This window comes from Cereibacter changlensis JA139, from assembly GCF_003034985.1.
In the GTDB taxonomy this organism is placed as follows: Bacteria; Pseudomonadota; Alphaproteobacteria; order Rhodobacterales; family Rhodobacteraceae; genus Cereibacter; species Cereibacter changlensis.
In genome coordinates, this window is record NZ_PZKG01000001.1 from 54,941 (window position 1) to 153,506 (window position 98,566).

At 68.0% G+C, this 98,566-nt stretch carries 93 protein-coding genes and 1 pseudogene (1 of these 94 only partly in view); 34 read left to right on the plus strand and 60 right to left on the minus strand.

Going from position 1 to position 98,566, the window contains the following annotated elements:
• From C5F48_RS00290 to cysQ, 5 genes are all read right to left on the minus strand, one after another.
• Positions 1–405, minus strand: the start of a protein-coding gene (locus C5F48_RS00290; protein ID WP_107661910.1) for a glycosyltransferase. 807 nt of this gene lie to the left of the window's left edge; the window shows 405 of its 1,212 coding nt (coding positions 1–405); the start codon lies at positions 403–405; its stop codon lies beyond the left edge, outside the window.
• Complete coding sequence (locus C5F48_RS00295; protein ID WP_107661911.1) at positions 406–1,299, minus strand: UTP--glucose-1-phosphate uridylyltransferase; 894 nt, start codon at positions 1,297–1,299, stop codon at positions 406–408.
• 136 nt (positions 1,300–1,435) lie between these two features.
• Positions 1,436–2,647, minus strand: a complete 1,212-nt coding sequence (locus C5F48_RS00300) for a glycosyltransferase family 2 protein (protein ID WP_107661912.1) — start codon at positions 2,645–2,647, stop codon at positions 1,436–1,438.
• Entirely contained in the window at positions 2,644–3,441 is a 798-nt protein-coding gene (locus C5F48_RS00305; RefSeq protein ID WP_107661913.1) for a 3-deoxy-manno-octulosonate cytidylyltransferase, read from the minus strand. The genes C5F48_RS00300 and C5F48_RS00305 overlap by 4 nt, the downstream gene beginning before the upstream one ends.
• Positions 3,441–4,235 carry a 3'(2'),5'-bisphosphate nucleotidase CysQ gene (gene cysQ / locus C5F48_RS00310; protein ID WP_107661914.1) on the minus strand — a complete coding sequence of 265 codons (795 nt, stop codon included), beginning with the start codon at positions 4,233–4,235 and terminating at the stop codon, positions 3,441–3,443. The genes C5F48_RS00305 and cysQ overlap by 1 nt, the downstream gene beginning before the upstream one ends.
• Positions 4,236–4,365: 130 nt before the next feature.
• Here cysQ and C5F48_RS00315 point away from each other — a divergent pair, with 130 nt between their 5' ends.
• The 5 genes from C5F48_RS00315 to infB all read left to right on the plus strand — a co-directional run bounded on the left by C5F48_RS00315 (position 4,366) and on the right by infB (position 10,783).
• Positions 4,366–5,181, plus strand: coding sequence for an ABC transporter permease (locus C5F48_RS00315; protein ID WP_107661915.1), 816 nt, complete (start codon positions 4,366–4,368; stop codon positions 5,179–5,181).
• 154 nt (positions 5,182–5,335) lie between these two features.
• On the plus strand, positions 5,336–5,950 hold the full coding sequence (gene rimP, locus C5F48_RS00320) for a ribosome maturation factor RimP (RefSeq protein WP_107661916.1): 615 nt from the start codon (positions 5,336–5,338) through the stop codon (positions 5,948–5,950).
• A gap of 21 nt (positions 5,951–5,971) precedes the next feature.
• On the plus strand, positions 5,972–7,576 hold the full coding sequence (gene nusA / locus C5F48_RS00325; RefSeq protein ID WP_107661917.1) for a transcription termination factor NusA: 1,605 nt from the start codon (positions 5,972–5,974) through the stop codon (positions 7,574–7,576).
• 19 nt (positions 7,577–7,595) lie between these two features.
• Positions 7,596–8,258: an RNA-binding protein gene (locus C5F48_RS00330; protein WP_107661918.1), complete on the plus strand. Its 663-nt coding sequence runs from the start codon at positions 7,596–7,598 to the stop codon at positions 8,256–8,258.
• Positions 8,255–10,783, plus strand: coding sequence for a translation initiation factor IF-2 (infB, locus tag C5F48_RS00335; protein ID WP_107661919.1), 2,529 nt, complete (start codon positions 8,255–8,257; stop codon positions 10,781–10,783). Before C5F48_RS00330 ends, infB begins: the two co-directional genes overlap by 4 nt.
• 72 nt (positions 10,784–10,855) lie before the next feature.
• Here the strand turns inward: infB and C5F48_RS24990 are convergent, their stop codons facing one another.
• The 4 genes from C5F48_RS24990 to C5F48_RS00355 form a co-directional block, all read right to left on the minus strand.
• On the minus strand, positions 10,856–10,996 hold the full coding sequence (locus C5F48_RS24990) for a hypothetical protein (protein WP_169310876.1): 141 nt from the start codon (positions 10,994–10,996) through the stop codon (positions 10,856–10,858).
• Positions 10,997–11,122: 126 nt separating this feature from the next.
• Entirely contained in the window at positions 11,123–11,521 is a 399-nt protein-coding gene (mutT, locus tag C5F48_RS00345; RefSeq protein WP_107661921.1) for an 8-oxo-dGTP diphosphatase MutT, read from the minus strand.
• The gene (gene argJ / locus C5F48_RS00350; protein ID WP_107661922.1) at positions 11,518–12,846 is read right to left on the minus strand and encodes a bifunctional glutamate N-acetyltransferase/amino-acid acetyltransferase ArgJ; all 1,329 of its coding nucleotides are present in this window, start codon (positions 12,844–12,846) and stop codon (positions 11,518–11,520) included. Before argJ ends, mutT begins: the two co-directional genes overlap by 4 nt.
• A gap of 21 nt (positions 12,847–12,867) precedes the next feature.
• Positions 12,868–13,725 (minus strand): peptidylprolyl isomerase, encoded by an 858-nt coding sequence (locus tag C5F48_RS00355; protein WP_107661923.1) that lies wholly within the window; start codon positions 13,723–13,725, stop codon positions 12,868–12,870.
• 203 nt (positions 13,726–13,928) lie between these two features.
• Here C5F48_RS00355 and secA point away from each other — a divergent pair, with 203 nt between their 5' ends.
• The gene (secA, locus tag C5F48_RS00360) at positions 13,929–16,649 is read left to right on the plus strand and encodes a preprotein translocase subunit SecA (RefSeq protein ID WP_107661924.1); all 2,721 of its coding nucleotides are present in this window, start codon (positions 13,929–13,931) and stop codon (positions 16,647–16,649) included.
• A 123-nt stretch (positions 16,650–16,772) separates the two neighbouring features.
• On the plus strand, positions 16,773–18,263 hold the full coding sequence (locus C5F48_RS00365) for a substrate-binding domain-containing protein (protein WP_107661925.1): 1,491 nt from the start codon (positions 16,773–16,775) through the stop codon (positions 18,261–18,263).
• Here C5F48_RS00365 and radC read toward each other — a convergent pair.
• The 4 genes from radC to pip form a co-directional block, all read right to left on the minus strand.
• Entirely contained in the window at positions 18,241–19,002 is a 762-nt protein-coding gene (gene radC, locus C5F48_RS00370; protein WP_107661926.1) for a RadC family protein, read from the minus strand. The two genes, C5F48_RS00365 and radC, sit on opposite strands and share 23 nt — an antisense overlap.
• Positions 19,003–19,319: 317 nt before the next feature.
• Entirely contained in the window at positions 19,320–20,465 is a 1,146-nt protein-coding gene (gene dnaJ / locus C5F48_RS00375) for a molecular chaperone DnaJ (RefSeq protein WP_107661927.1), read from the minus strand.
• A gap of 69 nt (positions 20,466–20,534) precedes the next feature.
• On the minus strand, positions 20,535–22,439 hold the full coding sequence (dnaK, locus tag C5F48_RS00380) for a molecular chaperone DnaK (RefSeq protein ID WP_107661928.1): 1,905 nt from the start codon (positions 22,437–22,439) through the stop codon (positions 20,535–20,537).
• A gap of 222 nt (positions 22,440–22,661) precedes the next feature.
• A complete protein-coding gene (pip, locus tag C5F48_RS00385) occupies positions 22,662–23,630 on the minus strand; it encodes a prolyl aminopeptidase (protein WP_107661929.1) in 969 nt (322 codons plus the stop codon).
• Positions 23,631–23,691: 61 nt separating this feature from the next.
• Here pip and ubiG point away from each other — a divergent pair, with 61 nt between their 5' ends.
• On the plus strand, positions 23,692–24,432 hold the full coding sequence (ubiG, locus tag C5F48_RS00390) for a bifunctional 2-polyprenyl-6-hydroxyphenol methylase/3-demethylubiquinol 3-O-methyltransferase UbiG (RefSeq protein ID WP_107661999.1): 741 nt from the start codon (positions 23,692–23,694) through the stop codon (positions 24,430–24,432).
• Positions 24,433–24,666: 234 nt separating this feature from the next.
• Here ubiG and mgrA read toward each other — a convergent pair whose 3' ends face one another.
• Entirely contained in the window at positions 24,667–25,695 is a 1,029-nt protein-coding gene (gene mgrA / locus C5F48_RS00395; protein WP_107661930.1) for an L-glyceraldehyde 3-phosphate reductase, read from the minus strand.
• A 146-nt stretch (positions 25,696–25,841) separates the two neighbouring features.
• Between mgrA and C5F48_RS00400 the strand changes: the two genes are divergently transcribed.
• Positions 25,842–26,021: a CsbD family protein gene (locus tag C5F48_RS00400; RefSeq protein ID WP_107661931.1), complete on the plus strand. Its 180-nt coding sequence runs from the start codon at positions 25,842–25,844 to the stop codon at positions 26,019–26,021.
• A 53-nt stretch (positions 26,022–26,074) separates the two neighbouring features.
• Here the strand turns inward: C5F48_RS00400 and xylA are convergent, their stop codons facing one another.
• From xylA to xylF, 5 genes and pseudogenes are all read right to left on the minus strand, one after another.
• Entirely contained in the window at positions 26,075–27,376 is a 1,302-nt protein-coding gene (xylA, locus tag C5F48_RS00405) for a xylose isomerase (protein WP_107661932.1), read from the minus strand.
• Positions 27,373–28,809, minus strand: coding sequence for a xylulokinase (gene xylB, locus C5F48_RS00410; protein WP_107661933.1), 1,437 nt, complete (start codon positions 28,807–28,809; stop codon positions 27,373–27,375). Before xylB ends, xylA begins: the two co-directional genes overlap by 4 nt.
• Positions 28,809–29,582: an ATP-binding cassette domain-containing protein gene (locus tag C5F48_RS00415; protein ID WP_107661934.1), complete on the minus strand. Its 774-nt coding sequence runs from the start codon at positions 29,580–29,582 to the stop codon at positions 28,809–28,811. The genes xylB and C5F48_RS00415 overlap by 1 nt, the downstream gene beginning before the upstream one ends.
• 11 nt (positions 29,583–29,593) lie before the next feature.
• Positions 29,594–30,939: pseudogene (locus C5F48_RS00420) on the minus strand (sugar ABC transporter permease).
• A gap of 105 nt (positions 30,940–31,044) precedes the next feature.
• Positions 31,045–32,070, minus strand: a complete 1,026-nt coding sequence (gene xylF, locus C5F48_RS00425; RefSeq protein ID WP_107661935.1) for a D-xylose ABC transporter substrate-binding protein — start codon at positions 32,068–32,070, stop codon at positions 31,045–31,047.
• 213 nt (positions 32,071–32,283) lie between these two features.
• Here xylF and C5F48_RS00430 point away from each other — a divergent pair, with 213 nt between their 5' ends.
• The 3 genes from C5F48_RS00430 (at position 32,284) to C5F48_RS00440 (ending at position 39,322) form a co-directional block, all read left to right on the plus strand.
• A complete protein-coding gene (locus C5F48_RS00430; protein ID WP_107661936.1) occupies positions 32,284–33,552 on the plus strand; it encodes an ROK family transcriptional regulator in 1,269 nt (422 codons plus the stop codon).
• Between the two features lie 122 nt (positions 33,553–33,674).
• Complete coding sequence (locus tag C5F48_RS00435) at positions 33,675–35,483, plus strand: autotransporter assembly complex protein TamA (protein WP_107661937.1); 1,809 nt, start codon at positions 33,675–33,677, stop codon at positions 35,481–35,483.
• Positions 35,483–39,322, plus strand: coding sequence for a translocation/assembly module TamB domain-containing protein (locus tag C5F48_RS00440; RefSeq protein WP_107661938.1), 3,840 nt, complete (start codon positions 35,483–35,485; stop codon positions 39,320–39,322). Before C5F48_RS00435 ends, C5F48_RS00440 begins: the two co-directional genes overlap by 1 nt.
• Positions 39,323–39,329: 7 nt before the next feature.
• On the opposite strand, the gene C5F48_RS00445 is transcribed toward C5F48_RS00440, so the two are convergent.
• The 10 genes from C5F48_RS00445 to C5F48_RS00490 all read right to left on the minus strand — a co-directional run bounded on the left by C5F48_RS00445 (position 39,330) and on the right by C5F48_RS00490 (position 48,426).
• Positions 39,330–40,166, minus strand: coding sequence for a YihY/virulence factor BrkB family protein (locus tag C5F48_RS00445; RefSeq protein WP_258186471.1), 837 nt, complete (start codon positions 40,164–40,166; stop codon positions 39,330–39,332).
• An 88-nt stretch (positions 40,167–40,254) separates the two neighbouring features.
• Positions 40,255–40,506, minus strand: coding sequence for a hypothetical protein (locus C5F48_RS00450; protein ID WP_107661939.1), 252 nt, complete (start codon positions 40,504–40,506; stop codon positions 40,255–40,257).
• A gap of 78 nt (positions 40,507–40,584) precedes the next feature.
• Entirely contained in the window at positions 40,585–41,241 is a 657-nt protein-coding gene (locus C5F48_RS00455) for a YjbF family lipoprotein (protein ID WP_245941241.1), read from the minus strand.
• Positions 41,238–43,394: a YjbH domain-containing protein gene (locus tag C5F48_RS00460; protein ID WP_107662001.1), complete on the minus strand. Its 2,157-nt coding sequence runs from the start codon at positions 43,392–43,394 to the stop codon at positions 41,238–41,240. The genes C5F48_RS00455 and C5F48_RS00460 overlap by 4 nt, the downstream gene beginning before the upstream one ends.
• Before the next feature lie 37 nt (positions 43,395–43,431).
• Positions 43,432–45,321, minus strand: a complete 1,890-nt coding sequence (locus tag C5F48_RS00465) for a polysaccharide biosynthesis protein (RefSeq protein ID WP_373454319.1) — start codon at positions 45,319–45,321, stop codon at positions 43,432–43,434.
• Positions 45,322–45,486: 165 nt separating this feature from the next.
• Positions 45,487–46,098, minus strand: coding sequence for a sugar transferase (locus C5F48_RS00470; protein WP_107661941.1), 612 nt, complete (start codon positions 46,096–46,098; stop codon positions 45,487–45,489).
• Positions 46,095–46,919: an NAD-dependent epimerase/dehydratase family protein gene (locus tag C5F48_RS00475; RefSeq protein WP_245941239.1), complete on the minus strand. Its 825-nt coding sequence runs from the start codon at positions 46,917–46,919 to the stop codon at positions 46,095–46,097. Before C5F48_RS00475 ends, C5F48_RS00470 begins: the two co-directional genes overlap by 4 nt.
• A 2-nt stretch (positions 46,920–46,921) precedes the next feature.
• Positions 46,922–47,362, minus strand: coding sequence for a MarR family winged helix-turn-helix transcriptional regulator (locus tag C5F48_RS00480; protein WP_107661943.1), 441 nt, complete (start codon positions 47,360–47,362; stop codon positions 46,922–46,924).
• A gap of 49 nt (positions 47,363–47,411) precedes the next feature.
• On the minus strand, positions 47,412–47,669 hold the full coding sequence (gene grxC / locus C5F48_RS00485; RefSeq protein ID WP_107661944.1) for a glutaredoxin 3: 258 nt from the start codon (positions 47,667–47,669) through the stop codon (positions 47,412–47,414).
• A 34-nt stretch (positions 47,670–47,703) separates the two neighbouring features.
• Positions 47,704–48,426 carry a double zinc ribbon domain-containing protein gene (locus C5F48_RS00490; RefSeq protein ID WP_107661945.1) on the minus strand — a complete coding sequence of 241 codons (723 nt, stop codon included), beginning with the start codon at positions 48,424–48,426 and terminating at the stop codon, positions 47,704–47,706.
• A 36-nt stretch (positions 48,427–48,462) separates the two neighbouring features.
• On the opposite strand from C5F48_RS00490, the gene C5F48_RS00495 reads away from it, so the two are divergent.
• Positions 48,463–49,275: a methyltransferase domain-containing protein gene (locus C5F48_RS00495; protein ID WP_107661946.1), complete on the plus strand. Its 813-nt coding sequence runs from the start codon at positions 48,463–48,465 to the stop codon at positions 49,273–49,275.
• 59 nt (positions 49,276–49,334) lie between these two features.
• Positions 49,335–50,438, plus strand: coding sequence for a ferrochelatase (gene hemH / locus C5F48_RS00500; RefSeq protein WP_107661947.1), 1,104 nt, complete (start codon positions 49,335–49,337; stop codon positions 50,436–50,438).
• A gap of 75 nt (positions 50,439–50,513) precedes the next feature.
• Here hemH and C5F48_RS00505 read toward each other — a convergent pair whose 3' ends face one another.
• Both C5F48_RS00505 and C5F48_RS00510 read right to left on the minus strand, forming a co-directional pair.
• On the minus strand, positions 50,514–50,693 hold the full coding sequence (locus C5F48_RS00505) for a hypothetical protein (RefSeq protein WP_107661948.1): 180 nt from the start codon (positions 50,691–50,693) through the stop codon (positions 50,514–50,516).
• 147 nt (positions 50,694–50,840) lie between these two features.
• Positions 50,841–51,443, minus strand: a complete 603-nt coding sequence (locus C5F48_RS00510) for a L,D-transpeptidase (RefSeq protein ID WP_107661949.1) — start codon at positions 51,441–51,443, stop codon at positions 50,841–50,843.
• 165 nt (positions 51,444–51,608) lie between these two features.
• Between C5F48_RS00510 and dalA the strand changes: the two genes are divergently transcribed.
• Positions 51,609–52,151 carry a divisome-associated lipoprotein DalA gene (gene dalA / locus C5F48_RS00515; protein ID WP_107661950.1) on the plus strand — a complete coding sequence of 181 codons (543 nt, stop codon included), beginning with the start codon at positions 51,609–51,611 and terminating at the stop codon, positions 52,149–52,151.
• Positions 52,152–52,200: 49 nt separating this feature from the next.
• Here dalA and C5F48_RS00520 read toward each other — a convergent pair whose 3' ends face one another.
• From C5F48_RS00520 to hslO, 7 genes are all read right to left on the minus strand, one after another.
• Positions 52,201–52,698 (minus strand): L,D-transpeptidase family protein, encoded by a 498-nt coding sequence (locus C5F48_RS00520; protein WP_107661951.1) that lies wholly within the window; start codon positions 52,696–52,698, stop codon positions 52,201–52,203.
• 95 nt (positions 52,699–52,793) lie between these two features.
• Positions 52,794–54,032 (minus strand): class I SAM-dependent RNA methyltransferase, encoded by a 1,239-nt coding sequence (locus C5F48_RS00525; protein ID WP_107661952.1) that lies wholly within the window; start codon positions 54,030–54,032, stop codon positions 52,794–52,796.
• Positions 54,029–55,873 (minus strand): ABC transporter ATP-binding protein, encoded by a 1,845-nt coding sequence (locus tag C5F48_RS00530; RefSeq protein ID WP_107661953.1) that lies wholly within the window; start codon positions 55,871–55,873, stop codon positions 54,029–54,031. The genes C5F48_RS00525 and C5F48_RS00530 overlap by 4 nt, the downstream gene beginning before the upstream one ends.
• Positions 55,870–57,714, minus strand: coding sequence for an ABC transporter ATP-binding protein (locus tag C5F48_RS00535; RefSeq protein ID WP_107661954.1), 1,845 nt, complete (start codon positions 57,712–57,714; stop codon positions 55,870–55,872). The genes C5F48_RS00530 and C5F48_RS00535 overlap by 4 nt, the downstream gene beginning before the upstream one ends.
• A gap of 60 nt (positions 57,715–57,774) precedes the next feature.
• Positions 57,775–58,917, minus strand: a complete 1,143-nt coding sequence (locus tag C5F48_RS00540; protein ID WP_107661955.1) for a CCA tRNA nucleotidyltransferase — start codon at positions 58,915–58,917, stop codon at positions 57,775–57,777.
• A complete protein-coding gene (locus C5F48_RS00545; RefSeq protein WP_107661956.1) occupies positions 58,914–59,504 on the minus strand; it encodes a CoA pyrophosphatase in 591 nt (196 codons plus the stop codon). Before C5F48_RS00545 ends, C5F48_RS00540 begins: the two co-directional genes overlap by 4 nt.
• Positions 59,494–60,510: an Hsp33 family molecular chaperone HslO gene (gene hslO, locus C5F48_RS00550; protein ID WP_107661957.1), complete on the minus strand. Its 1,017-nt coding sequence runs from the start codon at positions 60,508–60,510 to the stop codon at positions 59,494–59,496. Before hslO ends, C5F48_RS00545 begins: the two co-directional genes overlap by 11 nt.
• A gap of 76 nt (positions 60,511–60,586) precedes the next feature.
• Between hslO and C5F48_RS00555 the strand changes: the two genes are divergently transcribed.
• Positions 60,587–61,033, plus strand: a complete 447-nt coding sequence (locus tag C5F48_RS00555) for an NUDIX hydrolase (RefSeq protein WP_107661958.1) — start codon at positions 60,587–60,589, stop codon at positions 61,031–61,033.
• Here C5F48_RS00555 and C5F48_RS00560 read toward each other — a convergent pair.
• A complete protein-coding gene (locus tag C5F48_RS00560) occupies positions 61,021–62,259 on the minus strand; it encodes a PP2C family protein-serine/threonine phosphatase (RefSeq protein ID WP_107661959.1) in 1,239 nt (412 codons plus the stop codon). The two genes, C5F48_RS00555 and C5F48_RS00560, sit on opposite strands and share 13 nt — an antisense overlap.
• A gap of 165 nt (positions 62,260–62,424) precedes the next feature.
• On the opposite strand from C5F48_RS00560, the gene C5F48_RS00565 reads away from it, so the two are divergent.
• Complete coding sequence (locus tag C5F48_RS00565; protein WP_107661960.1) at positions 62,425–62,802, plus strand: Hpt domain-containing protein; 378 nt, start codon at positions 62,425–62,427, stop codon at positions 62,800–62,802.
• Here the strand turns inward: C5F48_RS00565 and ilvA are convergent.
• Positions 62,754–64,001: a threonine ammonia-lyase IlvA gene (gene ilvA / locus C5F48_RS00570; protein ID WP_107661961.1), complete on the minus strand. Its 1,248-nt coding sequence runs from the start codon at positions 63,999–64,001 to the stop codon at positions 62,754–62,756. The genes C5F48_RS00565 and ilvA overlap by 49 nt on opposite strands.
• 105 nt (positions 64,002–64,106) lie before the next feature.
• On the opposite strand from ilvA, the gene C5F48_RS00575 reads away from it, so the two are divergent.
• Both C5F48_RS00575 and C5F48_RS00580 read left to right on the plus strand, forming a co-directional pair.
• Positions 64,107–65,333: an argininosuccinate synthase gene (locus tag C5F48_RS00575; RefSeq protein WP_107661962.1), complete on the plus strand. Its 1,227-nt coding sequence runs from the start codon at positions 64,107–64,109 to the stop codon at positions 65,331–65,333.
• A 137-nt stretch (positions 65,334–65,470) separates the two neighbouring features.
• Complete coding sequence (locus C5F48_RS00580; RefSeq protein ID WP_107661963.1) at positions 65,471–66,160, plus strand: tellurite resistance TerB family protein; 690 nt, start codon at positions 65,471–65,473, stop codon at positions 66,158–66,160.
• Here C5F48_RS00580 and C5F48_RS00585 read toward each other — a convergent pair.
• Positions 66,144–66,866: a sulfotransferase-like domain-containing protein gene (locus tag C5F48_RS00585; protein ID WP_107661964.1), complete on the minus strand. Its 723-nt coding sequence runs from the start codon at positions 66,864–66,866 to the stop codon at positions 66,144–66,146. The two genes, C5F48_RS00580 and C5F48_RS00585, sit on opposite strands and share 17 nt — an antisense overlap.
• Entirely contained in the window at positions 66,863–67,762 is a 900-nt protein-coding gene (locus C5F48_RS00590; protein ID WP_107661965.1) for a D-amino acid aminotransferase, read from the minus strand. Before C5F48_RS00590 ends, C5F48_RS00585 begins: the two co-directional genes overlap by 4 nt.
• 133 nt (positions 67,763–67,895) lie before the next feature.
• Between C5F48_RS00590 and msrA the strand changes: the two genes are divergently transcribed.
• Positions 67,896–68,519: a peptide-methionine (S)-S-oxide reductase MsrA gene (msrA, locus tag C5F48_RS00595; RefSeq protein WP_107661966.1), complete on the plus strand. Its 624-nt coding sequence runs from the start codon at positions 67,896–67,898 to the stop codon at positions 68,517–68,519.
• On the opposite strand, the gene C5F48_RS00600 is transcribed toward msrA, so the two are convergent.
• Positions 68,506–69,366 carry a ribokinase gene (locus C5F48_RS00600; RefSeq protein WP_107661967.1) on the minus strand — a complete coding sequence of 287 codons (861 nt, stop codon included), beginning with the start codon at positions 69,364–69,366 and terminating at the stop codon, positions 68,506–68,508. The genes msrA and C5F48_RS00600 overlap by 14 nt on opposite strands.
• Positions 69,366–71,621 carry an NADP-dependent malic enzyme gene (locus C5F48_RS00605; protein ID WP_107661968.1) on the minus strand — a complete coding sequence of 752 codons (2,256 nt, stop codon included), beginning with the start codon at positions 71,619–71,621 and terminating at the stop codon, positions 69,366–69,368. The genes C5F48_RS00600 and C5F48_RS00605 overlap by 1 nt, the downstream gene beginning before the upstream one ends.
• A gap of 138 nt (positions 71,622–71,759) precedes the next feature.
• On the opposite strand from C5F48_RS00605, the gene mutS reads away from it, so the two are divergent.
• The gene (mutS, locus tag C5F48_RS00610; RefSeq protein ID WP_107661969.1) at positions 71,760–74,387 is read left to right on the plus strand and encodes a DNA mismatch repair protein MutS; all 2,628 of its coding nucleotides are present in this window, start codon (positions 71,760–71,762) and stop codon (positions 74,385–74,387) included.
• 90 nt (positions 74,388–74,477) lie between these two features.
• Here the strand turns inward: mutS and C5F48_RS00615 are convergent, their stop codons facing one another.
• Together C5F48_RS00615 and hrcA are read right to left on the minus strand one after the other, a co-directional pair.
• Positions 74,478–75,047: a nucleotide exchange factor GrpE gene (locus tag C5F48_RS00615; protein ID WP_169310863.1), complete on the minus strand. Its 570-nt coding sequence runs from the start codon at positions 75,045–75,047 to the stop codon at positions 74,478–74,480.
• 5 nt (positions 75,048–75,052) lie between these two features.
• Entirely contained in the window at positions 75,053–76,123 is a 1,071-nt protein-coding gene (gene hrcA / locus C5F48_RS00620; protein WP_107661971.1) for a heat-inducible transcriptional repressor HrcA, read from the minus strand.
• A 119-nt stretch (positions 76,124–76,242) separates the two neighbouring features.
• Between hrcA and rph the strand changes: the two genes are divergently transcribed.
• Genes rph through C5F48_RS00645 form a run of 5 tightly spaced genes read left to right on the plus strand, consistent with a single transcriptional unit; the run spans position 76,243 to position 79,451 of the window.
• Entirely contained in the window at positions 76,243–76,956 is a 714-nt protein-coding gene (gene rph, locus C5F48_RS00625; protein WP_107661972.1) for a ribonuclease PH, read from the plus strand.
• The gene (gene rdgB / locus C5F48_RS00630; RefSeq protein WP_181247661.1) at positions 76,956–77,564 is read left to right on the plus strand and encodes an RdgB/HAM1 family non-canonical purine NTP pyrophosphatase; all 609 of its coding nucleotides are present in this window, start codon (positions 76,956–76,958) and stop codon (positions 77,562–77,564) included. The genes rph and rdgB overlap by 1 nt, the downstream gene beginning before the upstream one ends.
• Positions 77,561–77,935, plus strand: a complete 375-nt coding sequence (locus tag C5F48_RS00635) for a RidA family protein (protein WP_107661973.1) — start codon at positions 77,561–77,563, stop codon at positions 77,933–77,935. Before rdgB ends, C5F48_RS00635 begins: the two co-directional genes overlap by 4 nt.
• Before the next feature lie 3 nt (positions 77,936–77,938).
• Positions 77,939–79,096, plus strand: coding sequence for a radical SAM family heme chaperone HemW (gene hemW / locus C5F48_RS00640; protein WP_107661974.1), 1,158 nt, complete (start codon positions 77,939–77,941; stop codon positions 79,094–79,096).
• 1 nt (position 79,097) lies between these two features.
• Entirely contained in the window at positions 79,098–79,451 is a 354-nt protein-coding gene (locus tag C5F48_RS00645; protein WP_107661975.1) for a YbaN family protein, read from the plus strand.
• Here the strand turns inward: C5F48_RS00645 and C5F48_RS00650 are convergent.
• From C5F48_RS00650 to hemJ, 7 genes are all read right to left on the minus strand, one after another.
• Positions 79,426–80,331: a ParB/RepB/Spo0J family partition protein gene (locus C5F48_RS00650; protein WP_107661976.1), complete on the minus strand. Its 906-nt coding sequence runs from the start codon at positions 80,329–80,331 to the stop codon at positions 79,426–79,428. The genes C5F48_RS00645 and C5F48_RS00650 overlap by 26 nt on opposite strands.
• Positions 80,331–81,158 carry a ParA family protein gene (locus C5F48_RS00655; RefSeq protein WP_107661977.1) on the minus strand — a complete coding sequence of 276 codons (828 nt, stop codon included), beginning with the start codon at positions 81,156–81,158 and terminating at the stop codon, positions 80,331–80,333. Before C5F48_RS00655 ends, C5F48_RS00650 begins: the two co-directional genes overlap by 1 nt.
• Positions 81,151–81,777 carry a 16S rRNA (guanine(527)-N(7))-methyltransferase RsmG gene (rsmG, locus tag C5F48_RS00660; RefSeq protein WP_107661978.1) on the minus strand — a complete coding sequence of 209 codons (627 nt, stop codon included), beginning with the start codon at positions 81,775–81,777 and terminating at the stop codon, positions 81,151–81,153. Before rsmG ends, C5F48_RS00655 begins: the two co-directional genes overlap by 8 nt.
• Positions 81,774–83,639 (minus strand): tRNA uridine-5-carboxymethylaminomethyl(34) synthesis enzyme MnmG, encoded by a 1,866-nt coding sequence (mnmG, locus tag C5F48_RS00665; RefSeq protein WP_170139545.1) that lies wholly within the window; start codon positions 83,637–83,639, stop codon positions 81,774–81,776. The genes rsmG and mnmG overlap by 4 nt, the downstream gene beginning before the upstream one ends.
• An 11-nt stretch (positions 83,640–83,650) precedes the next feature.
• The gene (mnmE, locus tag C5F48_RS00670) at positions 83,651–84,937 is read right to left on the minus strand and encodes a tRNA uridine-5-carboxymethylaminomethyl(34) synthesis GTPase MnmE (RefSeq protein WP_107661980.1); all 1,287 of its coding nucleotides are present in this window, start codon (positions 84,935–84,937) and stop codon (positions 83,651–83,653) included.
• A gap of 28 nt (positions 84,938–84,965) precedes the next feature.
• Positions 84,966–86,237 carry a transcription termination factor Rho gene (gene rho / locus C5F48_RS00675; RefSeq protein WP_107661981.1) on the minus strand — a complete coding sequence of 424 codons (1,272 nt, stop codon included), beginning with the start codon at positions 86,235–86,237 and terminating at the stop codon, positions 84,966–84,968.
• 140 nt (positions 86,238–86,377) lie between these two features.
• Positions 86,378–86,827 carry a protoporphyrinogen oxidase HemJ gene (gene hemJ / locus C5F48_RS00680; protein ID WP_107661982.1) on the minus strand — a complete coding sequence of 150 codons (450 nt, stop codon included), beginning with the start codon at positions 86,825–86,827 and terminating at the stop codon, positions 86,378–86,380.
• A gap of 414 nt (positions 86,828–87,241) precedes the next feature.
• Between hemJ and C5F48_RS00685 the strand changes: the two genes are divergently transcribed.
• Genes C5F48_RS00685 through dnaQ form a run of 4 tightly spaced genes read left to right on the plus strand, consistent with a single transcriptional unit; the run spans position 87,242 to position 89,943 of the window.
• Positions 87,242–87,835 carry a Maf family protein gene (locus C5F48_RS00685; RefSeq protein ID WP_107661983.1) on the plus strand — a complete coding sequence of 198 codons (594 nt, stop codon included), beginning with the start codon at positions 87,242–87,244 and terminating at the stop codon, positions 87,833–87,835.
• Positions 87,832–88,671 (plus strand): shikimate dehydrogenase, encoded by an 840-nt coding sequence (locus C5F48_RS00690; RefSeq protein ID WP_107661984.1) that lies wholly within the window; start codon positions 87,832–87,834, stop codon positions 88,669–88,671. The genes C5F48_RS00685 and C5F48_RS00690 overlap by 4 nt, the downstream gene beginning before the upstream one ends.
• Positions 88,668–89,255, plus strand: coding sequence for a dephospho-CoA kinase (coaE, locus tag C5F48_RS00695; RefSeq protein WP_107661985.1), 588 nt, complete (start codon positions 88,668–88,670; stop codon positions 89,253–89,255). Before C5F48_RS00690 ends, coaE begins: the two co-directional genes overlap by 4 nt.
• Positions 89,248–89,943, plus strand: a complete 696-nt coding sequence (gene dnaQ, locus C5F48_RS00700) for a DNA polymerase III subunit epsilon (RefSeq protein ID WP_107661986.1) — start codon at positions 89,248–89,250, stop codon at positions 89,941–89,943. The genes coaE and dnaQ overlap by 8 nt, the downstream gene beginning before the upstream one ends.
• Here the strand turns inward: dnaQ and secB are convergent.
• Together secB and C5F48_RS00710 are read right to left on the minus strand one after the other, a co-directional pair.
• Entirely contained in the window at positions 89,940–90,446 is a 507-nt protein-coding gene (gene secB, locus C5F48_RS00705) for a protein-export chaperone SecB (RefSeq protein WP_107661987.1), read from the minus strand. The genes dnaQ and secB overlap by 4 nt on opposite strands.
• A 64-nt stretch (positions 90,447–90,510) precedes the next feature.
• Positions 90,511–90,987 carry an FxsA family protein gene (locus C5F48_RS00710; RefSeq protein ID WP_107661988.1) on the minus strand — a complete coding sequence of 159 codons (477 nt, stop codon included), beginning with the start codon at positions 90,985–90,987 and terminating at the stop codon, positions 90,511–90,513.
• Between the two features lie 140 nt (positions 90,988–91,127).
• Between C5F48_RS00710 and C5F48_RS00715 the strand changes: the two genes are divergently transcribed.
• Genes C5F48_RS00715 through C5F48_RS00725 form a run of 3 tightly spaced genes read left to right on the plus strand, consistent with a single transcriptional unit; the run spans position 91,128 to position 93,421 of the window.
• Complete coding sequence (locus C5F48_RS00715; RefSeq protein ID WP_107661989.1) at positions 91,128–91,787, plus strand: Tim44/TimA family putative adaptor protein; 660 nt, start codon at positions 91,128–91,130, stop codon at positions 91,785–91,787.
• Positions 91,787–92,812 carry a murein transglycosylase A gene (gene mltA, locus C5F48_RS00720; RefSeq protein WP_107661990.1) on the plus strand — a complete coding sequence of 342 codons (1,026 nt, stop codon included), beginning with the start codon at positions 91,787–91,789 and terminating at the stop codon, positions 92,810–92,812. Before C5F48_RS00715 ends, mltA begins: the two co-directional genes overlap by 1 nt.
• Positions 92,813–92,815: 3 nt before the next feature.
• Complete coding sequence (locus C5F48_RS00725; RefSeq protein WP_107661991.1) at positions 92,816–93,421, plus strand: Smr/MutS family protein; 606 nt, start codon at positions 92,816–92,818, stop codon at positions 93,419–93,421.
• Here the strand turns inward: C5F48_RS00725 and C5F48_RS00730 are convergent.
• From C5F48_RS00730 to hslV, 3 genes are all read right to left on the minus strand, one after another.
• Positions 93,404–94,627 carry an MFS transporter gene (locus C5F48_RS00730; RefSeq protein ID WP_107661992.1) on the minus strand — a complete coding sequence of 408 codons (1,224 nt, stop codon included), beginning with the start codon at positions 94,625–94,627 and terminating at the stop codon, positions 93,404–93,406. The genes C5F48_RS00725 and C5F48_RS00730 overlap by 18 nt on opposite strands.
• Before the next feature lie 76 nt (positions 94,628–94,703).
• Positions 94,704–96,005, minus strand: a complete 1,302-nt coding sequence (hslU, locus tag C5F48_RS00735; protein WP_107661993.1) for an ATP-dependent protease ATPase subunit HslU — start codon at positions 96,003–96,005, stop codon at positions 94,704–94,706.
• Positions 96,002–96,559, minus strand: coding sequence for an ATP-dependent protease subunit HslV (gene hslV / locus C5F48_RS00740; protein ID WP_107661994.1), 558 nt, complete (start codon positions 96,557–96,559; stop codon positions 96,002–96,004). The genes hslU and hslV overlap by 4 nt, the downstream gene beginning before the upstream one ends.
• A 154-nt stretch (positions 96,560–96,713) precedes the next feature.
• On the opposite strand from hslV, the gene C5F48_RS00745 reads away from it, so the two are divergent.
• Positions 96,714–97,622, plus strand: a complete 909-nt coding sequence (locus tag C5F48_RS00745; protein ID WP_107661995.1) for a hypothetical protein — start codon at positions 96,714–96,716, stop codon at positions 97,620–97,622.
• A gap of 51 nt (positions 97,623–97,673) precedes the next feature.
• Here C5F48_RS00745 and trxA read toward each other — a convergent pair whose 3' ends face one another.
• Together trxA and C5F48_RS00755 are read right to left on the minus strand one after the other, a co-directional pair.
• Positions 97,674–98,015, minus strand: coding sequence for a thioredoxin (gene trxA, locus C5F48_RS00750; protein ID WP_258186472.1), 342 nt, complete (start codon positions 98,013–98,015; stop codon positions 97,674–97,676).
• Positions 98,016–98,050: 35 nt separating this feature from the next.
• On the minus strand, positions 98,051–98,566 hold a 516-nt coding region (locus C5F48_RS00755; protein ID WP_181247662.1), incomplete at its 5' end, for a PD-(D/E)XK nuclease family protein.

The window sequence follows — 98,566 nt, forward strand, 5'->3', positions numbered from 1 at the left end:
GCTGAGGTTGGCATGGCCGAGGTTGAGATAGCAGCTGCCGGCGGGCAGATGCCGGCGCAGCAGGGGGGAGAGCAGGGGGGCAAGGCAGCGGTCGCAGGCCAAGCGGCGCATGTCGGCCTCGGCCTTGGCGCGCCAAGGTTGGCTGCGGCGGAACAGGCGGCCCGCAAGGTCGGCAGGGCCGAGCGGCAGCCCCTCCAGCCGGTCCCGCAGCGCCTGCATGCCCTTGCGGTCCAGCAGCAGGAAGCCGAGCCGGGTGCGCAGCAGCCCGAAACAGGGCTGCGGCGCATCGAGCAGGTGGTCGAGCCAGGCGGCCTCCACCCGGTCCACCCCGGTCAGCGGCCCCTGCCCCAGACGCGACAGCAGTCGCGTCAGGTCCAGAAGCCGCGCCGGGGCGGCGGCGCGCACTTACTGCGCGGCTTTTTCCAGCGAGGTCATATCGCTCAGATAGGCCGAAAACTCCTCGCGCAGTTCCGGGCGGGCGAGGCCGAAGGCCACGGTCGCCTGCAGGAAGCCGGCCTTGGAGCCGCAGTCGTAGCGCTGGCCACGGAAGCGGAAGCCATAGACCTTCTCCGGCCCGCCGATCTCTTCGGCGATGGCGTCGGTCAGCTGGATCTCGCCACCGGCGCCTTCCTTGATGCGGTTGAGGTTGTTCAGCACCGTCGGCGACAGGATGTAGCGCCCGATCACCGCGAGGTTGGACGGCGCGTTGCTCTTCGGCTTCTCCACCATGCCGTTCACTTCGACGATGGCGCCGCGATCCTCTGCAATCGACAGCATGCCGTAGGACGACGCCTTCTCGGGCGAGACCTCCATCGCGGCGACCATGTTGCCGCCGGTCTCGGCATAGGCTTCGACCATCTGCTGCAGGCAGGACTTGTCGGAGGCGATCACGTCATCCGGCAGCATGACCGCGAAGGGCTCGTCGCCGATCAGACGGCGCGCGCACCAGACGGCATGGCCGAGGCCCAGCGCCTTGTGTTGGCGCACATAGGCGATGGCGCCGCTTTCCATGTTGGTGTGCTCCAGCACCTTCAGCAGGTCGAGCTTGTTCGACCGGCGCAGCGAGGCTTCGAGCTCCGGCGCGTGGTCGAAATAGTCCTCCAGCGCGCCCTTGCCGCGCGAGGTGACGAAGATGAATTCCTTGATGCCGGCGGCCCGAGCCTCGTCGATGGCATATTGGATGAGAGGTCGGTCGACCAGGGTCATGATCTCTTTCGGGATCGACTTGGTGGCAGGCAAAAACCGGGTGCCCAGGCCTGCTACGGGGAAGACTGCCTTGGTAACCTTCTTGATTCTCATATCTCTCACTCTCATCGCCTCCCATTCGTGGAGGCTGGCCCAAACTACACGGAGTTGCAGCGCTTCGCACCATAAACCCGCAGCGTTTCGGCAGAATGACGCTGAACGACGGTTGTTCCGGCCGGTGTAAAGCGCTTCAGCGCGGCGCCTCGCCCATCGGCCGCAAGCTGGCAAGCCTCTGGCGCTCGGCTGAAATCCGGCTGTCGCGGCTCGCCCGGCGGAGGAGCGGGCCCTCGCGCAGGCTCTGGCCGAAAATTCCGCCGGTCTGCAGCCAGAAACCGCGCGGATCGTAGCTGTGACCGTGACGGGCCGGGCTTTTGCCGAAGAGGAAGAGGGTGACGATGTACTCCCCGGCGGCGGCCGCCGCCTCGGCCTCCAGCGCCCGGCGGCGGCTGGGCGGGCCGGCGAGCAGCAGCCCCGGCCGCGGTCCCGTGCCGTCGAGCGGGCGGAAGTCGGGCGGGTCAGTGGAGAGCGGCGGCAGGGCGGCAAGCGGGCGGAGCAGCCCCTCGGCCAGCCCCTGCTCCAGCGTGCCCAGCAGCCGGCGCAGGTCGCGCGGCTCCAGTCGGGCGGCGACCATGTGGCGCAGCAGCCGGCGGCGCTGGTCGTCACGCAGCCGCGCCAGCGCGCCGGGCCAGAGAGGCTCCGGCGCGTGGCGGCGCAGGAAGACCATGGTCGAGGCGCCGATCTCGCGCAGCGTGCGCGGCGCCCGGTCGGCGCGGCGATGGGCGCTTTCGGCGAAACCGTGATGCACCTCGGCCAAGGGCACGATGGCGGTCAGGCCGGGCAGGCGCAGGCAGACGTCGGCCTCGTCGAGGTAGAAGCGGAAGGCGGGATCGAAGCCGCCGATGGCGCGCAGCACCTCAGTGCGGAAGGCGCAATTGGCGCCCTGCACCTTGGGGGCGCGTGTCGCCGTTCGCTCCAGCAGGGTGACGGCCTCCGGATCGACGGCGCGCGCATGATCCTCGCCGCACTGGTCCAGCTCGCAGGCGCGCCACTGGAAGGAGATGCCGTTGCGGCCCCGGGTGAAGCCGCCCGCCTTGGTGACGTGCGGATCGGCGAAGGGGGCGGTGAGCCGCCTGAGCCATGTGGGCTCCGGGACCGCGTCATCGTCGAGAAAGGCCACCACGTCCCCCGCAGCCTGGGCGAGGCCCAGGTTGCGGGCGGCAGAGATATTGGCCTCGTCGAAGGTGACCAGCTTGATCTGCGGGTCGCTCACCCGCGCGGCGGAGGCCGGATCGGCCACCACGATCAGCTCGAAACGGGGGAGGTCCTGCTGCCGGATCGCCGTGATCGCCCGCGCCAGCGCCTCGGGGCGATGACGGCTGACGACGATCAGGCTGACCGTCATCCGGCCTGCATCTCGGCCATCATCGCCTCGATCCGGGCGACATCCTCCGGGTTGTTCAGCTCCCAGAACTGCCGCCCCCGCGCCTCGACCTCGACGCAGAGCACCGGGCGCTCGCGTTCGAGGAAGCGCAGCTGCTCCAGCCCCTCCAGCCCCTCCAGCGGGCCGGCCGCCCAGCCGCGATAGGCGGCAAGCGCCGAGGGGCGGTAGGCATAGACCCCGACATGGTGGAACACCGGCGTCTCGGCGTCATCGGCATAGGTCTTGCCGGTATAGGGGATCACTTCCTTGGAGAAGTAGAGCGCGCGGCGGTCGGCGCCGAAGACCGCCGTCGTGCCGCCGACCCGGCCGGCGCGGCGATCGGCGAGAAAGCCGTTCAGCGCCCGCCCGTCGCAGCGCAGAACCGGCGTCGCCACCTCGGCCCCGGCATCGGCATCGAGCCCGGCGATCAGATCCTCGACGAACCATGCGGGCGTCAGCGGCGCATCGCCCTGCAGGTTCACCACCATGTCGAAGCCGCCGAGCTGGTCCAGCACCTCGGCGCAGCGTTCGGTGCCGTTCTGGCAGTCGGAGGAGGTCATCACCACCTCGGCGCCGAAACCCTCCGCCGCCTCGCGGATGCGGTCGTCGTCGGTGGCCACCACCACGCGGTCGACGCCCTTCACCGCCATCGCGGCCTCCCAGCTGCGCTGGATCAGCGTCTTCGACACCCCATCGGCCCCGCGCAGCGCCACCAGCGGCTTGCCGGGATAGCGGGTGGAGGCGTAGCGGGCGGGGATGGCGATCAGGACGGACATCAGGACTGCAGCTCCACACCCGGGGCATAGGCGATGAAGAACGGGTTGTCCCAGCCGGGCTTGCCGTATTCCAGCACCTCCTGCGTGTCGAAGCGCACCACATGGCCGCCGGCCCCGCGCAGCACCGCATCGCCCGCCGCCGTGTCCCATTCCATCGTGCGGCCCAGACGCGGGTAGAGATCCGCCTCGCCGGTCGCCACCAGACAGAACTTCAGGCTCGATCCCGCGCTCTTCATGTCGCGCACCTGATACTTGCCGATGTAGTCGTCCGTCGCCTGATCGCGATGCGATTTCGACGCCACCACCATCAGCGCGCCGTTGTCGGGCTCGGAGACGGCGATCCGCCGCAGGTTGCCCGGCTTCTGCTTGTCGAGTGCGCCGGTCTCCTCGACCGAGCCGCCGTCGGGCTGGGTGTAGAACAGCCGCCCCTGCGCCGGGGCATAGACGACGCCGCGCACCGGCACGCCATCCTCGACATAGGCGATGTTCACGGTGAAGTCGCCGCGCCGCTGCACGAACTCCTTCGTCCCGTCCAGCGGATCGACGATGAAGAAGGTCCGCGCCATCAGCGCATGCGACTCCGCCTGTTCCTCGGTGATCAGCGCCACCTCGGGATAGGCCGCGCGCAGTCCGGCCGAGATCAGCGCGTCGGCGGCCTCGTCTGCCTCGGTCACCGGGCTGGCGTCGGACTTGGCCTTCACCTCGAAATCGGGGCCGTCATAGACCTGCATGATCCGGTCGCCCGCTTCGAGGGCAAGACGGCGGATCAGGGGAATGAGGTCGTCGAAATTCATCGCAGGCTCCGTGACATCCGCGCCGCGGCGCGCGTGTTGAAAAACAGGTCGCCTGTTCTTATCCTCGCTCGGAGGGGGAACGGCAAGGTTCGCGTATCCCCCGGTGTTTGTGCGAGTGAGGGAGCCGGTGATGTTCCGCAGCCATGACGCCGGAAGGCGGTCGCCCTGGGCGATCCTGGAGCTGATCTTCCACGCCTCGGTGCGCTCGGTGCGCAAGACCCATGGCAATGCGCTCTGGGGGCTCCTGATCAACATCCTGCAGACGCTGCTGCTGGTGATCGTGTTCTTCATGATGTTCGCGGTGCTCGGCATGCGCGACACGGCGATCAGGGGCAACTACCTGCTCTACATCATGTCGGGCGTCTTCCTGTTCATGACCCATACCAAGACCGTGGCCGCCGTGGCCGCAGCGGAGGGGCCGACCTCGGCGATGATGAAGCACGCGCCGATGAACCCGGTGATCTCCATCGCGGCGGCGGCCCTCGGCGCGCTCTACACCCAGGTGCTGTCGCTGTCGGTGCTGCTCTATGGCTATCACGCCATCGTCGAGCCGATCACCATCGACCAGCCGGTCGGGGCGCTGGGGATGCTGCTCCTGTCCTGGAGCACCGGGCTCGCCATCGGCATGGTGTTCCTCGCGATCAAGCCCTGGTCGCCGGAGGTGGCCAGCATCGGCGCGGCGGTCTACATGCGGGTCAACATGGTGGCCTCGGGCAAGATGTTCGTCGCCAACGCCATGCCCTCGCTGCTGCTGCGGCTGTTCGACTGGAACCCGCTGTTCCACACCATCGACCAGGGGCGCGGCTTCATCTTCCTGAACTACCACCCGCATTACAGCTCGATCGGCTATCCGGTCCGGGTGATGCTGGCCTGCATGATGATCGGGCTGATGGCCGAATTCTACACCCGCAAGCATGCCTCGCTGAGCTGGGCCGCCGGGCGCTGACCGCAATCGGCGCTTGCACCGAAGGGCGCTTGGGCCTATAGGACAAGCAACAGCGGCGCCTTGGCTTCCAAACCCAAGGCTCCACCGATCCGCACAACGGGCCGCTTGGCCCGTTTTTTCGTTTTGGGGCCCATCTGCCTTCTGGAGAGCGTCCATGTCCGACCTCATTGCCAAGACCGCCATCGACCGCCGCCTGGCCGACATCATCACCCCCACCATCGAGGGGCTGGGGTTCGAACTGGTCCGCATCCGCCTGATGGGCGGCAAGACCCGCGTCCTGCAGATCATGGCCGATCGTCCCGACGGCGGCATCATCGTCGAGGATTGCGCCACGATCTCCACCGCCGTCTCGGCGGTGCTCGACGTGGAAGACCCGGTCGAGGACAACTACATCCTCGAAGTCTCCAGCCCCGGCATCGACCGTCCTTTGACCCGCCTCAAGGATTTCGACATGTGGGTGGGCTATGAGGCCCGCATCGAGACGACCGAGCTGATCGACGGTCGCCGCCGCTTCAAGGGCGAGCTGGCCGGGACCGAAGGCGACGAGGTCCTGATCACGCTGGAAGAGGGCAAGGACAATTTCGTGACCATCGGCCTGCAGTTCGACTGGCTGTCGGACGCCAAGCTGATCCTGACCGACGAGCTGATCGCCGAGATGCTGCGCCAGCGCAAGGCCAGCGGCACCTTCGACGAGGCGGATTTCGACGAGATCCAAGAGACCACGGGCGACGAGGCGGATGACGCCGAGCAGCCTGCCACCAAGCACTGACCGCTTTCCAGGAGCACTGACATGGCGATTACCTCTGCCAACCAGCTTGAACTGCTGCAAACCGCCGAAGCGGTGGCCCGTGAGAAGATGATCGACCCGGATCTGGTGATCCAGGCGATGGAGGAAAGCCTCGCCCGTGCGGCCAAGTCGCGCTACGGCTCGGAACTCGATATCCGCGTGCGGATCGACCGCAAGACCGGCCGCGCGACCTTTGCGCGCATCCGCACCGTGGTCGAGGACGAGGCGCTGGAGAATCACCATGCGCAGATGACGGTCAAGCAGGCCAAGAGCCACCTCGCCGATCCCAAGGTCGGCGACGAGGTGATCGACGAGGTGCCGCCGGTCGATCTCGGGCGCATCGCCGCGCAATCGGCCAAGCAGGTCATCCTGCAGAAGGTGCGCGAAGCCGAGCGTGACCGCCAGTTCGAGGAATTCAAGGACCGCAAGGGCACGATCATCAACGGTCAGGTCAAGCGCGAGGAATACGGCAACATCATCGTCGACATCGGTCGCGGCGAAGCCATCCTGCGCCGGAACGAGAAGATCGGCCGCGAGAGCTACCGCCCGAACGACCGGATCCGCGCCTATATCAAGGACGTCCGCCGCGAGGCCCGCGGCCCGCAGGTCTTCCTGTCGCGCACCGACCCGCAGTTCATGGCCGAGCTGTTCAAGATGGAAGTGCCGGAAATCTACGACGGCATCATCGAGATCAAGGCCGTGGCCCGCGACCCGGGCTCGCGCGCCAAGATCGCGGTCATCTCCTATGACAACTCGATCGACCCGGTCGGCGCCTGCGTCGGCATGCGCGGCAGCCGCGTCCAGGCTGTGGTGAACGAGCTTCAGGGCGAGAAGATCGACATCATCCCGTGGAACCAGGATCAGGCGACGTTCCTCGTGAACGCGCTGCAGCCGGCCGAGGTCTCAAAGGTCGTGATCGACGAGGAAGCCGGCAAGATCGAGGTCGTGGTGCCGGACGAGCAGCTGTCGCTGGCCATCGGCCGTCGCGGCCAGAACGTGCGTCTGGCCAGCCAGCTCACCGGGCTCGACATCGACATCATGACCGAGGCCGATGAATCGGCCCGCCGTCAGGCCGAATTCACCGAGCGGACGAATCTCTTCATCGAGACCCTTGATATCGACGAGATGATGGCCCAACTCCTTGTTGCCGAGGGCTTCACCAATCTGGAAGAAGTCGCCTACGTCGACACCGAGGAACTGCTGTCCATCGATGGCTTCGACGAAGGCACCGCAGGCGAGCTGCAGGCCCGTGCCCGCGACCATCTGGAAGCGGCCAACCGCAAGGCGATGGAGACGGCGCGCGAACTGGGCGTCGAGGATTCGCTGGTGAACTTCGAGGGCCTGACGCCGCAGATGCTGGAAGCTCTGGCGAAGGACGGCATCAAGACGCTGGAAGACTTCGCCACCTGCGCCGACTGGGAACTGGCCGGCGGCTGGACCACGGCGAACGGCCAGCGGGTGAAGGACGAGGGTGTGCTCGAGAAGTTTGACGTCAGCCTTGAAGAGGCGCAGCATCTGGTGATGACCGCTCGCGTCATGCTGGGCTGGGTCGACCCGACCGAGGCGGAAGCCGAAGCCGAGGCCGTCACCGAGGAGAACGAGGCCTGAGGGCCTCGGATCGCCGACCGTGACGCGCGGGGGCCGGGACGACAAGGGGGATGACCCCGAACGCCGGTGCATCGCCACCGGCGAGAGCCAGCCGAAGGCGGGTCTGATCCGCTTCGGTCTGGGGCCGGATGCAGAGGTGGTGCCGGATCTTCTGGCGCGCCTGCCGGGCCGCGGCTTCTATGTCACGGCCGACCGCAAGGCGATCGAGAAGGCCGCTGCCAAGGGCCTGTTCGCCCGGGCGGCGCGGCAGCCGGTGAAGGTGCCCGAGGGCCTGGCCGATACGGTCGAGGCGCTTCTGGCCCGCCGGGTGGTCGATCTGGTGTCGCTGGCGCGCAAGGCCGGCGATGCCGTGACCGGCTTCGAGAAGGTGAAGGACTGGCTGGTGAAGGGGAAGGCGAAGATCCTGATCCAGGCCAGCGACGGATCGGAGCGCGGCAAGATGAAGCTGCACCCGCCCGAAGGCAAAGAGACGTTCATTGGCTGCCTGACGGCCCGGGAATTGGGTTTGGCATTCGGCCGTGAACATGCCATACACGGCGCGCTTGCGTCTGGTGGACTCACGACACGTGTTGTAGAGGAAGCGGCAAGGCTCGCCGGGCTGAGAAGCGAAATCGGCGGCAAGGCCGCCAGCGGCGGGCAAATCGACGGCGAGACCGTCGGAAGGGATACGAAAGACGCATGAGCGATACAGACGGTAAGAAACCCCTCGGTCTGGGTGGCACGCCTCGTTCGGGGCAGGTGAAGCAGAGCTTCAGCCACGGTCGGACCAAGAGTGTGCTGGTGGAAACCAAGCGCAAGCGCGTTGTCGTGCCGAAGCCCGGTGTCGCGGGGTCTTCTTCCACGTCCTCGTCGCCGTCGCACCTCGGTGATCCGTCGAAACGCCCCGCGGGCATTTCCGACGCCGAGATGGAGCGCCGGCTCGCCGCGCTGCGCAACGCCAAGGCCCGCGAGGCCGAGGACGCGGCCAAGCGCGCCGAGGAAGACCGCATCCGCGAGGAAGACCGGCAGCGCCGCCGCGACGACATCGAGGCCAAGGAGCGCGAAGAGCGCGAGCGGGTCGAGGCGCTGCGCGCCAAGGCCGAAGAGGAAGAGCGCGTCAAGGCCGAGGCAGCCGCCGCGGCCAAGCGCGCCGAAGAGGCCAAGCGGGCTCCGGCTTCCGCCGCGCCGGCTCCGGCCGCCGAAGAGGTCAACACCCGCAACCAGTCCGCCGCACCCGCTGGCGCCAAGCCGGGCCTCAGCCCGCGCAAGGACCGCGACCGCGACGGTGGCGGCGACCGCGACCGCAACGCCAAGGCCAAGACCGACGACGCCCGTCGCGCCGGCAAGCTGACGCTGAACGAGGCGCTGGCTGGCGAGGGCGGTCGCACCCGGTCGCTCGCCGCGATGAAGCGCAAGCAGGAAAAGGCGCGCCAGAAGGCGATGGGCTTCAACAAGCCCGAAAAGCAGGTGCGTGACGTCCAGCTTCCCGAGACCATCGTGGTGCAGGAACTGGCGAACCGCATGGCCGAACGCGCCGCGGACGTGGTGAAATCGCTCATGAAGATGGGCATGATGGTCACCATGAACCAGAGCATCGACGCCGACACGGCAGAGCTGGTGATCGAGGAATTCGGCCACCGCGCCGTCCGCGTGTCGGATGCCGACGTCGAGCACGTGATCGACTCGGTGGTGGACACCAGCGAGAACACCGTCTCGCGCCCGCCGATCATCACGATCATGGGCCACGTCGACCACGGCAAGACCTCGCTGCTCGACGCGATCCGCAAGACCAGTGTCGTGTCGGGCGAGGCCGGTGGCATCACCCAGCACATCGGCGCCTATCAGGTGACGACCGACAACGGTGCGGTCCTGACCTTCCTCGACACCCCCGGCCACGCGGCCTTCACCTCGATGCGGGCCCGTGGCGCGCAGGTGACGGATATCGTGGTGCTGGTGGTGGCGGCGGATGACGCCGTGATGCCGCAGACGATCGAGGCCATCAAGCACGCGAAAGCGGCGAAGGTGCCGATGATCGTGGCGATCAACAAGATCGACAAGCACGAGGCAGACCCGAACAAGGTCCGCACCGACCTGCTGCAGCACGAGGTCATCGTCGAGAAGATGTCGGGCGACGTGCTCGATGTCGAGGTTTCGGCCAAGACCGGGCTGGGGCTGGACGAACTTCTGGAAGTCATCGCGCTGCAGGCCGAGATCCTCGACCTGAAAGCCAACCCGAACCGGGCGGCCCAGGGTGCGGTGATCGAGGCCAAGCTCGACGTGGGTCGCGGTCCGGTGGCGACGGTTCTGGTGCAGCACGGCACGCTGAAGCGCGGCGACATCTTTGTCGTCGGGCAACAGTGGGGCAAGGTGCGCGCGCTGATCAACGACAAGGGCGAGCGCATCGACGAGGCCGGTCCTTCGGTCCCGGTCGAGGTTCTCGGCCTCAGCGGCACCCCCGAGGCCGGCGACGTGCTGAACGTGGTCGAGACCGAGGCGCAGGCCCGCGAGATCGCGGATTACCGCGAGAAGGCCGCGAAGGACAAGCGCGCGGCCGTTGGCGCGGCGACGACGCTGGAACAGCTGATGGCGAAAGCCAAGGCCGACCAGAGCGTGTCCGAGCTGCCGATCGTGGTGAAGGCCGACGTGCAGGGCTCTGCCGAGGCCATCGTCCAGGCGATGGAAAAGATCGGCAACGACGAGGTGCGCGTGCGCGTGCTGCACTACGGTGTGGGTGCGATCACAGAATCCGACATCGGTCTGGCCGAAGCCTCGGGCGCGCCGGTCATCGGCTTCAACGTCCGGGCCAATGCCTCGGCGCGGCAGTCGGCGAACCAGAAGGGCGTGGAGATCCGCTACTACAGCGTGATCTACGATCTCGTGGACGACGTGAAAGCCGCCGCTTCGGGCCTGCTGAAGGCCGAAGTGCGCGAGACCTTCATCGGCTATGCGCAGATCAAGGAAGTGTTCAAGGTCACCGGCGTCGGCATGGTTGCCGGCTGTCTGGTCACCGAGGGCATCGCCCGCCGCTCTGCCGGGGTGCGCCTGCTGCGCGACAACGTGGTGATCCACGAGGGCACGCTGAAGACGCTGAAGCGCTTCAAGGACGAGGTGAAGGAAGTTCAGTCCGGCCAGGAATGCGGCATGGCCTTCGAGCGTTACGAGGACATCCGTCCCGGCGACGTCATCGAGATCTTCGAGCGGGAAGAGGTCCAGCGCAAGCTGGCCTGATCCCCCGCCACCCTCCAGACATGAAAAAGGCCGGGTTTCGCACCCGGCCTTTTGCTTTCGTGACGCCCCCGATCAGGCGGCGCGCAGGGTCGACACGGGAAAGCCGACGAAGTTCCGCTCGTCCACACGCACCATGATCTTGCCATCGGCCAGATGGCCAACCAGCAGACCCTGAACCTGAACACAGGTACCGATTGTGATCGTTCTCAGCATGATGATCCCCCAAAGATAAATCTGTTCCCTGCCCCCATAATGAGGGAACAATTCCGGATAACACATTAACTTCTTGGCGAGGGAGTCTGTTTTACAGGCGTACGACGAACTTATGACACCAATATGTCACAGCCAATCGCGCAGAATCGGGATCAGCGGCAGGTCCGCCGGGGGCATCGGGTAGTCGCGCAGCCGGTTCGGCATGACCCAGGCCAAGGTCTGGCCCTCGCGCGCCTCGGGAATGCCCTCCCAGCGGCGGCAGGCGAACAGCGGCATCAAGAGGTGGAAGTCGTCGTAGCTGTGGCTGGCGAAGGTCAGCGGCGCGAGGCAGCTGGCCTTGGTGTCGATCCCCAGCTCTTCCTTCAGCTCGCGAATCAGCGCTGCCTCGGGGGTCTCGCCCGGCTCGACCTTGCCGCCGGGAAACTCCCAGAGCCCGGCGAGGGATTTCCCCTCCGGGCGCTGTGCCAGCAGGATGCGGCCGTCGCGGTCGATCAGGGCGACGGCCGAAACGAGCAGCAGTTTCACGAGCGGTAGTCGGCGTTGATGTCGATGTAGCGATGGGTCAGGTCGCAGGTCCAGACCGATTTCGCGGCCTTCCCGAGCCCCAGATCGACGGCGATCACCAGCTCGTCGCGCTGCATGTAGGCCGCGGCCTTCTCTTCGCTGTAGTCGGGGCTGCGCCAGCCCTTCTCGGCCACCAGCACGTCGCCGAAGCGGATCGTCAGCTTGTCCCGATCCGCCTGCGCGCCAGACTTGCCGACGGCCATGACCACGCGGCCCCAGTTCGGGTCCTGCCCGGCGATGGCTGTCTTGACCAGCGGCGAATTGGCGATGGCCATGGCCACGCGATGCGCGTCCTCGGGGGACGCCGCGCCCGTCACCTTCACCTCGACGAATTTCGTCGCCCCCTCGCCGTCGCGCACCACCTGATGCGCGAGGTCGAGCATGACGGCCTTCAGCGCCGCCTCGAAATCCTTGGCCACGCGCGACCGCAGCGCGATCTCGGCCGCCGGGCTCTGGCCGGTGGCGGCGAGGATCAGCGCGTCGGAGGTGGAGGTATCGCTGTCCACCGTGATCGCGTTGAAGGTGTCATCCACCTGACGCGACAGCATTTTCTGCAGGTTCACCGCCGAGATCTTGGCGTCGGTGAAGATATAGACCAGCATCGTCGCCATATCCGGCGCGATCATCCCCGAGCCCTTGGCGATGCCGGCGATGCGTATCTCGCCGCCGTCGCCATGCACCACGGCGGAGGCGCCCTTGGCGAAGGTGTCGGTGGTCATCATCGCGCGCGCGGCCATCTCGATGCCGTCCTCGCGCAGGTCCTTGACCAGATCGGGGATCTTCGCGGTGATCTTCTCATAGGGCAGCGGCTCGCCGATCACCCCGGTGGAGGAGGAGAACACCCGGCTCGCCGGCAGGTCGAGCGCCTTGGCGACGGCGCCGGTCACGGCCTCCACCGCTTCGACGCCGACGGCGCCGGTGAAGGCGTTGGAGTTGCCCGAGTTCACCACGATGGCGGCGCCCGCCGCGGCATCGACCTTGCCGGCGAGCTTCGCCTGACAGTCGAGCACGCAGGCCGCGCGGGTAGAGGAGCGGGTGAAGACGCCGGCGACCGCGGTGCCGGGCGCAAGGCGGATCAGCATCACGTCCTTGCGGTTGGAATAGCGCACCCCGGCCTCGACCGCGGCATATTCAACGCCGCCGATCACCGGCAGCGCGGGAAATCCGGCCGGGGCGAGCGGCGAGACCATCTTGGCGGGCTTGGCCGGAGCCGCGTCCTTCGCCTTCAGCTTCGACAGCTTCTTCTTCAGCGTCTTGGCCTCGGCCTTCCAATCGGTCTTCGCCATCGCCCGCCCCTTTGTACCGGATTACTTGTCGATCAGTGTTTGGTCCCGAAGTTTTGCCGGGTCAATCCCCTCCCCGGCGCGGGTGACGGTTGCGGCGGCGGTCAGCTTCTCGACATGCTCGGCCACGGCGGCCTGCTCGATCTCGGCGGCGAGTTCGTCGCGCACCTCGTCCAGCGCCGGAGCTTCGGCGATGCGGGTCTCGGTCAGCTTCACCAGATGCCAGCCGAACTGGGTCTGGATCGGACCGGCAACCTCGCCCGGCTTCATGTTGACCACGGCGTCCTCGAAGGGCTTCACCATCATGCCCAGCCCGAACCAGCCCAGCGAGCCGCCATTGGCCGCCGCGCCATCCGAGGAATTGGCCTTGGCCAGCTCGGCGAAATCGGCGCCGCCGTCGATTTCGGTCTTCAGCTTCTGCGCTTCCTCTTCGGTGGCGACGAGGATGTGCGAGGCGTTGTACTCGGTCTGCGGCGCCGCTTCCTTGAAGCGGGCGTCATAAGCCGCCTGCAGCGCCTCGTCGGTGACCGCGCCTTCCACGACCGCCTTCAGCGCGGCGTTGGACAGGTAGCCGCGACGGTCGTTCTCCAGCGCCAGCGTGTCGCGCGGGGTCATCGAGCCTTCGACCGATTGCGCCAGCGCCTGCTGCTGGATGAGCTGCTCGAGGATGCCGTTGAACAGCGCGTCATCGGGCAGCGACTGGTACTGCTCCGGCAGGGTCTCGCGCAGGGCGATCATATGGCCCAGCGTGATATCCGTGCCGTTCACCGTGGCCACTACGGTGGAGGCCGTCGTGTCCTGCGCCGCGGCCGGCAGAGCCAGCCCCATGATGCAGGCTGTCGCCAAGGCGGTGCCCCGCATGAGTTTCGCGTATTTCGCCATCTCACCTTCTCCTGAACGGGCGCGCTGTCGCGCGACGTTGACTTGCCCCCGCCAGACCCTTAAATCGCGATGGTCGCGTGCGGCGCATCCGGCCGAGGCTTCCCAGCCCTTCTATGGAAGGCGACACGAGGGAGCAAGGCAGAGCCTCACACGATCATGTCAAGAAAGACTTGGCTTGTCAGGAACGACCAGGCGGAGAAAACATGCTGGGTCTCGGTACGCTCGCGAAGAAGATTTTCGGAACGCCCAACGACCGGAAGGTGAAATCGGTTCGCTCGGTGGTCGCTCGGATCAACGAGCTGGAGGCCGAGTTCAGCAAGCTGTCGGATGAGGGCCTGAAGCAGAAGACGGCGGAATTCCAGCGCCGGGCGCAGGGGGGCGAGAGCCTCGACGACCTGCTGCCCGAAGCCTTCGCCAACTGTCGCGAGGGTGCCCGCCGCGCGCTCGGCCTGCGCGCTTTCGACGTGCAGTTGAAGGGCGGCATCTTCCTGCATCAGGGCAACATCGCCGAGATGAAGACCGGCGAGGGCAAGACCCTGGTCGCCACCTTCCCGGCCTATCTGAACGCTTTGGCCGGCAAGGGCGTGCATGTCGTCACGGTGAACGACTATCTCGCAAAGCGCGACGCGGAATGGATGAGCAAGGTCTACGGCGCCCTGGGTCTGACGACCGGCGTGGTCTACCCCTACCAGCCCGACGCGGAAAAGAAGTCGGCCTACCGCGCCGACATCACCTATGCGACGAACAACGAGCTGGGCTTCGACTACCTGCGCGACAACATGAAGGGCTCCATCGAAGAGATGAGCCAGCGCGGGCATTTCTTCGCCATCGTCGACGAGGTGGACTCGATCCTGATCGACGAGGCCCGCACGCCGCTGATCATCTCCGGCCCGAGCCAGGACCGCAGCGACCTCTACCAGAAGGTCGACCTGCTGATCCCGGAGCTGGTGCCCGAGCATTTCAAGCTGGACGAGAAAACCCGCAACGTCACCTTCACCGAGGAAGGCAACGAATTCGTCGAGCGCCGCCTGTCGGAGATCGGCCTGCTGCCCGAGGGCCAGTCGCTCTACGACCCGGAAAGCACGACGCTGGTGCACCACGTCACCCAGGGCCTGCGCGCCCACAAGCTCTTCACCCGTGACCAGCAGTATATCGTCCGCGACGGCGAGGTGATGCTGATCGACGAATTCACCGGCCGCATGATGCGTGGCCGCCGCCTGTCGGACGGTCTGCATCAGGCGATCGAGGCCAAGGAAGGCGTGGCGATCCAGCCGGAAAACGTCACCCTCGCCTCGGTGACCTTCCAGAACTACTTCCGCCTCTACGACAAGCTGGCCGGGATGACCGGCACCGCGACCACCGAGGCCGAGGAATTCCTCGAGATCTACGGTCTCGGCGTCGTCGAAGTGCCGACCAACCGCCCGGTGCAGCGCAAGGACGAGCATGACGCCGTCTACCGCACCTCGCGCGAGAAGCATGCCGGGATCATCGATTGCATCAAGGAAGCCAACGGCAAGGGTCAGCCGATCCTCGTCGGAACCACCTCGATCGACAAGTCCGAGGCGCTGTCGGAGCTGCTGAAGCAGGAGGGCATCCCGCACAACGTGCTGAACGCCCGCCAGCACGAGCAGGAAGCGCAGATCGTGGCCGACGCCGGCAAGCTCGGCGCCGTCACCATCGCCACCAACATGGCCGGTCGCGGCACCGACATCCAGCTCGGCGGCAACGTCGAGATGAAGGTGATGCAGGCGCTGGCCGCCGACCCGTCCGCCAACCCCGACGAAGTGCGCCGCCAGATCGAGGCGGAGCATGCCGACGAGAAGCAGAAGGTGCTCGACGCCGGCGGCCTGTTCGTTCTGGCCACCGAGCGGCACGAATCCCGCCGGATCGACAACCAGCTGCGCGGCCGTTCCGGCCGTCAGGGCGACCCGGGGCGTTCGGCCTTCTTCCTCAGCCTCGAAGACGACCTGATGCGGATCTTCGGCTCGGAGCGGCTCGACAAGGTGCTGTCGACGCTGGGCATGAAGGAAGGCGAGGCCATCGTTCACCCCTGGGTCAACAAGTCGCTGGAAAAGGCGCAGGCCAAGGTCGAGGGGCGCAACTTCGACATCCGCAAGCAGCTCCTGAAGTTCGACGACGTGATGAACGACCAGCGCAAGGCGATCTTCAGCCAGCGGCTGGAGATCATGCAGGCCGAAGACCTGTCCGAGATCGTGCAGGACATGCGCTATCAGGTGATCGACGACGTGATCGACCAGTACATGCCGCCGCGCTCCTATCCCGACCAGTGGGACACCCACGGGCTGCATGACGCTGTGCTGGAAAAGCTGGGCCTCGACCTGCCGGTCGCCGACTGGGCGCAGGAGGAAGGCGTCGATCAGGAGGCGATCCGCGAGCGACTCTGCGCCCAGTCCGACGCGCTGATGGCCGAAAAGGCCGCCGGCTTCGGCCCCGAGACCATGCGCAACATCGAGAAGCAGATCCTGCTGCAGACCATCGACGCCAAGTGGCGCGAGCACCTGCTGACGCTGGAGCATCTGCGCTCGGTGGTGGGCTTCCGCGGCTATGCGCAGCGCGACCCGCTGTCGGAATACAAGACCGAGGGCTTCGCGCTGTTCGAGTCGCTGCTGAACTCGCTGCGGCAGGATGTCACGCAGAAGCTGTCGCAGGTCCGCCCGCTCTCCGAGGCGGAGCAGCAGGCGATGATCCAGCAGCTGATGGACCAGCAACGCGCCGCGGCGCCTGCTCCGGCCCCTGCCCCCGCTCCGGCGCCCGTCGCGGCCCCGGCGGCGGCCGAACCGGCGCTGGCCCTGGCCGGCTTCGACGAGGCCGATCCCTCCACCTGGGGCAACCCGGCGCGGAACGACCTCTGCCCCTGCGGCTCGGGCGAGAAGTTCAAGCACTGCCACGGGCGTCTCGCCTGAGGACCTGACCGGGGCGCGCCCGCGCCCCGTGCGGAGCATTGCCGGGGGCGCGGCGGGGCCCTGATCCGCCGTTGGGGAATAGCCCGGCGAGCGCCGCGGCGAGCGGGACAGCGGCGGGGACAGATGCGGCGACTGACATGGTGGGCGGCGACCCTGGCCGCGCTGGCGCTGCCTGCCCCCCTCCTCGCGCAGGATGTCACCCTGACCGCCCGTGGCGGCGGGCTGAGCATCGAGGGCGCCCTTACCGGCTTCGACGGCGAATTCTACCGGGTCGCCACCCGCTATGGCGCGCTGACCGTCGACGCCGCGGCGGTGATCTGCGACGGCCCCGCCTGCCCCGACCTGACCGCGCCGCTGGCGACGATCCGGCTGCTGGGCGCCGCCGAGCCCGGCAACGCGATCCTTCCCCGCCTTCTCGAGGCCTTCGCCGCGGCGCATGGCTATCGCCTTGACCTGACGGCCGCCGGAGACGGCTTCCAGGCCCGTCTGGACAGCGCCGAAGGCCGGCCGCTGGCAAAGCTCGGCTTCACCCCCACCCCACCTGAGGAGGCGCTTGAAGCGCTGCGCTCCGACGCGGCAGAGCTGGTGCTGGCCACCGAACCGGCGCCGGGGCTGACCGCCCGGGTGCTGGCGCTGGACGCGCTGCAGCCGATCGTCGCCCCCGACAACCCGCTGCCCCGGCTCTCCACCCGCGATCTGGCCCGCGCCCTCTCCGGCGAGGTCGCCAACTGGGCCGAGCTGGGCGGCCCCGACCGGCCGCTGGTGCTGCATGCCCTGCCCGCCGCGGACGGGCTGCAAGCCGCCTTGGCGGCGCGGCTGGGGCGGCCGGTGGCGGCGACGGTGACGCATCCCGATCTGGCCAGCCTCGCCGAGGGGGTGGCGCGGGACCCCTATGCGCTGGCCATCACCGGGCGCTCGGCGCAGGGGACAGCGCGGGCGCTGCCGCTGACCGACAGCTGCGGCTTCCCGCTGCAGCCCTCGCCCGTGGCGGTGAAGGCCGGCGATTACCCGCTGGCGCTGCCGCTCTACCTGCTGACGCCGCGCCGGCGGCTGCCGCTGGTCGCCCGCGAGCTGCTCGACTTCCTCTCCACGCCCCCGGCGCAGCAGGCGATTGCGGCCGCCGGCTACATCGACCGCGCACCGATGCGGGCGGCGCTTGCCGATGGCGCCCGGCTGATCAACGCGATCCGCGCGGTGGAGGACGGGTCGCTGCCGCAGCTGCACCGCTTGGCCGAGACGATGGCGGGGGCCGAGCGGCTGTCGCTGAGCTTCCGCTTCGACGCGGAGGGGGCGCTGGACCCGCAGGGCCGCGAAGCGCTGACCGATCTGGCCCGGATGATCGAGATCGGCCAGTTCCGCGGTCAGGATATCGTTCTGACCGGCTTCTCCGACGGGGAGGATGCGCTGGCGCGGTCGGAACGGCAGGCGGCAAGCGTCGCCGCGGCGTTGGCCGAGGCGATGACCGGACCGGCGCCGGAGGAGACCGCGATCCGCAGCAGGGGCTTCGGCGCGGCGCTGCCGATGGCCTGCGACAGCACCGAGGCCGGGCGGCGCCTGAACCGGCGGGTCGAGGTCTGGCTGGAGCCGCGGGTCACAGGTAACCCTGCGCCCTGAAGCTGAGCTCACGCTCCTTTCCGATGATCAGATGGTCGTGCAGGGTGATGCCGAGGATCTGCGCCGCCTCCTGCACCTGCTGGGTCATCGAGATATCCGCCTCCGAGGGCGTCGGGTCGCCAGAGGGGTGATTGTGCACCAGAATCAAGGCGCTGGCGTTCAGTTCCAGCGCGCGCTTCACCACCTCCCGCGGGTAGACCGGGACGTGATCGACCGTGCCGCGCGCCTGTTCCTCGTCGGCGATCACCACGTTCTTGCGGTCGAGGAACAGCACGCGGAACTGCTCGGTCTCGCGATGCGCCATGGCGGTGTGACAGTAGTCGAGCAGCGCGTTCCATGACGACAGCACGGGGCGGTGCATGACCCGGGCGCGGGCAAGGCGCTGCGCCACGGCCTCCAGGATCTTGAGGTCCTGCACCACAGCCTCCCCCACACCTGGTATCTCCATCAGGCGCGGCGGCGGGGCGGTGATGACGCGGTTCAGGTCGCCGAAGGCGTCGAGCAGGCGCCGGGCCAGCGGTTTCACATCCTGCCGAGGGATGGCGCGGAACAGCACCAGTTCCAGCAGTTCGTATTCGGGCATGGCGGCGGCCCCGCCCTCGGAGAAGCGGCTGCGCAGGCGTTTGCGGTGGTCGGCGATGTAGGAGGGCAGCCTGTCGGGCAAGGCGCTGCCGGTCGCCTCGTCCTCCTCGGGGAAGAGCGGCAGGGGGGCTTCGGCGAAGGCGCGTTTCCGACTCATGCGGAGAAGGGTGGCAAGGGGTGGTGAAGGACGGGTTAAGCAGGGCGGGGAATCGGGGTTAATCGGCGGATTTGGCGGGGTGATTTCAATGCACGGCCGATGCACGGGGGATGCACGGGGCTGGGCCGGGGCGCGTGATTAATGGGGCGGGCGGTGGAAGGGGTGGGTAAAGAAAAAGCCCCGCCGGGGCGGGGCTTTTGGATCGCTGCACTGAACGGCAAGGGTCTGGGGGGCTCTGCTTCTTCCGCCCCCCGGGGCGGCCACGGGCCGCCCGTGATTGGCGGGAAGGCTCCACCGGAGCCTTCCTCTTTCGCCAATCACCCCTTCATCCCATCCCAGAAGCCCTTCACCTTCGAGAAGAACGACGACCCTTCCGGGTTGTTGTCTTCCGAAAGCTTCTCGAACTCGCGCAGCAGTTCCTTCTGGCGGCTGGTCAGGTTGACCGGAGTCTCCACCGCCAGCTCGATCAGCATGTCGCCGGAGCCGCCGCCGCGCAGGGCGGGCATGCCCTTGGCGCGCAGGCGCATCTGCTTGCCGGTCTGGCTGCCCGCGGGCACCTTCACCCGGCTGGAGCCGCCGTCGATCGTCGGCACCTCGACCTCGCCACCCAGCGCCGCCGTGGTGATCGACACCGGGACGCGGCAGAACAGGTGGACGCCGTCGCGCTGGAAGATCGCGTGCTCGCGCACCTCGATGAAGATGTAGAGATCGCCCGTCGGCCCGCCGCGCATGCCGGCCTCGCCCTCGCCGGCGAGACGGATGCGGGTGCCGGTTTCCACCCCGGCAGGGATGTTGACCGAGAGCGCACGTTCCTTCTCGACCCGGCCGGCGCCGTGGCAGACCTTGCAGGGGTTCTTGACGATCTGGCCCATGCCGTTGCAGGTCGGGCAGGTGCGTTCGACGGTGAAAAAGCCCTGCTGCGCCCGGACCTTGCCCATGCCGGAGCAGGTCGGGCAGGTGACGGGTTCGGCCCCGCCTTCGGCGCCGGTGCCCTTGCAGGCGTCGCAGGCGACGGAGGCCGGGACGTTGATGGTCTTCTGCACCCCGCGGAAGGCCTCTTCCAGCGAGACCCGCAGGTTGTAGCGCAGGTCGGAGCCGCGCTGCGCCCGGGCGCGCCCGCCGCCGCCGCCACGCCCGCCCATGAAATCGCCGAACAGGTCTTCGAACACGTCGGAGAAGGCCGAGGCGAAATCGCCCTGCTGGCCGTGACCGCCGCGCGCCGAGGCGCCCATGCCGCCCTCGAAGGCCGCGTGACCGTAGCGGTCATAGGCCGCCTTCTTGTCGGCGTCCTTCAACACGTCGTAGGCCTCGTTCACATCCTTGAACAGGGCCTCGGCGTTCGGGTCGTGCGAGTTGCGGTCGGGGTGAAGCTCTTTCGCCTTGGTGCGATAGGCTTTCTTCAGCTCTTCCGCCGAAGCGCCGCGCGCCACGCCGAGAACTTCGTAATAGTCGCGTTTTGCCATGGCAAACCCCTCTGGGGAACGCGCGGAGGGCGGCCTTGCGGGCCGCCCTCCTGTCCGTTCCGTGCGGTCTTACTTCCGCTTGTTTTCGCCAAGATCCTCGAAGTCGGCGTCGACGATGTCGTCATCCACCGAACGAGGGTTGTCGTCGGAGGGCTCGCCCTCGGACTGGCTGGCCTTGTAGATCGCCTCGCCCAGACGCATCGACGCCTCGGTGAGGTTCTGGATGCCGCCCTTGATCTTGCCCGAATCCTCGGTCTTCAGGCTTTCCTCCAGCGCGTTCATCGCGAACTCGATGGCTTCCACGGTCGAGGGATCGACCTTGTCGCCATGCTCGTCGATCGACTTGCGGGTGGAGTGCAGCAGGCTTTCGGCCTGGTTGCGGGTTTCCACCAGCTCGCGCCGGGCCTTGTCCGACTCGGCATTCGCCTCGGCGTCCTTCACCATCTTCTCGATGTCTTCATCGCTCAGGCCGCCCGAGGCCTGGATGGTGATGTTCTGCGCCCGGCCGGTGCCCTTGTCCTTGGCGCCCACCGACACGATGCCGTTGGCGTCGATGTCGAAGGTCACCTCGATCTGCGGCATGCCGCGCGGGGCCGGCGGGATGTCCTCGAGGTTGAACTGGCCGAGCATCTTGTTGTCGGCAGCCATCTCGCGTTCACCCTGGAAGACGCGGATCGTCACGGCGTTCTGGTTGTCCTCGGCGGTCGAGAAGACCTGGGACTTCTTGGTCGGGATCGTGGTGTTGCGGTCGATCAGCCGGGTGAACACGCCGCCCAGCGTCTCGATCCCCAGCGAAAGCGGGGTCACGTCGAGCAGCACCACGTCCTTCACGTCGCCCTGCAGCACGCCGGCCTGGATGGCGGCGCCCAGCGCCACGACCTCATCCGGGTTCACGCCCTTGTGCGGCTCCTTGCCGAAGAACTTGGTCACTTCCTCGATCACGCGGGGCATGCGGGTCATGCCGCCGACCAGAACCACCTCGTCGATGTCGCCGACGCCGAGACCGGCATCCTTCAGCGCGGCCTGGCAGGGCTTGATCGAGGCCTTGATCAGGTCGCCGACCAGGCTTTCCAGCTTGGCGCGGGTCAGCTTCATCACCATGTGCAGCGGCTGGCCGGTGTTGCGGTCCATGCTGATGAAGGGCTGGTTGATCTCGGTCTGGCTGGAGGACGACAGCTCGATCTTGGCCTTTTCCGCCGCTTCCTTCAGGCGCTGCAGCGCCATCTTGTCGAGCGTCAGGTCGACGCCATGCTCTTTCTTGAACTCGTCGGCGAGGTAGTTGACGATCCGCATGTCGAAGTCTTCGCCGCCGAGGAAGGTATCCCCGTTGGTGGATTTCACTTCGAAGAGGCCGTCGTCGATCTCGAGGATGGTGATGTCGAAGGTGCCGCCGCCGAGGTCATAGACCGCGATGGTGCGGCTTTCCTTCTTGTCGAGCCCGTAGGCCAGCGCGGCCGCCGTCGGCTCGTTGATGATCCGCAGCACTTCCAGACCGGCGATCTTGCCCGCGTCCTTGGTGGCCTGACGCTGGGCGTCGTTGAAATAGGCCGGAACGGTGATGACCGCCTGCGTCACGCTCTCGCCGAGATAGGCCTCGGCGGTTTCCTTCATCTTCTGCAGGATGAAGGCGGAGATCTGCGAGGGCGAATACTTCTCGCCGCGGATTTCCACCCAGGCGTCGCCGTTGCCGCCGTTGGTCAGCGTGTAGGGCAGGTTCTTCTTGTCTTTCGCGATATGCACGTCGTCCATGCGGCGCCCGATCAGGCGCTTCACCGCGAAGACGGTGTTGGAGGGGTTGGTGACCGCCTGACGCTTGGCCGACTGGCCGACCAGACGCTCGCTTTCCGTGAAACCCACGATGGAGGGCGTCGTGCGCGCGCCTTCCGAATTCTCGATGACCCGGGGTTGCGAACCATCCATGATGGCTACGCAGGAGTTGGTCGTCCCGAGGTCGATCCCGATGACTTTGGCCATGATATGCACCTCTAGCTTGCGGCGATGTTGTGGGAAACAGGCCCGTTCGTCGGCCCCTGTTCCCGATCCCAGAGTTGGCCGGTCAAGGCGACCGCCTCTTCCGGCTACCGGGCGTATATAGGGGGGGGCCGAAGACCCTGCAAGCGTAACGGGGGCGTGAAACTTCGGGGAAAGGGCCGATTGCCGCCCGCGGTTCCCGCTGTGGTGAAAGGCCGTGGGGTTTCAGCCGCGCAGCCCGTCCATCACCCGCACCAGTTCGGCGCTGATCCCCGGCTCGGACAGCGCGTGGCCCGCCAGCGGCACGATGCGCAGCTCGGCCTGGGGCCAGCCCTGGGCCAGTTTCCAGGCCGAGGTCGGCGGGCAGATCATGTCGTAGCGGCCCTGCACGATATAGGCCGGGATATGCTCGATCCGGCCGCGGTTGGCGAGGATCCAGCCGTCATGCTCCAGGAAACCGGCATTGGCGAAATAGTGATTCTCCAGCCGGGCGAAGGCGCGGGCATAATCCGAGGGGCTCTCGCCCATCGGCCCGTCATGCGAGACAGAGGCCAGCGCATTCTCCCAGTTCGACCAGGTGCGGCCGTAGCGGCTTTCCTCCATGTAGTCGCCGGAGAACAGCCGCCGGCGGTAGGCGGCGATCAGGTCGCCGCGTTCCGCCTCGGGGATCGGCGCGGTGAAGCGCGCCCAGAGATCGGGGAAGAAGGCCCCGGCCCCGCCGCCGTAGAACCAGTCGAGCTCGGCCTGGGTCATCAGGAAGACGCCGCGCAAGACCAGCCCCTGCACCCGTTCGGGATGGCTGATGGCGTAGATCAACGCCAGCGTGGCGCCCCAGCTGCCGCCGAAGCAGATCCAGCGGTCGATCCCCAGCGTCTCGCGGATGCGCTCGATGTCCGAGACCAGCGCCCAGGTGGTGTTGGCCTCGACGCTGGCATGGGGCCGCGAACGGCCGCAGCCGCGCTGGTCGAAGAGGATGACGCGGTAGACCGCCGGATCGAAATAGCGCCGCATCGCCGGCGAGCAGCCGCCGCCGGGACCGCCATGCAGCACGAGCACCGGCCTGCCCTGCGGGTTGCCGCATTGCTCCACATAGATCCTGTGGCCGTCTCCCATGTCGATCACGCGCTGGTCGAACGGGTCGATCGGCGGATAAAGAAACTCGACTGCGCGCTTTTGGCCTGATCTGTGGTCCATGATCGTCCTATATAACGCGGCCAGCCTGATCTGCTACGCCCGAAACCGCAAGGAGTTTGCCATGCAACCGACCTCCACCATCGACGCCGCCGAAGTCGCCAAGTTCGAGGCCATGGCCGCGGAGTGGTGGAACCCGCATGGCAAGTTCAAGCCGCTGCACCAGATGAACCCCTGCCGGCTGGACTACATCACCAGCCAGATCGCGGCGGAGTTCGACCGCGACCTCAGCGCCGCCCAGCCCTTCGCCGGGCTGCGCATCCTCGACATCGGCTGCGGCGGGGGGCTCCTGTCCGAGCCGATGGCGCGGCTGGGGGCGACCGTGGTCGGCGCGGATGCCGCGCCGCGCAACATTCCGGTGGCCCAGCTTCATGCCAAGCAGTCGGGGCTGGAGATCGACTATCGCCACACCACCGCCGAGGCGCTGGCGGCGGCGGGCGAGCAGTTCGACGTGGTGCTGAACATGGAGGTGGTCGAGCATGTGGCCGATCCGCTCGGCTATCTCACCGCCTGCCGCGAGCTGTTGAAGCCCGGCGGGCTGATGGTCTGCTCCACGCTGAACCGCAACGCCAAGAGCTTCGCCATGGCGATCGTCGGGGCGGAATGGGTGATGCGCTGGCTGCCGAAGGGGACGCATGACTGGGCGAAGTTCATCACCCCGGAGGAATTGTACGGGCTGATCCGGCAGGCGGGGCTGGAGCCGGTGGACCGCAAGGGGATGGTGTTCAACCCGGTGACCTGGTCCTGGAGCCTGTCGAGCCGGGATCTGTCGGTGAATTACGTGACGGCGAGTGTGAAGCGGTAGGGGTTTTCACGCGTGAAATTGGGGGTAAGGGGTTGGTTTGGTTCGGGGTTTTTGGTGGTGGTAAGGGGTTGTTAAGGGGTTGAGGCGGGGCCGGGGGATGCGCGATGAAGGCGCGGCCCTTGCGTGTGGAGGGTGGGGTGGAACCCCACCCTATGGGGTGCGCAATGAATGCGCACCCTACGGTGAGGGCTCCTCTGCGTAGGGTGGGGTTTTGCCCCACCCTCCCTTGCCCCCTCAGAGCTCCGCCGACCGTGCCCAGAGGTTGATCGCTTCTTCCGAGGACAGGCGGTCGATCTCGGCCAGCTCCTCGGGCGTGAAGTCGAGGTTGCCGATGGCGCCGGCGCAGTCGGTGACCTGTTCGGGTTTCGAGGCGCCGATCAGGGCGGTGGTGATGCCGCCGTCGCGCAGCACCCAGGCGATGGCCATCTGCGCCAGGGTCTGGCCGCGGGCCTGGGCTATGGCGTCGAGGGCGCGGACGCTGTCCAGCGCGCGGGGGGTGATGGTCGCCGGGTCGAGCGACTTGCCCTGCGCGGCGCGGCTGGTTTCGGGGATGCCGCCCAGATATTTCTTGGTCAGGATGCCCTGCGCCAGCGGGGTGAAGGCGATGGAGCCGATGCCGAGCTCGGTCAGCGTGTCCTTCAGCCCGTCCTTTTCCACCCAGCGGTTGAGGATGTTGTAGCTCGGCTGGTGGATCAGGCAGGGGGTGCCGAGATCCTTCAGGATCGCCACCGCCTCGCGGGTGCGCTGCGAATTGTAGCTGGAGATGCCGGCATAAAGCGCGCGGCCGGAGCGGACGATGTGATCGAGCGCGCCCATGGTCTCTTCCAGCGGCGTCTCGGGGTCGAAGCGGTGCGAGTAGAAGATGTCGACGTAATCGAGGCCCATGCGCTTCAAGGACTGGTCGCAGGAGGCGATGAGATACTTGCGGCTGCCCCATTCGCCGTAGGGGCCCTGCCACATGTCGTAGCCCGCCTTGGAGGAGATGATCAGCTCGTCGCGGTGGTCCTTGAAATCGGTGCGCAGGATCTCGCCGAAAGCGGTCTCGGCGCTGCCGCCGGGCGGGCCGTAGTTGTTGGCGAGATCGAAATGGGTGATGCCGTGATCGAAGGCGGTCTGGCAGATCGCGCGCTTGGCAGCATGCGGCGTGTCCTCGCCGAAGTTGTGCCAGAGGCCGAGCGAGATGGCGGGCAGCTTCAGCCCGGATGCGCCGCAGCGGCGGTAGATCATCCGGTCGTAGCGGTCGGCGGCGCGGTGGTAGGTCATGCGCTGGTATCTCCCTTGCGAGGGTCAGTGATAGGGCGTTCGGCGGGCCTGCCAAGGCTGCGGGGATCAGGCAGGGGGTCACGCAGAGGTGACAGGAACCCGGTCAGCGGCGAGGCGTTGATCCTGCACAAGCAAAGGAGACCATCATGGCTGTTGATAACGATCGTGTTGAAGGCTCGGCCAAGAACATTGGCGGCAAGATCAAGGAAGCTGCCGGGAAGGTGACCGGGGACTCCAAACTTCAGGCCGACGGCAAGTCCGATCAGGCCGAAGGCAAGGTGCAGAACGCCGTTGGCGGCATCAAGGATGCGATCAAGGGGAAGTGAGCCCCTGACAGGTTAGCGGAGAGGCCCGGACAGTTGTCCGGGCCTTTCGCGTTTCAGAGGAAGCGGTTCCAGAGGTTCTCGAGCCGCTCCTGCCGACCGGAGACCGGCTGCGGGTCGAGGTTCTTCGCCACGACATCGGCATAGATGTCGTCGAGCGAGGAGCCGAGCATGGCCTTGGCCTCCGGCGTCTCCCAGCCCGCATAGCGGTCGGCGCGAGCCTTTTCGAGCGCGCCGTCTTCCAGCAGCTTCGCCGCCGATTTCAGCGCGCGGGCGCAGGTGTCCATGCCGCCGACATGGGCGAGGATCAGGTCTTCGGCATCGAGGCTCTGGCGGCGCAGGCGGGCGTCGAAGTTGGTGCCGCCGTTGGTGAAGCCGCCCGACTTCAGCACTTCGTAGAAGGCCAGGGCCATCTCGCCGTGGTTGTTCGGGAACTGGTCGGTATCCCAGCCGGACTGGTAGTCGTTGCGGTTCATGTCGATGGAGCCGAGGATGCCGAGGCTCGCGGCCAGCGCCAGCTCGTGCTCGAAGCTGTGACCGGCAAGGATGGCATGGCCCTGCTCGATGTTCACCTTGACCTCGTTCTCGAGGCCGAAGCGCTTGAGGAAGCCGTAGACGGTGGCCACGTCGAAGTCATACTGGTGCTTGGTCGGCTCCTGCGGCTTCGGCTCGATCAGGATCGTGCCCTTGAAGCCGATCTTGTACTTGTAGTCGACGACCATCTGCAGGAAGCGCCCGGCGTTCTCGGACTCGCGGGTGAGGTCGGTGTTCAGGAGCGTCTCGTAGCCCTCGCGGCCGCCCCAGAGCACGTAGTTCGCACCGCCGAGCTTCAGCGTGGCGTCCATGCAGGTTTTCACCGTGGCGGCGGAATAGGCGAAGATCTCCGGGTCGGGGTTCGTCGCGGCCCCGGCCATGAAGCGGCGGTGCGAGAAGAGGTTGGCGGTGCCCCAGAGGAGCTTGGTCTTCGAGCTTTCCATGCGCTGACCGATGTGGTCGACGATGGTTTCGAGGTTCTTCGTGGTTTCCGCGAAGGTCTTGCCCTCGGGGCGGATGTCGGCGTCGTGGAAGCAGAAGAAGGGCGCGCCGAGGATGTCGAACATCTCGAAGGCGACGTCGGCCTTCATCTTGGCGGCTTCGATGCTGTCGCCGAACCACGGGCGCTCATAGGTCTGGCCGCCGAAGGGGTCGCCGCCGGTGTAGGCGAAGCTGTGCCACCAGGCGATGGCGAAGCGCAGGTGGTCTTCCATGCGCTTGCCGAGGATCACCTCGTCGGGGTTGTAGTAGCGGAAGGCGAACTCGTTGGTGGAGCCTTCGCCCTCGTATTTGATGGCGGGGATATTGGCGAAATAGTCGGTCATGAGAGGCTCCTGATGGCGGTCTGGGCCGCGCGGTAGCGGGCGTGGCCGTGGTCGAAGGCAGCGGTGAGGCTGCGGTCGGGTTGGATGGTGCGGGCGATGGGCGGCAGGGTGGCGATCTCGGCCCCGGCGCCGTTGGCGGCCATGAGGGCGAGGCGCGCGGCCCCGAAGGCGCCGCCGAAATCGCCCGCGGCGGGCAGATGCACCGGCAGGTCGAGCGCGGTGGCGATGGCTTGCAGCCAGTAGTCGGAGCGGGAACCGCCGCCGACGGCGATCAGGTTCTCGAGCTTCGTTCCGGTGGCGGCCAGGGCGTCGCGGCAGTCGCGGATGGCGAAGGTGACGCCCTCCAGCACGGCGCGGGTGCCGGCAGCCTGATCGGTGGCATGTTCCAGCCCGGTGAAGGCGCCGCGGATGGCGGCGTCGTTCAGGGGCGTCCGCTCGCCGCCGAGATAGGGCAGGAACTGGGTCTTGCCGGGCGCGTGCAGCGGGCCGAGGCTGGCGGTGAGGGCCGAGGCGCTCTGGCCGACGAGGCGGGCATACCAGTTGAGCGCGTCGGTGGCGGCGAGGATCACGCCCATCTGGTGCCATGCGTTCGGCAGGGCGTGGCAGAAGGTGTGGACGGCGGTGTCCGGCGCGGGCTGGTAGCCATCGTTGGCTGCAAAGAGCACGCCCGAGGTGCCGAGCGAGACGAAGGCCTCGCCGGCGCGGACCACGCCGACGCCGACCGCCGAAGCGGCATTGTCACCGCCGCCGCCCGCCACGACCACGCCCGCGGGCAGGCCCCAGCGAGTGGAGAGGGCGGGGCGCAGCTCGCCCGAGACTTCGGAGCCCTCGACGAGCCGGGGCATGTGGCTGCGGTCGAGGCCGGTGGCGGTCAGGAGATCGTCCGACCAGTCGCGGGCGCCGACGTCGAGCCAGCTGGTGCCCGCGGCATCCGACATCTCGGCCACATGCTCGCCCGTCAGCCAGAGCCGGAGATAGTCCTTCGGCAGCAGCACCTTGGCGACGCGGTCGCGGATCGCGCGCTCATGCGCCTGCACCCAGAGGAGTTTCGGCGCGGTGAAGCCCGGGAAGACGATGTTGCCGGTGAGACGGCGGAATTGCGGATCGGCATCCAGCTCCGCCGCTTCCTCGAAGCTGCGGGTGTCGTTCCAGAGGATGCAGGGCCTGAGCACCTCGTCGGCGGAATCGAGCAGGGTCGCGCCGTGCATCTGTCCGGAGAGGCCGATGCCGCGCACGGCGGAGAGGCCATGCGTGGCGAGCTGGTCCATCACCGCCTCGGCGGCGGCGATCCAATGGGCGGGCGACTGTTCCGACCAGCCCTCCTGCGGGCGGCTGACGGTGAGCGGGGCGACGGCCTCGGCCAGGACGCGCTGATCGTCGTCGATCAGCACGCCCTTGAGGCCGGAGGTCCCGAGATCAAGACCGATATACATCAGAGAGCTTTCTCCGCCGTGCGGGGGGTAGGTTGCTTGCCGAGGATGATCATGCCGAGGATGTCGTCATCGGTCACCTCGTCCACCTTGACGGTGCCGACCAGCTGGCCGTTCTTCATCACCGAGGCGCGGTCGCAGAGCTTCATGACGTTGTGGATGTCATGCTCGATCAGGAAGATGCCGAGGCCCTGACGCTTCAGCTCCTGGATCAGTTCGGACACCATCTGCGTCTCGTGCGGGCCGAGGGCGGCGGTGGGTTCGTCCATGATCAGGATCTTGGCGTTGAAGTAGACGGCGCGGGCGATGGCGACCGACTGGCGCTGACCGCCGGAGAGCGCCGAGACCGGGACGTTGAACTTGCGGAAGTTCGGGTTCAGCCGACCCATGATCTTGCGCGTCTCGGCCTCCATCCGCGCGTCGTCGACGAAGCCGAGCGGCGTCACCAGCTCGCGGCCGAGGAAGAGGTTGGAGGCGGCGTCGAGATTGTCGGCCAGAGCGAGGGTCTGGTAGATCGTCTCGACATTATGGGCGCGGGCGTCGCGGGGGTTGTTGATGTCGACCTTCTTGCCCTCGATCAGGATGCTGCCGGTATCCGCCTTGTAGGCGCCCGACAGGCATTTGATCAGCGTCGACTTGCCCGCGCCGTTGTGGCCGAGCAGGCCGACCACTTCGCCGGGGTAGAGATCGACCGAGACGTGATCGACCGCCTTGATGCCGCCGAAGGAGATCGAGATGTCGCGCAGCTCGACCAGCGGGGTTCCCTTCTGGGTCATGATGGCGCTCCTTAGGTGCGTTTGCGGTACTGGATGTCGATCCAGACGGCGAGGACGAGGACGGTGCCGACGACGATGTTCTGGAAGGGCGCATCGACCCCGACCATCGCCATGCCCGATTGCAGGCTCTGCATGATCACGGCGCCGAGGATCGCGCCGTAGACGGTGCCGATGCCGCCCGCGAGGGCCGTGCCGCCGATGACCGCCGCGGCGATCACGCGCAGCTCGTCCAGCGTGCCGATGTCGAGCGAGTGGTTCGACAGGCGCGCCGAGGCGACGGCGGCGGAGAGGCCGCAGAGACCGCCCATCAGGGCGAAGATCTTCACGGTCAGCCGCTTGGTGTTGATGCCGGAGAGTTCGGCCGCGTCGGGGTTGCCGCCGGTGGCGAAGATGTAGCGGCCCAGACGGGTGCGGGTGGCCATGACGGTGAGCACTAGCGTGACGGCGATCAGGATCAGCACCGAGATCGGGATGCCATAGGCCTCGGTGTAGCCTTCGGGCATGACCGTGCCGCTTTCTTCGAACATGCGGCGCAGGCGGCCCGGCGGGATCAGGTTGGAGTTGAGGATGGCGACGAAGCCGAAGATCAGCCCGGTGGCGATGAGGCTCATCACGACCTCGGCCCAGACCGGCTTCACCGGGAAGCCATGGCCGGCCTTCTGCCGCCGCGCGTTCCAGATGCCGTAGATCGCGGCCAGGCGGCGATGGCGCCGATCACCCAGGAGGCGGTGGTGCCGATGGTGCCGTTGGTGCCGCCCAGCATCAGGAAGGTGCTGTCCAGCGGCCCGATGGTCTGGCCACCCGCCACGAAATAGGCGACGCGGCTCCAGACCAGAAGGCCGCCGAGGGTGACGATGAAGCTCGGGATCTTCTGGTAGCCGATCAGCCAGCCCTGGAAGCCGCCGACCATCATGCCGGTGAGGATGCCGACGATGACCGCGATCGGCGCGGTGAGCGGATGCTCCAGCCCAAGGCCGAGGGTCTGCGGCAGGATCTGGGTCTGCGTCACGGCCATGACGGCGGAGCAGAGCGCGAGGATCGAGCCGACGGAAAGGTCGATGTGGCGGGTGACGATGACGAAGACCATCCCCGCCGCCATGATCGCGACCGAAACGGTCTGGATCGCGATGTTGAAGGTGTTCTGCGGCACGAGGAAGCGGCCGGCGCCGAGCCATTCCAGCGGGTTCCAGCTGAAGCTCGGAAGGGCGCGGATGCCGGTCCAGGCCTGGAAGGCGAGGCAGATCACCACGAAGGCGCCGACCATGCCGAGAAGCCGGGTGTCGATCTCCAGCGTCTGGAAGATGCCTCGCTTCTGCTCGGTCTGCGGGGTGTGGGAGGAGGAGGCTGCCTGTGTCATGTCAGGTCCTTCGATGGGACGAGGGTCCGGGGTCCGGAAAGGACCGCACGGGTGGACGGACGCCCCGGCCGGTCAGCCGGGGCGCGGTGTCTGATCAGGCGCGGATCAGTTGCAGGGGGCCGGGCCGCCGGTCACGCCCTGGCAGAGCGCTTCCTTGGTGATCCAGCCCGCGTCGACGACCAGCGACAGGTTTTCCTTGGTCACCGGGATCGGGGTCAGGAAGACCGAGTTCATCTCGTTGCCGCCGGGGGTGGTGAACTTGGTGGCGTTCGCGATCTCTTCCGGCGCGGCGCCGCCGGCCAGGGCCAGCGCGATTTCCGCGGCGTTCTTGCCGAGCTCGCGCGCGTCCTTCCAGACCGAGACGGTCTGCGTGCCCGCGGCGATGCGGTTCAGCGCGGCATGGTCGCCGTCCTGGCCCGAGACCGGGATGCCCGAGAGGCCCTGCGCGGTGAGCGCGGCGACGGCGCCGCCGGCGGTGCCGTCATTCGAGGCGACCACGGCGTCGACGTCGTTGGCGTTCTCGGTCAGGATCTGTTCCATGTTGCGCTGCGCGTTGGCCGGGAGCCAGCCGTCGGTGTAGGCCTCGCCGACGATCTTGATGTCGCCGGAGTCGATCGCCGCCTGCAGCACTTCCTGCTGGCCGCCGCGCAGGAAGTCGGCGTTCGGGTCGGTGTTCGAGCCCTTGATCATGACGTAGTTGCCCTTCGGCGCGGCCTCGAGCACGGCGCGGGCCTGCATCCGGCCAACCTCGACGTTGTCGAAGGTCAGGTAGAAGGCGCGCGGGTCTTCGATCAGGCGGTCATAGGCGACCACCGGAATGTCGTTGTCGGCGGCGGCCTGCACGGCCGGCCCGATGGCGGCGGTGTCCTGGGCCAGGATGATCAGCGCGTCCACGCCCTGCGCCATCAACGACTCGACGTCGGACAGCTGCTTCGCGGAGGAAGACTGCGCATCGGCGGAGACATAGGTGGCGCCGGCGGCTTCCAGCGCGGCCTTGATCGCGCCCTCGTCGGTCTTCCAGCGCTCTTCCTGGAAGTTGGACCAGGAGACGCCGACGGTCAGGTTCTGGGCATAGGCGGCGGGGGTGAAGCCGGCGACCGCGATGACGGCGGCCAGAATGGGGTTGCGCATGTTTATCCTCCCTATGGATGCGGCCAGCGAATGGCCGGTCCGACGGATTCGTCGGTACGGCCGGAAAATGCCGAGAATAATTTCAGTTGTCAAAATAAAACTGTTAAGAGAAGCTGGGCAGGCACCGAAAATGCGGCTAGTTACGCTGCGATGCGGCAAATCCTGCGCGTCAGGCAGAGGATTGCCGGCCTGTTTAGTTTGGAGACCGAAGAAATGAAACGCCCGACGCCGGCGAGCCAGAAGACCGGCTGCGGCCCGCTGATCCCGCCGCTGTCGGACACGCTGCGCCCCTTGCGCCAGCAGGTGTTCGAGCGCGTGCGCGCAGCCGGGCTGATCGCGCGGGTGCAGGTGGCCAAGGATCTGGGGGTGAGTCCCGCTTCGGTCACGACCATCACCTCCGAGCTGATCGAGGCCGGGCTGATCGAGGAGGTCGCGGCCACGCGCGAGGGCGAGACCGGGCGCGGGCGGCCGGCGGTGGCCTTGGGGGTGCGGGCAGCGGCGCATCATGTGGTGGGTCTGAAGGTGTCGGACCGCGACATCTCGGCGGTGGTCGTGGATTTCGGGGGAACTATCCTCGCCCGCCACCATGAGGAGCGGCGGCCGGTGGCGCTGTCGCCGGCCGAGGTGGTCTCGGTGATCGAGACGCTGGTGGACAGGGTGGCGGCGAAGGCCGGGATGACGCGGGGCGACCTGTCGGCAGTGGGCGTCGGGCTGCCGGGTTACATCGACACCGCCTCGGGGCAGGTGCTGTGGTCGTCGATCCTCGCCGAACGCGCGGTGCCGCTGGCGGCGCTGGCCACGGCCCGGCTGGGGCTGCCGGTGCAGATCGACAACGACGCCAACCTCTGCGCCATGGCCGAGCTGTGGTTCGGCGCCGGGCGCGGGCTGTCGGATTTCGCGGTGGTGACCATCGAGCACGGGCTGGGGCTCGGGATGGTGTTGAACCACCGGATCTACCGCGGGGCCCGCGGCATCGGCATGGAGTTGGGGCATACCAAGGTGCAGCTCGACGGCGCGCTGTGCCGCTGCGGCCAGCGCGGCTGTCTGGAGGCCTATGTCGCCGATTACGCGCTGGCGCGGGAAGCGACCACGGCGCTGAACTGGACGCACAAGGACGGGCAGTCGATGATCGTGCTGCTGGAGAGCCTTTACGACCATGCCAAGGCCGGCAACCAGTCGGCGCGGTCGATCTTCCGCCGGGCCGGGCGCTATCTGGCGGTCGGGCTGGCCAATGTGGTGAACCTGTTCGACCCGGCGCTGATCATCCTCGCCGGCGCGCGGCTACGCTTCGACTACCTCTATGCCGCCGAGACCCTGGCCGAGATGCAGGCGCTGGTGCTGGACACCGGGCGGCCGCTGCCGGCGATCGAGACCCATGCCTGGGGCGAGATGCTCTGGGCGCAGGGGGCGGCGGCGCTGGCGCTTTCGGCGGTGAGTGAGGGATTGTTGACACAGCCGCGCGAGATTGCCGCCACCGCCTGAAATTCCCGGAACAGCGCGGGAACATGCCTGTTACCCTTCGCGGGCAGGCTCCTGTCGGGAGCGTGCATTGCCGCAGGCAGGGCAACCTGCGATAGTTTAGATGGAATTTTCGGGGGAAATGCGTGGCTCGGTTTCGTTTGACATCACTGGGGATCGCCTTGGCCGCCGCCTGCATCGCAACGCCGTCGGCCCAGGCTCTGGAAACGCTGGCGTTCCAGGTGTCAGGCGGCAATGACGATCTGGAAGACACGCTGCGGCGCGCGTCGCTGCTGCTGGCGGCGGAGAGCGAGGGAGAGACCGAGGCGCAGGATCTCTACGGCGCGGCGCGGTCCGAATATGCCCGGCTGGTCGCCGCGGCCTACGGGCTCGGCTACTACTCTCCGGTGGTGAGCGTGCTGATCGACGGGCGCGAGGCGGCGGGCATCGCGCCGCTGAATGCGCCGGCGACGATCCGGCGGATCGAGGTGCGAGTTGATCCCGGCCCGGCCTTCGTCTTCGGCGCAGCAAGGATCGCGCCGCTGGCCCCCGGGACCGAACTGCCCGAAGGCTTCGCCGCCGGCCGGCCCGCCGAAAGCGGGCTGATCCGGTCGGCGGTGAGCGCGGCGGTGAACGGCTGGCGCGGCGTCGGCTTCGCCAAGGTCGCCACCAGTTCCGAGAACATCGTCGCCGACCATGCGCGGCGGGTGCTGAACGCCGACATCGGCCTGAACCCCGGACCGCGGCTGCGCTTCGGCCGGCTGGCGATCAAGGGTATCGACCGGATGAGCGAGCGGCGCACCCGCAAGATCGCCGGGCTGCCGGAGGGCGAGACCTACGATCCGGAGGAGCTGGAGCGCAGCGCCGAGCGGCTGCGCCGCACCGGGGTGTTCCGCTCGGTGACGCTGGAAGAGGACGAGCGGGTGACGTCGCCCGACCTGCTGGGCATCACCGCGACGCTGGTCGAGGAGAAGACCCGGCGCTACAGCCTCGGAGCCGAGATCTCCAGCGCCGAGGGTGCGACGCTGAGCGCCCTGTGGATGCACCGCAACCTTCTGGGCGGAGCCGAGCGGCTGACCGTGTCGGGCGAGGTCGCCAATCTGGGCGCCAGCAACAGCGGCGTGGACTACGTTCTCGGCGTGACGCTGGACCGTCCGGCGACGCTGACAGCGGACACCACGCTGAGCTTCCATATCGACGCGGCCCGTCTGGACGAGGAAGATTACCTCTCCAACACCTCGGCCATCGGCGCGACCTTCTCGCATATCTTCAGCCAGCAGCTGAGCGCCTCGGTCGGGGTGGACTACAGCTATTCCGACGTGACCGACGACACCGGCGCCTATATCTACCGCACGCTGCGACTGCCGCTGGGCGTGATCTGGAACACCCGCGACGAGGATCTGGATGCGACGGAGGGCCATTACGTCGACGCGATGCTGACGCCCTTCGTCGGCTTCGGCGACACCGATTCCGGCGGGCAGCTGAAGCTGGACGCGCGGGCCTATCGCAGCTTCGGCGAGGAGCGGCGGGTGACCTTCGCCGGACGGGCGCAGGCCGGGGCGGTGTTCGGCTCGGACCTCTACGCCACGCCGCGTGACCTGCTGTTCTATTCGGGCGGCGGCGGCACGGTGCGGGGCCAGCCCTACCAGTCGCTGGGCGTGCGGCCCGACCCGGCGGATGAGGATTACAAGATCGGCGGCACCGAATTCGCCGCCCTGTCGCTGGAGGCGCGGGTCGGCGTGACCAAGAAGATCGGCGTCGTCGGCTTCGTCGACGCGGGCTATGTCTCGGCTTCGGGCGTCGACTCCTCGGGCGACGACTTCCACGCGGGGGCCGGTCTGGGTCTGCGCTATGACACCGGCTTCGGCCCGATCCGCGTCGACGTCGCCACCCCGGTCTCGGGCGACACCGGCGACGGGGTGCAGATCTATGTCGGCATAGGACAATCCTTCTGATGCGCAATCTCGTCTTCCTGCTCTGGCTTCTGATCCCCTTGGCCCCTGTCGCCGCCCCCGCCCAGACCGAGGAGGCGGACCGCGGCTTCCTGACCGGTTTCCTCGAGGACAACCTGTCCAGCGCCGGACGCGAGGTGACGATCACCGGCTTCGCCGGGGCTCTGTCGTCGCGGGCGACCATCGCCGAGATGACCTTCGCCGACGGCGAGGGCATCTGGCTGACGCTGCGCGACCTGTCGCTGGACTGGAGCCGCAGCGCCCTGCTGCGCGGCCGGCTGTCGGTGACCGAGCTGACCGCCGGCGAGATCATCGTCGCGCGCCGCCCGGTGACCGAGGGGGAAGATCTGCCCTCGCCCGAGGCGACCGAATTCTCGCTGCCCGAGCTGCCGGTCTCGATCGAGATCGGCCGGTTGGCTGCCGAGCGGCTGGAGCTGGGGGCCGGGGTGATCGGCAGCCCGCTGACCGCCTCGCTGGAGGCCAAGGTGGTGCTGGACGGCGGCGAGGGCGGCGTGACGCTGACCGCCAACCGGACGGATGACGGCGCGGAGGGCAGTCTGGCGCTGAACGCCAGCTATTCCAACGAGACGCGGCAGCTGGTGCTGGACCTCGACGTGACCGAGGACGAGGGCGGCATCGCCGCGACGCTGCTTGACCTGCCGGGCGCTCCGGCGGTCGACCTGACCATCGCGGGCTCCGGTCCGATCGAGAACTATGCCGCCGACATCCGGCTGGCGACCGGCGGGACCGACCGGCTGGCCGGACAGGTGACGCTGCAGGGCAACGCCACGAGCGGCCGCAGCTTCACCGCCGAGCTGGGCGGCGACGTGGCGCCGCTGTTCCTGCCGGAATACGCCGAGTTCTTCGGCCCCGACGTGCGGCTGGCGGTGACCGGCGAACGCGCGGCGGATGGCCGGCTCGACCTGAGCCAGCTGGCGGTGCAGACCCGGGCGCTGACGCTGGACGGCCAGCTGGTCCTCGCCTCGGACGGGCTGCCGGAACGCATCGACCTGACCGGGCGGATCGCGCTGGAGGATGGCTCGCCGGTGCTGCTGCCGCTGGGCAGCGGGCCCGAGACCCGGCTGACCAGCGCCGATCTGGTGGTGAGCTACGACTCGCAGCAGGATGCCGGCTGGAAGGCGGATGTGCGGGTCGTCGGGCTGGACCGCCCGGATTTCGCCGCCGACCGCTTCACCCTCGACGGGTCGGGGCGGATCAACCGGCGCGAGGGCAAGGCCGTGGTCGGCGGCACGCTGAACTATGGCGCGGAAGGGCTGAGCCCGGCCAATGCCGATCTGGCGACGGCGCTGGGGCCGCAGCTGGAGGGCAGCGCCACCTTCTTCTGGAGCGAGGGCGGCGACGGGCTGCGGCTGCCGCGGCTGACGCTGGAGGGCGAGGATTACGGGCTGACCGCCGGGCTGCGGCTGGAGGGGCTGGACAGCGGGCTGACGGTCTATGGCCGCGGCGACCTGCGCTTTGCGGAGCTGGCGCGGTTTTCCGGTCTGGCCGGGCGGCCCTTGGCCGGCAGCGGCACGGCCAGCCTGACCGGCAGCTATGCGCTGCTCGGCGGCGCTATCGACGCCGAGGGCACGGTGGCGGGTAACGACCTCGCCATTGGTCAGTCGGAACTCGACGGGCTGCTGCGCGGCGCGTCGGAGGTGGATTTCTCGGTGCTGCGCGACACCAACGGCACCACGCTGCGCGCGCTGGAGATCCGGGCCAGCACGCTTCTGGCGCAGGCCTCGGGCACGGTGGCGAGCGGCGGCAGCGACCTGAGCGCCACGCTGGCCTTCCGCGACCTGTCGGTGCTGGGCGATAGCTATGCCGGCAGTCTGGAAGGGCAGGCCCGGTTCAGCGGCACGCCGGAGGCGGGGCAGGTCAGCTTCGAGGCGAAGGGCAATGGACTGGCCATCGGCCAGCCGCAGGCCGACGCCCTGCTGCGCGGCGAGTCGACGCTGCGGCTGACCGGCAGTCTGGACGAGGGCGCGCTGGAGCTGCGAGAGCTGGCGGTGAACGCCGCCAACCTGCGGCTGACCGCCGACGGGCGGCTGGCGACCGAGGGCAGCGACGTTTCGGCGGAGCTGGCCTTCCCCGACCTGTCGGTGCTCGGCGCGGGCTATCGCGGCGCGCTGGAGGCCACGGCGCGCTTCGCCGGCACGCCGCAGAACGCCACGATCACCGCCGAGGCGACGGGCAACCGGCTGGCGATCGGCAGTCAGCAGGCCGACGCGCTGCTGGCCGGGCAGAGCGCCCTGTCGCTGGCGATGCGGCTGGAGGATGGCGCGCTGAAGATCGACCGGGCGCGGCTGAACAACCCGCAACTCACCGTCGACGCCACCGGGTCGGTGGCCGGCGCGGTGCGGCAACTGGCGCTGGAGGCGCGGCTGGCCAATCTGGCGCTGGTCGTGCCGCAATTCCCCGGCGCGCTGACGCTGAACGGCACGGCGGAGGAGAGCGGCGGCAGCTACCGGCTGAACCTGCAGGCGCAGGGGCCGGGCGGGATCAACCTGCGCACGACCGGCACGCTGGCCTCGAACCTGTCGACGGCCAACCTCGCGATCGCCGGCTCGGCGCAGGCGGCGCTGGCCAATGCCTTCATCGCGCCGCGCACGGTGACCGGACCGCTGAACCTTGACCTGCGGCTGAACGGGCCGCTGGCGCTGGGGTCGCTCTCCGGCACGGTGTCGACCAGCGGCGGGCGGATCGCCGATCCGGCGCTGGCCATCGCGCTGAGCGATGTGGCCGCCACGGCCAACCTGTCGGGCGGGCGGGCGCAGATCAGCGCCAGCGCCGCCGGCACCGAGGGCGGGCGGCTCGAGGTCTCGGGCGGCATCGGGCTGACGCCGCCGCTGGAGTCCGATCTGACCATCCGGGTGCAGCGCATGGTGCTGAAGGATCCGGAGCTGTTCACCACCACGGCCTCGGGCCCGATCACCCTGAGCGGCCCGTTGAGCGGCGGCGCCACCATCGCCGGGCGGATCGAGCTGGAGGAGACCGAGCTGCGCATCCCCTCGACCGGCTTCGGCGGGGCCTCGGGCCTCGACAACCTGCAGCATGTCAACGAGCCGGCCCCGGTGCGGGCGACCCGGGCGCGGGCGCGGCTGATCGACACCGGCGCGAGCCGGGGCGGCGGCGCGGCGCGGCGGCCCTTCGGGCTGAACCTGACCATCAGCTCGCCGGACCGGATCTTCATCCGCGGCCGCGGGCTGGATGCCGAGCTGGGCGGCGAGCTGCTGATCAGCGGCACCACCGCCAATGTGGTGCCCTCCGGCGCCTTCAACCTGATCCGCGGCCGGCTCGACATCCTCGGCAAGCGGCTGGTGCTGAGCGAGGCGCTGCTGCAGCTGCAGGGCGATTTCGTGCCCTATGTCCGGGTGGTGGCCTCGAACGAGAGCGACGGCATCATCTCGTCAGTGGTGATCCAGGGCCAGGTGGACGAGCCGGAGGTCAGCTTCTCCTCGGTGCCTGAACTGCCGCAGGAAGAGGTGCTGTCGCGGCTGCTCTTCGGCCGCGGGCTGGCCTCGATCTCGGCGCTGCAGGCGGCGCAGCTGGCCTCGGCGGTGGCGACGCTGGCCGGGCGCGGCGGGCAGGGCATCGTCGGCAACCTGCGCGAGGGCTTCGGGCTCGACGATCTGGACATCGTCACCGACGCCGAGGGCGACGCCTCGCTGCGGGCCGGGAAATACCTGTCGGAGAATGTCTACACCGAGATCGAGGTGGGCCAGCAGGGCCAGAGCCAGATCAACCTGAACCTCGACGTGACCCGCAACGTCACGGTGCGCGGCAGCGCCGGGGGTGACGGCGGCACCAGCCTCGGGGTGTTCATCGAGAAGGACTACTGATCGGGGGTCATTGCGGCGAGGCGCGCACCGCGTCCACCGCCGCGCCCAGCAGCACCGAGAAGGCGCTGAGATAGAGCCAGAGCATCAGCGCCACCACGGCGCCGATGGAGCCGTAGACCTCGTTGTAATTGGCGAAATTGGCGAGGTAGTAGACCAGCCCGCGCGACACCAGCGCCCAGAGCACCACCGAGACGCCGAGCCCGAGGGTGATGACCGGGCGCGGGCTGCCCTTGGGCCGGTTCGGCCCCAGCCGGTAGACCAGCGCCACGCCGAAGACCACCAGCAGCATGCCGAGCCCGACATTGGCCAGCTCCAGCACCTTGGCGGTGGCCTGGCCCAAGGGCAGGAAGGTGATGATCAGCGGCGCCACCACGTTGAGCAGCATCGCCGCCAGCACCACGCCGACCAGCGTCAGGGTCAGCACGATGGCGCGCACCATGTCCCAGAGCCCGGCGCGGCTGGGCAGGCGATGGGTGGAGTTGAGGCCGCGGATCATCGCCGCCACCCCGGCCCGCGCCGACCAGAGCGCGATGCCGGTCGACAGCGCGCTGGCCCAGCCGAGGTGCCGGGTATTGGCCGCGAGCAGCGATTCCACCTGGTTGGAGATCAGCTTGTAGGCCTCGACCGGGACGAAATCCTGCGCCAGCGCCAGCTGCTGGCGGATCACGCCGGGGTCGGAGGCCCAGCCCCAGATGGCGATAACCGCCGCCACGGCAGGGAAGATCGCGAGAAAGCAGAAGAAGGCGATCCCCGCGGCGGCCATGTTCAGATCGGCCGAATCGACTCGATCCAGGAGCTTGAGAAGAAACTTCCACCCGCTGCGCCACCGGCTTTCCTGCTGCAAAGTCTGAACTCTCTTCGTTCTGAATCAAAAGGCCCGCGGTGAGGCGGGCCTTTCTTGCAGAAGGAACGCCTGTTGCGACCCTATACGATCATTTCGGGGTCGTCGTGGTCGAAGAGGTATCGCTGTCATCATTCGCCGCGGCGACGACGGCGACCAGAGCCACGGCCCCGAGGACCGAGAGCGTCAGCCCGGCGCCGAGGCCACCGGCGATCCCCCCCGGGGCGGCGACGCTGGCGGCCGGCGGCGGGGCATCGACGACGACCACGTTCTGCACGGTCTGGGCGGCTGCGGCCGAGGCCGTGAGGGCGGTTGCGGCGAGGAAAGCAGTAAGTCTTTTCATACCATTTCTCCAGGTTACTGATCACTGGCTCTGGATACCACAGGGCCGCTTTCCAGGATAGTCTGCCGCACCGGCCAATCAATCGACAATGCGTTGCAGCAGGATTCTGCCAAGCTTTTGATCGAAAATCTGCCGGGATTGCCGGATGGTCCCGCCGTTTTCCAGCCAGAATTCGTTGGTGAACCGCCCGCCGGGGCCTTCGCAGCGCTCTTCCACCAGCGTGGTGCGGTAGGTCCTGCCGATGACCTCGATCATTCTCTCGCCGCGCGTTGCCAATGCGCAACGGTAGGGCAGCCGCACCGTCCGGTCCAGCCCGTCGAGCTGGTAGTGCACCCGGTCATGCTGGCCGCTTCCGCGGGCGATCTGCGCCGCGGTCGGGGCCTCGGAAGACATCAGGTCGGGGCCGAGACCGCGGGTCGCCAGCAGCACGCCGTCGTGCAGCGCCAGGGCCTTGTGGTCGGCGGAGGACCAGGTGGTGACGCCGCCATTGCTGCCGAAGGGCGCCAGCAGCGCCGAGGCGCCGGTCGCTTCGACCGTGGCGAGGGCCAAGGGCGTGGTGATCCCGGCCAGCGCGGCGCGGGTGAGACCCATCTCTTCCGGGCGCAGCGGTCGGTTCTGGTCGCGGTCGGTCACCGCGCCCAGCGCGGCGCGCAGCAGCCGCACCCGGTCGGAGGATTGCTCGTCCGAGCCGCAGCCGGCCAGCAGAAGCAACGGGATCAGGAACAGAAGCCTCATTTCCAGAACCTCCCCCATTGCCGGTCCAGCCCGCGGCCCTGATGATCCTGCAACATCTCGTAGAGCCGCCCCTCCACCGCCAGCCGCGCGCCGCCGTCGCGGGTCAGTGGCCGCAGCGTGTAGGCCGAGGTCTGCCGCGTCGGCTGGCCGAGGATCACCGTCAGCGGGATCTCCAGCCGGATGCCCTTGTCGAAGGAGCCTTCGCCGAAGTCCTCGGCCGAGACATCCGTCTTGGTGGCGAAGGCGCCGATCTTCCAGCCATTGGCGAATTGCCGGCTGAGCGACAGCGTGGCGCCGACATCGCCGGCCAGATAGCGGCCGACGTCGAGCTGGGCGGTGAACTCGTCGCCGAAGTCGTAATATGCCGAGACATGGCCGGTGACGACATCATAGGCCGCATCGCCGCGGAGGAAGCCGAAGCGCTGGTCGAAACCGCGCTTGCGGGCGTAGTTCACCTCGGCGCCCAGCGCGAGCCGGCTGTTCACCGGACGCCACAGCAGCTCGGCCGAGGCGCCGCCATACATCCGCTCCAGATAGCCCAGCGTCACCCGGGAATAGAGCGCGTCGGCGGGGCGGGCGTACCAGGTGGCGGTCAGCCGCTCCAGCGCGGTCTCGCCCTCGGCGCTGTAGCGCCCGGTGTCGCTGCGGACATGCGGCAGCACCGAGTTCGATGAGCTCTGCGCCTCGTCGATGTTGCCGGCCAGCTTCTGCGTGACCGAGCCGGACAGCAGCAGCCCCGGCGCGACCCGGTATTGGCCGCGCAGGCGCAGCCCGAGATCGGCGCGCAGCGGTTCCTCGGGGTCGAACAGGCTGGTGCGCAGGTAGGGGGAGAGTGACCAGCTGAAGCCGGGATAGAGCGCGGGGTCGGGCTGCAGCGGGGCCAGCGGCGGGCCGACCTCGGTGATCGCCACCTGCGGGCGCAGGGCAGTCGCCGCGTCGGGCGCGAATTCCAGCCGCTCCAGATCGGCGCGGCGCAGCACCACGCGGGCGGTCGGGACGCCGTTCACCACCGGCACGATCTCGAAGCGCTCGACCGAGGCGGGCAGCGCCCAGGCCATGGCGCGGGCGGTGCGGCCGATGGCCTGGGCCTCGGCGTCGTGGCGGGTGTTGCGGATGCGCAGCTCGGCGGCCTCGCTGGTGAGGGCCAGCGCCTCGATATGGATGCCGCTGTCGGTCAGCACCTTCTGCATGTTGCCGCGCAGCAGCCGGTTGGCGTCGGGCTGGCCGACCCAATCCGGCGACCATGCCCCCGGGTTCGCCGCGCGTGGCGGGCGCGGCCGGATCGGCACCGGGGCGTCATCGACGAGGCCCACCGAGGCGCGGTCGCGCGGGTCGATCAGGAAATGCACGGCGAGGCCGAACTCGCTGCCGTGCAGGGAATAGACCCCCAGCTGCACCCCGGGGTTGGGCCGGTACTCGACGCCGAAGTTGAAGGGGCTGCGGTGCTCGAACACCCGGCGGGCGCCGGATTCCACCTCGTAGGCGTCGGAGGAATATTCCGCCTTCAGCGCCCAGCGCTGCGACGGTTGCCATTCGATGCCGGCGAAGGGGGCGTAGCGGCCGCGGAACCACTGGTCGGCGTTGATCTCGCCGCCGGTGCTGTCGGGGATGAAGGCCGGGCGGTCGCCGAAGCGGCCGATGTCGCCCTCGCTGCCCAGCCGGCCCCAGCCGAGGCCGGCGGTCAGCGCGAGTTCACGCGTCAGGTGCTTGGTGGCGACGATGTATTCGCCGGAGAGCACGCCGGTGCCGATGAAATCCTGCAGGCCGACGGCGAGCGCCGGACGATAGCGGCCCTCGCTGAGGATCTGGTAGCGCAGGTCGAAGCTGCGGTCGTAATAGGTGTCGAAGGCGTTCACACCGGTTCGCTCCGCCTCGGGCAGCGTGGCGTTCCAATCGCGGATGCCGGCGTAGCGGAAGCTGGCCGAGAGCCGCGGCGTGATCTGGAAGCCGAGCGTGGTGCGGCCGATGCCGCCGAAGAAGCTGGTCGAGGCGGTCAGCACCCCGTCGCGCTGCGCCTCGGCCGAGGGCATGTCGATCAGCCCGGAGGCGCCGTAGAAGTTCAGCGTCGGCCGGGTCTGCGCCGCGCCGGGAACCGCGGCGAGCAGGGCGACGCCGGCCAGCAGGCCGGGCCAAGGCGAATGGGGATTGGTCATCGTCACCTCGTTGCACTCGTACACACCTTCCCGGGCCTCAGCCCTTCGCCGCCGTCCTTTCCGGCGCGCGGTAGCCGTCGACCCAGGCATGGATCACCTGCCGCGCCGCCTCGGCATTGCCCACCGCCACCGCCGCGCGCAGCGCCCGCAGCGCGCTGGCCATCTCCAGTTCCGACAGGCTGTCCTCGCGGGCGCGCAGGATCTTGGCATGCGGCGTGGTCAACAGCCCCTCGCCGATCAGCAGCTCCTCGTGCAGCTTCTCGCCGGGGCGCAGGCCGGTGACCACGATCTCGATGTCGCCCGCCGGGTTGCCGGGTGAGCGCACCGAATAGCCCGCCGCCTCGATCATCTGCCGGGCCAGATCGCGGATCCGCACCGGCTGGCCCATGTCGAGCACGAAGACATCGCCGCCGGCGGTGTCGCCGCCATGGGCGAAGGAGCCGGCCAGCAGCACCAGCCGCGCCGCCTCGGAGATCGTCATGAAATAGCGGGTGACATCCTCGTGGGTCAGGGTCACCGGGCCGCCGCGGGCGATCTGCTCCTTGAACAGCGGGATCACCGAGCCGGAGGAGCCGAGCACATTGCCGAAGCGCACCATCGAGAACACCGTGCCAGCGGAGCGCCGCGCCATGTCCTGCACCACCAGCTCGGCCAGCCGCTTCGAGGCGCCCATGATGTTGGTCGGCCGCACCGCCTTGTCGGTGGAGATCAGGATGAAACGCGCCACCCCCGCCTCATGCGCCGCATCAGCGAGGGTGCGGGTGCCCAGCACGTTGTTGGCCAGACCGGCGATCGGGTTGGCCTCGACCAGCGGCACATGCTTGTAGGCGGCGGCGTGGAACACGACCTCGATCCGGTGGTCGGCCATCACCATCCGCACCAACCGCGACTCCATTACCGAGCCCAGAACCGCGACGATCTCCACCCCGGTGCCCTCGGCCCGTTCGGACAGCTCGCGGTCGATGGTGTAGAGCGCGATCTCGCTGACGTCGAACAGCACGATCCGCGCCGGGCGGATCAGCAGCAGCTGGCGGCAGAGTTCCGACCCGACCGAGCCGCCGGCGCCGGTGACGAGAATGCTGCGCCCGACATAGGCCTCCGCCCCCTGCGGCAGCGCCTCCTCGACCCGACGGCCGAGGAAGCGGCCGCAGACGAAGGGGGTCAGGTTGTCGACCAGTTGCTCGGCCCCGACCAGCTGGGCGAAGGAGGGCACGGTATGCACGTCGAGCCCGGTGAGCTGCAGCCGCTGGGCGATCTGCGCCAGCTTCGGCGGCGAGACCGAGGGCATCGCCAGCAGCACCCGGTTGATGTCGCGCTCGCGCATGATCCGCTCGATCTCGCGCGGCGGATGCACCTTCAAACCGGAGACCGTCATGCCCTGCAGCGCGGCGTTGTCGTCGACGAAGGCGACCGGGCGGATGGCGCCGCGCGACGACAGCGCCGCCGCCAGCTGGCTGCCGGTGTTGCCGGCGCCGTAGATCAGCACGCGGTAGCGCTTCTGGTTCAGTTGCAGCGTCCAGAGCAGGAGATGCAGCATCGCCATGCGGGCGCCGACCGAAGTGAGGAAGACCATCAGGCCGAAGAGGATGATCGCCGCCAGCGGCAGGGGCGCGCCGCCGAGCCAGGCGGTCAGCGCGACGGCGAGGGCCAGCAGCGCTGCGCAGGCGCCGGTCTTGAGGATGGCGAGCGATTCATAGGCGTTCAGCTTGATCCGCGGCAGGCCGAGCAGGCTGGCGATCAGCGCGGCCCAGAGCGCCGCCGCCGGGAACAGCATCAGGTGCTGGTCGGGCGCGATGGGAAGGAGCAGGCCGGTGGCCAGAAGCACGACGGGGGCCAGCAGCGAATCGATCAGCAGCAGCACGAGTCGCTTCTGCGGCCTTGAAAGACGGTCGGCGCATTCGAAGAGAATTCTCTTCAGAGCCAGCATGCGCATCCCCCGGAACGGGAAACGCGGTAATAGTTTTCATAATGGGAATTAAGCCCTTGGCACATGGTAAAACCCGTCACTCGTCAACAGCGGCAGCCTATGCCAGCTAAAAAAACGAAACAAGTATAACGCGAATTCAATCGCCCGGTTCCGCCTGTCGCCGGCTCAACGGTTAAAAAAGACCTTACGGCCTGTGGCAAAGATCAGGGCCAGGTCGAAGCAAAGACTGCGCCTCGCCTGATAAATCAGATCCAGCCGTGCCTTGCGTGGAATGCAGCGCCGGGAATAGACCGCGTCGGTCTGTTCCGGGGAATGGCAATCGCGCAGCAGCGCCTCCTCGCGGCGGTGGAAGCTGAGGCTGGCGAGGCCGGTCAGCCCGGGGCGGCTGCGCAGGACTTGCGCATAAAGCGAAGGATGGCGCTCGACATAGAGTCGCAGGGGCGGGCGCGGGCCGACGAAGCTCATGTCGCCGCGCAGCACGTTGTAGAGCTGCGGGATCTCGTCCAGCCGGGTCCGGCGCAGGAAGCGGCCGATCCGGGTGATCCGACCGGCCTTGTCGCCGCCGGAAACGCCGCTGTCCGAGGCCGCCGGGCGCATGGAGCGCAGCTTCCACAGGGCGAAGGGCTGGTCCGGCGTCTTCATCCGCTCTGCGACGTGGAACAGCGGGCGGCCTTGGGTGACCAGCAGCACCAGCAGCAGCAGCGCGAAGGGGACCGCCAGCAGCGCGACAAGCAGCAGGGCCAGCAGGATGTCGGTCAGCCGTTTGGACAGCGTCATGGGGTGCGCCACTCCGCCACCATCGCCGCCGGGTCTCCGGCGCCGGGCGGCAGCGGGCAGAGGCCCTGCAGCAGCCGCGTGTCCAGCCCGACGCGCGGGATCACGTCGGGAGTTTCCGGACCCCAGCGCCAATCGAGGCCCGCCGCCTCGAGCAGCGCCCGCATCGACACCGGCGGGGCGGCGGCGAGGTTCAGCAGCTGCGGCAGCGGCGCGTCCTCGGCGGCCAGCGCCGCCAGCCGCGCCAGCACCGAGGCGAGGCTGCGCGGCCCGATATAGGAGCGCAGCGGCCCGCCCTCCTGCCCCGGCGCCGGGTCGAGCAGAACCGGCGCGCCGGGCCGCGCCCGACCCAGCAGCGCATCGGCCCCGACGACATTGCCGAGCCGCAGGATGGTCAGGCCCGGCTTGCCCGGCGAGGCCCAATCCTGCGCTGCCTGCTCCATCTCCAGCTTGGCGCGGCCGTAGGGGTTGGCGGGGGCGGGAGGGTCGATCTCGCGGAAGTCGTACGTGGGGTGGGCGCCGTAGACCGCGGCGGAGGAGAGGAGGAACAGGTGACGCGCCCCGGCCGCTTCGGCGGCGGCGCAGGCGGCCATCGCCAGATCGATGTTCTGCGTCACCGGGCGGCGGGCGTCGGTGACGCCGGCGAGGTTCAGCACCACGCCGCCGGGCTCCATGCCGGGAAAGGGCTCGGCCAGCATGTCCCAGCGGAAGCCGGCGTTACGGCTGTGCCAGAGCGGACGCAAGCCGCCGGGCAGGTCCCGGGGCCAGATCCGCCGCAGCTCCCGTCCGATACGCCCGTTGGCGCCGAGGACGAGCAGCTGCATGGTCAATCCTCCTCGAACCTCGTGCGCATCTCGCGCAGCACCGGCAGCACCGCGCGCACCCGCTCGGCCCCCAGAGCATTCACCACATCGGCGATCAGCGGCGCAATGGCCTGAACTGCCGCATCCCGCGCCGCACGGCCCGAGGGGCTGATCGAGACGAACTTGCGCCGCGCGTCGTCCCAGTCGGGGCGGATATGCACATGGCCGGCCCATTCCAGCTTGGCCAGCGTGTTGGTCATGGCGCCGCGCGTCACGTGGAAGGATTTCGCCAGCTGCGCCGGGGTGCGTTCCTCCGCCGCCCGGGCGAGATGGTTCAGCACGCCGAAATGCGACAGCTCCATCCCCTTCGGCAACACCTTGGACAGCCGGTTGCGGGCGAGCTGGTCGGCCATGAACAGCTCGCCAAAGAGCGCAACCGCGATGTCCTCGGTTCTTTCGCGCATCAGGGCCGCGCCCCGGCCACGGCGGATCGGTGCCGGCCCTGCTGCATGCTCAGCCCGCCAGCAGCGGATCGAGTTTCCCGGCGTCGTCCAGCGCATGCAGGTCATCGCTGCCGCCGACGTGTTTGTCGCCGATGAAGATCTGCGGCACGGTGCGGCCGCCGTTGGCGCGCTTGGTCATCGCGGCGCGCAGGGCGGGATCGCGGCTCACGTCGATCTCGGTGAAGGCGACGCCCTTGGCGCCGAGCAGCCGCTTGGCCGCGTGGCAATAGCCGCAGAGCGGGGTGGTGTAGATTTCGACGGGCTTCATCAGGCTCCCTTTCAGTCGGTTCAACTATAGGGATTTAGGGCTGCTTCGCAACGCGCGCCAGTATCGCGACGGACACCTCTGCGGCGCCGGCGGTCAGACAGGCCTCTGCCGCCGCCGCCAGCGTCGCGCCGGAGGTCATCACGTCGTCCACCAGCAGCACCTTCCGCCCCCGCATCCGCGCCGCGTACCTTGGGTGCGGGCGGATCGCGCCGGCCATGTTCTCGTAGCGACCCTCGCGCGAGCGGCCCTCCTGACTGCGGGTGTTGCGCGGGCGGGTCAGCAGGTCGGGGCAGTGATCGAGCCCCGCCAGCCGGGCCAGCGCGGCCGAGAGCAGCGCCGCCTGGTTGTAGCGCCGCCGCAGGAACCGTAGCCAGTGCAGCGGCACCGGCGCCACCAGCATGTCGGGCGCGAGGATCGGCGCCGCCGCCTGCCGCAGCCAGCCGGCGGCGGGGCCGGCGAGGTCCAGCCGGTCGCCGTGTTTCAGCGCCAGCACGATGCAGCGGCCATTGTCCTTGTAGAGCAGCGCCGCGCGGCCGCGCGCCCAGGGCCGGGCCAGCGTCAGGCAATCGTCGCAATGCACGGCATGGCCCGGGTCTTCGCCCGGCAGCGGCGTGCCGCAGAGGTCGCAGACCAGCCCGGTGATGAAGGGCGTCTCGCGCCAGCAGGGGCCGCAGAGGCCGAAGTCGGTGGTGACCAGCGCTTCGCAGGTCAGGCATTGCGGCGGGTAGAGCAGATGCAGCGCCGCTTGCAATCCCATGCCGCCCTCCTTAGGTCCGCGTGACCGGAGGCCCCCATGACCCCTCATCTGACCGACCGCACCGCCCTCGACCATCACCGCCGCCGCGCCGCGCGCGACCCGGCGCTGTTCCTGCACGAGGAGGTCGTCGCCGAGACCGAGGAGAGACTGAGCGCGGTTAACAGGCGGTTTACATCGCCGGCCGTGGTGACGGCTTTTCCGCAGCCCTGGCGCGGATTGCTGCCCGAGGCGCGCTTCGTCAGCGATGACGAGACGCTGGCGCTGGAGCCGGGCTCTCACGATATGGTGATCCACGCGCTCTGCCTGCACTGGGCCAACGACCCGGTGGGGCAGCTTGTGCAGTGCCGCCGGGCGCTGAAGCCGGACGGGCTGTTCCTCGGGTTCCTGTTCGGCGGCCAGACCCTGGCCGAGCTGCGCGCGGCGCTGGCCGAGGCGGAGGCCGCCGTCACCGGCGGGCTGTCGCCGCGGGTGCTGCCGATGGGCGAGATCCGCGACCTGGGCGGGCTGCTGCAACGTGCCGGCTTCGCCCTGCCGGTGGCGGACGGGCTGAAACAGCAGGTTGCCTACCGCGATCCGCTGCATCTGATGCGCGACCTGCGGGCGATGGGCGAGACCAACGCGCTGGCCGGGCGGCTGCGGATCCCGGCGACGCGGCGGCTCTTCGCCGAGACCGCAAGGCGCTACGTCGAGGGATTCTCGCGCGCTGACGGCCGGATAGAGGCGAGCTTCGAGATGATCTGCCTGACCGGCTGGGCCCCGGACGAGAGCCAGCCGAAACCGCTGCGCCCCGGCTCCGCCACGGTGCGGCTGGCCGAGGCCCTGGCCCCGAGACCGCCGCAGGACGGTTGACCCCGGCCAAGATGCCTATATGTGTCACTGGCTGAACTGATACGGAGTGGACTGCGCCGATGCTGCACGCAACGCCGGGCTCTGCCCAAGCCTCGAGTCCTGCCGATCCGGCGCTGCCGGGTCAGGGCCGGCTTGCCCATGCGCCCGCCGATCACCCCCCGGTGCGCACCGCCAAGATCGGCGTGCTGCTGGCCAATCTGGGGACGCCGGACAATTACGACTACTGGTCGATGCGGCGCTACCTGAACGAGTTCCTCTCGGACAAGCGGGTGATCGACTACCCGGCGTGGAAGTGGCAGCCGCTGCTGCAGCTTCTGATCCTCAGCAAGCGGCCGTTCAGCTCGGGCGCGAACTACAAGCTGATCTGGAACCACGACAAGGGCGAGAGCCCGCTGATGACCATCACCAAGGACCAGACCGCCGCTATCGCCGAGCAGATGAAGGCGACGCTGGGCGACCGGGTCATGGTCGATTTCTGCATGCGCTACGGCAATCCCTCGACCGAGTCGAAGGTCCGCGCCATGGTCGCCGCCGGCTGCGAGAAGATCCTGTTCTTCCCTCTGTACCCGCATTACGCGGGCGCCACCTCGGCCACGGCGAACGACGCCTTCTTCCGCGCGCTGATGAAGGAGAAGCGCCAGCCCGCCGCGCGCACCGTGCCGGAGTATTTCGACCATCCGCTCTACATCGACGCGCTGGCGCAATCGGTGGAGCGGGCCTATGCCGCGCTGGATCACCGGCCGGACATGCTGGTGGCTTCCTATCACGGCATGCCGAAGCGCTACCTGATGTCGGGAGACCCCTACCACTGCCAATGCGCCAAGACCTCGCGCCTGCTGCGCGAGCGACTCGGCTGGGAGAAAGGGACGATCGACACCACCTTCCAGTCTGTCTTCGGCCCGGAGGAATGGCTGAAGCCCTATACGGTGGAGCATGTCGCGGAGCTGGCGAAGGCGGGGAAGAAGCGGATCGCGGTGATGGCCCCGGCCTTCTCGGCCGATTGCATCGAGACGCTGGAGGAGATCAACGGCGAGATCCGGGAAGCCTTCGAACACGCCGGCGGCGAGAGCTTCACCTATATCCCCTGCCTGAACGACGACCCGCTGCACATCCAAGCGCTGAGCGCGGTGATCACCGACAATCTGGCGGGCTGGGGCCTTTAGGCCAAGTCCTTGCAGACAAATGAAAAGGGCGGTGAGATCACTCTCACCGCCCTTTCCACATCTGACCCAGACGGATCAGTTAGAAGCAGCAGCAGCGACGACGAGCAGCAGCAGCAGCGGAACGACGATGCCGCCAGCCGACGACGACGTCTGAGCTTCGACAACAGCCGGTTCCATGATCGGTTCAACCATGCCGCCAGCGAAGGCGGAGGTGGCGGCGACCGACAGGGCAGCGGCGAGCGCGAGTTTCTTCATTTGTAACCTCCAGATATTGCACATCACCGTAATTTGCAGAGGCGATGATGTGCTCCCAAGACTGTACCTCGTACAGCTTTCTAAGCAGCTTAATTTATTGATTGCAATCTCGGACAAACGGAGGCGATGCGCCATGGCGACACATTGTCAAATAAGCAACACCTGAGTACCCACCTGCGCGAGTCCAAACAACTGCTGGATGTGCTCGTTGTAGAGACCGATGCAGCCGTTGGATGACCGCCGCCCGATCTTGCGCGTGTCATGCGTGCCGTGGATACGGTAATATGTCCAGGAAAGGTAGAGGGCATGGGTGCCTAGCGGGTTGTCGGGCGATCCGCCGGGGACGACCGCGGGCCATTCCGGATTGCGTTCCAGCATCGAGGGAGTCGGCCGCCAGGTCGGCGCGACGACTTTCTGCACAACCTCCGTCCGACCGAGCCGCGTCAAATCGTCGGATAAAGGTACGGATGTCGGGAACAAAAGATAGGTTGCCTGATCTTCCGACCAGTAGTGCAAAGCGCGCGACGTGAGGTCGACCAGGATCGCCCCTTTGCGCGTATTGTCGAAATAGGGCTGCCAGTCCAGCATCCGGAAGCTGGAGATGTTGTTGCGCACCGTGCCGGTGGCCGGCGTTTCCATCTCGGTGGTGCCATCCTGAGCGAAGGCGGGCAAAGCCAGCGATCCGAGCCCGGCTGCGGCGACGCCCAGCAGCGTCCGGCGATTGAGCTTGTTCGAGTGATCGGCACTCATCCGCTAGTCTCCTTGAGAGGTGGTGTCTTTCCTGATCGTTTACGCCCTTGCCGGCACCGCCGCAAATCAATCCAGCAACACTGGACCTTCTCACGCAGAGTTGCGTTTGAACATGGCACGGGCTTTCTGGTAAGACGGCCCGAACTAGTCACGGGTGGACAGGACATGACCAAATTCGCCGTTCTCGCAGTCTGCGGGGCCCTCGCCGTTTCCGCCTGCGCGCCGCAGGGGCCCGCTCTCGGGCCGGACGGCAAGCCCTTGCCGCAAGTCTACCGCACGACGGACGAAGCCGCGGTCGCCTACCGGCTGCTCGACTCGGTGAACTCGCTGCGCCAGGCCCGTGGCGCCGCGCCGATGGAGATGAACGCCGAGCTGCGCGCCGCCGCCGCGACCCATTCGCGCGACATGTCGGTGCAGAACCGGCCCTGGCACTTCGGCTCCGACGGCTCCTCGCCGCTGGTCCGGGTGCAGCGCGCCGGCTACCCCGGCAAGCTGATGGGCGAGCTGATCTCCGAGACCTACCAGACCGAGCTGGAAACCCTCGCCGCCTGGATGGCCCAGCCCGACACGCGCGAGGTGGTGCTGGACCCGAAGGCGAACCAGATGGGCTTCGCCTGGTATCAGGAACCGGCGGGCAAGATCTGGTGGACGATGGTGACGGGCGCGGGCGCTTCGGCCAACGCGCCGTTCCAGATCGCCGGGCAATAATCTTCCCGGCAGCAGGACGACGGGCGGGGATTTCCCCGCCCTTTTCATGTCAGGGCAGGATGTAGATCGGCGTGCCGACCCGGATCATCGAGTAGATCTCCTCGATCTCCTTGTTGGTCACCGCGATGCAGCCGGCCGTCCAGTCGACCTTGTTGCTGCCCGGGTACTTCCCCGCGCCGTGGATGAAGATGTCGCCGCCCGGCTTCTTGTTCGCCAGCAGGGCCATCTCGGTATCGTAGACATTGGGATAGGAGACCCCCAGCGACAGGTGATACTTGCTGTCGGGGTTGGTGCGGTCGATCCAGTAGCCGCCCTCCGGCGTCTTGCCGTCGCCCTCGAACTGCTTGTGGCCGACCGGCATGAAGCCCAGCGCCACGTCATACTGCTTCAGCACCCGGTCGTTGTGCAGAAGGTACATCTTGCGCGCCGACTTGTGCACCTGAACGCTGGTGACCGCCGGCCCGCGATAGGTCTTGAATTTCGAATCCCCGCACGCGACCAGCCCGAAGGCCAGCACCAGTGCCAGGAGGGTCCTGAGGAATATCATGTCTGCTGCCCGATCCGCTCGTTTTTTCCCAAGGAAATAGCGAAAGACGGGCCCTGTGCCTAGCGGTTGTTTCGGGCCCGCCCCTCACGTGGCCGTTATCGGCGGGGCGCCTTGGGCAGGCTGAAGCGCGCCGCCAGCTCCACATGCGCCGACCAGCGGAACTGGTCGACCACCTGCACCCAGTCGAGGCGGTAGCCGCCGGCGAGCAGGATCCTGGCGTCGCGGGCGAAGGTCACCGGGTTGCAGGAGACCGCAGCGATCAGCGGCACACCGGATTTCGCCAGCGTGGTCATCTGCGCCTCGGCCCCGGCGCGCGGCGGGTCGATGACCACGGCATCGACATGACGGAACTCGTCCGGCTCCAGCGGGCGGCGGAACAGGTCGCGCGTCTCGGTGGTCACCCGCTTGATGTTGGTGGCATTGCGCCAGCCCTTGTCGAGCGCCTGCATCATCGCGGCATCGCTCTCCACCGCATGCACCTCGGCGCGGCTGGCCAGCGGCAGGGCGAAGGTGCCCGCCCCGGCGAAGAGATCGATCACCTTGCGGGCGTCGCCGATGGCTTCGCTCACCGCCTCGAGCAGCGCGGCCTCGCCCTGCGGCGTGGCCTGCAGGAAGCCGCCGGGCGGCGGGGCGACCCGCGCCTCGCCCATCTGCTGCATCGGCGCCGTGTGCAGCGCCACCACCTCGCCATCCCAGGTCAGGCGGGGGATGCCGTGTTCGGCGGTCACCCGCGCCAGCGCCAGCCGCAGGTCGCTGTCCAGCGGCTTGCCGCCCGTCACCGCCACATCCGGCCCGGCGAGGCTGCGGGTCACCGTCAGCGACAGCTCGGCCGAGCGGGAGCCGCCGGTGATCACCAGGGCCTCAAGGGCCGGGAAGGCGGCCATCAGCTCGGGGTCGAGCAGGATGCAGTTCGGGATCGCCACCAGCACGTCGGAGGCCCGGGCATGGAAGCCGATCAGCGCCCCGCCCTTGGTGCGGCGGCCGGACAGCGTCGCCCGGCGGCGCGAGCGCGGCGGCGAGACATGCATCGGGCGGAAGCTCGCCTCCAGCCCCTGCCCCTGCAGCGCCGAGCGCACGACCTCCTGCTTCCAGCCCTCGACGAAGGGATCGGAGGCATGCTGCAGCAGGCAGCCGCCACAGGTGCGGAAGTGGACGCAGGGAGGGCGGACGCGGTCGGGCGAGGGGGTGAGGATCTTCGGCGCGGCCATGCGGTCGCCGGTCACCTCGCCCTCGACCACCTCGCCGGGCAGCACCTGCGGCACGAAGATCGTGCCGGACGGCCCCTGCGCGATGGCGTCGCCCAGATGGCCCAGTCTCTCGATGGTGACGATCACTCTGCGGCCTCTTCCTCGATCCCGATGAAGCCGCCGGATTGCCGGTTCCAGTAGCGCGCGTAAAGCCCATTCTGCGCCAGAAGCGCGTCATGCGTGCCTTCCTCGACCAGACGGCCCTGATCCAGCACCACGATCCGGTCCATCGCCGCGATGGTCGACAGCCGGTGCGCGATGGCGAGCACGGTCTTGCCCTGCATCACCCGGTCCAAAGCCTCCTGGATCGAGGCTTCGACCTCGGAGTCGAGCGCCGAGGTCGCCTCGTCCAGCACGAGGATCGGCGCGTCCTTGACGAAGGCCCGGGCCAGCGCGATCCGCTGGCGCTGCCCGCCCGACAGCTTCACCCCGCGCTCGCCGAGGAAGGCGCTGTAGCCGCGGCGCCCGGTATGGTCGATCATGCCCTCGATGAACTCATGCGCCTCGGCCGAGCGCGAGGCGTCGAGCATCTCGTCGTCGCTGGCGTCGGGGCGGCCGTAAAGGATGTTGTCGCGGGCGGAGCGGTTGAACATCGCGGTTTCCTGCGTGACCATGCCGATCTGCCGGCGCAGGCTCTCCTGCGTGATGTCGCGCAGGTCCTGCCCGTCGACGAGCACCCTGCCCGTCTCGGGGTCGTAGAGCCTGAGCAGCAGCGAGACGAGCGTCGATTTTCCCGCCCCCGAGGCGCCGACGATGCCCAGCTTCTCGCCCGCCGCGATGGTCAGCCGCAGGTCCTTCACCCCGCCGCGGGTCCGCCCATAGGCGAAGGTCACGTCGTCGAAGGTGATCTCGCCCCGGATGCGCGGCAGGTCGCGCGCGCCTTCGCTGTCGGCCAGCGTATGCGGCACCGAGAGCGTGTTCATCCCGTCCTCGACCTCGCCCACCGAGGTGTAGATCGACATCAGCGTGAAGCTGACCCAGCCCGACATCTGCGCGATCCGCATCGAGATGGCGCCCGCCGCGGCAATCGCCCCCGCCGTCGCCTGCCCCTGCTGCCAGAGCACCAGCGTGCCGCCGATCATCAAGACTGGCAGCGCGCCCGCCAGCGTCATCAGCGACAGGCGGAACCAGGTGGAGATCACCCCGAATTCCAGCGAGCGGTCGCGGAACACCTCCATCGCCTGCAGGGCGACGCGATCCTCGAAGGCGGCATGGGCGAAAAGCTTCACCGTCTTGATGTTGGTGATCGTGTCGACCACCTGCCCCGAGACCATCGCCCGCGCAGAGGCCCGCGCCGCCGAGTTCTGCCGGATGCGCGGCAGGTAGAAGCGGATCAGCAGGATATAGGCGACGAGCCAGACGGCCAGCGCCGCCGCCATCCGCCAGTCGATGGCGACGAGATAGACCACCGAGGCGATCACCGAGGCCAGCGCGAAGGCGACGGTGTTGATCGTCTCGGTCGCGACATCGGTCGCCGCGCGGGCGGCCTGCATCTGCTTCTGGGCGATGCGGCCGGCGAAATCGTTGTCGAAGAAGGTGACGGCCTGCCCCAACGTCCAGCGGTGCAGGCGACTGAGCACCAGCGGCAGCACGTTCGGCCCGACGATGATCGAGTTGGCGGCGGCGGCGATGCCGAACATCAGCGGGCGCAGCAGAAGGTAGAACAGCACGAAGCCGATCAGCAGCGGCATCTCCTCGCGGAAGAAGGCCTCCGGCCCCGCCGCCAGCGCCGCGTCGATCACCCAGCCGATGATCGCCGCCGAGACGACCTCGGTCACGCCGCTGAGCGAGGAGACGAGCGCGGCGAGCCAGAGCATCGGCCAGGAGCCGCGCAGGCACCAGCGCAGGAAGGCGCCCAGCTGCTGCGGCGGCGGCCCCTCGGCGGGGCGGAAGGCGTCGATCAGCCCGCCAAGGCGCAGGAGACTCATTGCGCCGCTTCCTCGATGCCAATGAAGCCGCCGGACTGGCGCGCCCAGAAGCGGGCGTAGAGCCCGCCCTGCGCCAGAAGGTCGGCATGGCTGCCGGTCTCGACGATGCGCCCGTCGTCCAGCACCACGATGCGGTCCATCGCGGCGATGGTCGAGAGCCGGTGGGCAATGGCGATCACGGTCTTTCCTTCCATCACGCCGTAGAGCGTGTCCTGTATCGCCGCCTCCACCTCGGAATCGAGCGCCGAGGTGGCCTCGTCGAGGATGAGGATCGGCGCGTTCTTCAGGATCACCCGGGCGATCCCGACCCTCTGCCGCTGCCCGCCCGACAGCTTCACCCCGCGCTCGCCGACATGGGCGTCGTAGCCCTTGCGGCCCTCGGGGTCTTCCAGCGTCAGGATGAAATCATGCGCCTCGGCCTGTTTCGCCGCGAGGATCATCTCCTCCTCGCTGGCGTCGGGGCGACCGTAGAGGATGTTGTCGCGCACCGAGCGGTGCAGCAGCGAGGAATCCTGCTGAACCATGCCGATCTGCAGCCGGAGACTGTCCTGCGTGACCTGGGTGATGTCCTGCCCGTCGATCAGGATGCGACCGCTTTCGGGGTCGTAGAAGCGCAGCATCAGCTTGACCAGCGTCGATTTCCCGGCGCCGGAGCGGCCGATGATGCCGATCTTCTCGCCCGGGCGGATGGTCAGCGAGATGCGGTCGAGCCCGCCCGAGCCGCGCCCATAATGGTGCGACAGCTCCTGCAGCTCCACCCGGCCCTCGCGGAATTCCAGCGGCTTCGCCGCCTTGGCGTCGACCAGCCCGATCGGCTGGGCAATGGTCTCCATCCCCTCGGCCACCACGCCCAGCGCCTGCACCAGCGAGGTGGTGGCCCACATGATCCAGTAGGTCATGTTGTTCAGCCGCAGCACCAGCGCCGTCGCCGCCGCGACGATTCCCACCGTCGCCTGCCCGTCGAACCAGAGATAGAGCGCCCAGCCGGTGACCGAGACGATGAGGAAGCCGTTCAGCAGCGTCAGCGTCACATCCATCTTGGTGATGATCCGCATCTCCTTCTGGAAGGTGCTGCGGGCATGTTCGATGGCGTCATGGGCATAGCGCAGCTCGCGGTCGTGATGCGCGAAGAGCTTGACCGAATGGATGTTGGTATAGGCGTCCACCACCCGCCCCGTCACGGCAGAGCGCGCATCGGAGGAGGCCTTGGAGGCCGGCCCCGCCCGCTTCAGCGTCCAGCGCACCAGCGCGGCATAGAGCAGGAACCAGACGAGCAGCGGCAGCATCAGCCGCGGGTCGGCGTCGGCCAGCACCAGCGCCGAGCCGATCATCGTCGTGATGGCGAAGGCCACCGCATCGAAGGTCTGGAATACCGCATCCCCGGCGGCGGGCGGGGTCTGCATGATGCGGTTGGCGATGCGCCCGGCGAAATCGCTCTCGAACCAGCCGACCGGCTGGCGCAGCACATGGGTATGCGCCCGCCAGCGGATCAGCGTGCCGAAATTGGGCAGGATGGTGTTATGGAGCAGCGCCACATCCGCCCCGGCGATGATCGGCCGCACCAGCAGGATCGCCACGCCGACGAGGATGATCTCGGTCCCGTGGCTCTGCCAGACCGCCTGCGGCTCGCCCTGCGCCAGAAGGTCGACCATGCGCCCGACATACCAGATCAGCAGCACCTCGATCGAGGCGACCATGACCGACAGGATCCCCGTGACCGCGAAGACGGCGTGGAACGGCCGGACATATTCCCTCAGGAAGGGCCACAGCTTGCGCGGCGGCGTATCCGTCTGGGCCCAGGGCTCATAGGGATCGACGAGATTTTCGAAGAAACGGAACACCGGGGGCCTGCCTTCTGCTCAGACCGTGGATATAGCCGAAATTCGTTAAAAGGAAAACTCTCAGCCCAGAAGCGCCTCGCGCGTCAGGCGGAACCCCGAAGCGATCCAGCGCGCCTCGATCTCGCGCAGCCGCGCGCCCAGCGCCGCACCCTGCAGCGCGGGCATCAGATCCGCCGCCGAGATCGGCAGTTTCGCGGCAGCGCCCTCGGCCAGAGCGGCCTCCCAGCCTTCGGGCAGCGGCGTCTCCAAGAGCGCGGCGCGGGCGAGCAGGATGTCGGTCGCGGCCCCGGCGCCGTGGCGATAGGCCAGCTCCCCCGGCCCCTGCAAGCTGCCGATGCCGTCGCGCAGCAGCGCCAGCCGCGCCGCCTCGGCCCGCGACAGGCGCAGCCGCTCCGCCGCTTCCTCGCCGCCCAGCACGGCCAGCCGCCGCAGCCAGACAGCCGCCCGGCCCGCCTCCAGATGCACCAGAAGCGGCAGCGCCCGGGCCTCGGCTCCGGGCAGCACCTGCGCCAGCACGCCCGCCTGCGCCATCGAGGCCACCGCAGGCGCCGGATCCTCGGCGCCCAGCAGCTTGCGCATCTCGGCGCCGATCCTTTCGCGCGACAGCGTGGCGATGCCCTCCGAAAGCGCGGCGCAGGCGGCGAGGCCTTCGGCATCCAGCCCCTCGGCGGGGTCGCCGTAGATCGCGTGAAAACGGAAGAAGCGCAGGATGCGCAGGTAATCCTCGGCGATCCGCCGTTCCGCATCGCCGACGAAGCGCACCCGCCGCGCCTGAAGGTCCGGCAGGCCGCCCAGCGGGTCGATCACCTCGCCCGAGGGCAGTGCATAGAGCGCGTTCATGGTAAAATCGCGCCGCTTCGCGTCTTCGGTCACATCGCCCGAGAAGGCCACCGTAGCATGCCGCCCGAAGGTCTCCACATCGCGGCGGAAGGTGGTGACCTCATGCGGCACGCCCCCGGCGATCACCGTCACCGTGCCATGCTCCACCCCGGTCGGGATCACCCGGAAGCCTGCCGCCTTGGCGACGCGGGTCACTTCCTCGGGCAGGGCATCGGTCGCCAGATCGAGATCGGCCACCGGCCTCTCCATCAGCGCATTGCGCACGCAACCGCCGACGAAGAGCGCCCGGTATCCGGCGCCGGTCAGCGCGGCGCAGAGACCCTGCGTGCCCTCCTGCGCCAGCCAGTCGCCCGAAAGCCTCATGTCGCCATCCTGTCCGCCAGCCCGCGCAGCATCCGCGCCGTGGCGCCCCAGATGTAATAGGGGCCCCAAGGCACGGTGTAATAGCGCCGCCACTCGCCGCGCCACAGCCGCCGCTCGATCCGGTAGCGCGCCGGGGTCAGCACATGCGCCAAGGGCACGGTGAAGACCTCCTCCACCTCGCGCGGGTCGCAGCGGAAGTCGAGCTCGCCCTGCACCAGCGCCAGCACCGGGACGACGGTATAGCCCGTCACCGTCTCGTGCGGCGGCAGCTGGCCGAGAATCTCCACCCGCGCCGGGTCGAGCCCGACCTCCTCCTCCGCCTCGCGCAGGGCGGCGGCTTCGGGCGAGGCGTCGCCCGCGTCGATCTTGCCGCCGGGAAAGGCGATCTGGCCGGGGTGATGCGCCAGATGCGAGGCGCGTTTGGTCAGGATCAGCTGCGCGCCGCCCGGCCTTTCCCAGACCGGGATCAGCACGGCGGCGGCGCGCAGCTTGCGGCCCTCCGGCAAGGAGATGCCGGGGTTGAGGTCATAATCCGACGAGGCGTCGGTCGCGCGGGTCAGGGCAAGACGAAGGGCGTCAGGCCCCATCGGCCTCTCCCCCGGCAGCCTGGGAGCCAAGCGTCGCGGGATCGAACTCGTAATGCGCGCCGCAGAACTGGCAATCGGCGGTGAGGATGCCCTCTTCCGTGGTCATCTCGGCGATGTCCTCCGGCGGGTAGATCGACAGCGACTGCCGCACCCGTTCCGCCGAGCAGGAGCAGCCGAAACGCAGCGGCTGCGCGTCATAGACCCGCGGCTCCTCCTCGTGGAACAGCCGCAGCAGCAGGTCGGTGGGCTGCACGGTCGGGCCGATCAGCTCCAGCTCCTCGACCGTGTCGAGCAGCAGGTTGGCCCGCGTCCAGTTCTCGCCCTCCTCGCCGTCGAGGATGTCGTGATGCGCAAGCAGCCCGCCATCGCCCGAGCCGCCCTCACCGGGGCCTTCCGCCGTGGCGGCGAAGGGCGAGGCCTTGGGCATGTGCTGCAGCATCACCCCGCCGCCGCGCCAGTGCGACGCCTCGCCCGGCAGCTGCGACCGCCCGAAGCTCAGCTCGAAGCGGGTCGGCAGCTGTTCGGACTGGGCGAAATAGGTCTCGGTGCAGGCCGAAAGCGAGCCGCCGGCGATCGGCGTGATGCCCTGATAGGGCAGGGTGCCCTCGCCCTGATCGATCAGGATGGCGAAATATCCCTCGCCCAGCTGGTCGAAGGGCGGACGCTCGGCATCGAGCTCCTCGGCGTCGAAGCTGGCATAGGCGCGGATCCGCGCCGGCTCGCCGCCATCGGTCGGGCCGTAATAGTCGGTGGCGATCATCTTCACCGCGCCATTGCCGCGGATCTGCAGCGACAGTTTCCAGCGCAGCTTGATGGTCTGGCCGATCAGCGCGGTCAGCAGCGCGGCTTCGGCCACCAGCGCCTCGATCTTGGGCGGGTAGTCGTGTTTCGACAGCACCTCGTCGAGCACGCCGTCCAGACGCACCACGCGGCCGCGGATGTCGGAGCGGTCAAGCTGAAACGGCAGGACGGTGTCGTCCCAGGCGATAATGGATCCGAGAGTCATGGGGTTTCCTTGAGGCACAGGCCTTGGCATACCGCGCCTATATAGTCACGGCAACCTAAGCACCAAGGGGAGCGGCATGATCAGGCGGTATGGCGAGGCGGTCAAGGCGGGTCAGCGCTATCGGCGCAGGCCCGGGGTTTACGCGATCCTGCGGCGCGGCGGCGACATCCTGACCACGTTCCAGGAAGCGCCGACGCCGGAATTCCAGCTGCCCGGCGGCGGCATCGACCCCGGCGAGCACCCGGTGGCGGCGCTGCACCGCGAGGTCTTCGAGGAAACCGGCTGGAAGATGGCGCTGGACCGCCGGGTCGGGGTGTTCCGCCGCTATACCTATATGCCGGACTACGACAAATGGGCGGAGAAGGTCTGCACCGTCTACCTGGCGCGACCGATCCTGCGCCGCGGTCCGCCGACCGAACCGGGCCATACCGCGGTCTGGATGAACGTCATCGAGGCGCTGGACCAGCTGGGCAATGCCGGCGACCGGGCCATGCTGGCCCAGGCGCTGCGTCAGCCCTGGTAGCAGAACAGCACGCCCGACGCGTCGTCGGCCAGATCGGCGCCGCCGGCGTGGTCGTGCAGCTTCCAGACCAGCGCCTCCAGCAGCTCGGCGTCGCCGAGGCCCGCATTGGCCCGCAGGATCCGGGCCAGCCCCTCCTGCCCCAGCTCCGCGCCATCCGGCGCGCGGCAGTCCGTCACCCCGTCTGAGAGCAGCAGCAACCGGTCGCCGGGCGCCAACTGCGCCTCCACCCGGTCATAGATGGCTTGTTCGATAAGCCCGATCGGCAGCCCGCCCGCACCGAGAAACTCCACCGTGCCGTCGCGGCGCAGCACGGCCGGGTACGGATGCCCGGCCTGCACCAGTGCGACCCGGCCGCTGCCCAGGTCGACCTCGGCATAGGCCATGGTGAAATACTGCTCGATCCGCAGTTCCTCCAGCATCATCCGGTTGAAGCGCCGCGCCAGTTCCTCCGGCGGCCAGGCCCCGCCAGCGCCGCTCAACGCCAGGTTCCGCTCCGGCGAGGCGGCCGACAGCAGCCCCGCCAGCCGGGTCGTCATCATCGCCGAGGCGATGCCATGGCCGGAGACATCGACCGAATAGAGCCCGGCCCGGCCCGGCCCGATCTCGAAACAACCGGCCAGATCGCCGCCGACCGGGCCGGCGGGCCGGATCAGCATCGTCGCGGTCGATCCGCCGAAGCAGCGCCGCCGGTCGGGCGTCAGCGCCTGCTGCAGCTTGCGCGCCTCGATCAGATCGCGGTCGAGCGCATCCTGGATCCCGCGCAGCTCGCCCAGCGCGGCGCCGAGCAGGTGGTTCTTCTCCACCAGCTCGGCCTGCATGCCGAGAATCCGCTCCCCCGCCCGCAGCCTGGCGCGCAGCTCGTCCGGGGCGACCGGCTTGCCGAGGAAGTCATCGGCGCCGCAATCCAGCCCGTCCACCACCGCGCCGGCCGCGGAGCGCGAGGTGAGCAGGATGAAATAGGCGTAGCCCTCGCGCGGCAGGGCGCGGAAGGCGCGGCAGAACTCCAGCCCCGACATGCCCGGCATCATCCAGTCGCTGACCACCATGTCGAAACCGGAGCCGCGACACAGGGCCAGCGCCGCCTCGCCGCTCCCCGCCTCGGTGACCCGGTAGCCCCAGCGCTGCAGCAGCACCGACAGCACCCTGCGCTGCGCCCGGCTGTCATCGACCACCAGCACGTGCCGGTCGGTCGGCAGGGCCTCCCGCCGCCGGGGCCTGCGCAACATGCTGGACTGGTCATTCACTTTCGGACCCCTTGGCTGATACGTCCCAGCTTGGGGGCGATTCCCTAAGGATCCGTGAAAGCTAAAATGCCCGGTATTTCCCCGAGGGCGATTACCGAACATTAATCGCTGCCCGGTCAGGATCGTTCTACAGCACAGGGGCGTCGGATGATCGAATGGGCAAGGGTGGAGGAATTGCGCAGCGAGGTGGGGCCGGAGAATTTCCCCGAGGTCGTGGCCTTGTTCCTGGAAGAGACCGACGCGGCGATGGCCGCGCTGAATCCCGACGCCGGGCCCGCCAAGGTCAGGCAGGCGCTGCATTTCCTGAAGGGGGCTGCGCTGAACCTTGGGTTACGCGGCGTGGTCGCCCTGTGCCGCCAGGAGGAGCGTTGCGCGACCTGCGGCAGCCCAATCCCCTTCGACTTCGTGGCGCTGACCGACACCTATCTGCGCTCGCGAGCCGAACTGCTCGCCGGCCTGCCCGACGAGATCCCCGGTCAGATCAGGAACTCGGCCAGCGCCTCGTCGCCGGTGATATCGCGATAGGCAAAACCCGCCGCATCCAGCGCGGTGACCAGCCGGGGGAAGTTCTCCGCATGTTTCGTCTCGATGCCGATCAGCACCGAGCCGAAGTTGCGCGCGGATTTCTTCAGGTATTCGAAGCGGGCGATGTCATCATCCGGCCCCAGCATCATCAGGAACTCGCGCAGCGCGCCCGGCCGCTGCGGCATGCGCAGGATGAAATACTTCTTCAACCCGGCGAAACGCTGCGCTCGCTCCTTCACCTCCGGCAGCCGCTCGAAGTCGAAATTGCCGCCCGAGGTGACGCAGACCACCGTCTTGCCGGCGATTTCCTCTGCCAGCCCCGGCAGCACGTCGACCGACAGCGCGCCGGCCGGCTCCAGCACGATGCCTTCGATGTTCAGCATCTCCAGCATCGTGCCGCAGATCCGGTCTTCGGGCGCCAGCAGCACCTGCGCGGGCGACACCCAGTCGAGCATGGCGAAGGTGCGGCTGCCCAGCTTGGCCACCGCTGCCCCGTCGACGAAGCTGTTGACCTGCGGCAGCGCCACCGGCTGCCCGGCCTTCAACGCCGCCGTCAGGCTGGCCCCGCCGAGCGGCTCGACGAAACGAAATGCGGTTTCAGGCGCCACGTCGCGCAGATAGCCGGTCACGCCGGAGGCCAGACCGCCGCCACCCACCGGCAGGATCACCAGATCCGGCGCCTGCCCCAGCTGCTCGAGGATCTCGACGGCGACGCTGGCCTGCCCCTCGATCACGTCGGCATCGTCGAAGGGCGACAGGAAATGCGCGCCCTGCGCCGTGCAATAGGCCTGCGCCGCCGCCAGCGTCTGGTCGAAATAGTCGCCGGTCAGCACGATCTCGACCGCCTCGCCGCCGAAGGTGCGGGTCTTGTCGATCTTCTGCTGCGGCGTCGTCACCGGCATGAAGATCACCCCCTGAACCCCGAAATGCCGGCAGGCATAGGCGACGCCCTGCGCATGGTTGCCCGCCGAAGCGCAGACGAACTGCCGCTGCCCCGGCTGGATCTCGCGCATCTTGCGCATCGCGTTGAAGGCGCCGCGCAGCTTGTAGCTGCGCACGGGCGTCAGATCCTCGCGCTTCAACCAGATCTCGGCGCCGTAGCGCGCCGACAGGTGGTCGTTGCGCTGCAGCGGCGTTTCGGGGAACAGGTCGCGCAGGGCGAGGGTGGCGGCACGGGCGGCATCGGTGAACTGGGTCATGGCGCGAGACTACAGCGCGGCCGCGCCGGACGCCACCGGCCCTTGTTCCCTTCGGGAAACTTCACTAGACCGGCCTGCAAAGTTTCCCGAGATGGAGCCTGCCGCATGTCCGCGCCCAAGAAAGTCGTCCTCGCCTATTCCGGCGGGCTTGATACCTCGATCATCCTGAAATGGCTGCAGACGGAATACGGCTGCGAGGTCGTCACCTTCACCGCCGACCTCGGCCAGGGCGAAGAGCTGGAGCCGGCGCGCGAGAAGGCGGTGATGCTGGGGATCAACCCGGACAACATCTTCATCGAGGATGTGCGCGAGGAATTCGTGCGCGACTTCGTCTTCCCGATGTTCCGCGCCAACGCGCTGTACGAGGGGCTCTACCTGCTCGGCACCTCGATCGCCCGCCCGCTGATCGCCAAGCGGCTGGTCGAGATCGCCGAGATGACCGGGGCCGACGCGGTGGCTCACGGTGCGACGGGCAAGGGCAACGATCAGGTGCGCTTCGAGCTGACAGCCTATGCGCTGAACCCGGCGATCAAGGTGATCGCGCCCTGGCGGGAGTGGGATCTGAGCTCGCGGACCAAGCTCTTGGAGTTTGCCGAGCAGAACCAGATCCCGATCGCCAAGAACAAGCGCGGCGAGGCGCCGTTCTCAGTGGACGCCAACCTGCTGCATACCTCGTCCGAAGGCCGCGTGCTGGAGAACCCGGGCGAGGAAGCGCCGGATTACGTCTACCAGCGCACCGTCTCGCCGGAAGAGGCGCCGAACGAGCCGGAGATGGTGGAGATCACCTTCGAGAAGGGCGACGCCGTGGCGATCAATGGCGAAGCGATGTCGCCGGCCACGATCCTGACCAAGCTGAACGAGCTGGGCGGCAAGCATGGCGTGGGGCGGCTCGATCTGGTGGAGAACCGTTTCGTCGGGATGAAGTCGCGCGGGATCTACGAGACCCCCGGCGGGACGATCCTGCTGGAGGCCCATCGCGGGATCGAGCAGATCACGCTGGATTCCGGCGCCGGCCACCTGAAGGACAGCATCATGCCGCGCTATGCCGAGCTGATCTACAACGGCTTCTGGTATTCGCCGGAGCGGGAGATGCTGCAGGCTCTGATCGACAAGTCGCAGGAACATGTCACCGGCACCGTGCGGGTGAAGCTTTACAAGGGCTTCGCGCGGACTGTGGCGCGGTGGTCGGAGCATTCGCTGTATTCCGAAGCCCACGTTACCTTCGAGGATGATGCGGGCGCCTATGACCAGAAAGATGCGGCGGGCTTCATCCGGCTGAACGCGCTGCGGCTGAAGCTGATCGCGACGCGGAACGCCCGGTTCAAGGGCTGATTTTCACGCGTGAAAATCTGTCTAACCGGTTGAAATATAAGCGTAAACGGGAAACTGTTTACGCTTTATCCATATTTGCGGAACCCCTTTGACCGGCGGCTGGTTTGTTTCCCTGACAATGGACACAGGAGACGGACATGAGCCTCAAGAAAGTGCTGGGAGTGATGCTGGCCTCGCGCATGGCGGGCCGGGGCGGGTCGCGCGGCGGGCTGGGGACGGCGGCGATGCTGGGTGGCGGGCTGGGCAAGAAGGCGGGACTGGCCTCGATGGCCTATCTCGCTTACCGGGCCTATCAGGACCATCAGGCGCGCGGCGCCGGCAATCAGGCGACGGGCCAGACCACTACCCCGGCATCGGCGCAGGGCGGCATCGGCGGCATGATCGGCAGCGTGATGGAGAGCCTGACCGGGTCGCAGGGCCAGCCGCAGCCAGCGGCGCCCGAGACCCGGACCGAGGGCGTGAGCGAGGACCGCATCACCGACGCCAAGGCGCTGCTGCTGTTGCAGGCGATGGTCGCCGCGGCCTGGGCCGACAATGCGATTTCCACCGAGGAACGGGCGCGGATCGTCGGCCAGCTCGATGCCGCCGGGGCCGATGACGCCGACCGCCGGCTGGTGGAGCGCGAGTTCACCCAGCCGCAGCCCTTGGATCAGTTGCTGCTGCAGGTCCGCGACCGCGAGACGGCGGAGCAGTTCTACCTGGCGTCGCGGGCCGCGGTCGATCCGAACACGCCGGAAAACAAGGCCTATCTCGACGCGCTGCGCGCCCGGCTGAGCCTGTCGGACAGCGAGGTGCAGGAGGTCGAGGCGCTCACGCGCGGAGCCTGACCGCCCAGAGCCGTTCGTAATGCGGCAAAGCCTGCTCGACCAGCCGGGCATAATCCGGCGGCAGGTCGGGCAGCGGGCCTTCCGGGTCTTCGAACCCGGTGGAGCGATGCACCGCGCCATACCAGTGCGAGGCCCAGATGCCGTCTGAGGCGTGCCCTCCGGCGGGCCAGTGCAGCATGGCTTCGGTGAAGGGGATGCCCAGCGCGGTGCAGAGGGCGGTGAGCGCGGTTTTCGGGTTGGCGCGGATGTCGGCGGAATCGATCACCACGGGGGGCTTGCCCTGCCAGCCCGCCACCTCGTCGAAGAGATCGGCCTGCTGGGTGAAGCCGATGTCGGCCAGCGTCGGGCCCTCGCGCTTTTTCGCGTAGGAGGCGACGACGCGGGCGGGGTGGCGGATCAGGAAGACGTTCTGGCAGCTGCGCATGAAGCCGCGGTCGATGCCGGGCAGCATGTGGAGCGTCATGTGCTTCTGGTAGAACAGCGGCTGGCCGTCGGGCGCCGGGGCGGCGCAGGCGGCGGCGACCTTCGCAGGATCGGCCTCATGCGCGGCGATGATCTCGTCGCGCATCGGGTGGTCGATGCCGGTCCGGCTCAGGTAGGCGGCATAGAAGGGCTCGTCCCAGACGGCGCAATCGCCGCGGGCGGCGAAGGCATACATCATCGCGGTGGAGAGATTGCGCGGCCCGGACCACATGGCGATGTTCATGCGCGCACCAGATCCTTGTAGAGCGCGCGCAGGCGCTCGGTCATCGGGCCCATCTGGCCGGTGCCGATGGTGCGGCCGTCGATCGTGCTGACCGGGGTCTGGGCGCCGAAGGTGCCGGTGAGAAAGGCCTCGTCCGCCGAGTAGGTGTCGACGAGGGAGAAGTTGCGCTCGAACACCGGGATGGCATTGGCGCGGCAGAGGTCGATGACCTTCTGCCGGGTGATGCCGTTCATGCAGTAGTCGCCGGTGCTGGTCCAGACGGCGCCTTTTTTCACGACGAAGAAGTTGCAGGCGTTGGTGGTGTTCACGAAGCCATGCACGTCGAGCATCAGCGCCTCGTCCGCGCCGGCCTTTTCGGCGGCGATGCAGGCGAGGATGCAGTTCAGCTTGGAATGCGAGTTGAGCTTGGGGTCCTGCGTCATCGGCAGGCCGCGCATATGCGGCACGGTGGCGAGGCGGATCGGACGCGGGATCTTGGGCTTCGAATGCTCCATGATGATGGTCATGGTCGGCCCCTGACGCGAGAGCGAGGGGTGCTGGAAGGGCCGGGTTTTCACGCCGCGGGTCACCATCAGCCGGGCGTGGGCGTCGGTGGTCATGGCGTTGGCGGCTTGGGTCTCGTGGATCGCGGCGATGACCTCGGCAGGGCTCAGACGGATGTCGAGGTCGATGGCCTTCGCCGCCTCGAACAGCCGCTCGATATGTTCGTCGAGGAAGGCCCAGCGACCGTCGTAGAGGCGGATGCCCTCCCAGACGCCGTCGCCCAGCATGAAGCCGGAATCGTAGACCGAGACCAGCGCCTGCGCCTTGGGCACGACGCGGCCGTTCAGCCAGATCAGGATCTCTTCGTTGCGGGCGTCTTCCTCGGCCTGATGGGTGGTGACGTGATCGGTCATGCGGGGCTCCTTTCGGGGCAGGCTAGACCGGGGTTCGGGAAAGGAAAAGCGATCACCGATGCGTGTTTCACGTGGCGGTGAGTGGACGCTGCTTCTTCGGGCGCCCATCGTCTGCGCGCAGGAGGAACGCATCATGATGAAACTGGCCTTGGCACTGGTGATGACGGCGGGCGCGGCAGAGGCGGCGACGGAGAAGGCCTATGTGGCCGGGGGCTGCTTCTGGTGCGTCGAAGCGGATTTCGAGAAGGTGAAGGGGGTGAGCGAGGTCGTGTCGGGCTATACCGGCGGGACCACGGAGAACCCGACCTACAAGCAGGTGAGCAACGGCGGGACCGGGCATTACGAGGCGGTGGAGATCACCTTCGACAATGCGCAGGTCAGCTACGAGCAGATCCTGATGCTGTTCTTCCGGTCGGTGAACCCGACGGATGCCGGAGGCCAGTTCTGCGACCGGGGCGACAGCTACCGGACAGCGATCTTCGCCGACGGGCCGGAGCAGCGGGCGGTGGCCGAGCGGGTGAAGGGGCAGGCGGCGCAGCTGCTGGGCAAGACGGTGGTGACGCCGATCCTGCCGGCGGGGCGGTTCTGGCCGGCCGAGGAGTACCATCAGGATTACTACAAGGGCACGAACATCGTGCTGACGCGGTTCGGACCGCGGCAGCAGGCGACCGCCTACAAGCTGTATCGCGACGCCTGCGGCCGGGATCAGCGGGTGCAGGAGCTGTGGGGGCCCGAGGCGCCGTTCATCGGTCACTGAGGAAGGCGGTCACCTCCTCGGCGGTGGGCATGGCCTGCGAGGCGCCGGGGCGGGTGACCTGGATCGCGGCGGCGGCGGAGGCACGGCGCATGGCCTCCTCGCGGCCGAGGCCGGCGTCGAGCGCGGCGGCCAGCGTGCCGATGAAGCAGTCGCCGGCGCCGGTGGTGTCGACCGGCTCCACCTTGAAGGGGGGCGTGACCAAGGGTTCGGCGCCGGGGGAGAGCCATTCGGCGCCCTTGGCGCCCTTGGTCACGATCATCTCGACCTGCGGCAGGGAGCCGAGCCCGGCGCGGAGCTGTGCGGCCTCGCCCTCGTTCATCACCAGAAGGCTGACGTGGGGCAGCACCGCCTGCACCGCCTGAAGGTCGAAGGGCGCGGCGGAGTAGATCACCCGCAGGCCCTTTTCGGCCGCGAGCCGCGCGGCCTCGACCTGGGCCGAGGTTTCGTTCTGCATCAGCAGGCTGTCGCCCGGCCCGGCTTCGGCGAGGGCGGAGGCGACATCGGCCCCGGTCACGCAGCGGTTGGCGCCCGGGTAGAGCACGATGACATTCTCGGCCCCGGCATCGACATAGATGATGGCATGGCCGGTGGGTTCTTCGCCCTTGGCGATATGGGTCACGTCGACGCCGAAATCGGCCATGGCGGCGCGGGCCCAATGGCCTTCGGGGCCGATGGCGCCGATATGCAGGATGCGCGCCCCGGCGCGGGCGGCGGCGACCGACTGGTTGGCGCCCTTGCCGCCGAGCCCCATGCCATACGAATGGGCGCCCAGCGTCTCGCCCGGTTCGGGCAGATGGGGGACGCGGTAGACATGGTCGATGTTGATCGATCCGAGATTCAGCAGCATCAGCCCACCTTGCAGGCGGCCATCACCGCCATGTTGAGAATGTCGTTCACGGTCGAGTTCACCGAACAGATCTGGATCGGTTTGGTGACGCCGGTCAAGATGGGACCGATGACGGTGGCCCCGGCCATTTCCTGCATCAGCTTCACCGAGATCGAGGCGGAGTGCCGGGCGGGGACGATCAGGATGTTGGCCGGGCCGGTGAGGCGGCAGAACGGGTATTGCGCCATCGCCGCCGGGTTCAGCGCAACATCGACGGTCATCTCGCCCTCATACTCGAAATCCACCTTCCGGCCGTCGAGCACCTTCGAGGCCTCGCCCATCTTCGCCGCCCGTTCCGAGACCGGATAGCCGAAGGTCGAGAAGGACACGAAGGCGACCCGCGGCTCCAGCCCGAGATTGCGGGCGACGCGGGCGGATTTGATGGCGATATCGGCGAGATCCTCGGCCTCGGGCCATTCATGCACCAGCGTGTCGGCCAGAAGCACGATGCGGCCCTTGTGCAGGAGCGCCGTGACGCCGACGGCGCCGTCGGAGGCCTTGGCGTCGAAGACATGGTTGATCAGCTGCAGGATATAGGCCGACTTGCGGGTGGCGCCGGTCACCAGACCGTCGCCATGGCCATGCGCCAGCATCAGCGCCGAGAAGACGTGGCGGTCGCGGGTGGCGAGACGGTTGATGTCATGCGCGTCGAAGCCGCCGCGCTGCAGGCGGTTGTAGAGGAAGGTCTTGTAGGTCTCGGTGTGGCGGGAGTTGGCGGCGTTCACCACCTCCAGCTCGCGCACCGCGTCGGAAAGGCCCGCGGCTTCGAGCTTCTCGCGCACATCGGCCTCGCGGCCCACCACCAGCGCCTTGCCGAGCCCGGCGCGCTGATAGGCGACGGCGGCGCGCAGCACGCGGGGGTCGTCGCCCTCGGCAAAGATCATCCGGGCCTGCGCCGCCTTGGCGCGGGCGTGGATGCCCTGCAGGATGCTCGCCGTCGGGTCCATGCGCGATTTCAGCGCCAGCTCGTAGGCGTGCAGGTCGATGATCGGGCGGCGGGCGACGCCGGTATCCATCCCGGCCTTGGCGACCGCAGGCGGGATCACGTAGATCAGCCGGGGATCGAACGGCGTCGGGATGATGTAGTCGCGCCCGAAGCTGAGCTTGCGGCCATAGGCCATCGCCACCTCGTCGGGCACATCCTCGCGCGCGAGGGCGGCGAGCGCCCTGGCGCAGGCGATCTTCATCTCGTCATTGATGGCGCGGGCATGGATGTCGAGCGCACCGCGGAAGAGATAGGGGAAGCCGAGGACGTTGTTCACCTGATTGGGATAGTCGGAGCGGCCAGTGGCCACGATGGCGTCGGGGCGGACGGCGTGGGCCTCTTCGGGCGTGATCTCGGGGTCGGGGTTGGCCATGGCGAAGATCACCGGGTTCTCGGCCATGGAGGCGACCATCTCGGGCGTGACGGCGCCCTTGGCGGAGACGCCGAGGAAGACATCGGCGCCCTGCATCGCCTCTTCCAGCGTCCGCAGGTCGGTGCGGGCGGCATGGGCCGATTTCCACTGGTTCATGCCCTCGGTGCGGCCCTGCCAGATCACGCCCTTGGTGTCGCACATCAGGCAGTTGTCATGCCGGGCGCCCATGGTCTTCAGCAGTTCCAGACAGGCGATGCCCGCCGCCCCTGCCCCATTGAGCACGATGCGGCAATCCTCGATCCGCTTGCCCGACAGCTCCAGCGCGTTGATCAGCCCGGCGGCGCAGATCACCGCCGTGCCGTGCTGGTCGTCGTGGAACACCGGGATGTCCATGATCTCCTTCAGGCGCTGCTCGATGATGAAGCATTCGGGCGCCTTGATGTCCTCGAGGTTGATGCCGCCGAAGGTCGGGCCCATCAGCCGCACAGCCGCGATGATCTCGTCGGGGTCCTCGGTGTCGAGCTCGATGTCGATGGCGTTCACGTCGGCGAAGCGCTTGAACAGCACCGCCTTGCCCTCCATCACCGGCTTGGAGGCCAGCGCGCCGAGATTGCCCATGCCGAGGATCGCCGTGCCGTTGGAGATCACCGCCACCATGTTGCCCTTGACGGTATAGTCGTAGGCGGTCTCGGGATTGTCGGCGATGGCCTGCACCGGGACCGCGACACCGGGGGAATAGGCGAGGCTCAGGTCGCGCTGCGTCGCCATCGGCGTCGAGGCGACCACCTCGTATTTCCCGGGTTTGGGATCGAGATGATAGGCAAGCGCCTCTTCCGGGGTGATCTTCATCTTGGTCATCAGGGGGCCATCCTTGTGCAAGCCCCCCGTCATAGCCCCCTGCCTGCCCTGCCACAACGGATAGCTGGGACGCAGGATTTGCGGCTTTTCCCCGGGGGGCCGGTTTTGTAGGGTCTGGGCTCATTCTGGGGGATTGTGGTGAGCGAAGAAACCGTCACGCCAATGATGGCGCAATATCTGGAGATCAAGGCGCAGCATCAGGGCGCGATCCTGTTCTACCGGATGGGCGACTTCTACGAGATGTTCTTCGACGATGCCGTGGCGGCGGCGGAAGCGCTGGATATCGCGCTGACCAAGCGCGGCAAGCACCGGGGCGAGGATATCGCCATGTGCGGCGTGCCGGTGCATTCCTCGGAAGGCTATCTGCTGGCGCTGATCCGCAAGGGCTTCCGCGTGGCGATCGCCGAGCAGATGGAGGACCCGGCGGAGGCGAAGAAGCGCGGTTCCAAGTCGGTGGTGAAGCGCGATGTCGTGCGGCTGGTGACGCCGGGGACATTGACCGAGGATAGTCTGCTGGAGGCGCGGCGCCACAACTTCTTGTGTGCCTTTGCCGAGGTGCGCGACGAGGCGGCGCTGGCCTGGTGCGATATCTCGACCGGCGAGATGCGGGTGATGGGCTGTTCGCTGACCCGGCTGGCGCCGGAGCTGGCGCGGCTGGCGCCACGGGAAGTGCTGGTGGCCGAGGGACGCGATCTGCACGCGCTGGTCGAGGAGGCCGGGGCGGCGCTGACCGAAATGGCGCGCGCGAGCTTCGACAGCGGGTCGGCGGAGAAGCGGCTCTGCACGCTCTACGGCGTCGGCACGCTGGAGGCTTTCGGCGCCTTCGGCCGGGCGGAGATTTCGGCGATGGGGGCGCTGGTCGATTACCTCGACCTGACGCAGCGCGGCAAACTGCCGCTCTTGCGCCCGCCGATCCGCGAGGTGGTGGGCGGCACGATGCAGATCGACGCCTCGACCCGGCGCAATCTGGAGATCACGCAGGCGCTGTCGGGCGGGCGCGAGGGCTCGCTCCTGTCAGCGGTGGACCGGACGGTGACAGCGCCGGGCGCGCGACTGCTGGAGCGGCGGCTGTCGTCGCCGTCGCGCGATCTGGCGGTGATCGGGGCGCGGCTTGCCGCGGTGCGCTTCCTGCTGGAACAGGGGCGGCTGCGCGAGGAGCTGCGCGGCGATCTGCGCCGGGTGCCCGACATGGACCGGGCGCTGTCGCGGCTGGCGCTGGACCGGGCGGGGCCGCGCGACATCGCGGCGATCCGCGCGGGGCTGGCGCAGGCCGAGGCGATCTCGGGGCGGCTGCCCGCCGAGGCGCCTGCGCTGCTCGACGACGCGCGGGCGGCGCTGCGCGGACATGAGCGGTTGATCGACCTCTTGGATCAGGCGCTGGTGGCCGAACCGCCGCTGCTGGCGCGGGATGGCGGCTTCATCGCCCAAGGCTTCGACGAGGATCTGGACGAGACGCGGCGGCTGCGCGACGAGGGGCGCGGGGTGATCGCCTCGATGCAGGCGGGCTTCGTCGAGCAGACGGGGATCGCCAGCCTGAAGATCAAGCACAACAACGTGCTGGGCTATTTCATCGAGGTGACCTCGACCCATGCCGAGCGCATGCTGTCGGCCCCGCTGTCCGAGACCTTCATCCACCGCCAGACCACCGCCGGGCAGGTGCGTTTCACGACGCTGCCGCTGTCGGAGCTGGAGACCAAGATCCTGAACGCGGGCAACCGGGCGCTGGAGATCGAGAAGGCGCATTTCGCGGCGCTGCGCGAGGCGGTGCTGGCCGAGGCCGGGCCGGTGGGCGCGGCGGCGCGGGCGCTGGCCGAGGTCGATCTGGCGGCGGGACTTGCCGATCTGGCGGCGGCGGAGGACTGGACCGAGCCGCGGATCGACGACAGCCGCGCCTTCGAGATCGAGGGCGGGCGGCATCCGGTGGTGGAACGGGCGCTGGCGCGGACGGGCACGCCCTTCGTCGCCAATGACTGCGCGCTGACCGATGCAATGACCCCGGCGATCTGGCTGCTGACCGGCCCGAACATGGCCGGCAAATCCACCTTCCTGCGGCAGAACGCGCTGATCGCGCTGCTGGCGCAGGCGGGCAGCTATGTGCCGGCGAAACGCGCCCATATCGGGCTGGTGAGCCAGCTGTTCAGCCGGGTCGGCGCCTCGGACGATCTGGCGCGGGGGCGGTCGACCTTCATGGTCGAGATGGTGGAGACGGCGGCGATCCTCAACCAGGCCGATGACCGGGCGCTGGTGATCCTTGACGAGATCGGGCGCGGCACGGCGACCTATGACGGGCTGTCGATCGCCTGGGCGACGCTGGAGCATCTGCATGACATGAACCGCTGCCGGGCGCTGTTTGCCACGCATTACCACGAGATGACGGGGCTCTCGGCCAAGCTCACGGGCGTGGAGAACGCCACGGTGAGCGTGAAGGAGTGGGAGGGCGACGTGATCTTCCTGCACGAGGTCCGGAAGGGCGCGGCGGACCGCTCCTACGGGGTGCAGGTGGCGCGGCTGGCGGGTCTGCCCGCGTCGGTGATCGAGCGGGCGAAGACCGTGCTGAACGCGCTGGAATCGGGAGACCGCGAGGGCGGAGCGCGCAAGCAGGCGCTGATCGACGACCTGCCGCTGTTCCGCGCCGCGCCGCCGCCGCCCCCTGTGGCGAAGGCGAAGGCGTCGGAAGTGGAGGCGCGGCTGGAAGGGGTGCTGCCCGACGAGTTGACGCCGATGGAGGCGCTCAAGCTGGTCTACGAGATGAAAGCCCTGCTCTAGATTTCATCTTGGCTCATCCCACAGGGGGTGATGAGCGTCCGGCCCGTGGCCAGCGCTGGGGGGTGTGCCCCCCAGCGCTGGCCAAGCAGATCAGCCTTGGGTGTTCGACGACACGCCGACCTGCGCCGGGCGCAGCAGGCGGTCGTGCAGCAGGAAGCCTTCGGTCATCACCTGGATGATCTGGCCCGCCTTGGTGCCCTGCACCGGGGCTTCGAACATCGCCTGGTGCTGCTGCGGATCGAAGGTATCGCCGATTTCCGGCACGATGGGCGTTACGCCATGCTTGGTCATCACGCTGAGCAGCTCGCGCAGCGTGAGTTCCACGCCCTCGATCAGCGCGGCGGCCACGGCGCGGCTTTCGTCATTGGCGGCATCGAGCGCGCGGCGCAGGTTGTCGTAGACCGGCAGAAGATCGCGGGCCAGACGGGTGCTGCCATATTGCTCAGCCTCGCGGCGGTCGCGTTCGCCGCGCTTGCGGGTGTTCTCGGCATCGGCCAGCGCGCGCATGAAGCGGTCGCGCAGCTCGTCCCGCTCGGCGCGCAGGGCGACGAGTTCCGGGTTTTCCATCGGTTCGATCCCTTCGATCCCGAGATCGCCCTCTTCCGCCGGGGTCTGGGCTGCCTGATCCTGGGCCATGTCGTCATTCCTCGTATTCATCATGTTCATCATCCCTTGCCGCGGTCGGAGACCAACCGGCCGACAAGCTGCGCTGTATAATCGACAATCGGCACGATGCGACCGTAGTTGAGCCGCGTCGGACCGATCACGCCAACGGCGCCGATGATCTTTCGATCAGCGTTCATATAGGGAGAGACCACCAGAGAGGAACCCGAAAGTGAGAAAAGCTTGTTTTCGGAGCCGATAAAAATCCGCACACCTTCGCCGCTTTCCGCCAGTTCGAGGAAGTCGGCGATGTCGCGCTTGCGTTCCAGATCGTCGAACAGGCTGCGGATACGCTCGAAATCCTGCGCCTCGGTGCTGCCGTCGATCAGGTTCGACCGGCCGCGCACGATCAGCCGCTCGGTCTGCTCGCCCGGGTTCTCCCACAGCGCGAGGCCGCTTTCGACCAGCGCATGGGCCAGCGCGTCGATTTCCTGCCGGCGGCGCGACATTTCCTGCACGATGGTCTGGCGCAGCTCCGACAGGGTCTTGCCCTCGGCCAGCGCGTTGAGGAAGTTCGCGGCCTCGCGCATCGAGGAGGCGGTCTGGCCCGGCGGCGGGGTGAAGACGCGGTTTTCCACGTGACCGTCGGCGAAGACCAGCACGACAAGGGCGCGGTCGGCGGCGAGGCTGACGAATTCGATGTGGCGGATCGGCGCCTCGTGCTTCGGCGCCAGGACGAGGCTTGCGCCGCGGGTGATGCCGGACAGCGTGGCGCCGACGCGGTCCAGCAGGCTGGTCACGTCCTGACGGTTGCTGCCGAGGGTGGCGTCGATCTTCTCGCGGTCCTCGGCGGCGACGGCGCCGACCTCCAGCAGGCCATCGACGAACATCCGAAGGCCGAGCTGGGTCGGGATGCGGCCGGCGGAGACGTGGGGGCTGTCGAGCAGGCCGAGATATTCGAGATCCTGCATCACGTTGCGCACGGTGGCGGCGCTGACCTTTTCCGACATGCTGCGGGTGAGGGTGCGGGAGCCGACGGGGTCGCCGGAGGCGAGGTAGCCTTCGACCACCCGCCGGAAGACCTCGCGGGAGCGGTCGTTCATTTCGCTGAGAATCTTGGGGCCGTCGGACATGGGACTGCTTTCGGGGGGCGACTGCCGAGAGTATCGGCGCACCGGCGTCTTCGTCAATCAGGGTTGCATCGAGAGGGTATGGGGGCGTATCTGGCGGCGTTCAGAAACGAGGAAACCCCATGCGCCCTTCTGGTAGACAGTTAAGCGAAATGCGTCCGATTTCAATCGACGTCGGCGTGATGAAACATGCCGAGGGGTCGTGCCTGATCAAGGTCGGCGAGACGCATGTGCTGTGCTCGGCCACCATCGAGGACAAGGCGCCGCCCTTCCTGAAGAACACCGGGCTCGGCTGGGTGACGGCGGAATACGGCATGCTGCCGCGCGCGACCAACAGCCGCAACCGGCGCGAGGCCGCGGCGGGCAAGCAGACCGGGCGCACGCAGGAGATCCAGCGGCTGATCGGCCGGGCGCTGCGCGCCGGCGTCGACCGTTCGGCGCTGGGAGAGCGGCAGATCGTGATCGACTGCGACGTGCTACAGGCCGATGGCGGGACGCGCTGCGCCTCGATCACCGGGGGCTGGGTGGCGCTGCGGCTGGCGGTGAACAAGCTGTTGAAGGTCGGCGCCATCGTATCGGACCCGATGATCGACCATGTGGCGGCGGTGTCCTGCGGGATCTATGCCGGGCAGACGGTGCTGGATCTGGATTATGCCGAGGACTCGGCGGCGGGAACGGATGGCAATTTCATCCTGACCGGCAAGGGCCGGCTGATCGAGGTGCAGATGTCGGCGGAAGGCGCCACCTTCTCGCGCGCGGAGATGGGCGAGATGCTCGACTTCGCCGAGGCGGGGGCGGCGGCGCTGGTGGCGGCGCAGAAGGCGGCTCTGGGCTGATGCGCAGGTTCACCGAAGACAGGCTGCTGGTCGCCACGCACAACCGCGGCAAGCTGGAAGAGATTTCCAGACTGCTGGAGCCCTTTTCGGTGAGCACAGTCTCGGCCGGGGAGCTGGGGCTGGCGGAGCCGGTGGAGACCGAGACGACCTTCGTCGGCAATGCCCGGCTGAAAGCGCATTTCGCGTCCAAGGCCACCGGCCTGCCCGCGCTGGCGGATGACTCGGGCATTTCCATCGACGCGCTGGACGGCGCGCCGGGGGTCTATACCGCCGATTGGGCGGAGACGCCGAACGGCCGCGACTTCGTGATGGCGATGACGAAGACCTGGGAGAAGCTGGAAGCGGTGCAGGCGCCCCTGCCCCGGCTTGCGCAGTTCCGCTGCACGCTGGTGCTGGCCTGGCCCGACGGGCATGACGAGGTGTTCGAGGGTGTGATGCCCGGCCAAGTGGTCTGGCCGATGCGGGGCGGCGAGGGGCATGGCTATGACCCGATCTTCCAGCCCGACGGTTTCGAGATCACTTTCGGCGAGATGGAGCGCTGGCAGAAGAACGAGATCAGCCACCGTGCGGATGCCTTCCGCAAGCTGGTCGCCGGTTGTTTCACATGAAACGCATTTCCACCGGATCGCCCTTCGAGGCGACGATGGGCTACAGTCGCGCCATCGTGAAGGGCGGGTGGTGTTTCGTCTCGGGTGTCACGGGATATGACTATGCCACGATGACGATGCCCGACGGCATCGCAGCGCAGGCGCGGAATTGTTTTTCGACGATCCGCGCCGTGCTGGACGAAGCCGGGTTCGAGATGGGCGACATCGTGCGGGTGCAATACACCGTGGTGGATGCGGCGCTGGTGGACGATCTGGCGCCGGAGCTTGGCGCGGCACTGGGCGAGGTACGGCCCGCGGCGACGATGGTGATCGCAGGGCTGATCAGGCCGGAGATGCTCGTGGAAATCGAGGTCACGGCGTTCAAGGGATAGCAGATGGAAGACTGGAAGAACGGCGGCTTCGGGCTTTATCTGCACTGGCCGTTCTGTCAGTCGAAATGCCCCTATTGCGACTTCAACAGCCATGTCGCGGCGAACATCGACCAGAAACGCTGGCAGCGGGCCTATCTGGCGGAAATCGACCGGATCGGGGCGGAAACGCCGGGGCGGCTGCTGAATTCGGTGTTCTTCGGCGGCGGCACGCCCTCGCTGATGGAGCCGGAGCTGGTGGCGGCCATCCTGGAAAGGGTGCGCGGCACCTGGGTTCAGGCAAACGATCTGGAAGTGACGCTGGAGGCCAATCCGGGCTCGGTCGAGGCCGGGCGGTTCCGCGGCTATCGCGAGGCCGGGGTGAACCGGGTCTCGATGGGGATCCAGTCGCTGAACGACGCCGATCTGCGCAAGCTGGGGCGGCTGCATACGGTGAGCGAGGCGCGGGCGGCGTTTGACGTGGCGCGGCAGACCTTCGACCGGGTGAGCTTCGATCTGATCTATGCGCGGCAGGACCAGTCTTTGAGCGACTGGGAGCACGAGTTGGGCGAGGCGCTGAGCATGGCCGCGGATCACCTGTCGATGTACCAGCTGACGGTGGAGGAGGGCACGGCCTTCGGCGACCGGTTCAAGCGCGGCAAGCTGCGCGGGCTGCCGGAGGAGGATACCTCGGCCGACATGTACCAGCGCACGCAGGAGATCTGCGAGGCGGCGGGGCTGCCGGCTTATGAGGTATCGAACCATGCCGCCAAGGGCTCGGAATCGCGGCACAATCTGATCTACTGGCGGGCGGGCGACTATGCCGGTATCGGGCCGGGCGCGCATGGCCGGCTGACGCTGGACGGGGTGCGGCTGGCCACGGAGGCGCCGAAGCCGCCGGGTGACTGGCTGCAGCGGGTGGAGCGGGATGGCACGGGGGAGCTGCCGCGCGGCGCCATTGACCGCAGCGAGCAGGCGCTGGAATATCTGATGATGGCGCTGCGGCTGCGCGAGGGGCTGGATCTGACGCGCTACGAGAGGCTGGCGGGCAGCCCGGTCGATGCCCGCAAAGTGACGGACCTTGAAGAGATCGGAATGGTTGAGGTGAGTGCCGACCGGGTGCGGGCGACCGCGGCGGGGCGGATGGTGTTGAATTCGGTGATTGCCGATCTGGCTGGAGACTAGGATGCGGGGATTATGGCTGGCCGGGGGGCTCACGGCGCTGGGGCTGGGGCTGATCGGGGTGTTTCTGCCGCTGCTGCCGACGGTGCCCTTCATGCTGCTGGCCGCGTTCTGCTTTGCCCGCTCCTCGGACCGGCTGCATGGCTGGCTGGTGAACCACCCGACTTTCGGGCCGCCGATCCGGGATTGGAACCGCTCCGGCGCGATTTCGCTGCGGGCGAAGCAGCTGTCGACCGCCTCGATGGCCTTCGTCTTCCTGCTGTCGGTCGTGATGGGGCTGCGACCGCTGGTGCTGGGAATTCAGGCCGCGGTGCTGTGCTGCACCGCGCTGTTCATATGGACCCGTCCCTCGGCATGACCGAAAGCACGCGGCAGAGCGTGTCGAGATCGTCGAGCGTGTTGTAGCGGATCGTCAGGCGACCGCGCTCGCCGCCCGGTTCGTGGTCGATGCTGACGCCCATGCCGAGATTGGCGGCAAGATCGGCTTCGAGCGCACGGGTATCGGCATCCTTCTCCCCTGCCCCGCCCCGTGGACCGCTGGCCTTGCGCGGTGCGTCGGGTTTCTTGACCAAACGTTCGGTATCTCGGACCGAGAGGTTGCGGGAGATGACCTGGCGGGCGAGATCGGAGGCGTTGGGCGAGGTGATGAGCGCGCGGGCATGGCCGGCGGTGAGCTTGCCCTCGCGCAGCCAGAGCTGAACGTCGTCAGGAAGTTGCAGCAATCTCAATAGGTTAGCGATGTGGCTGCGGCTTTTCGACAGCGCTTCGGCGACCTTTTCCTGCGTGTGGCCAAAGCGGTCCATCAGGGCGCGGTAGCCCATCGCCTCTTCCACCGCGTTCAGGTCGGCGCGTTGGATGTTCTCGATGATGGCGACTTCCAGCACTTCGGTATCGTCGAAGTCGCGGACCAGAACCGGCACTTCGTGGAGTTGCGCCAGCTGCGAGGCGCGCCAGCGGCGTTCGCCGGCGACAATCTCGAACCGGTCGGAATTCGGCACGGGGCGGACGATCAGCGGCTGGATCACGCCTTTCTGGCGGATCGAGGCGGCGAGATCTTCCAGCGATTCGGCAGGGAAATCGCGGCGCGGCTGGTCGGGGTTCGGCACCAGCTTTTCCACCGGCACGACCATGTCGGCACGGCGGGGGCTGCTCGAGGGGCCGTCAACCTCGACCTGGATGTCCGCCATCAATGCGGAAAGGCCCCGGCCGAGGCCGCGGCGTTCAAGCTTCTTTTCCATCAGACAACGGTCTCCTGTTGCGGCAGGGAAATGCCGTGACGGGTTGCAATCTCGCGGGCGAGCGCGCGATAGGCCTCGCTGCCCTTGGACGTGGTGTCATAGGCCAGCACCGGCATGGCGTAGGACGGCGCCTCGCTGACCCGAACATTGCGCGGAATCAAGGTCTTGAACACCAGATCGCCGAGGTTCTGCCGCGCGTCGGTCTCGACCAGCTGCGACAGGTTGTTGCGCTTGTCATACATGGTCAGCAGAACGCCCTCGATCCGCAGGCCGGCATTGGCGGTCTGGCGCACCTCGCGGATCGTCAGCATGAGCTGGGACAGGCCTTCCAGGGCGAAGAACTCGCTCTGCAGCGGCACGAGGACGGAGTGGCAGGCGACCATGGCGTTCAGCGTCAGGAGGCTGAGCGAGGGCGGGCAGTCGATCAGGATGTAATCGAAGCCAAAGTCCTGCATCGCTGGCTGGCGCAGGGCGTCATGCAGCAGGAAGCTGCGCTTTTCGTTGGAGACCAGCTCCATATCCGCCGAGGACAGGTCGGCGTTGGCGGGGCAGATGAACAGCGTCGAGAACTTGGTGGCCTGAATGACCTCCGAGAGTGGCGCGTCGTCGAGCAGCAGGTCATAGGTGGTCTTGATCCGGTCCTGCGCCTCGACGCCGAGGCCAGTGGAAGCGTTGCCCTGCGGATCCAGATCGACCAGCAGGATCTTCGCGCCGAGCTCCGCCAGGCCGGCGGCGAGGTTGATCGCCGTCGTCGTCTTGCCCACCCCGCCCTTCTGGTTGGCGATGGCCATGATGCGGGGCGTCTTGCTTGCGGTCGGGTCAGACATGGTCCAGCGCTTTCAGCTTCAGGATGACAGCTTCGGGATCGGTGAGGCTGGGATGGAGGTCGTAATCGAGGCGCCAAGAGATCTGGGCCTCGGCGATCTCCGCCGCGTAGCGGGCGCCCTTCTGGAACAGACAGGCGCAGTTCGGCGCGAGATGCGGGTGAGCGAGGCTGCAGAGCAGCCGCAGCGGGGCCAAGGCTCGGGCGGTGATGACCTCGGCGCCTTGCGGTGGGAGCTGTTCGATCCGGCTGGTGAGGACGGTGGCGTTCAGGCCGAGATCCTGGATCGCCTGGCGCAGGAAGGTGGATTTGCGTTGATCCACCTCGACGAGGGTGTGGGTTGATGTGGGCCGCAGCTCCGCCGCCAGGATAGCGTTGACGATCCCCGGGAAGCCGCCGCCGCTGCCGAGATCGAGCCAGCGCTGAGCGGTAGCAGGCGCCAGCGCGTAAAGTTGGGCGGAGTCAAGGATATGGCGGGTCCACGCGTCGGAGAGGGTGCTGCGCGACACAAGGTTGATCGCCGGATTCCACTTTTCCAGCAGAGCGACGAACCGATGCAGCTTCTCGGTTGTTTCACGTGAAACATTCAGCGCTGCAACCGGGTCCAGCACGGGCGCGCTCATCCGGCCACCTGCTGGCGCCGCTCACGGCGCAGCCGGGCGAGGATGAGCGTGAGGGCCGAGGGAGTCATGCCCTCCAAGCGCGCGGCCTGTGCGAGACTGTCGGGACGCGACCGGAGCAGCTTTGCATTCAGCTCCGAGGAAAGACCGGAAAGGGCGGAATAGTCGAAATCGGCCGGGATCAGCACACCCTCGTCGCGCTTCAGCGACTCAGCCTCCTGCGCCTGGCGGTCCACATATTGTGCGTAGAGAGCGTCACGACCCAACTGCTCGCGGATCTCGACTGGCAGCGCAGCATAATCGGGCGAGCGGCGCAGCACCGCCTCCCCCGCATCCTCTCCGAAAGCCAGCAGCGCGTAGCCCGAGCGGCGGACACCATCCTGGCTGATGCGGATGCCCATCGCTTCGATTTCGGTCGGCGACAGCTGCATCGCGTCAAGCGTCGCCCTGCCCTGCTGCATCAGCGCCGCCTTCTCGGCGAAGGCCGCCGCACGCTCTGGTCCGACGCAGCCCAGCTCAAGACCCATCGGAGTCAGCCGCTGGTCCGCGTTATCGGCCCGCAGCGTCAGTCGGTACTCCGCGCGCGACGTGAACATGCGATAGGGCTCGGTGACGCCGCGCGAGGTCAGGTCGTCGATCATCACGCCGATATAGCTTTCCGACCGGCTGAACAGCGCCGGATCGCGGCCCTGTGCAGCAAGCGCCGCGTTCAGCCCGGCGACCATGCCCTGAGCCGCCGCCTCTTCATAGCCGGTGGTGCCGTTGATCTGGCCGGCGAAGTAGAGCCCCTTCAGCGACTTCAGCTCCAGCGTCGCATGCAGCTCGCGTGGGTCAAAGTAGTCATATTCGATGGCATAGCCTGGCTGCAGGATCTGCACCTGCTCCAAGCCCTTGATCGTTCTCACATAATTCTCCTGCACATCGGCAGGAAGCGAGGTCGAGATCCCGTTCGGATAGACCGTCGAGTCGTCCAGCCCTTCCGGCTCGAGGAAAACCTGATGCTCGGTCTTCTCGGCAAAGCGCACGATCTTGTCCTCGATCGAGGGGCAGTAGCGCGGGCCGACGCCCTCGATATGGCCGCCATACATGGCCGACAGTCCGAGGTTTTGCCGCACGATATCATGCGTCCGCTCGTTGGTGTGGGTGATGCCGCAGGAAATCTGCCGCGCTTCCGGCGCCCTGTTCAGGAAGGAGAACATGGTCGGGACGTCGTCGCCCGGCTGCATCTCCAGCCCGGACCAGTCGATGGTCCTGCCGTCGAGACGAGGCGGCGTGCCGGTCTTCAGCCGCCCGCGCGCCAGGCCGAGATCGCCCAGCCGCTCCGCCAGCCGAAGCGAGGGCCGGTCGCCCATCCGGCCACCCGGCTGGCGCTGCGTGCCGATATGGATCAACCCGTTGAGGAATGTCCCCGAGGTCAGGATCACCGCCGAGGCCGTGAGGCTCGCGCCATCCGCCAGAACGGCGCCGCTAACCCTGCCCGCGGATTCGATCAGGTCGACCACCTCGCCCTCGACAATCGTCAGGTTCGGCTGCGCGCCAAGCGCCGCCTGCATCGCCATGCGGTACAGCTTGCGGTCCGCTTGGGCCCGCGGCCCCTGCACCGCCGGGCCTTTCTTGCGGTTCAGCAACCGGTACTGGATGCCGGCCCGGTCCGCGACCCGGCTCATCACCCCGTCGAGCGCGTCGATCTCCCGCACCAGATGGCCCTTGCCCAGCCCGCCGATCGCCGGATTGCACGACATGACACCGATGCCCGCAAGAGTCAGCGTCACCAGCGCGGTCTTCGCGCCCATGCGCGCCGAGGCCGCTGCGGCCTCAGCACCGGCGTGGCCGCCGCCGATCACGATGACATCAAAATGTTTCACGTGAAACACTCCTACTTTCCAATGCAGAAACTGGCGAAGATATCGTCCAGCAAATCCTCGACATCGATGCGACCCGTCAGCGAATCCAGCGCCCGCATCGCCCGCCGAAGATCCTCCGCCGCGAGTTCGGTCCGCTGCGGCCCCCTCATTACCTCAGCCTGCGCCGATTCCATAGCCCTGATCGCAGTCACGATCGCGATACGGTGCCGCTCACGCGTCAAATTGCCTGCAGTTGCGGCCCGCGCCTGAAGACTGCAGGCGATCTCCGTCACCAGCTCCGGCAATCCCTCACCGGTCTTGCCGGAGACGCGGAGCCCCGCGCCTGTCACCAGATCCGCCTTCCCCTGAACCAGCAGGTCGCCCGGCTGCGGCGCCACTCCGGGCGCCGCCTCGGCGCCGTCCAGCAGGAAGATCCGTAGGTCGGCCGCATTGGCCCGCGCTACCGCGCGATTGATCCCCAACGCCTCGATCCGGTCATCCGTCTCGCGCAGCCCGGCGGTGTCGAGCAGGGTGACCGCCAGACCCTCCAGATCCATCCGCACCTCGATCACATCGCGGGTCGTCCCGGCGACCTCCGAGGTCAGCGCGGCGTCCCGGCGGGCCAAGGCATTGAGAAGCGTGGATTTTCCGGCATTCGGCGCTCCGACGATCGCCACCTCGAACCCGTCGCGGATCCGTTCTGCAATGCGCGATCGCTCGACCTCGGCGCGCAGGTCGTTCAGCAGCCCACCCAGCAGCGTCAGAACCTCCGGCGAGACATCCACCGGCACATCCTCGTCGGCGAAGTCGATCGTCGCCTCCAGAAGCGCCCCGGCGCGGATCAGGTCGCGACGCCAGCCCTCGACCTTGGCCCCGATGGAGCCGGACAGCACCCGCAGCGCCTGCCGCCGCTGCGCTTCGGTCTCCGCGTCGATCAGGTCGGCCAGCCCTTCGACCTGGGCGAGGTCCAGCCGGCCGTTCTCCAGCGCGCGCCGGGTGAATTCCCCCGCCTCGGCAGGCCGCAGCCCGGGCAGGGTCGACAGCGCCCGCAGAACGGCATTCACCGCCGCGGTGCTTCCATGCAGATGCAGCTCCGCCACTGCCTCGCCGGTGAAGCTCGCCCCGGCGCCGAACAGCAGCACCAGCGCCTCGTCCAGCACTTCGCCCTGCCAAATCAGCCGGCGCAGCGCGGCCTGACGCAGCGCGGGCAGCGAGACGCCGAAGGACCCGACCGCGGCATGCGCCTCGGGACCGGACAGGCGCAATACCGCCACCCCGGCCTTGCCGCGAGCGCTGGCCAAGGCATAGATCGTGTCCACGACAGTTTAACCCCTTGATTCAGAACACTTAAGTGTTCATGGAATCGAAGAACTCCGCATTGCTCTTGGTCTGGCGCAGCTTCGAGATCAGGAATTCGATCGCATCGGTGGTGCCCATCGGGTTCAGGATGCGGCGCAGGACATAGGTCTTCTGCAGATCGCCCTTCTCCACCAGCAGATCCTCTTTCCGGGTGCCGGACTTCAGGATGTCCATCGCCGGGAAGACCCGCTTGTCGGCTACCTTGCGGTCCAGCACGATCTCTGAGTTGCCGGTGCCCTTGAACTCTTCGAAGATCACCTCATCCATCCGGCTGCCGGTATCGATCAGGGCGGTCGCGATGATGGTCAGCGACCCGCCCTCTTCGATGTTGCGCGCCGCGCCGAAAAACCTTTTCGGGCGCTGCAGCGCGTTGGCGTCGACACCGCCGGTCAGCACCTTGCCCGAGGAGGGCACGACGGTGTTGAAGGCGCGGCCGAGGCGGGTGATCGAATCGAGCAGGATCACCACGTCGCGCTTGTGCTCGACCAGCCGCTTGGCCTTCTCGATCACCATCTCGGCTACCGCCACGTGGCGCGTCGCCGGTTCGTCGAAGGTCGAGGAGACGACCTCGCCCTTCACCGAGCGCTGCATGTCGGTCACTTCCTCCGGCCGCTCGTCGATGAGCAGCACGATCAGGTAGCACTCCGGGTGGTTGGTCGCGATCGAATGGGCGATGTTCTGCAGCAGCACGGTCTTACCCGTGCGCGGCGGCGCCACGATCAGACCGCGCTGGCCCTTGCCGATCGGCGCCACCAGGTCGATGATCCGGGCGGAGCGGTCCTTCAGCGTCGGGTCGTCGACCTCCATCTTGAAGCGCTCGTCGGGGTAGAGCGGCGTCAGGTTGTCGAAATGGACCTTGTGCCGGGCCTTCTCCGGGTCGTCGAAGTTGATCCGCGTAACCTTGGTCATGCAGAAATAGCGCTCGTTCTCACGCGGCGCCGCGATGACGCCCTCGATGGTGTCGCCGGTGCGCAGCGAGAACTGGCGCAGGATCTCGGGCGAGACATAGATGTCGTCCGGGCCCGGCAGGTAGTTGGCCGAGGGCGAGCGCAGGAAGCCGAAGCCGTCCTGCAGCACTTCCAGCACGCCGTCGCCGCCGATCTCCCAGCCTTCCTCGGCATGCTCCTTCAGGATCGAGAACATCATCTCGCCCTTGCGCATCGACGGTGCGTTCTCGATCTCCCACTCTTCGGCCATCGCCAGCAGGTCGGCGGGCGTCTTGGCTTTGAGTTCGGCGAGGTTGAGGCGTTCAACGGTCATGGAAGATCTGACGTCCTTGGCGGTTCTGCCACGTGGCAGGTGCAATGGTCATGGATGGGAAATGCCTTGGGCCGGACGGCCCTGCAACAGCGCAAATAGGCGCAGGCCGGTCGAAAGTCAATCGGACTCGAAAATAGGGCTCAGAACTTCACGATCACCGACAGCACGATGACGATCATCAGGAGCGTCGGCAATTCGTTCATCATCCGGTAGCGCCGTCCGGTGAGCGTGTTCCGTCCCGCCGCGAAGTCCTTGCGCCGGCCGCCCAGCCACATGTGAAACGCCGTCATCGCCAGCACAGAGGCCGCCTTGGTCCAGGGCCAGACCATCGACCAGTCGACGATCCCCGGCGTCATCACCAGCGCCAGGCCGAAGACCCAGGTCGAGATCATCGCCGGGTTCATGATCGCCTTCAGCAGCCGCCGTTCCATCACCTGGAACATCGCCTCGGCGTCGCTGCACGCCTTCACCTGCTCGGCGTGATAGACAAACAGCCGGGGCAGGTAGAACAGCCCCGCCATCCAGGCCAGCACCGACATCACGTGGAACGCCTTGGTCCAGAGATAGAAATCGGCAAGCAGGTCTGACATCGGCGGGCTCCTCTGGATGCAGCACCTTCTCTTAAAGAAAGATTCTTAGAAAAGGAATGTTGTTGTAGGGCATGGGGACAACTGCATTTCGGAAATGCTCCCACAGCTTATCCACAAGGGGGAGCCTGTGGAAAAATCTGTGCGTGACGCGGGAAAGCGGAAAGAACTTCCCATTTTTCGTTGTCGATTCAGAATGTTGCTGGATGACCTGTCTGTGGACAACTTTTCCGGTTTTCGAGGATTTTCTCGGGACGGAAAACTTGTCCCATGCCGGGCTGAGCATTCATGCACCCGTGGACAACCGGGGCCGGTTGGCCGATAACTTCGGTTCCGACGAGGCTTTTCGTCGCGGGGTCCCAATTCCGCGGCATCCGTCGGCAGGAACAAACCCGGATTGTCCACAGCCTGGCCCACATGCAGATCATCCTCGCCTCCGCTTCCGAAACGCGGCTCGCCCTGCTCAGCGCGGCGGGCCTGCAGGTGACCGCCCTGCCCGCGCGCATCGACGAGGAGTCGATGCGTGCCGCGCTGGAGGCCGAGGAGGCCAGCCCGCTCGACATCGCCGACGCCCTGGCCGAGGCGAAGGCCCGCAAGCTGGCCGAGCGGCATCGCGAGGCGCTGGTGATCGGCTGTGACCAGGTGTTGGCCTTCCAGCGCCAGGTCTGGGGCAAGCCCGAGACGCCGGAGGCGGCGCGGCGGCAGCTGCGGGCGCTGCGCGGCCAGACCCACCGGCTTCTATCTGCGGTGGTGCTCTACGAGGCGGCGCGGCCGGTCTGGCGCCATGTCGGCGAGGTCCGGCTGACCATGCGCGACTTTTCCGACGACTGGCTGGAGGGCTATCTTGCCCGCAACTGGGATAGCGTGAAATCCTCGGTCGGCGGCTACAAGCTGGAGGAGGAAGGCGTACGGCTTTTCACCGACGTCGAGGGCGACTACTTTACCGTTCTGGGGCTGCCCTTGCTGCCCCTACTCACCTATCTCGGACAAAGAGGCTTCATCCCGACATGACCGAACTGACGCGCATTCCGCTGGCGGGGGTGATCGGCTCTCCCATCGCCCACAGCCGCTCGCCGAGGCTGCATGGCTACTGGCTGAAGCGTTACGGGCTGAAGGGCCATTACATCCCGATGGATATCGCCCAGGCCGACCTGCGCGACGCCTTGCAGATGCTGCCGAAGCTGGGTTTCGTCGGGTTGAACGTGACGATCCCGCACAAGGAAAAGGTCCTGGCGCTGGCCGATATCGTCACCGACCGGGCGGCGCTGATCGGGGCGGCGAACACGCTGATCTTCCGCAAGGATGGCAAGATCCATGCCGACAACACCGATGGCGCCGGGTTCATCGCCAACCTGCGGCAGAACGCCCCGGCCTGGGCGCCTGCGGCGGGTCCCGCGGTGGTGTTCGGCGCGGGCGGCGCCGCGCGGGCGGTGATCGCGGCGCTGATAGAGGTCGGCGTGCCGGAGATCCGGCTGACCAACCGCAGCCGGCCGCGCGCCGATGCGCTGCGGCAGGATTTCGGGGCCAAGGTGGTGGTGCATGACTGGGTGCAGGCGGGCAATCTTCTGGAGGATGCGGCGACGGTGGTGAACACGACCTCGCTCGGCATGGTCGGCAAGCCCGAGTTCCGCGTGCCGCTGGATGCGCTGAGCCCGCGGGCGCTGGTGACCGATCTGGTCTATACGCCGCTGAAGACCAACCTCTTGATCGAGGCGGAGGAGGCCGGCTGCACCGTGGTCGACGGGCTGGGGATGCTGCTGCATCAGGCGGCGCCGGGCTTCGAGCGCTGGTTCGGGGTGCGCCCCGAGGTGGACGAGGCCACCCGCGACGCCGTCATCCGGCCATGAAGCCGTTCCGGCTGGGCCTGACCGGCTCCATCGGCATGGGCAAATCGACCACGGCGGGGTTCTTTGCCGCGGCGGGGATTCCGGTCTGGGATGCGGATGCGGCGGTGCACCGGCTTTACGCCGGCCCGCTGGTCGAGGCCTTCGGCGCGCTGCACCCGCCTGCGGTGCGGGGCGGTGCGGTGGATCGGGCGGCGCTGCGCGACTGGATCGCGGCGGATGCGCTGGCGCTGGCGCGGATCGAGGCCTTGGTGCATCCCGCCGTGGCCGAGGATCGCGCGGCCTTCCTGCGCGGCGCCGGGGTGGATATCGTCGTCTTCGACATTCCGCTGCTGTTCGAGAAGGGCACCGAGACCGAGATGGACGCGACGCTGCTCGTTACCGCGCCCCCTGCCCTGCAACGCGCCCGGGTTCTGGCGCGCGGCACGATGACCGAGGCGCAGTTCGAGACGATCCGCGCGCGCCAGATGCCGGATGCCGAAAAGCGCAGCCGCGCCACCCATATCATCGAGACGCTGGGGCTGGAGGCGGCGCGCGCCTCGGTTCTGGCGCTGATCGGCTATATCCGCGAGGGACAGCATGCGTGAGATCGTTCTGGACACCGAAACCACCGGCTTCGAGCCCTCGGAGGGTCACCGGATCGTCGAGATCGGCGCGGTGGAGCTGTTCAACCACATGCCGACCGGGCGGACCTATCACCAATACATCAACCCCGAGCGCCCGATGCCGAAGGAAGCCTTCGACGTGCACGGGCTGGGCGACGATTTCCTGCGCGACAAGCCGCTGTTCCAGCACATCGGGCAGGCGTTTCTCGATTTCGTCGGCGATGCGCGGCTGGTGATCCACAACGCGGCCTTCGACATGAAATTCCTGAACTTTGAGCTGGGCCGCGCCAAGCTGCGCACCCTGCCCTTCGATCAGGCGCTGGATACGGTGGGCCTGGCGCGGAAGAAGTTTCCCGGCTCGCCCGCCTCGCTCGACGCGCTCTGCCGTCGTTTCGGCGTCGACAATTCGGCGCGCGAGAAGCACGGCGCCCTGCTGGACAGCGAGATTCTGGCCGAGGTCTATCTGGAACTGATCGGCGGGCGGCAGCCGGATTTCGGCCTGTCGACGGCGGCGCAGAATGCGCGCGACGATGCCGGCCCGGCGCATGTGTGGCGGCCGAGGCCGCGCCCGGCGCCGCTGGCGCCCCGGATCACCGAGGCGGAGGCCGCCGCCCATGCCGCCTTCGTGGCAAAGCTGGGCGACGGCGCGATCTGGTTGAAGCGGACCTAGTTCGCCAGCGGCTGCTGGGCCGCGGCCTTCTGCGCTTCGGCGCGGCGGGCAAGCTCCTGCCGGTAGAGCGCGAGGAAATCGACGGTGTCGATGTTCAGCGGCGGGAAGCCGCCGTCGCGCGTCACGTCCGAGATGATCCGGCGCACGAAGGGGAACAGGAGCCGCGGGCATTCGATCAGCAGGAACGGGTGCATCTGGTCTTCCGGCACGTTCTCCACGTGGAAGATGCCGCCGTAATCCAGTTCCAAGAGGAACAGTGTTTCGGTCCCGACCTTGTTCTTCGAGGTCACCTTGAACTTGGTGATCACCTCGTACTGGTGGTCCGCCGGGCGCTTGCGGGCGTCTAGGCTCACCTGCACCTGGATGTCGGGCTGCACGTCGCCGCTCTGCAGACCCTTCTGGGCCACCATGTTCTCGAAGGACATGTCACGCACGAATTGCGCCAGCACCTGCATCTTGATCTGCGGGGCGGCCTCGGGGGCGGCGCCATTGGCCTCGGTCATCATTCTCTCCTGCCGTTGGGCAAATTCCGGTCTCGGACAGCTTTAGCAGGTCAATCCCTGCCTCTCAATGCCGAGTCCAGCCGGAAGGGCCCGAGGGCGGCGGGCGCAGCCGGTCGGAGGGGGTGGTGTCGAGGTCGATATACTCGCCGTCGATCGGCATGTCGCCGAAGCCCTGCCGGCTGCGCACATTCGCCGCATGCACCGTCACGCGCTTGGCCAGCTGCGCCACCACCAGCCGCCGCAGCGGCGGGATCAGCAGCAGCGCGCCGAGCGTGTCGGTGAAGAAGCCCGGCAGGATCAGCAGCACCGAGGCCATCGCCACCAGCGCGCCATCGGCGATCGGCGCCAGCGGGTCGCTTTTCAGCGGCATGCGCAGCGCGGTGGCCGCCTGCACGCCCTGACGGCGCAGCAGCGTGATGCCCAGCACCGCGGTGCCCAGCACGATCAGCAGGGTCGCCGCCAGACCCAGCCATGCGCCGACCGTGACGAACAGCCCGATCTCGATCAGAGGAACGAGGATCAGGGCGATGAAAAGCCGCATGGCTGGCCTCCTTTGCAAAGCATCTTGCGGGTGCAGCGGTAGACTTGCACCCACCCCTACCCTACATAGGGAGCAAGGAGCGGTTTTACCAACTCTGCCGTCGTCCAATCAACTGCCCGACGCCCCGACCGAGGTTACATATGAGCTCTTCAATGATCCAATTGCTGGTGCTGGCCGGGATCGCTGTTTTCCTGATCATCAAACTCAAGAATGTGCTTGGCACGCGTGAAGGATTTGAAAAGCCCGTTGTGCCGTTGGAGGAACCGCGGCCCCGGGTGAAACGCGATTTCGAGGTGATCGAGGGCGGTCCCGACCGCGACATCATCGATCACGTCACCGATGGCAGCCCCTCGGCCAAGGCCCTGGCGGCGATGAAGATGGCTGAGCCGGGCTTCGGCGTCGGCGAGTTCCTGCAGGGCGCCCGCGGCGCCTACGAGATGATCCTGATGGCCTTCGAGAAGGGCGAGCTGGAGCAGATCCGGCCCTTCCTGTCGCCCGAGGTCTTCTCGACCTTCGAGGAGGCGGTCGAGGCGCGCAAGGCCGAGGGCCTGACCGTCGAGGCGCATTTCGTCGGGCTGCGCGAGCTGACGCTGCACGAGGCCAGCTTCGACCGCGACACGCGCGAGGCGCAGATCGCCGTGCGGTTCCTGGGCGAGCTGACTTCGGTGGTGCGCGACCGCGACGGCGCGATCGTCGAGGGCAGCCCGACCGAGGTGCGGCGCCAGCGCGACATCTGGACCTTCGAGCGGCGCATGGGCGTGTCCGACCCGAACTGGCTTCTCGTCGCCACCGGGGAGTGATGGGTGCGCTGCTCCGCGCCCTGGCGTTCTGCGCCATGACCGCTGCGGGCGGCGGCGCCTCGGCACAGGTGCTGGAGTTCGATAGCCTCGACGGCTGGGCGGCGGATGACCATCGCGCCGCCCTTTCCGTGTTCCGCGCCACCTGCCCGCAGCTGACCGGGCCGGAGTGGCAGCCGCTCTGCCGGCTGGCCGATGACGCGATGCACAGCGGCGCCTCGGCGCGCAGTTTCTTCGAGCTGTTCTTCAAGCCGGTGCAGGTGGGCGCCGCGCCGGCGCTGTTCACCGGCTATTACGAGCCCGAGCTTCCCGGCTCGCCGCATCCCACCCCCCGCTTCGCCTTCCCGATCTACGCCAAGCCGCCGGAGCTGGCGCCGGGCGCCGTCTGGCGCAGCCGGGCCGAGATCGAGTCCGGCGCCCTGCGCGGCCGCGGGCTGGAGATTGCCTGGCTCGACGACCCGGTGGAGGCCTTCTTCCTGCAGGTCCAGGGCTCAGGCCGGATCCGCATGCCGGACGGGCGGGTGATGCGGGTGGGCTATGCCGCCAAGAACGGCCATCCCTATCGCAGCATCGGGCAGGAGCTGGTGCGGCGCGGCACCCACCGGATCGAGGATGTCTCGGCCCAGTCGATCCGAGACTGGGTGCGGCGCAACCCGGCCGAGGGCGCGGCGCTGCTGCTGCACAACCCGTCCTATGTGTTCTTCCGCAAGCTGACCGACCTGCCCGCCGATCAGGGGCCGATCGGCGCCATGGGCCGCCCGGTCACGCCGATGCGCACCCTCGCCGTCGATCCGGCCTTCACCCCGCTCGGCGCGCCGGTCTGGGTCGAGAAGGACGGCGCCGAGCCGCTGCGGCGGCTCTTCGTGGCGCAGGACACCGGCGGGGCGATCAAGGGCGCGCTGCGGGCGGATATCTTCTATGGCACGGGCGCTGCCGCGGGCGACCGCGCCGGCACGGTGAAGGATGGCGGGCGGATGCTGGTGCTGCTGCCGATCGACCGCGCCTTCGCCATGCTGCCCGAGAACTGAGCCATGGCCCGCCGCCGCACCCTGCGCCCCGAGGAGGAGGAGCTGTGGCAGGCCGTGGCCCGCACGGCCCAGCCGATGCACCCCTCGCGCGTGCGCAGCCAGACGCCGAAGCTCGACCTGCCGCCCGCGCTGTCGCATCAGCCCGAAACCATCACCCCCGCCCCGGCCTTCGGGCGGTTCCGCATCGGCGAGAAGGTGCGCCACGCGCCGCAGCACGACATCCTGCCGCCGCTGCGCGATCAGCTGGCCACGGCGCCGCTGCGGATGGACGCCAAGAACTTCGCCCGCATGTCGCGCGGCAAGCTGTCGCCCGAGGCGCGGATCGACCTGCATGGCATGACCCTGTCCGAAGCGCATCCCGAGCTGATCCGCTTCATCCTCAACGCCCATGCCGACGGGATGCGTCTGGTGCTGGTCATCACCGGCAAGGGCAGCCGCCGGACCGAGGATCACGGGCCGATCCCGCAGCGGCAAGGGGTGCTCAGGCATCAGGTGCCGCATTGGCTGCGGATGCCGCCTCTGGGGCCCGCGGTGCTGCAGGTCGCGGCCGCGCATCTGAAGCACGGCGGCGAAGGCGCCTATTACGTCTATCTACGCCGACACCGTTAGGCTGCGCTTGGCCGTGCCGACGCCGATCCCGGCCAGCAGGCAAGCGAGCAGGAAATAGAGGCCGATCCCGACCATCTGCTGCGGGAAGCTGATGCCGAGGTCGATCAGCGCCCCGGTCAGGATCGGGCCGATGGCCGAGCCCAGCACCATGATCGCCGCCGCGGTGGCCTTGATCGAGCCGATGTGGCGGGTGCCGTAGAACTCGGCCCAGAAGGCCACCGGAACCGTGGCCTGCGCGCCCGAGGTCAGGCCCATAAGCAGCATGACCGGCAGGGCGAGCGCCAGACTGTCGACGCCGGCAAAGAGGAAGTAGAACAGCGCCAGCGGCAGCTGGAACAGCGGCATCAGCCGGGCGGTGCCGAAGCGGTCCACCGCCCAGCCCGAGGCCAGCAGCGCCACCACGCTCGCCGCCGAATAGGCCGGGAAGATCGCGACCAGCCCGACATGGGCCCAGCCCTTCACCTCGGCCAGATGCACCTGCTGGAAGAAGAAGGCGGTGTTGAAGGCCGATGGCCCGAGCAGCGCCGGCACCAGAAACCAGAACAGCCGGTGCCGCAGCACCTCGTTCCGCGACCAGTGCCGCCCGTGCATGCCGCCGATCTGCGCCTCGGCAGCCATCGACTGCGGCGTGCGCTCCTGCCGCAGCAGCCGGGCCAGAACCGGCAGGCTGACGAGCAGGATCGCCGCGGCGACGAGCCAGAGCGTGCGCCAGCCGGTGACGCCCTTCAGCGCGACGAAGGCCACCGGCAAGAGCGCCTCGCCGAAGGAGAAGCCGAGCGCGGCGATGGCCAGCGCCCGCCCGCGCGAGGCGACGAACCAGCGCGCCATGGCGACGCCCGCGATGTGGCTGGTCATGCCCTGCCCCAGCAGCCGCAGCGCGAAGATCGCGACCGGCAGCAGCATGACGAAGGGGTTGAGCGCCATGGCGACGCAGGTCAGCGCCAGCCCGCCCAGCACCATCGGCCCGAGCGCCCGCACCCGGAACCGGTCGGTCAGCCCGCCCGACCAGAGCATGACGGCGGCGGAGAAGGTGGTGGCGATGCCATAGACCGCGCCCCACTGGCCATGCGACAGGCCGAACTCGGCCCGGATCTCGCCGCCGAAGGTGGAGATGAAGAAGGTCTGGCCGAAGCTGGACAGGAACGACAGCAGAAAGCCGACGAACAGGAAGGGCGCATTGGCCCGCAGGAAGGTGAAGAATGGCATGTGCGACCTCTTGTCGCGCCCTTGGTTTCATCCTCCGGCGGAAAAGAAAAGGCCCCCTCGGCGGGGGCCTTCACGGTCAGAGGACGTAGCGGCTGAGATCGGCCGAGCGGGAGAGTTCGCCGAGATTGGTCTCGACATAGGCGGCGTTCACCACCACCGCCTCGCCCGGCTTGTCGGGGGCGACGAAGGAGAGCTCTTCGAAGACCCGCTCCATCACCGTGTAGAGCCGGCGGGCGCCGATGTTCTCCACGGCGCGGTTCACCTCGGCGGCGATGTTGGCCAAGGCCTCGATCCCGTCCTCGGTGAAGCTGACCTCGACCTTCTCCGTCGCCATCAGCGCCGAATACTGCCGGGTCAGCGCATTGTCGGTCTCGGTCAGGATGCGGACGAAATCGCCTTCGGTCAGCGCCTGCAGCTCGACCCGGATCGGCAGGCGGCCCTGCAGCTCGGGCAGCAGGTCCGAGGGCTTGGCGATGTGGAAGGCGCCCGAGGCGATGAACAGGATATGGTCGGTCTTGATCGGGCCGTATTTGGTCGAAACCGTGGTGCCCTCGATCAGCGGCAGCAGGTCGCGCTGCACCCCCTCGCGGCTGACATCGGCGCCGCGCATGTCGGAGCGGGCGCAGACCTTGTCGATCTCGTCGATGAAGACGATGCCGTTCTCCTGCACCGCCTCCAGCGCCGCAGCCTTCACCGCCTCGTCATCCAAGAGCTTGTCGGCCTCGTCGTTCATCAGCACGTCGTGGCTTTCGGCCACCGTCATCTTGCGCTTCTGGGTGCGGCCGCCGAAGGCCTTGCCGAAGATGTCGCCGAGATTCATCATCCCCATCTGGCCCTGCCCGGTGGGATCGAGGCCCTGCATCGGGTTCGAGCTGTCGGTCACCTCGACCTCGATCACCGTGGCGTCGAGCTCGCCCTTCTTCAGCTTGGTGCGGAACATCTCGCGCGTCTGCTCGCGGGCGTCCTTGCCGGCGATGGCCTCGATCACCCGGTCCTCGGCGGCCTTCATCGCGCGGGCCTTCACATCCTCGCGCATCCGGGCGCGGGTTTCGACCATGGCGGCATCGACCAGATCGCGGATGATGCTGTCGACGTCGCGGCCGACATAGCCGACCTCGGTGAATTTCGTCGCCTCGACCTTCAGGAAGGGCGCCTTGGCCAGCTTGGCCAGACGGCGCGAGATCTCGGTCTTGCCGACGCCGGTCGGGCCGATCATCAGGATGTTCTTGGGATAGACTTCGTCGCGCAGGTCGTCGGCCAGCTGCTTTCGGCGCCAGCGGTTGCGCAGGGCCACGGCCACGGCGCGCTTGGCGTCCTTCTGGCCGATGATGAAACGGTCGAGCTCCGAGACGATCTCGCGCGGGGTCAGGTCGGTCATTGGGCAATACGCTCCACGGTCAGGTTGCCGTTGGTGTAGACGCAGATGTCCGCGGCGATCGCCATGGCGCGGCGGGCGATCTCTTCGGCGGGCATGTCGGTGGCCATCAGGCCGCGCGCGGCGGCGAGGGCGAAGTTGCCGCCCGAGCCGATGGCGGCCACGTCATGCTCCGGCTCCAGCACGTCGCCGGCGCCGGTGATGACGAGCAGCGTCGAGCCGTCGGTGACGATCAGCATGGCTTCGAGGTTGCGCAGGTACTTGTCCATGCGCCAATCCTTCGCCAGCTCGACGCTGGCCCGCGCCAGTTGGCCCGGCATCGCCTCGAGCTTCTTTTCCAGCCGTTCCAGCAGGGTGAAGGCATCCGCCGTCGATCCGGCGAAGCCCGCCACCACGTCGCGCCCGCCGGGGCTGAGCCTGCGCACCTTGCGCGCCGATCCCTTGATGACGGTCTGACCGAGGCTCACCTGCCCGTCGCCCGCCACCACAACCTCATTGCCCCGCCGCACCGCCAGAATGGTCGTGCCATGCCAGCCGGGAAACCTGTCTTCTGCCATGAAAGCCTCCGTTTGACCCTATATGGAGGCCTGCGCCGGGCGAGACAACCCGAGCAACCGCGCGTCACCTTGGCGCGCGAAACCGGAGCCTTGCCGCGTTAACCAAGTCTTAGCCACTGCACCGGATAGTTTGCCGACAAGCGAAGAGGCGAGGATGCCGCACGACCGGGTTCTGAACATCTACCTGCCCTCGCCGATGTGCGAGGATGCGCTGGCGGGGCGGGTGAACATCGTCAACCGCATCGGCGCGGCGGTGCAGCCCTTCGGGCTGCGGCTGCTGATCCACCACGATTCCGCCGCCGAGATGAACGACCCCGAGCGTCGGTACGGCTGGTCGATCTTCCACATGCAGGAGCCGGTCGGACCGCGCTGCCTCTGCCTGCGCCGGGCCTACCACTACCCGTTCTGGCAGCTGGAGGCGACCAACGAGCGCTGGTGGTTCGACGTGGCGTTGGCGAAGTTCAGCCCGAAATCGGTCGATCCCGAGCTGGCGAAGCCGTTCTTCCGCCGCTGGCGCGAGCGGATCGTCGGCGATCCGCCGGTCAGCCATGACGGTTTCCTCTTCATGCCGCTGCAGGGCCGGCTGACCGAGCACCGCTCGTTTCAGGCGATGAGCCCCTTGGCGATGATCCAGGCGACGCTGGCCGCCGACCCGCGGCCGATCCGCGCAACGCTTCATCCCAAGGAACGTTACAGCCCACGGGAGTTGCGCGCACTGGAGAAGCTGGCGGAGGCCAACCCGCGCTTCCAACTGGTCCAGGGCGACACCATCACGCTGCTGGCCGCCTGCGATCTGGTGGTGACGCAGAATTCGGCCACCGCGCTTACCGGCTACTTCCTGAAGAAGCCGGCGGTGCTGTTCGGGCTGGTGGATTTCCAGCACATCGCCGGTTCGGTGCCGCATGACGGGGTGGAACACGCCTTCGCCGTGGCCAAGGGACGGCCCCCGGATTTCGCGGCCTATCTCTACTGGTTCTTCCACGAGAACACGATCAACGCCGGCGCACCGGAAGCGGAGGAGCAGATCCGCGCCCGGATGCTGCATCACAAGTGGCAGTTCTGATGCAGAAGGCGCCCCGGAGGGCGCCCTGCAGGACAGCGACGACCTTTCAGATCAGATCGCGCCGGCGATCCAGCTGGCGAGGGCCGCCTTGGGCGCGGCGCCGACCTTGTTCGACACGACCTGGCCGTCCTTGAACAGGAACAGCGCCGGGATGCCGCGCACGCCGAGCAGCGCCGGGCTTTCCGGGTTCTCGTCGACGTTGATCTTCACGATCTTCACCTTGCCGGCGTATTCGTTCGACAGTTCTTCCAGCGCCGGGCCGATCTGGCGGCAGGGGCCGCACCATTCGGCCCAGAAATCGACGACGACGGGAACGTCGGATTTGCGGACTTCGGCATCGAAAGTGGCGTCCGTGACGGCGACGGTGGACATCTGTATGTCTCCTGATGGGATTTGTTGGCCAAAGGTAAGGACCCCCTCCCGCCCCGTCAAGGTATCGTGGCCCCCTGCATGGCAGACCTCACGATATCGCGTGGCAGCGGCATCAGCTCGGCCGTGCGGGTCCAGAGGATCGCCGTCTCGATCCGCCGGTCGGGATAGATCTGCGCCAGCGCTTCGGCATAGGCGCCCATCTGCCGCAGCAGGCCCTCCGGCACGTCCTCGGGGCGTTGCGGCACGACGGCGTTCGACTTGTAGTCGATGGCCGTCACCAGATCCGGCCCGACGATCAGCCGGTCGATGGCGCCGTAGAGCCTGCGCCCACGGATCTCGGCGGTCAGCGGCACTTCCAGCAGCACCTGCCCGCCGGGCGGCGCCGCCAGCCCCGGCAGGGCGAGCGCCGCCTGCGCCTCGGCCAGCAGTTCCGCTAGGTCGGCGGCCTCCGGCAGCAGGCCCGCCGCAAGGTCGGGCCAGAGCGCGGGGTCGTGCTCGGGCAGTTGCTCCAGCAAGAGGTGCAGCGCCGTGCCGCGCGCCTTGGCCGCCTCGGTCTCCAGCAACGCCTCGCC

Coding starts and splice junctions, on each gene's coding strand:
- C5F48_RS00295 (WP_107661911.1), bottom strand. CDS start 1,299: ATGAGAATCAAGAAGGTTACCAAGGCAGTCTTCCCCGTAGCAGGCCTG.
- C5F48_RS00300 (WP_107661912.1), bottom strand. CDS start 2,647: ATGACGGTCAGCCTGATCGTCGTCAGCCGTCATCGCCCCGAGGCGCTG.
- C5F48_RS00305 (WP_107661913.1), bottom strand. CDS start 3,441: ATGTCCGTCCTGATCGCCATCCCCGCCCGCTACGCCTCCACCCGCTAT.
- cysQ (WP_107661914.1), bottom strand. CDS start 4,235: ATGAATTTCGACGACCTCATTCCCCTGATCCGCCGTCTTGCCCTCGAA.
- C5F48_RS00315 (WP_107661915.1), top strand. CDS start 4,366: ATGTTCCGCAGCCATGACGCCGGAAGGCGGTCGCCCTGGGCGATCCTG.
- rimP (WP_107661916.1), top strand. CDS start 5,336: ATGTCCGACCTCATTGCCAAGACCGCCATCGACCGCCGCCTGGCCGAC.
- nusA (WP_107661917.1), top strand. CDS start 5,972: ATGGCGATTACCTCTGCCAACCAGCTTGAACTGCTGCAAACCGCCGAA.
- infB (WP_107661919.1), top strand. CDS start 8,255: ATGAGCGATACAGACGGTAAGAAACCCCTCGGTCTGGGTGGCACGCCT.
- C5F48_RS24990 (WP_169310876.1), bottom strand. CDS start 10,996: ATGCTGAGAACGATCACAATCGGTACCTGTGTTCAGGTTCAGGGTCTG.
- argJ (WP_107661922.1), bottom strand. CDS start 12,846: ATGGCGAAGACCGATTGGAAGGCCGAGGCCAAGACGCTGAAGAAGAAG.
- C5F48_RS00355 (WP_107661923.1), bottom strand. CDS start 13,725: ATGGCGAAATACGCGAAACTCATGCGGGGCACCGCCTTGGCGACAGCC.
- secA (WP_107661924.1), top strand. CDS start 13,929: ATGCTGGGTCTCGGTACGCTCGCGAAGAAGATTTTCGGAACGCCCAAC.
- C5F48_RS00365 (WP_107661925.1), top strand. CDS start 16,773: ATGCGGCGACTGACATGGTGGGCGGCGACCCTGGCCGCGCTGGCGCTG.
- radC (WP_107661926.1), bottom strand. CDS start 19,002: ATGAGTCGGAAACGCGCCTTCGCCGAAGCCCCCCTGCCGCTCTTCCCC.
- dnaJ (WP_107661927.1), bottom strand. CDS start 20,465: ATGGCAAAACGCGACTATTACGAAGTTCTCGGCGTGGCGCGCGGCGCT.
- dnaK (WP_107661928.1), bottom strand. CDS start 22,439: ATGGCCAAAGTCATCGGGATCGACCTCGGGACGACCAACTCCTGCGTA.
- pip (WP_107661929.1), bottom strand. CDS start 23,630: ATGGACCACAGATCAGGCCAAAAGCGCGCAGTCGAGTTTCTTTATCCG.
- ubiG (WP_107661999.1), top strand. CDS start 23,692: ATGCAACCGACCTCCACCATCGACGCCGCCGAAGTCGCCAAGTTCGAG.
- mgrA (WP_107661930.1), bottom strand. CDS start 25,695: ATGACCTACCACCGCGCCGCCGACCGCTACGACCGGATGATCTACCGC.
- C5F48_RS00400 (WP_107661931.1), top strand. CDS start 25,842: ATGGCTGTTGATAACGATCGTGTTGAAGGCTCGGCCAAGAACATTGGC.
- xylA (WP_107661932.1), bottom strand. CDS start 27,376: ATGACCGACTATTTCGCCAATATCCCCGCCATCAAATACGAGGGCGAA.
- xylB (WP_107661933.1), bottom strand. CDS start 28,809: ATGTATATCGGTCTTGATCTCGGGACCTCCGGCCTCAAGGGCGTGCTG.
- C5F48_RS00415 (WP_107661934.1), bottom strand. CDS start 29,582: ATGACCCAGAAGGGAACCCCGCTGGTCGAGCTGCGCGACATCTCGATC.
- xylF (WP_107661935.1), bottom strand. CDS start 32,070: ATGCGCAACCCCATTCTGGCCGCCGTCATCGCGGTCGCCGGCTTCACC.
- C5F48_RS00430 (WP_107661936.1), top strand. CDS start 32,284: ATGAAACGCCCGACGCCGGCGAGCCAGAAGACCGGCTGCGGCCCGCTG.
- C5F48_RS00440 (WP_107661938.1), top strand. CDS start 35,483: ATGCGCAATCTCGTCTTCCTGCTCTGGCTTCTGATCCCCTTGGCCCCT.
- C5F48_RS00450 (WP_107661939.1), bottom strand. CDS start 40,506: ATGAAAAGACTTACTGCTTTCCTCGCCGCAACCGCCCTCACGGCCTCG.
- C5F48_RS00455 (WP_245941241.1), bottom strand. CDS start 41,241: ATGAGGCTTCTGTTCCTGATCCCGTTGCTTCTGCTGGCCGGCTGCGGC.
- C5F48_RS00460 (WP_107662001.1), bottom strand. CDS start 43,394: ATGACCAATCCCCATTCGCCTTGGCCCGGCCTGCTGGCCGGCGTCGCC.
- C5F48_RS00465 (WP_373454319.1), bottom strand. CDS start 45,321: ATGCTGGCTCTGAAGAGAATTCTCTTCGAATGCGCCGACCGTCTTTCA.
- C5F48_RS00470 (WP_107661941.1), bottom strand. CDS start 46,098: ATGACGCTGTCCAAACGGCTGACCGACATCCTGCTGGCCCTGCTGCTT.
- C5F48_RS00475 (WP_245941239.1), bottom strand. CDS start 46,919: ATGCAGCTGCTCGTCCTCGGCGCCAACGGGCGTATCGGACGGGAGCTG.
- C5F48_RS00480 (WP_107661943.1), bottom strand. CDS start 47,362: ATGCGCGAAAGAACCGAGGACATCGCGGTTGCGCTCTTTGGCGAGCTG.
- grxC (WP_107661944.1), bottom strand. CDS start 47,669: ATGAAGCCCGTCGAAATCTACACCACCCCGCTCTGCGGCTATTGCCAC.
- C5F48_RS00490 (WP_107661945.1), bottom strand. CDS start 48,426: ATGGGATTGCAAGCGGCGCTGCATCTGCTCTACCCGCCGCAATGCCTG.
- C5F48_RS00495 (WP_107661946.1), top strand. CDS start 48,463: ATGACCCCTCATCTGACCGACCGCACCGCCCTCGACCATCACCGCCGC.
- hemH (WP_107661947.1), top strand. CDS start 49,335: ATGCTGCACGCAACGCCGGGCTCTGCCCAAGCCTCGAGTCCTGCCGAT.
- C5F48_RS00505 (WP_107661948.1), bottom strand. CDS start 50,693: ATGAAGAAACTCGCGCTCGCCGCTGCCCTGTCGGTCGCCGCCACCTCC.
- C5F48_RS00510 (WP_107661949.1), bottom strand. CDS start 51,443: ATGAGTGCCGATCACTCGAACAAGCTCAATCGCCGGACGCTGCTGGGC.
- dalA (WP_107661950.1), top strand. CDS start 51,609: ATGACCAAATTCGCCGTTCTCGCAGTCTGCGGGGCCCTCGCCGTTTCC.
- C5F48_RS00520 (WP_107661951.1), bottom strand. CDS start 52,698: ATGATATTCCTCAGGACCCTCCTGGCACTGGTGCTGGCCTTCGGGCTG.
- C5F48_RS00530 (WP_107661953.1), bottom strand. CDS start 55,873: ATGAGTCTCCTGCGCCTTGGCGGGCTGATCGACGCCTTCCGCCCCGCC.
- C5F48_RS00540 (WP_107661955.1), bottom strand. CDS start 58,917: ATGAGGCTTTCGGGCGACTGGCTGGCGCAGGAGGGCACGCAGGGTCTC.
- C5F48_RS00545 (WP_107661956.1), bottom strand. CDS start 59,504: ATGGGGCCTGACGCCCTTCGTCTTGCCCTGACCCGCGCGACCGACGCC.
- hslO (WP_107661957.1), bottom strand. CDS start 60,510: ATGACTCTCGGATCCATTATCGCCTGGGACGACACCGTCCTGCCGTTT.
- C5F48_RS00555 (WP_107661958.1), top strand. CDS start 60,587: ATGATCAGGCGGTATGGCGAGGCGGTCAAGGCGGGTCAGCGCTATCGG.
- C5F48_RS00560 (WP_107661959.1), bottom strand. CDS start 62,259: ATGTTGCGCAGGCCCCGGCGGCGGGAGGCCCTGCCGACCGACCGGCAC.
- C5F48_RS00565 (WP_107661960.1), top strand. CDS start 62,425: ATGATCGAATGGGCAAGGGTGGAGGAATTGCGCAGCGAGGTGGGGCCG.
- ilvA (WP_107661961.1), bottom strand. CDS start 64,001: ATGACCCAGTTCACCGATGCCGCCCGTGCCGCCACCCTCGCCCTGCGC.
- C5F48_RS00575 (WP_107661962.1), top strand. CDS start 64,107: ATGTCCGCGCCCAAGAAAGTCGTCCTCGCCTATTCCGGCGGGCTTGAT.
- C5F48_RS00580 (WP_107661963.1), top strand. CDS start 65,471: ATGAGCCTCAAGAAAGTGCTGGGAGTGATGCTGGCCTCGCGCATGGCG.
- C5F48_RS00585 (WP_107661964.1), bottom strand. CDS start 66,866: ATGAACATCGCCATGTGGTCCGGGCCGCGCAATCTCTCCACCGCGATG.
- C5F48_RS00590 (WP_107661965.1), bottom strand. CDS start 67,762: ATGACCGATCACGTCACCACCCATCAGGCCGAGGAAGACGCCCGCAAC.
- msrA (WP_107661966.1), top strand. CDS start 67,896: ATGATGAAACTGGCCTTGGCACTGGTGATGACGGCGGGCGCGGCAGAG.
- C5F48_RS00600 (WP_107661967.1), bottom strand. CDS start 69,366: ATGCTGCTGAATCTCGGATCGATCAACATCGACCATGTCTACCGCGTC.
- C5F48_RS00605 (WP_107661968.1), bottom strand. CDS start 71,621: ATGACCAAGATGAAGATCACCCCGGAAGAGGCGCTTGCCTATCATCTC.
- C5F48_RS00615 (WP_169310863.1), bottom strand. CDS start 75,047: ATGATGAATACGAGGAATGACGACATGGCCCAGGATCAGGCAGCCCAG.
- hrcA (WP_107661971.1), bottom strand. CDS start 76,123: ATGTCCGACGGCCCCAAGATTCTCAGCGAAATGAACGACCGCTCCCGC.
- rph (WP_107661972.1), top strand. CDS start 76,243: ATGCGCCCTTCTGGTAGACAGTTAAGCGAAATGCGTCCGATTTCAATC.
- rdgB (WP_181247661.1), top strand. CDS start 76,956: ATGCGCAGGTTCACCGAAGACAGGCTGCTGGTCGCCACGCACAACCGC.
- C5F48_RS00635 (WP_107661973.1), top strand. CDS start 77,561: ATGAAACGCATTTCCACCGGATCGCCCTTCGAGGCGACGATGGGCTAC.
- hemW (WP_107661974.1), top strand. CDS start 77,939: ATGGAAGACTGGAAGAACGGCGGCTTCGGGCTTTATCTGCACTGGCCG.
- C5F48_RS00645 (WP_107661975.1), top strand. CDS start 79,098: ATGCGGGGATTATGGCTGGCCGGGGGGCTCACGGCGCTGGGGCTGGGG.
- C5F48_RS00650 (WP_107661976.1), bottom strand. CDS start 80,331: ATGGAAAAGAAGCTTGAACGCCGCGGCCTCGGCCGGGGCCTTTCCGCA.
- C5F48_RS00655 (WP_107661977.1), bottom strand. CDS start 81,158: ATGTCTGACCCGACCGCAAGCAAGACGCCCCGCATCATGGCCATCGCC.
- rsmG (WP_107661978.1), bottom strand. CDS start 81,777: ATGAGCGCGCCCGTGCTGGACCCGGTTGCAGCGCTGAATGTTTCACGT.
- rho (WP_107661981.1), bottom strand. CDS start 86,237: ATGACCGTTGAACGCCTCAACCTCGCCGAACTCAAAGCCAAGACGCCC.
- hemJ (WP_107661982.1), bottom strand. CDS start 86,827: ATGTCAGACCTGCTTGCCGATTTCTATCTCTGGACCAAGGCGTTCCAC.
- C5F48_RS00685 (WP_107661983.1), top strand. CDS start 87,242: ATGCAGATCATCCTCGCCTCCGCTTCCGAAACGCGGCTCGCCCTGCTC.
- C5F48_RS00690 (WP_107661984.1), top strand. CDS start 87,832: ATGACCGAACTGACGCGCATTCCGCTGGCGGGGGTGATCGGCTCTCCC.
- coaE (WP_107661985.1), top strand. CDS start 88,668: ATGAAGCCGTTCCGGCTGGGCCTGACCGGCTCCATCGGCATGGGCAAA.
- dnaQ (WP_107661986.1), top strand. CDS start 89,248: ATGCGTGAGATCGTTCTGGACACCGAAACCACCGGCTTCGAGCCCTCG.
- secB (WP_107661987.1), bottom strand. CDS start 90,446: ATGACCGAGGCCAATGGCGCCGCCCCCGAGGCCGCCCCGCAGATCAAG.
- C5F48_RS00710 (WP_107661988.1), bottom strand. CDS start 90,987: ATGCGGCTTTTCATCGCCCTGATCCTCGTTCCTCTGATCGAGATCGGG.
- C5F48_RS00715 (WP_107661989.1), top strand. CDS start 91,128: ATGAGCTCTTCAATGATCCAATTGCTGGTGCTGGCCGGGATCGCTGTT.
- mltA (WP_107661990.1), top strand. CDS start 91,787: ATGGGTGCGCTGCTCCGCGCCCTGGCGTTCTGCGCCATGACCGCTGCG.
- C5F48_RS00725 (WP_107661991.1), top strand. CDS start 92,816: ATGGCCCGCCGCCGCACCCTGCGCCCCGAGGAGGAGGAGCTGTGGCAG.
- C5F48_RS00730 (WP_107661992.1), bottom strand. CDS start 94,627: ATGCCATTCTTCACCTTCCTGCGGGCCAATGCGCCCTTCCTGTTCGTC.
- hslU (WP_107661993.1), bottom strand. CDS start 96,005: ATGACCGACCTGACCCCGCGCGAGATCGTCTCGGAGCTCGACCGTTTC.
- hslV (WP_107661994.1), bottom strand. CDS start 96,559: ATGGCAGAAGACAGGTTTCCCGGCTGGCATGGCACGACCATTCTGGCG.
- C5F48_RS00745 (WP_107661995.1), top strand. CDS start 96,714: ATGCCGCACGACCGGGTTCTGAACATCTACCTGCCCTCGCCGATGTGC.